Here is an 83,150-nt window from a genome sequence, read left to right as displayed (position 1 = left end):
TATGGCGCGTCGAAGTACATGTGCTCATTAAGTAGTTTGAAACTAGTGACTTGTATTTTGGGTTCGAACGAGTCGTCGTAACTTTTTTCAGGCTCGATGACATTAAAGCCAAATTGACCGCCGAAAAACAAAGATCCATCTGCGCCAACATGAGCAGCTCCTTGGTTAAATTCGCGCGCCTGCAGTCCTGCAGTCACATCAAAGCTTACAGAATGCTGTCGGGACCCATCTATTCGTGTGATGCCTGCATTATGAGAGATCCATAGGTTGTCTTGCTGGTCGACTAAAATTCCGAGTATGTCTGCGCTAGGAACGCCTACATCGGGCGGCAACTGATGAAATCGCGGCGACCGATCTTGGGCGGCATCAATCTTCAAAAAGTTTAGGCCACCACTCCTGGTGCCGATCCATAGAACACCATTGTTATCTTCTGCGAGAGAGAAAACAGTGTTGCTAGACAGTGTGGTCGTATCCTCTGGATCGAACTTGAAACGTCTGAAGGTCAGGTTGTTTGGATCAAAAAGGTTGAGCCCATCTTGAGTCCCCACCCAGACTTGTTCATGAGCGTCGATCAAAAGAGAGAGAACTCTGTCATCGCTGATAGTGGTGCCGTCGTTGCTTTGGCTGACGAGGACTTGAAAAGATTTTTCCTGCGGATCATATATATTCAGGCCCCCACCATATGTGCCTACGAGTATTCGTCCATCGGGCATTGCCTTGACCACCGGGACTCCATTCTCGGAAAGTGACCCCTCTTCTCCATCGGCAGTAAACTGAGTGATGCTTTTTGATCCTAGATCTACTTCAAAAAAACCTGTGTTTAGTGATCCAGCCCAAATCGTAGATCCTTGCTTTGCGATGGTGGTTACTTCATAGCCCTCAAGGAGTGTGTCGACAGGCGTGGTTATCGCCCAGGCCCCGCTGGCATCTCTTTCCGGACGGATGGCAGTTATTCCTCTAGATGTGCCGATCCACCAGTTTTCGTCGTTATCAGTAGCTATTGAATATGTAACGCTGGAAGACAGGCCATCCTCTTCGGTGAACTTTTGGAAGAGTGACCGCGTGCCTTGAGCCAAACCACTGAATGTACCAATCCAAAGCATGCCAGACCGGCTTTGCAGTATTGCGGTGACCGTAGCTTCGGGTAATTGCGTGTTTACTGATGTGAGCCAGGTGGCAGAGCCAGAGGGCGAGTAAACCACTATGCCGGCATCTGTGCCGAACCAATGGTTTCCTTCGGCGTCTTCCATTACCGTCAAAATCTGATTTGCAGTTTCCGCCGGCGTGGCTGTGTGAATTGGATGTTTAGCTAGAGTATTTTTGGCTGGGTCATATAGGAATGCGCCGTCGCTGAAGGATGTAATCAAAAGCGATCCCGAGTCCAGCAGAATCATATCTGTGATGTCGATGGGGAGTGCGGTTGAGTCGTCTGTGAGTTGCTTTGCTACTGGCGCAACCACCTGAGTAGTTGCGCTCATCCTATAGAGGCCGCTTCCAGTTATAGCAATGTAGAGAGTGCCGTCAGCCGTCTCTGCAAAAGCTTTTACGATGGCACTTGGTATTTGGTTTGGCAAAAAGTAGTGAACGAATGATTCATCTGTCGAATCGAAGCGGCTAAATCCAGAGCCATTAGCATAACCCACCCATAAGGAGCCGTCTTGGCTAGCGCTTAGGCTGGAAATCATATTTGATATTGGGTTTTTGTTCGTAATTGAGGGGCGGGCTTTGTACGAAGTGAAACTTAGACTCGCTTCGTTAAATCGGTTGAGCCCGCCACCGAGAGTGCCAATCCAAAGAGTCTTATTCCCATCTTCAGCCATATTGGTTGTCACCTGATTGCTAATCGAGGTTTCATCCGATCGGTCTGTTCTGAAAGAAACTACTGTGTAGCCGTCAAACCGGTTTAGCCCTTCTTGCGTCAGCAGCCAAATAAAGTCGTTACTGTCCTGGAAAATGTCTACTACTGAGCTTTGAGAAAGGTCCTGCGACGCAGGTGATATTTCGATTGCGTATTCGTCTTGTCTGAACGCAGAGGAATGCATGCTAGAAAAAAAGCAGGTGAGGAAAACCCCAGTAAGTAATATAGATTTCATTAATTCACTGTTCATTGCACTCTTTGGAGCATTCTACAGTGATAGAGTATCAATAAAAGGAAGGGCCAGCCTGGTTTAACAGGCTGGCCCTTATCTACAAACGCCGCGGAATTTTGGCAGGCCCGCAGCGAAGCAGGCGTAGGCTCTCGTTAGCGGATTCCCCAGATGAAACCTTGCTGGTCAGCCGTATTGCGGATGCCCCAGATGAAGCCTTGCTGGTCTGCATCGTTGCGGATGCCCCAGATGAAGCCTTGCTGGTCTGCATCGTTGCGGATGCCCCAAATGAAGCCTTGCTGGTCTGCATCGTTGCGGATGCCCCAAATGAAGCCCTGCTGTTCGGCGTCGTTGCGGATGCCCCAAATGAAGCCTTGCTGTTCGGCGTCGTTGCGAATACCCCAGATGAAACCCTGCTGTTCGGCTGCGTTACGTATACCCCAAATGAAACCTTGCTGATCGGCTGAGTTACGAATACCCCAGATAAAACCTTTGGTCTCACTTTGCGCCGCTTGGGAATAGGAGGAGGCCGAGAGCGATGCTACCGTTGGTCGCGCATTTGCGGTGTCCCAGCGGAATCCGGACGTGTCCTGTGCAGCGGCTGTACTTGCGATGGCCTGATTAGAATCACTGCGATCCCAAGCAAAGCCAGGCTTCGATTTTCGCCCTAAAACCATTTGCTTTGCGACCACGTGTTTAACGTCTACACCTGGTTTTAACGACTCGCCTGCCGTTACGCCTGTATTCGCCAATGTCGCTGCCAAACCTAAAGCTGCAATTGAAAATGTATTCTTAATCGTTGCTTTCATAATCGCCACGCCTGCCTTCGTAGTTAAAAAATTGATATCCGGAACTTGATTCCGGGTGGAGTCGGTTTTCTTGCCGACGCCCTCAATACATAAGGTAGGCGTGTGTGGTCTAAAAGTTGAGGTGTGGGGTTGCCCCGTTTGGGGTATGTGGGATTACTGTTCTTGGGTCGCCAGTTCTTCGATCTGGCCTTGCTCTTTGTTGTAGATGCCGACCCAATCTATCGGACTATCTAAAGGTTCTTCCTTCAGCCGCTCCAGGTGCGGGGCTATGCCCCAGCGCCGTGATTCGGATAATCCTTTTTCGCTGTCGCGATTGCTAATTACATTTGATTGGCTGGGTAGGTAGGGAGCAACATCTTTAGAAAATACTGCAGGACCCTGAAAATGCTGCTCGCCCGCAATGTCGGCATCGATATCAAGGGAAGCCTGTTGGCACTCGCTCGTGCCAACAGTTACTGCTCTTTGAATGTTAATCATGCCTCTGCCCTGCGTAAGGGGCGAGTAGGCAAGCCGGCCGTCAATTTCGATGGCAGGCTCAGCACTGCTAACGAGCATACATTTCAGTTCGTCGTTACTGAGCTCCGGTGCGATCTGCAGCATCAGTGCCACGAGTCCTGATACCAAGGCTGTTGCCTGAGAGGTGCCGGTCATCACAAACTCGCCGCTCTGCAAAAGGAACTCGGGCAATTGCCGACTCAAAGTCGAGCCTGGCCGGATGATTCCTGAGATGTGCCCGCCCATTGCCACCAGATCTGGCTTGATGTGGCCCATGGGAGTCGGGCCTCGGGACGAAAAATCGGGAATATAGTCATCGTTGCGATCCTCCTCGGTCCATGAATCAGTGACCGCTCCGACCGTTAGGAGGTATGGCAGGTTGCCAGGAGATCCAACGGTCATGGGCTCTGGACCTTCGTTGCCGGCTGCGGCAGCAATAAAGATACCTGCCCGCCACGCCTGCATGAGCGCCTGGTTAACGGGGTCTTCCCAGTATGGCCAGCGAGGTCTTGCCGCAAACGATAGATTCAGAACCCGGATGTTCAGGCGCTCTCGATTGTCCACTACCCACTGCACGCCCCGGACGATATCCAGAAAGCCTGCTTTGCCATTTTCACCAAAGGCTTTGACCACCGCGAGCTTCACATCGGGAGCTATGCCCAGGTAGCTCGGTTGCGACGTGCCGGCTCTCGTAACGGATCCGCTGCGTGCCAACACACTGGTCATATGTGTGCCGTGTCCGCTTTCATCAAAAGCCTCGTCTACCTCTTGACCTTGGATGGCGTCATAGCGTGCCAATACCCGGTTATGACCTGAGGTGTCCAGGGTGAGCTCAGAATTGGCCTCCCATAGTCCTGAGTCGAGCACCGCAACCGTGATCCCGCTGCCCGTGATGCCATGACTGTGTAACAAAGCTGCCCCACTGGCGTTGGGGTAGTAGCTGTCCTTGGACGGCTCGGTATAGCTTGGAACCAACTCCGCGTAGCAGTCTTCTGTGACCTTTGCTCGTAGCACAATTTTATTTTGCAGCGCAGCAGTCGCATTAGGGCTTGTCTCGAATTCAAAGTGTACCGAGACATAATTATTCGAGTCGATACTCAGCGCACTCTCGCCGCTCCAAACAACACCCCTAGAGGGGCTGGCACTCTCTTCGATTTTGAGCGGTACCGAACCCCAGGTCGCTGACTCGAGAGCACCCAGTTCTTGCGGCCATGCGATTTGGCCCTGAGAGATGATGAGTGGCTCGTCAGCTTTGTTGAACAAGCGCCAAGTGGCGGTTGTGGAGTCCCAGCTAAGTTCGATAGCGGCTTTCAATGAACACTGCCCGACGTCCGGAGTATCAGGTTCTGGCTCCCAGGCTAGATCATCGATGACACGTTGGATGCCCGGCGTAGCGTCTTTAATATCGGCCAGTTGCCCAGTGCTCATTCGAGCACCTAAGGCATTGATGATGGGCAGATGGTGGGTGATGGTGGCGCCGTGGGCGCGGACACTTTGAGCTATGGCGTCCAGATCCTCGCCTTGCAGCATGACAAGCAATTCGTTGCTACTTGCTGCGGTCCCAGCGTTCAGTAGCAGCGGGAGCTGTAGTAGTACACTGCCAAAAATCTTGGGTGTGCCCCGAAGAAGCCGTGGGCGCATCAATCTTTTTCCTTTGACTCCTGCGACTCCTGCACCCGCCTAATCGTCTCCGAATAATCCTGGAGAAGGGCGTTAGGCACATCCTCTGGATAGAGAGGACGAGCAAAGTAAAAGCCTTGCATGAGATCGACACCACGTTTCGCTAGATAGGCGAGTTGCTCTTCGGTTTCTATTCCCTCGGCGATTGAGCGCATGTTCAAGGCCTTTGCCAAAGCGATGATCGCATCGACAATGGCAGCGCCGTCTGAACTGTTCATATCTGCGACAAAGCTTTGATCAATTTTCAATGTGTTAATCGGGAATCGGCGTAAATAACTCAAGGACGAGTAGCCGGTGCCAAAATCATCCACGGCCAGATCAAGACCAAGAGACTTCAATTGCGAGAGCTTGAGAATATTACTCTCGCCGTCGGTCATGATGGCGCTTTCTGTGAGTTCGAGCTCCAGCCGGTGTGGGTCAAGGCCTGAGCGTTCCAGAAACCCCTTGATGTAGTGCAGCAAGTCAGGCTGATTGAATTGCAATGGTGAGATGTTCACGCAAACTCTGAAGCTCGCCAGCCCAATGGAGTCCCAGTAAACGCAGTGCCGGGCCACTTCTTTGAGTACCCATTCTCCCAGTTCGATGATTTGTCCCGTGCTCTCGGCAACAGGGATAAAGTCGCCGGGGGAGATCATGCCTCGTTCCGGGTGCTTCCAGCGTACTAATGCCTCCAGGCTGACCACTGAGCCAGTGATGGTTTCTACCTGGGGCTGGTAACGAAGTTCCAGTTGATCTGAGCGCATGGCTTCGCGCAGATCTTCCTCAAGCTTGAGGTGTTCGACAGATCGGGCATTCATCTCTTCATTATAGAAACGAAAGCATGCCCGGCCGTCTGCTTTTGCCGCGTACATGGCAGTGTCGGCGTTCCTCACTAAACTCTCAGCGTCCTCACCGTCCTGGGGATACATGGCGATCCCTATACTCGGAGTCACCACCGGGTTGTGGGTTTGCAAGGGAATGGGTTCTGAAAGTGAGGTCATGATTCGGCGGGCGACGCGCTCTACATCGTCGGTGTGCTGAACATCCGCCAGTACGACGGTAAATTCGTCGCCACCAAGGCGTGCGATTTCGGTGTTGCCATCGTGGTCATCCTCGGCGCTGCCTTCTGTGTAGTAACTGATCGCGTCGTCTTCTCGAAGCTCATTGATCAATCTCTTTGAGATTTCCACAAGCAGTCGATCACCACGTCCGTGCCCAATGGAGTCGTTGATTCGCTTGAAATTATCCAAATCAATGAACAGTAGCGCCGAATGCGTGTTCAGACGCTGGGAGCGCTTAAGGATGCGGTTCAGTTGTTCGTTAAAGCTTCTGCGATTGGGCAGACTGGTCAATGGGTCGAAATAAGCCAGATAGCGGAGCCGGTCTTCTTGGCGCTTTAGCGAGTTAAACGCATTGCTGGCGCGCAGCATGTACTGGACGTCACGACCCAATAGTGACCAGTTAACCGGCTTTGTCTTGTACTGCGTGGCGCCGGCGTCAAAACCATCATCGATGGATTGACGATCATCGGAACCGGTAACGATCATAATGGGTACCGTTTCACCCTGGGGCATTGCACGTATTCGGCGGCAGACTTCCAAGCCGGTCATTCCGGGCATTTCTACATCCAGGAAAACCAAATCTGGCCGTTCGCGTACAAAGGTATCAAGGGCTTCGTGTCCGTCTGCCGCCTCGACTACGATCATGCCCTCGGATTCCAGACACTGTCGGCTTAACAGGCGCACATTCATATCGTCGTCAGCGACTAGAATCTTGGCGCGTTGCCCTGTCTGGGGTGCCTCGTTGGACATAAAATTTGATCATTATGAAAGAGGTGAAAGGCTATCACTGTGCCGTTGCAATGCCCAGCGTTGGGAGAGCCAAAAACAGACGGTTATCGCAGCTCTGTGCTACTATTTTTTCGTTTGATATTCCCATAGGTTCAGCATGACTATCGCTTCCGATCGTCTGCAAGCGATTCGCGAGCAGGTCCAACATCACCTCGACAAAGATCCTTCTGAGCAACTGTCTCCGGAGCGGCGGCGAGAATTGGTCGATCGCATCAAGAAACAATTGACTGCGCACAACGCTGTGATTGTGTCGCACTACTACACTGCGCCCGAAATTCAGGCCTTGACAGAGGAGACCGGAGGCTGTGTATCCGACTCTCTGGAGATGGCGAGGTTTGGTCACGATCACCCCGCGGAGACCCTAATTGTCGCTGGCGTGCGGTTTATGGGCGAGACCGCCAAAATTCTGACTCCGCAAAAACGCGTGCTCATGCCGACACTTGAGGCTACCTGCTCCTTGGATTTGGGCTGTCCTGCGGATGAGTTTGCGGCTTTTTGCGATGAGCACCCTGATCGGCAGGTCGTGGTCTACGCCAATACCTCGGCAGCCGTGAAAGCTCGGGCCGACTGGGTTGTCACCTCCAGTATCGCCGTAGATGTAGTCGAGCATCTGTCCTCCCAGGGCGAAAAAATCCTGTGGGCGCCAGATCGTCACCTGGGCGATTACGTACGCCGGCAGACGGGTGCCGACATGGTGATGTGGGACGGAGCTTGTATCGTGCATGAGGAGTTTAAGGCGCGGGCTTTGGAAGACTTAAAACGTGTGTATCCTGATGCTGCTGTATTGGTGCACCCCGAGTCGCCCGCCAGTGTGGTTGCGCTTGCAGATCGTGTGGGATCTACCACGCAGATCATCAACGCAGCCCGAGAGATGGACAACCCTCAGTTTATCGTTGCTACAGATCAGGGGATATTCTACAAATTGCAGCAACAGGCCCCTGACAAGCAGTTCATTATTGCGCCGACAGCGGGTAACGGAGCCACCTGTCGCAGCTGTGCGAATTGCCCGTGGATGGCTATGAACGAGCTCGAATCGCTTGCTACAGTGTTCGATCGCGGCGATAACGAGATATTTGTTGATGCGCAGCTTGGGGAGCGCGCGATGTTGCCCCTGCGGCGCATGCTGCAATTCTCTGCAACTAGAGCTGCCGCACATGGCTAGTCCTCTCGGGCCGTCTTAGGACTCCAGCATTTCTCTCATTTGAGCAACGTCGTTGATCCGCTGATTGATCTTCGCGCTTGTGGTGTAGTCGTTTCGAACTAGATCTAAGGCATAGCGCAGCTGCTTTTCGGCCTGGTCAAGAATGCCGTTGAGGATAAAGTACTCGGCGCGGGCTTGATGCAGACCGATAATGTTGCCCGACAAGCCCTGAACCTCAGCGAGTAAATACCAGAGATAGGGGTCATGGGGCTTGCGTTTGCTCTGCTCGACCAGAACTTCTTCGGCAATGTGTGCCTGCTGGCCCTGCATCAAAGCTTCTGCATAGGTCATCGTTAGCGCGTGGTTACGCGGAGTCAACTTCAGCCTTGCGGCAAGTTTTTCCGCGGCACGATGGGGCTCATTACGTGCCATATCGATCCGCGCGTCGGCAATCACGTACTCCAATCGGTTGGGCTCGGCGGCCCAGATTGCGTCCAGCTCCAACGCTGCTTCATCGCCGCGTCCTGCATCTGTCAGAGCAAGCACCAGCCCGTAGCGCGCTGCCGCCGTAGAGCGAGGCGAACCATCAAGCTCCTGTCTGAACTTCGCGGCGGCTTCTTCTGGAGTGTCGGCGAGTTGATTGACCACCCGGGCGCGCATCAACTGGTAATCCAGCTTGGCTGGTCGAATCTGCTTGGGGTGCTGCCGAGCCCGGTTTCGAGTGTCTGCGATCCGGTTTTCAGACAGGGGGTGCGTACGCAAAAACTCCGGCATACGACTGCCTGTGGCATAGCGTGAAGCTTGCATCATCCGGTCAAACATCGATGAGGCAGCATGGGGGTCCATCCCGGCATCAACGATGATTTGCATGGCAACTCGGTCGGCTTCTGCCTCGTTACTGCGAGAATAACGTAGAGCGGAATCCTGTGCGGCCGCTTGAGCTGCTGCCAGCGCTGCCATACCTGCCTCACCCCCGGCTGTCGCCATCAACACAAAGCCCGCAAGCATGGCCGCCAGGGTCAAAGGCTGCTGAGTCTTTGAGAACTCCACTCGACGTGAGAAGTGCCGTTGACTGAGGTGAGCGATTTCGTGCGCGATGACGGTGGCGAGCTCATCTTCAGTTTGTGCATGCAAAAGCAAGCCACTGTGAATGCCGATTACGCCGCCCGGCACTGCAAAAGCATTAATAGCCGCATTGTCGACCACCACGAGTTCCAGGCGCCGGTCCTGAAGCTCGCTCTCGGTAACCAGCTGAAACACAAGGTTTTCGAGATAACTAAAGAGCAGGGGGTCGTTGACCGTGGCCACCTGACTGCGAAACACCCTAAGCCAGGCCCGCCCCAGTTGATATTCGTATTCGGCGGAGAACAAACTGGTGCTTGATTCGCCAAGATTGGGGATCTTGAGTTTTTCTGTACGCTGGGCCTGGGCCTGGGCCTGGGCCTGGGCCTGGGCCTGGGCCGGGATCGTGGCGCACAGCAAAGTGGCCGATATCCACAGGACGAGGAGTCGGTTCCGGCAGTGTGAGCCCAGAGGGGCACGAGTTGGCTTGGTGGCGGTCATCAGCATGCAGTATTCTACGCGAGTCGGGCCGGCGTCGATTTGCCGTCGGCTCATTATTGTCTTGGACGACGCTTGGGTAAATAAGTTCGCTCAAGGTCGCGCCAAGTCAGGCGTATCTTATTGCGCTCCGAATACAAGGAAGCCTCGCTTTTGAGCAGTGAACAAGCATCTGTTACGGGAATAGGTCATGATGCAGATGCTCGGGTCGATGCTCGAGGGCAGCGCTGTCCCATGCCATTGTTAATGGCAAAGCGTGGGCTTAACGGCTTGGAGGTGGGCCAGACACTCCATTTGATCTCCACTGATTCGGGCTCTCGCCGTGATTTTGAGGTGTTTACGAAGCAAAGTGGGCACGAACTGCTCGAGGCTGTAGATGTCGATGATGAGTTTCACTTTTTACTGCGTAAAAACTGACCATGCTTGAAATTTTTACTAAGTGGTACGAACGCTATCTTTTCGAAGAGGAGTCGGTACTTCTGCTGGTGCTGATTTTCCTGTCGCTGATCCTTCTGGCGACCATTGGGGATATTCTTGCGCCCTTGCTAGCATCGATCGTCCTTGCTTATCTGGTGCAGGGCGTCGTGATTCTGCTCTGCCGGCTAGGTTTACCCCCGTGGCTCGGATTTTTCCTGGCATTTACGGTGTTCATGGGCGCATTTTTTGCGGTGCTTCTTGGCTTGCTACCCCTCGTTTGGCGCCAGTCCATCGGACTCATCACCGAAGTGCCTCGTATGATCGATCAGGGCCGTGACTTGCTCGAAATTCTGCCTGGGCGTTACCCCGAAGCCTTTAGTCAGGAGCAAATTGATCAGCTGTTATCCGGAGTTCAGGGCGAGATAGCAGGGCTGGGCCAAACGATCGTCACGATGACTTTAGCCAGCATACCGGGCTTCATGACGCTGATGGTGTATGTGGTACTGGTGCCGATTATTGTTTTTTTCTTGCTTAAGGATCGCGCGCAAATCACACGCTGGTTGGCAGCATTTTTACCCGAAAACCGACCTTTGCTGGACAGGATTTGGGCAGAGATGAATATCCAGTTCTCTAACTACGCTCGGGGCAAAATGGTCGAGATCATCATTGTGGGTGCGGTGAGTTATGTCAGCTTCACAGGGCTTGGTCTTCGCTATGCAGCCCTTCTTGGTCTGCTCGTGGGGCTCTCTGTGATCATCCCTTACATAGGCGCTTTTATTGTGACAGTACCTGTCGCGGCGGTGGGACTCTTTCAGTGGGGACTGACTCCGGAATTTTATTGGGTGTTGGCGGTCTATGTTGTTATACAAATGTTGGACGGCAACGTATTGGTGCCCCTGTTGTTTTCAGAAGCCGTTAATCTTCACCCTGTCGCTATCATTGTGGCGGTTTTGTTTTTTGGCGGTATCTGGGGGCTGTGGGGTGTGTTTTTTGCCATACCTCTTGCCACGTTGATCAAGGCTGTTATTAACGCCTGGCCCAAACGCGAAGCCGTCGCTATACCTAACTCTGCGGAGTAACACTATGCAAATTCGAATCACCGCGGCCTGCGCGGTGCAAGCCGGTCTGTTTGTGCTTGTTGGACTCCTGGCCGCCTGCGCTAGTCCCGAGCCACCATCCTCATCGACAGCTCCTGCTCAGAGCCCTAACGACCGCTTTGGCTATCGCCTGGTGACTTTGGATAATGGGTTAAAGACACTGCTTGTATCTAACCCGGATACTCCCAAAGCTGCGGCGTCTCTTGATGTGCAGGTCGGTAGCGGCGATAACCCCGAGGGTCGCGGTGGCTTGGCGCACTTTTTGGAGCACATGCTGTTTCTGGGCACGGCAAAGTACCCAAATGCGGCGGAGTATGAGCAGTTTGTGACAGAGCATGGCGGTACGCGAAACGCCTACACCAGCTTCGAGCACACTAACTACTTTTTCGATATTGATGCAGAGCATCTGCCCGATGCCTTAGACCGCTTTGCTCAGTTCTTTATTGCGCCTAATTTTGATGGAGCTTATGTAGATCGGGAGCGCAACGCCGTGCAGGCCGAGTATCAAATGGGTCTCAAGAGTGATCCACGTCGAGGCTTGGATGTACTTCAGGCGTCCATGAATCCAGAGCATCCCTTTAGTCAGTTCTCCGTAGGTAGTCTGGAGAGTCTTGCTGATCGCCCTGATTCGTCGGTTCGCGATGATTTGTTGAGCTTTTACGATAAACACTATTCCGCCGACATCATGCGTTTGGTCATTCTTGGCCGTGAGCCTTTGGACACGCTGGAGGACATGGCTAAAGAAATGTTCTCGGCGGTGCCTAACCGCAATGTGGAGCTTGAGCAGATCGAGGAACCGCTATTTGTCGATGCCCAGCTCCCCATGCTGCTCAAGATCAAGCCTCAGGGCACCTTGCGACAGTTAGAGGTGAATTTTCAGATTCCCGACTTCCGCGGCGATTACAACGCCAAACCTATGACCTACGTTTCCAGTCTTATGGGACACGAAGGCGAGGGGAGCTTGTTGTCTTTACTGAAGCGCGAGGGTCTGGCAGATGGTTTGTCCTCGGGTACGGGACTTAGTTGGCGGGGCGGAGCACTGCTGTCGGTGACCATAGCGCTTACCGAGAGCGGCGTGGCGGATTACGAGCGCGTACTACAGAGCGTGTTTGCTTATCTTGAATTACTGCAGTCACAGGATCCCAAAGAACGCATTTATGACGAACAATCTGCAGTGTCAGCTTTGGCATTTCGCTTCCGGGAACCGTCTGCGCCTATGGGTTACGTCAGCGGTTTGAGTAACGCCATGCATTACTACGCGGACAACGATCTGCTCCAGGGTCCTTATCTGATGAGCGATTTTGATCCCTTGATGATTAACGAGACACTGGAGGCTCTGACGCCTAGACGAGCACAAGTGGTGCTCACGGCGCCCGAAGTGAGCACAGATCGCGAGTCGCCCTATTATGCAGTGGCCTACAGTCAGTTGGGGCCAGAGGCCTTGATGCTGTCGCGGTGGCAGGCCGACGATATTTCGGGTCTGAGTCTGCCTGAGCCTAATCCGTTTATCGCCGAAGACGTCGAGCTTGTCGCTGTGGCTGACGATAACCCTGTCTTACCTGAGTTGCGGGTAGAGCAGCCGCGGAAACGGATCTGGTTTAAGCAGGCTGATGAGTTCCAGGTGCCTAAGGGAGCCATGTATGTGAGCTTTCGCTCGCCGCTGGTCTCAGCTTCGGCGGATCAAAAGGCGGCCTCAGCGCTGTACACTAGGATGGTCACAGACGCTGTGCGGGAGTACACCTATCCGGCTCTGCTCGCTGGATTGGGTTTCAATTTTTACAGCCATGCCCAGGGCATCAGCATGCGGGTGAGTGGCTACAACGATAAGCAGCCCATGTTGCTCAAAGAGCTTTTGGCCAATATTGCGGATCAGGCCTTTGAGCCCGCGCGCTTCGAACGCTTACGCCGGGATATGGTGTTGGAGCTACAAAACACCGTGGCACGTCGTCCAAGCTCACAGCTTATGGATGACCTGCGCCGCGCGTTGGGCAGAGGCTCTTACGATGAGCCGGAGCTGATCGCAGCGCTGGAGGCTCTTGATGTCGAAGGTCTTGAGACCTATCGCAAGAGCTTTTGGCAATCCGCCCGAGCAGAGGCGATGTTGTACGGGAACTATCCGCCAACTGATGTATATGTGATGTCCGAGACTCTGGACGTCGTTTTGGGCGCTGGAGAGGGTAAGCCCGCGGTAGCTCCGCAAGTACTGCGGATCACCGAGAATGACTCACTGGAATTACGTTCACGTATTGAGCACAACGATACGGTAGTAGCCTGGTATCTCCAGGGTGCGGGACAAACCTGGCGTGATCGTGCGCTCGTAGCACTGACTGCGCAGATTACGGAGTCCGGGTTCTTTCAGCAGTTGCGTACGGAGCAGCAGTTGGGATACATCGTATCGAGTTTCCCCTGGGCGCAGTACGATGTACCTGGACTACTCTTACTTGTGCAGTCTCCGTCGCATTCGTCAGCCCATGTCGTTGACGCGATGCAGCAATTTCTTGTGGGCACCTTGGAAGACATAACGCTGGAACAATTCGAGCGACATCGTCAGGCACTGATCAATGCGACTTTGAAACCGCAGGAAAATTTGCGGGAGCGCGCAGAGTTTTACTGGCAATCCATCGCAACTCGAGAATGGCTGTTCGATAGTCCCCAGGAAATGGCGGCGGCCGTAGAGTCCATTAGCTTTGAAGAGTGGCAGGCGGCATATCGACAGTTGTTCCTAGATGCGCCGCGTTCACTACTGGCGCTCAGTGCAGGAGCCAGGGCTGTGACGCCGGATATAAAAAGTGAGGTATTTGTAAGCCCTGAGGCTCTGCGCGACGGTCGCGGGACCTATGAGATAGACCTCTCTCCTTTGTGATCCTCCCCTGTTGCTTCCCACTCACTGGGGGTGGGAGCAGAATTTGATTTAAGCCGCATTGAGACCTGTTGGTTTCATATAGGAACCAACTAGGGGTGGTGCAGGACTTGTGATCAATATTTAGACACCGTATTATTTGTTGAAGCGTGCTCGGGGCTATCAATTTGCTCGAGTTGATTCTAATAAAGAACTAAGTAGCGTTTCAGCGGCGGCCCTAACTGGGTTTTCGTCATGCAACGCTGGCGGGACTACAGCAATGATCGACGATATCGACCCCATCGAAACCCGGGAATGGCTGGATTCACTGGACAGCGTTGTCCGAGACGGCGGCGACAATCGCGCCCGCTATCTCATGACTCAGTTGGCCAAGCACGCCGTTGATACGGGTGTGCCGCTCCCCCCGTCGATTACGACACCCTTTCGTAACACCATCAGGCCCGAAGACGAGAGGCCCATGCCGGGCGACTTGTTTATGGAGCGCCGTATTCGCTCGCTGGTGCGCTGGAACGCGCTAGCTATGGTGATGCGCGCTAACGATAACGATGAAGGTCTCGGCGGACACATCAGCAGTTTCTCGTCCTCCGCTACGCTTTATGACGTGGGCTGTAACTACTTTTTCCGCGGTACCGAAGATGGCCACCCTGGTGATCTTGTGTTCTACCAGGGGCACAGTGCTCCGGGAATGTACGCGCGTTCCTATCTAGAGGGCCGCCTGACGGAGGATCAGCTCGATAACTTTCGACGCGAGGTCGATGGAAATGGACTTTCCTCTTACCCACACCCCTGGTTGATGCCTGACTATTGGCAGTTCCCGACCGTGTCTATGGGGCTAGGTCCGATCCAGGCGATTTACCAAGCGCGGGTGATGAAGTACCAAAGTGATCGCGGTCTCGTTGATCAAAAAGACCGTAATGTTTGGTGTTTTCTGGGCGACGGCGAGTGCGACGAGCCTGAGTCTCTCGGTGCTATTTCTTTGGCGGGCCGTGAGAAACTAGGCAACCTCATTTTTGTCGTGAACTGTAACTTGCAGCGCCTTGATGGCCCTGTGCGCGGCAATGGCAAGATTATTCAAGAGCTTGAAGGCGTGTTCCGCGGTGCTGGCTGGGATGTTTCAAAGGTTATATGGGGTCGCAAGTGGGATCCGCTTCTGGAGCGGGATGAGTCTGGCATGCTGCAAAAGCGCATGGACGAAGTGTGTGACGGCGAACTCCAGAACTACAAGTACAACGGTGGGGCCTACACCCGGGAACACTTCTTTGGGAAGTACCCCGAGTCTCTGGATCTTGTGAAGGACCTTTCCGACGACGACATCATGTATCTCAATCGTGGTGGTCACGACCCTTACAAGGTTTATGCCGCCTACGCTAAAGCGGCAGACCAGTTTGAGCGGCCGACGGTTATTTTAGCCATGACAGTGAAAGGTTACGGTACGGGCGAGGCCGGAGAGGCCAGCAACGAAACTCACTCCCTGAAAAAGCTGGATATAGAGGCGCTTAAAGCGTTCCGGGATCGTTTTGCGATTCCAGTTGATGATGAAGCCTTGCCATCCGTGCCGTATTACCGGCCCGACGAGAACAGTCCCGAAATGCGTTATATGCGGGAGCGGCGTCGCCAGCTAGGTGGCTGTATACCTGCGCGCCGAAGTGAGGCGCAGGTCTTGCCAGTGCCAGGGCTGGATGCGTTTTCTGCTCAGACAAAGAGCAGCGGTGATCGCAGCGTCTCTACCACCATGGCCTTTGTGCGCATTTTGTCGACACTTGCCAAGGACAAGGCGATCGGACATCGCGTCGTACCTATCGTGCCGGATGAGGCGCGTACTTTTGGTATGGAAGGCATGTTCCGCCAGCTGGGCATTTATTCTTCTGTAGGTCAGCGATACACGCCGCATGATGCCGATAAGATCATGTACTACAAGGAAGATATCAAGGGACAGATTCTTGAAGAGGGCATCAACGAAGCTGGAGCGGCTTCGGCTTGGTTGGCGGCGGCTACGTCCTACAGCACCAGCAACTATCCGATGGTGCCTTTCTATATTTTTTATTCGATGTTTGGTTTTCAGCGCATTGGTGATTTGCTTTGGGCTGCGGGAGATAGTCAGGCTCGCGGTTTTCTCATGGGGGCCACGTCTGGACGTACAACGCTTAACGGCGAGGGCTTGCAGCATCAGGATGGTCACAGTCACCTGTTGGCCGCGACTATTCCAAATTGTGTCAGCTACGACCCAACGTACGCCTACGAGTTGGCGGTAATTATTCAAGATGGCATGCGTCGGATGTACTCGGAGCGGGAGAATCGCTTTTATTACATCACTACGATGAACGAAAGCTATCCTCAGCCTGCTCTGCCCGAAGGTGTGGAAGCCGGCATCGTGAAGGGTATGTATCGTTTGAAAAATGCCGAGACCGATGCTCCTCGTGTGCGCCTCTGTGGTGCGGGCAGCATTTTGCGGGAAGTGGAGGCAGCGGCAGAAATATTGCGCGCAGACTACGGCGTGGATGCTGAGGTGTGGAGCTTGACGAGCATCAATGAGTTACAGCGTGATGGTAAGCAGGTTGAGCGCTGGAATATGTTGAACCCTGATAAGGCTCCTCGAACGGCGTACTTCACTGAGCAGTTACAGGGGAGTGACGCTCCGGTCGTGATTGCCACGGACTATATGAAGAGTTTCTCTGAGCAGCTGCGTTCCGCCTGTCCAGCCGAGCTTTATGTTTTGGGCACAGACGGATTTGGACGCAGCGATACTCGCGCCAAGCTACGACACTTTTTTGAGGTCAGTCGGGAATTTGTCGTGTTGGCTGCGCTGAATGCGCTCGCCGCACGCGGTGATTACAGTGTTCAGGATGTCGCTTTGGCACGGGATGCCCTCGGGATTGATCCGAATAAAGTCGACCCCACAACAATATAAAAAGCAGTTAGCGCAGCGCTACTAGCGCTATAGCGAGGAGAGAGTCCGTGGCACAGGAAACAGTCCTAGTCCCTGATATTGGTGGTTCAGATGCTGCCGAAGTAGTTGAAGTGCTGGTGAGTCCCGGTGACATCGTCGAAATAGATCAAGGACTGTTGGTTCTCGAATCTGACAAAGCGTCTATGGAAATACCTTCCACAGTTGCAGGCACGGTGGTGGAGGTATTGGCGAAGGATGGAGATCAGCTGGCTGAAGGTGCGGCTGTTGCGGTCATCGAAACTACGGATGCTGCAGCTGGCGAAGCGGATTCAGCGGCTGTTGTTGCTCAGCCGATTGAGCCTGTGCCTGAAGAGGCTGAGAGCAAAAATACAGCTGATACGCCTGCGTCAGCCACCCCGGTATCACAGGCCGTGGAAATCACCGTGCCGGACATTGGCACCGATGAAGCCGTTGATCTCATTGAGATTTCGGTGAGCGTTGGCGACACCGTCGCCGAAGGTGACACGCTCGTGGTGCTCGAGACAGACAAGGCTTCTATGGAGGTGCCGTCGACCGCGTCTGGTGTAGTCAAGGCGTTGCAGGTTAACGAAGGTCAGCAGGTTAAGCAGGGTGATGTCCTCTTGATTCTTGATGCTGTTGTTACGGAGTCGAATGTTGTAGAGCCGAGTTCTGTTGACTCAAAGGCTAGTGCTCCAGCGCCCACCGCGGCGCCTGCGCCTGCAGTTGAGGCCCCGGTTCCACCGGCGAGTAAGGAAGCTGCAGCGGCGCCTGATTCCAAGGGCAAAGGCGTTTATGCCGGACCGGCCGTTCGTCGTCTTGCCAGGGAATTTGGCGTGCCGCTTGGGTCTGTTAAGAGCAGTGGACCTCGAGGCCGTATTCTCAAAGAGGATCTGCATCAATACGTGAGCCGTGCACTTGCGGCTCCCGGTGAGGGTAGTGGTGGCGCTGGCATACCGGTAATTCCGGATGTCGACTTTTCGGCTTTTGGGCCTGTAGATGTCGTCGAGCGAAGCAAGATTGACAAGATCACGGCCACGAATATGCAGCGCAACTGGCTCAACGTTCCGCACGTGACGCAGTTTGACGATGCCGATATCACGGAGATGGAAGCCTTTAGAAAGTCTCTAAAGGCCGAGGCCGAAAAGCGTGGCTCACGCTTGACCCCGTTACCGTTTTTACTCAAAGCCTGTGCAGTGGCACTCAAGCGCAACGAGAAAATCAACTCGTCGCTCAGTGATGGCGGAAGTACTCTGACCTACAAGCGCTATGTGCATATCGGAATGGCAGTCGATACGCCGGCAGGACTTGTAGTGCCCGTCATTCGCGATGTGGATCAGAAGACTCTTTGGGAGCTTGCTGACGAAGTCATAGAGCTGGCGGGCAAGGCGCGGGATCGCAAGCTCAAGCCGGCAGACATGCAGGGCGGGGGATTCACCGTGTCGAGTCTGGGCTCGATAGGTGGACGAGGCTTTACTCCGATTGTGAATGCACCCGAAGTCGCGATCCTCGGGGTCAGCCGCGCGAACACCCAACCCGTATGGGACGGGCAGAGTTTTCAGCCACGACTACAGTTGCCTTTGGCGCTCTCCTATGACCACAGGGTGGTTAATGGCGGCGATGCGGGACGTTTTCTTACCGAGCTATGTCAGCTTCTTGGAGATATTCGTAATCTTTTACTTTGATAGTGTCTGAGGCAGTAGCCACCATCAGGCCGTGGCAGCGCAGTTTTCTTGACGCGCATCGGCTACCCGATGCCTACCTGGATACGGCCAACAAATACTTTGAGCCTCTGGCGGGAGTCCTTGCTCAGCGACGTCGGACGCTGGGCTCCACACTGCATGTAGCACTTAACGGAAGCCAGGGCTCGGGCAAAAGCACCCTTGGAGATTATCTCTGTAGCTGTCTGGCTGAAGAGTACGGACTTTCCGCAGTAGCGTTGTCCCTTGACGATTTTTATCTCACTCGTGCAGAGCGACTTGATCTTGCTGAGCGCATTCACCCCTTATTGCGAACACGAGGTGTGCCAGGCACGCATGACGTGGAATTACTGCGCGCTGTGTTGAATGCGTTGAGCAGGGAGTCGCTAAAGCCGGTATCGGTACCGCGTTTTGATAAGTCCATAGACGATCGCGCACCCCAGGAAGTTTGGACGCTCATTGACGCTCCGGTAGATGTGGTTGTTTTGGAAGGCTGGTGTCTCGGGGCTACAAGCGAGGAGCCTGGGGTTCTCGCGCAGCCCATCAATACGCTGGAACGAGATGAAGACACAGAATCGCAGTGGCGAACTTACTCCAATGAGATGCTTAGGCAGCATTACGAACCGTTTTATGCTGACCTGGATGTTTGGATCATGCTCGCGGCTCCCGGTTTTGAGCAGGTGCTTCGCTGGCGTACCGAGCAAGAGGAGAAGCTCCGGGAATCCGTCGTAGGCCAGGGCGAAGGCGTAATGAGTGATGCTACGCTAAGTCGATTTGTTCAGCACTTTGAGCGCTACACAAGGCAATGCCTGCGTGATCTGCCACAACGCGCTGATGTGCTGCTCAAAATGGATGGCGATCGGAATATCGTCAGAACACATGGCCTGGAGTCTAGAGATTGAGTAACGTTGTTCATCTGGTCATAACTGACCTGGATGGTTCGCTACTGGATCATGATGACTATAGTTATGGACCGGCTAAGCCCGTACTACAGGTACTGGAAGAGATGCGGATTCCTGTGATCTTTGCTTCGAGTAAGACTCGGGCCGAGATGCTCGAGCTGCGCGCAGAGCTTGGCAACGAACACCCATTTATCGTAGAAAATGGCGCTGCGATTTGTATCCCTGAGCGCTACTTTCAAAAACAGCCAGCGGGTACCGAGCTCCGTGACGGTTACTGGGTTCGTGAGCTTGCGCCGTCTAGGACGCATTGGAAAGACGCGCTAGATAAGTTGCGAGAGAAAATGCCTGGATGTTTTATGGACTTTGCGACAGCGGGAACGGCTGGAATCGTCGAAATGACGGGGCTAAGCGCCGAGAAGGCCGCTCTTGCCAATGAGCGCGAGTACAGCGAGCCCGTGCAATGGCGGGGGAGCGATCTAGATCTCAAAGAATTTTTGTTCAAGCTGTCGGCAGCGGGAGCGCGGGTGCTCAAGGGCGGCCGTTTCTACAGTGTTGCCGGAGATTGCGACAAGGGTCAGGCTCTGGTTTGGCTACGCGAGGAATATGCGCTGGCCGCCAGGGCCTCGGCTGTTTATGATCTGGCAGTAGGGGATGGTGAGAACGACGTTCCTATGCTCGAAGTAGCCCGTCACGCTTTACAGATTCCTGCGCAGCATCGTGCGTTGCCGGAGCTTGATCGTGTGGACGGCGTTATCGTTGGTGAAGGTTACGGGCCAGAGGCCTGGGCAGCTGGGGTTCGCGAATGGTTGCGTGGCCTGTATCAGTCTCGTGAGGAAGTGTAAGCATGGCGGATTTTTACCAGAACGGCATCATCACTACGTTACACAATCTCTCTAAGCGACCTGTTGAAGAGCTGGAGGCAGAACTGGTCGGCTTCAGCAAGTCCCGTCCTATGGGTCTATTGCTGCCCTCCCTGTATTCTGAGCTCGAAGGAGAGGCGCTTCCGCGTATCGTCGAGCATCTAGCGCAGGTGCCTTATCTTGAGCAGATTGTCATCGGATTGGACTCCGCGACGGAGCAGCAGTACCGCGATGCGCTGAAGTTCTTTTCGCAGCTTCCTCAGCCGCACCGGGTGCTTTGGAACGATGGCCCCCGATTGAAGGCTATTGATGAGGAGCTCCGCGAGATGGATCTCGCGCCGCGAGAGCTGGGTAAGGGCCGCAACGTTTGGTATTGCATGGGTTACATTCTGGCAGCAGACCGTGTTGAATCAATCGCATTGCACGATTGTGACGTTCTTACCTACGACCGATCGTTGCTCGCAAGACTCATTTATCCGGTGGCCAATCCCAACTTCAACTACGAGTTTTGCAAAGGCTATTACGCGCGTGTTGCCAACGGCAAGATCAACGGTCGCGTGAGTCGCCTCTTGGTAACGCCTTTGCTGCGGGCCTTGAAAAAAACTCAGGGTGAATTGGAGTACATCAACTACATGGATAGCTTCCGCTATCCCCTGGCCGGGGAATTTTCCTTCCGTCGCGATGTGCTCAACGATCTACGAATTCCCAGCGATTGGGGTCTTGAAATTGGGGTGCTTTCGGAAATGCACCGCAACTACGCGAATAACCGCTTATGCCAAGTTGACATCGCCGACACTTATGATCACAAGCACCAAAAGTTGTCCGCGGACGACGCTACAGCGGGCTTGTCGCGAATGTCTATTGATATCAGTAAGGCGCTGTTTCGTAAGCTCGCTACCCGAGGCGTGGTGTTTAGTACCGAGAGCTTTCGTACGCTCAAAGCTAGCTACTACCGCGTGGCACTCGATTTTGTGGAGACCTACCACAATGATGCAGTGATGAACGGACTCGAATATGATCTGCACAGTGAGGAGCGAGCGGTGGAGCTCTTTGCTGAGAACATTATGAAGGCCGGCGAGGCCTTTCTTGATCGGCCAATGGAGCGGCCATTTATTCCGAGCTGGTCTCGGGTAAGTAGTGCAATGCCTTCGGTTCGTGAACGCTTATTGCAGGCAGTGGAAGAGGACACCGCGGAGTATGCCCCCAGCTGAGCATTCAGGCGCCCATGACGAGCATCGTTTGGGATTGGCTCACCGTGTAGCTCAACAGCTTTCTGTTATCTATGCCGGCGGCGATATAAGCCCGGAGATGGGCGCACTCGCTATAGAGTTGTTGGACATCATGCGCCTGCAAGATGATATGCCGCAGCCCGACCCACATCTCAATCATTGGGATCAGCGCGATGCGCTGATGATCACCTATGGGGATAGCATTAAGAAAGACGGCGAAGCCCCGTTGCAAACACTGAAGTATTGGCTGGATCACTATGCCGACGGCCGCATCACGGGCGTGCATGTTCTGCCGTTTTGTCCCTGGAGCTCCGATGACGGCTTTGCCGTGATTGATTACTTGAAAGTTAATGAGACGCTTGGTGACTGGAATGACGTGCTTGCGATTGGTGCCAAGTACAACCTTATGGGTGACCTTGTCATCAATCACTGTTCCAGTGCGAGTCAGTGGTTCTCCAACTTTTTGCGTAACGAAGAGCCGGGCAAGGATTATTTTGCCACTGCGTCGCCTAAAGATGATTTGTCATTAGTCGTACGGCCGCGCACGTCCCCCTTGCTTCGCGAAGTAGAAGCTATCGATGGAACTCGTCACGTCTGGTGTACTTTCAGTCACGATCAGGTTGATCTTAACTTCCGCAATCCAGAAGTGCTCAAGCGCATGGTCGAAATCGTGCGTCACTATCTCGACTACGGTATACGAATATTCCGCCTGGATGCCGTGGCGTTTCTCTGGAAGAAGCCCGGCACCAGTTCGCTCAACTTGCGCAAGACCCATGAAATTGTGCGCTTGCTGCGAACGCTGATAGAGCATGCACGTGGCGACGCGCTGATCATTACCGAGACAAATATTCCCAATCAGGAGAACCTCGCTTACTTTGGCAATGCGAATGAGGCTCACTGTGTCTACAACTTTTCCTTGCCGCCTTTACTGGTCAATACTCTAGTTACCGGTGATTGTTTCTATCTGAAGCAATGGATGATGAGCATGCCGCCGCCACAACATGGCACCGCGTACTTTAATTTTATTGCGTCCCATGACGGTATTGGTTTGCGTCCGGCGGAAGGCCTCTTGTCCGATGAAGAGTTACAGACGCTGATTAGCACCATGCGTCGTTTTGGCGGGCATGTGTCCTATCGGGCTTTGGATGATGGGCAGAACAAGCCCTACGAGATCAACATTGCCTTGATTGACGCCCTTCAGGGAACAACCGCAGGCGCTGATGAATATGGTCTTCAGCGATTTGTTTGTGCCCACGCAATAATGTTGGGGCTCGAGGGGATTCCAGGTATTTATATCCACAGTCTGGTGGGCACTCACAATGATTTGGAGCGCTTTGAGAATACAGGCGAAAACAGAGCTATAAACCGCCATCAATGGCAGCTTGAGGAGTTGGAAGCGCAGCTCGGCGATGAGCGGTCTGATCATTCACAGGTGTTCAGGGGGATTATGGATCTATTGGCGATTCGACAAAAACAATCGGCCTTTCATCCCAACGCTACGCAGTTCACGCTGCACTTGGGTGCTACCTTGTTTGGTTTTTGGCGTCAGAGTTCGGATCGGCGGCAAAGTATTTTCTGCATCAGCAATGTTAGCAACGAGGCCGAGCATCTACAGCTTAGCGATATCAATCTTATTGAAGCTCAGGACTGGTCCGACCTTATCTCTGGCGAGGACTGCAATAAGCAGCAAATGTTGCTGGAGCCTTACCAAACAGTGTGGATAAGCAACCTGCGAGATCACCGTTAGTCACGGAATCCCTGTGCTAGAATTCGGCTCCTTCAGGGGCAGCCCGGCCACGTATTTCATCGCCTGGGTGTGCTGTCACGTCACCCGTTGCCATACAAGATAAGAGAGGGTAGCGCTCTATGGTTATCAAGCCCCGCGTTCGCGGTTTTCTGTGTACCACGACCCACCCTGTGGGCTGCGCCGAGAACGTGCGCCGACAAATCGCTCATGTGCGCAGTAATGGTGCCGTGGCCAATGGCCCTAAGCGGGTCCTGGTTATTGGTTCATCCACCGGCTACGGCTTAGCGTCACGAATTGTGGCGGCTTTTGGGAGTGGCGCCGAAACCCTCGGTGTGTTTTTTGAAAAAGAAGGAACGGAGCGAAAGTCGGGCACGGCGGGTTGGTACAACTCGGCGGCTTTTCATGCTGAAGCAGAAGCAGAGGGTTTGTACGCTAAAAGCATTAATGGTGATGCTTTCAGCGATGAGGTTAAGCAGCGGGTTGTTCAAGAAATCAAAGCCCACATGGGGCAGGTTGATCTGGTGGTCTACAGCCTGGCATCACCCCGCCGGCAACATCCTCGTACCGGTGAACTGCATAGCTCCACGCTAAAGCCGATCGGCAAGCCCACAACGCAAAAGGGCATCAATACGGACAAGGGTGAGATCAAGGAGTTTCACCTGGAGCCTGCAAGCCAGGAAGAGATAGATAACACCGTGGCCGTTATGGGTGGAGAGGACTGGCAGTTCTGGATTGAGGCTTTGGATGAGGCCGGGGTGCTTGCTGATGGCGCTAAAACGACAGCCTATACCTATGTTGGAGAAAAGCTGACCTGGGACATTTACTGGCACGGCACCATTGGCGCGGCGAAAAAAGACCTTGATCGGCGCGTGCTGGATATTCGAAAGCGGCTCGCAGCCAAAGGTGGCGACGCCCGCGTATCAGTGCTCAAAGCAGTTGTGACACAGGCAAGTGCGGCTATTCCTGCAATGCCCATTTATTTGGCTATCCTTTTTAAGGTTATGAAAGCCCAGGGTACTCACGAGGGCTGTATTGAACAGGTTGATGGCTTGTTTCGAGATTCACTCTATGCCGCGGCGCCGGAGCTTGATGACGAAGGTCGTTTGCGAGCAGACGGCAAAGAGTTGGATCCCGAGGTCCAAGCCGCCGTGGGGAAGCTCTGGGAGCAGGTGGCGACCGATAATCTGAGTGAGTTGTCAGATTTTGCGGGGTACCGTCGAGAGTTTTTGCAGCTCTTTGGCTTCGGGATCGATGGCGTAGATTATGACGCCGATGTCGATCCGCTAGTTCCTATCAGTCAGTTGATCTGACGTGCTCGAACACGGAAAGCCCTGGCGTCTAAGCCCGACAGTGCGCCGACTTGTGGCGCCGAACCCCGGCCCCATGACAGGCCCGGGAACCAATACATATCTGCTGGGCGATAAAGACGTGATTGTGGTGGATCCCGGTCCGGCAATCGATTCGCATATCGACGCTATTTTGGCTGCGGGCGACGGTCGGATCCGCTACATCATTTGTACCCATACGCATCCTGATCATTCGCCGGCGTGGAAAGCGGTCGCTGAAGCAACCGGCGCCACGGTGATAGGCGCTTTGCCCGACGGCGACGATCATCAGGACGAAACATTCAACCCGGACCTGACCCTTGAGCACGAGTACCGTTTGAAGACCGATGAGCTGTCCTTGCTCGCGCTGCATACGCCCGGGCATGTCAGCAATCATTATTGTTTTTTGCTGGAAGAAGAGCGGATGCTGTTCGCCGGCGACCACATTATGAACGGTAGTACCGTTGTGATTATTCCCCCCGGGGGTGATATGCAGGCCTACATTACCGCGCTTGAGATGCTTTTGGATTACTCGCTGGATTCTATCGCCCCGGGACATGGTGAATTGATCCATGACAGCCGCGCCGAAATCGAAGGTTTGGTTGCTCATCGTCTGGGACGCGAAGCCAAAGTGGTGGCCGGTCTTAATACCTTGGGTTTGAGCGATCTGGATACACTGGTGCAGACTGTCTATGACGATGTTGATCCCGCGCTGCATCCCTGGGCCAAGCTGTCTATGGAAGCGCACTTGATTAAACTTGAGCGTGAGGGGCGAGCTAGTTGCAGCGATAAGCATTGGCAGGCTAAAAGTCCAACTTAAGCAATACGATCTTCAGCATAATTGCTTGGCCATTGTCGGCCGAGATAACAAGTGAAACTCGCAAAGGAGCAATCAATGAACGGTTTGATGATGGATGTCTCACTGACTATCACTTCAATCATGTCCCATGCAGAGCGTGTGCATGGTAATCAGGAAATCGTTTCGGTCACTCGGGATAACCCGCGTCATCGCTATAGCTATAAGGATGCATTCAAGCGCACGAGACAGCTCGCTAATGGGATGGCAGCGTGGGGCCTGAATCGTGGTGATCGAGTTGCGACGCTCGCTTGGAACGATTACCGGCATTTCGAAACCTATTACGCCTCGGCCTGCAGCGGATATGTGTGTCACACCATCAATCCGCGGTTGTTCCCGGAGCAAATCGTTTACATCATCAATCATGCCGAAGATCAGGTGATCTTCGTTGACCTGGACTTTATGCCTCTCGTCGAGGCCGTGGCTGCGCAGTGCCCTAGGGTGCGCGAGTGGGTGGTTTTGACCTCCAGGGAACACATGCCCGAGACCACGCTTGCCAATGTCAGTTGCTATGAAGATCTGGTCCACAGCCATTCCGACGAATTTGCTTGGCCTGAGTTAGACGAGAAGGAGGCCTGTGCGCTTTGCTATACCTCCGGCACTACGGGTAACCCCAAAGGCGTTTTGTATTCGCATCGTTCTACGATGCTGCATGCCTACGCAACACTCATGCCTGATGCTATGGGGCTGTCTGGTGGTGATGCCGTATTACCCATCGTGCCAATGTTTCACGTCAATGCCTGGGGTACACCCTATGCCTGCCCCATGGTAGGTGCCAAGCTGGTGTTCCCGGGCAACAAGATGGGTGATGGTGAAACGCTTGCGTCTTTGATTAACGACGAAGGGGTCACTATGTCCGCGGGTGTGCCCACGGTGTGGCTGGGACTTCTCGCGTATCTCAAGCAATCTGGCAAGACCGTTGAGACTCTCGAGCGCGTTATTGTGGGCGGCGCGGCCTGTCCTCTGTCTGTGATGGAGGACTTTGACAGCTACGGTGTAGAGACGCGCGTGGGCTGGGGCATGACCGAGATGAGTCCGCTGGGCTCAGTCAACGAATGCACGGCGTCGCGAGCCGACTACGGGGAAGAGAAGTTTGCGAAGCAGCGCCTGAAGGCGGGTCGACCTATCTTTGGCGTGGAGATGAAAATTGTCGATGATGAAGGTAAGGAGTTGCCCTGGGACGGCGCGGCATTTGGGTCCTTAAAGGTCCGGGGGCCCTGGATCTGTTCGGATTACTATGAGTTGGGGGATGACTCCAGTTCCCATGCCGAGGACGGTTGGTTTGAGACCGGAGATGTCGCAACGATAGATGCCACCGGTTACATGGCCATTACCGACCGCACTAAGGATGTGATTAAGTCCGGTGGCGAGTGGATATCCTCTATCGACGTGGAAAACGTTGCGACTGACCATCCCAAGGTCGCGGAAGCAGCCGTAATTGGTCGCTACCATCCCAAGTGGTCTGAGCGGCCTCTACTTGTTGTTGTAAAGGCGTCTGATGGACAGGATCTCAGTTCACAGGAGATGCTCGCCTGGTTTGACGGCAAGATCGCCAAGTGGTGGACGCCCGATGCCGTTGAGTTTGTCGATGAGTTGCCCCACGGAGCCACCGGTAAAATCCACAAAGTGGGTTTGCGTGAGCAGTTCAAGGACTATGAGTTTTCGGCTTAGCTAGACTGGCACCCCGGACGCAGTCTGCGCCCGGGGAAAACCAAGCCCTGTGGTAAACTGCAGTGAATTTACGGGCTTCTGAGACGTCTCATCTAGATGAGAGATAACTTTCGGATGTATGGCTGGGTAAATTGGTCGGGCGCGTTGGCCGGACAAATCAGTCGAGCAACAGGGTAGTTTAGACAGTGGCCATACATAAACTCGGCGAAATTCTGGTTGCACAGGGCAAGCTCTCTGCTCGTGATGTGGAACGCAGTTTGCTGGCGCAATCAGAAATGGGTGACCTCTTTGGTCGCGTTTTGGTGAAACTTGGCTTGGTATCCGAGGTGGATGTCGCCAAGGCCTTGAGTGAGCAGTTAGGTATTCCGCTGCTAGCGGCATCCGACTATCCCGAATCCCCCCCAATTCCTGATGGGCTGGCTCGCGAGTTTCTTGTGAGCAACAACGTGATCCCTGTTTCATTGAGTGACACTGAGGTGTGTTTCGCGGCATCTGTTCCTCAGGATGCTTATCTGAGTAAAGCCCTTGCCATGGCGGTGGACCGTCCCGTTAAGCTGGTGCTGGGTACAGACAGTGATGTTTCCCGGGCTTTGGAGCAAATGCTCAGCGACAATCGATCGGACGATGATGAAGAAGAAGCTCTCGATCAGTTTGCGGGACAGAGCGATGACGAATTCATTGAGCACCTGCGGGACTTGGCCAGTGAGGCTCCGGTTATTCGTCTGGTCAATCAGTTGATCCATCGTGCTCTTGATCTGTCGGCATCCGATATCCACATCGAGCCTTTCGAAGACGGACTGCATTTGCGTTACCGCGTTGACGGTGTGCTTCAGGATATGGAGGATCCACCGGCAGTGAGTCTTGCGCCGGCGATTGCGTCGCGCATTAAGTTGCTCTCAAACATGAATATAGCTGAGCGGCGTCTTCCTCAAGACGGTCGCATCATGACCCGTGTAAAAGGCCATGAACTAGATCTTCGCGTGTCAACGATTCCTACAGTGCACGGTGAAAGCATTGTGATGCGGGTGCTGGATCGCGCGAGCATTCAGCTGTCGCTTCCGGACATGGGTTTTAGTCAAGATACCTTGCTGCGCTATCAGCAGTTGCTTGCGCGACCTCATGGTGTGCTCTTGGTAACGGGGCCTACCGGTTCGGGTAAAACGACTACGCTTTATGCCTCCCTGGCGTCCATGGACACTCGGGATCGCAAGATCATTACGGTCGAAGATCCAGTCGAGTATCAGCTCGCCGGTGTTAATCAGATTCAGGTGCAGGCACAAATAGAATTGTCGTTTGCACGAGCGCTACGGGCCATCCTTCGGCAGGATCCGGACATTATTATGATCGGTGAAATGCGTGATGGCGAGACGGCGCAGATTGGCGTGCAATCGGCTTTGACCGGGCATTTGGTGTTATCGACACTACACACCAATACCGCGGCGAGCGCCATAACGCGTCTGGAAGACATGGGTATCGAGCGCTACCTAATTACCTCGTCGGTGAACGGGGTACTTGCACAGCGGCTCATTCGCAGGCTGTGTAAGCACTGCAAGACACCGGTAGAGCTATCCGATACGGCTATTGCCCAATGTGGAATTAAACGCTTTCTTCCGACCGGAGAGCGAACGGTTTACCAAGCCCAGGGCTGTGAGCACTGTTTGCAAAGCGGCTACTCCGGGCGTACCGGAATCCATGAGTTATTTCTTCTCGATGAAGATATTCGTCGTGTGGTCCAGTCTGGTGCCGACGCCTCAGAGCTTCATACCGCTGCGCGGGCCCAGGGCATGATCACTTTGTATGAGGATGGGCTTCGTAAAGTGGTCGCCGGAGAGAGCTCCCTCGAAGAGGTGCTGCGCGTTACCCAGGATCAAAGTGAGGCCGAAGAGAGCTTGCCTGTGGGCAGTACGGCCGAAGTGAGCCGCACTCAGCCGATGCCGGCCTAATCTATGGCTGTCTTCTATTACCGCGCCGTCGGGCGTGATGGAAAAACCATCGATGGCACTCTAGAGGCTGCGGGACAAGAGCTTGCCTCTCGTCAGTTGCGTGCCCGAGGGCTCACGCTACTGTCGCTAAAGAGTGATGAAGCGGGAAATGCCGTCGGCCGCAGCAGTGGCCGTCCGCCGTCGCGTCAGGACGTGTTGTCTATGACCACAGAGCTGGCGGTGCTGCTGCGCGCAGGATTGCCGCTGGATAGATCGTTGAAAGTCCTCATCGAGATGGCGTCCTTACCTTCTATGGGGGCTCTGCTCTCGGATGTACTTAAGTCGGTTAAGGGGGGTAATGCCTTGAGCGCGGCGCTGGAGCCGTACTCGGAGCTCTTTGGACGTTTTTATCTGAGCATGCTGCGCAGTGGCGAAGCCAGTGGTGAAATGTCAGCAGTGCTGGATCGTCTGGTGGCGCACCTTGAGACGGCCAAGGCGACCCGCGACAGTGTGGTCTCGGCGCTGATATATCCAGCGATCTTATTGGTAGTAGCCGTGCTTTCCATCGTGGTGATGCTGGCCTTCGTGGTGCCGCAGTTTGAATCACTGTTTAACGACATGGGGGAGTCCCTGCCAACGCTTACGCGCGTCGTGATCAACGCCGCAGATTTTGTGACCGGTTGGTTTTGGTTGATTGTGATTCTCGGGACGGTGACGGTGATCGCGATACGCAATTGGTTGCGTAGTGACGCCGGGCGGCAGCGCTGGCATGCGCGTTTGCTACGTTTGCCTTTATTTGGCGGCATTGTTTTTGAGTTTGAGATGGCGCGCTTTGCCCGCACCCTGGGGACCCTTTTGGGGAACGGCGTTCCGCTGCTGCGGGCCATCGATATCGCCATTGCGACAGTAGAAAACGTTGTTCTTAGAGATTCTCTCGGGGCATTGCCGCCCGCGGTGAAAGCCGGTCAGCGTATGTCTGTGGCTCTTGCCGACGCAAAAATGTTTACACCCATGGTGATACAGATGACTCGGGTGGGTGAAGAGTCTGGCGCCATGGATACCATGATGCTGGAGCTTGCAAAGGTTTTTGACAATCATGTGAACTCTGGCGTGAAACGCAGTCTTACTCTATTGGAGCCTCTGTTAATTCTCACGATGGGGGCTGTCATTGCGGTGATTATTATCGCGATACTCATGGGTATTCTTTCGGTGAATGACCTAGCGGTGTAAGTGATAGTGGGTGACGAGATTGTTCAGGTTTGGGCGGAATGGCCTCTGAAGCCGAACGATAAATCAAGATATAGACAGGAAGGCAGGCATGAGTGTTAGAGAAACAATAGCGCCGAGAACGCAGCGCGCCGTCGGTGGACGTCAGTCAGGCTTTACGCTGATGGAATTACTGGTGGTACTCGCGATCCTCGGGCTTTTGATGAGCCTCGTAGGGCCCCAGGTCCTCAAGCAATTGGGCGGTGCGAAAACCAAAACGGCACTTATCCAGATTCGTGACCTGGAGCAGGCCCTGGAAATGTACAAGCTTGACGTCGGTCGGTATCCAAACACAGCGCAAGGTCTGGAAGCGTTGGTTGATAAGCCTGGCAGCACGGCGGGCTGGAACGGCCCGTACCTCAAGGGTGACGTTCCCCAGGATCCCTGGAAGCAGGATTATCTCTACAAGTACCCCGGAGAGCGCAGCGAACTGGATGTTTTTAGCTATGGCCAAAATGGGTCTCCCGGTGGTGATGGCGAAGATGCCGACGTCGGCAACTGGCAGTAACTTTCTGTCAGGCATCGGCTTTGGGACTCTCCGTGTCCGTGGCTTTAGTCTGGTTGAACTTATGGTGGTGCTGGCTATCGCCGCTATGCTTATGGTCGCTGCAGTGCCGTCTTCGGTTCGATTTTATGAGGGGATGCAGCGCCGGCAAGCAGTTCGCGACGCGGTAACCATGTTGTCCTCAGCGAGAGAGCGAGCGCTGTCTTCGGGGCGTGTACAGGACGTCAACGTTCGACCATTGACGCGACGTATCTGGTATGGCAAAAAAACGCGTACGTTGCCCGAGGGGCTCAGTCTTACGGTTCATGGTGCTGCTGAATTGAATCGCGAGAGCATCGGTGTGATTCGCTTTTATCCGGATGGCAGCGCAAGCGGTGGAGGTATCGATATTGCGCGGGACGATGGCTCTGGCACACGCATCAGCGTGGATTGGTTGGTCGGCCGCGTTAGACAAACAGCGCTGACTCAAGGGTGAGCAGTTCTTGCCTCCGAGCTCATCGCGGTCAGCAGGGATTCTCCCTTCTCGAGATGCTGGTGGCTGTGGCGATTCTTGGGATGGCCTTGGGGGCGCTTTATCAATCCGTTGCTGGCGCTACCAGAAACGTGCGCGCAGACCAGCGTTACGCCTATGCAGTTGAGCTGGGCCGATCACTCATCGCAGACAATAGTGTTGTCCCATTGGAGGGGCTGCAAAAAAATGGTGAAACCAGTGGTGGCTTTGTTTGGCAGGTGGCAGCCTCGCCGGTGACGCGGCCGCGCGGTTCAACGCTGGCGCGCGGCCGACTGCAGTTTATAGATGTAACGGTCTCCTGGCCCGACGGTCCTCGCCAGCGACAGATCAACCTCAGCTCCGTTGTCGCCGGTCAGCCACGCTGATGTTCCGTAAAGCCGAGGGCTTTACCCTTATCGAGATGATGGTCTCTGTCACGATTTTGTCACTCGTGATGCTGGCGACGGTTACGGCTCTGCGGACTTTGGCTTCTACGCAGAGCTCTCTGAATAAAGTGACCGACCGGAACGATGAGATTCGCAGTGTTAGTAGTTTTCTTCGGGATGCCCTTGAGTCCGCGGTGGTGGGAAGTAGTAGTGGTGGGTTAACCGTAGGGGGCGGCAGCGCCGAGATGACGGTGTTTGAGGCGTCATCAACCCAGCTCATGTGGAAGACCACCATGATGTTTGGAGAAAGTGTGGGCGGTAGTTATGTCGTTCGGGTCGCTCAAGAAAACCCCAATGTAGTGCTGCGTTGGCAAAAAATGGACGCTAGAGGCCAGGTAGGAGAATGGAATAATGCCTCTGCACGCACGTTAGTCGAAGACGTGCAGGAGTTTCTTGTGGCGTACCGTCGAGAGTTTGATGGTGACTGGCTGTCCGAGTGGGACGGCCGTGGGGCTCCGGGCTGGGTTCGATTGCGGATTCGTGCGGCTGAACGGTATTGGCCGGATATTGTGATGGAGGTGGCGCGATGACAGCGTATGCGCGCCGCGAAGCAGGCGTTGCCCTGGCGGTGGTGGTTTGGTTCATCGCCGGCATGTCACTACTCGTGGCGGGCGTTGTGATGTCCGCCCGTACTGATGTTCGGTTGGCGCAATTGCACATGGGGCGTGCGGAGGCGTCTGCGGCGGGCGACGGTGCTGTGAATTTGCTATTGGCGGATATTCGCGATGGGGTCTATGCCAAAGACTCACCGCCACGATTGCCCCAGCAGCGCTATCAGCTGGGAGACCTGCAGGTTGATGTGGTAGCAGTGCCTGCGGAGTGGCTGGTAGATATCAACGCGGCTACCGCTCCGTTGCTCGCAAATGTGCTGCAAATATCGGGCGCGCTGCAGCAAGACAGTGCACAGTTACTGGCTAACGCTGTTGTACAATGGCGCTTTAGTCCCAATGGTGCAGCGGGCAAGCGATTTGAGGCGATCGAGGACTTGCTGAGTGTGCAGGGTGCGAATCGCAGGACTTGGGATCGTGTACGTGATTATGTGGCGGCGCCAGGCGGGGGAGCCGGGCTTTCCCGGCCAAGCGCCCGGGCTCAGCACGTGATGGGACTACTGCGTAGGCTGACGCCGGCGCAAAGGGTGATGGCCGCCGAGCAAGCACCAGTGGATGTGAATGTTGGCGCCGCGCGGTTTAGCGGATATCGCGTTGATGCTTTGGTGAGAGTGGGCGATACCTTTTGGCTACGACGGCGGTGGGTATCGATGTCCGCATCGGTGGGCGTGTTGCCCTGGCGTGTATATAGAACAGAGCCTGCTCGAATAGTGAGCCGGCCTGGATCCAGAATTTAGACGCATGATGCGTCTTGCTTATGTTTTACCAATGGATGCGGTGAGAGAGCAGTAACGTGGCAGTACAAAGCAACCAGTGGATGCTCTTTGGCATCGATATGCGTCATATCGTTCAGCAATGGCTGTCCGCGTGGCGAGAGCTTTTGCTGTCCGCCAGATCCCCGATACGTCAACGCCTCGATGAGCCCGTAATGCTGTACCGTGGCGATGCGAAACAACTGATGCAGGGCGGTAAGCCCCTCTCTGGGAATCCACAAAATCTGTCGCCCTGCACAGCACATTTACTGCCCGATGAGCTCGTTCTTGCCCGGACTCTGAATCTACCTATCGCTGCTGAGCCGGAGCTCCCTGCGGTGCTGGCCATGGAAGTCGCAGCTGCCAGCCCCTTTAAGTCAGACGACAGTGTGTACGGCTGGTATGAGACAGGCCGCGACGTGCAGTCTATTCAGGTAACCATGGCGATCGCTTCACGCCCCGCGATTGAGCGATGGAAGCGCGAGAGTGATTTCGCGGCGGAACATCAAAGCGATGGGGATCCCGAGATTTGGGCGGAAGCGAATGGCGCTCTAGTGGCTCTGAAAGGATTTGGCGAGGCGCGACGAGAGCAAGCGTATCGCCAGCGTTTGATGCGGGCCGGCTTGTTGGCAGGTGCTGTGCTAGTCCTTGTATTGGTCTCCTCCGTGGTGTTTGCCATACAACAGCGTAGTGCCTTGGAGCGTTTTGAGGATCTACAAAGCAAAGTCCAACTTGAATCCGAATCTGTGTCAGCGATGCGAGCGACCTTAGTTGATGCCAATGAAACGGTTCGCGCCGCGAATACGTTTGTTGTGAATTATCCGAATCCACATATTGAGATTGCGCGTCTTACCGAGCTCCTTGGAGATGACGTTTACATCATGCATTTCTCTATGCGTGGTCGCGAGTTGCGGGTGCGCGGGAGAGCCAAGGACGCTGCGCTGGTGATGCAAACTCTGGCGCAAACCTCCGCTTTTGCGACCGTCACTGCACCTCAGGCGATTACGGCGGTAGGTAACACAGGCCTTGAGCAGTTCCATCTGGATATAGAAGTGGAGTCCACGAAGGCTGACGGAGATGAGTCGTGAACTGGATTCGTCTTCATCGTCGGGCGGCTGTGTTTGTCGGACTAACGTTGGTTTTGCCGGTATTTTTCTATTTCAAAACCGTGTTTGGACTTCTAGGCCTTGGTTTTGACTACGCCGCTGATCGTGGGCGCATAGAGCCTAGAGTGGCTCGGCTTCAGGGTCTACTCGACAACGAGACAGAACTTACAAAGCAAAGTCAGCTCGCTGCCGTACGTTTACGAGAGGTGGCGTTCCCTTCAGTGGAGGATCCATCGGCCTTGGCTGCGCGATTGCAGTCTGATGTTCGACAGATTTTGGCCGAGGCCGGCATGTCAGTGAGTAATAGTCAGGTCATGCCTGTGCGCCAAGGCGAGCATTTTGACCGGGTTGCGGTGAACCTCACGGTAGCGGGGACTTTGCCGGGGCTCGACGCGGCGCTAATCGGCATAGCGGCTTATCGGCCACAGTTGTTGGTAGAGTCGCTGGATACCTTTCCGACGCGTGCTAATACTCGAGCTAAGGACGGAGATGCCCAGACATTGACCGCCGTTATGCAACTCATGGTGTTGAGGGCTCTACCATGATGGTTTTTGATCGTATCCGAGATCGCTACCAGGTTGATGCAGATCCGCAGCGCTCAGAGCGACGCCTGGAGCTCGTTGTGGTTGCGCTGCTAATTGTTGTGTTATTGCAGGTCCTCTGGTGGGGGTTTGGCCGTTTCGCTGAGGTGTCTGTCACCGCGGTAGAACCCGCCAGGGACAGTCTGCGCGTCATTGACGCACATGTTCCCGGCGCAATAACAGCGCCTCAGAGTTTACAGCTTCAATCAAGGCCGCTCTTTTGGGCGTCTCGAAGGCCTGACGCCACAGTGGCGCCGCTGCAGAAAACCCAACCAGGCACCCAAAAGGCCGGGCGTCGTCTTGAGGACTTGCAGGTGGCGGGCGCTGTGGGTGCTGGTGATCAGGGTAGAGCAATCGTAGTTTATAAGGACAAGTTAATGCGACTTGGCATTGGCGATAAAGTCGCCGGCTGGAGTCTGCAATCAGTGTCTATGGGCGAGGTCGTGTTTGTGAGTGCGGGAGCGCGTGATGTACGACGTCTTACGCCTTTACCTGTGGAGGCAGTGCAGAATTTGCAAAAAGCTGACGCCCCGGCACCGAAGAAGGCCGCCGCGACCAACACGCCGGCCGCAGCAGCTAATAGTCAAACGAGCGCCGCACAGACAGCGCAGAAAAAAAACAACAAAACAGAGGGCACGCTCTCCCTGGGTGGGTAGCAGCTGCATCTGATAATTATTGGGAATGACTTAGACCATGAAAGACACGACTAAGAGTTTTCCGCGGGTAGCCACGCTCCGAGTGACAGTTTTTGCGGCACTGAGCACTGTGCTCGCGGGCTGCGCGTCACATGATTTGCAGCAGATGGCACGCTCTGAAACAGTTTTGCTGGGTGAGCCCGGCGTTGTTGAAGGCCGTCCCGAGCCGGTGGCCCCGACCACTGCCGCCAACGGATCGCCGTTAGTGGAGTCCGCGCAAGCTTTAGCTGATAAGCAGTCCGACAGTCGTGCAGAGCCGGTGCTGTATCGAGGCACCGATCAACAGGTGCGTCTACCTGAGCCCCAAAAGGCCATTAAGTTTCTTGGCGATGATGTGAGCTTGAATTTTGAGCAGGCTCCACTGGACGAAGTTGTGCACGCGATCGTGGGCGATATTCTTCAGCTCGACTATGTGGTTGATCGTCCTATACAGGGCAAGGTGACGCTGCGTACTCGCACGCCCATTCCCCGCGAAGAGTTACTGATCGTTCTAGAGTCGTTGCTGAAGGCGCACGACGCCCTGATGATTCGTGGTGATGATGGCCGCTATCTGATTACGGGGTCACAGCAGGCGATGACTCTGCGTCCGGATGTTACAAGTGTGGAGGATCTTGCCGCAGGCTACTCCACGATGGTCATACCGTTGCAGTTCATCAGTGCTAAAGCCATGGCGAGAATTCTTGAGCCTCTGGCAGAGAAAGACGCCTTTGTGCGCGTGGATGACACTCGAGCACTGCTGATGATGGCGGGTACGCGGGAGCAGCTCAGCGGATGGCTTGAAATTGTCAGTACCTTTGACGTCGATTTGCTGGCCGGCATGTCAGTGGGTATGTTTCCACTGGAAAATAGCAGTGTGGACGAAACACTGAGCGCCTTAGAAACGCTCATGGCTGCGGCGGGAGGCGAGGGCGGCGATATAACCGGGATTGTGCGGGTGCTACCCATGGAGCGCCTCAACAGTATTTTGGTGGTTACGCCCCGCGCTCATTATCTTGATCGCGTAGGAGATTGGATCCAGCGAATTGATGTCGACCCCGATGCCCGCTTTGAAAAGCGTTTGTATGTGTATCCCGTGCAGAACACGACGGCCACCCGGCTCGCACAACTACTGAACTCGATTTACGCGGGTGGCGCCGCGTCAGGCGCTAACAATCGCCAAACAGCGTCCAGAACTCCTCGCGATCAGGGAGCTGTTGCACCAGGCTTGTCACCAGAATCTATCGGTGGTGGTTCGTCTTCTGGTATCGGCGGGGGTGGCAACAGTAGCGGTGGTGGTTCTTCCTTTGGTTCGGGGACTGGTGGATCCAGTTCTATGGGTGGAGGTGGTTCGTCATCTCAATCCGGGCAGGGTGCTCGCGCTGCTGCCGCTGCCATGACGTCCGTCAGTATGGGTGGAACTGGCGCGGGAATGAATGAGCTTGTGGATGTTCGTGTTGTTGCCGATGAAGAGAACAATGCCCTAATGATTTATGCCGACGGCAAGCAGTACGGCATTATTAAAGACGCGCTTAGACAACTCGACGTTGTGGCAACACAGGTCATCATCGAAGCCAGTATTATGGAAGTACAACTCATTGACGAGCTTCGCTATGGCTTGGAGTGGACCTTCAAGAACGGTTTAGGCAGCAATTACAACGGTTTAGGCACTTTGGCCTCTGGGGCGACCGGGCCTGCCGCCGCCGCAGGCTTTTCTTATACGGTGGCTAACTCAGTGGGTGATATTTCGGCGGTGTTGAACGCGCTGAGTGAAGAATCACTCATCAATGTGATCTCGACACCCTCGGTCATGGTCCTTGATAACCATACCGCCTTTATCTCTGTAGGCGACCAGGTGCCGGTACTTCAGGGGCAAACGATCACCAATGGTGGCAACTCGGTACAGAACATTACCTATCGGGATACGGGTGTACAGCTCTCGGTGCGACCTTCAGTTAATGCGGGGGGGCTGGTGACAATGGATGTAGAGCAATCCGTGATCGATGTGGGCTCCATTGACTCGGCTACCGGTCAGCGGGCGTTTCTGGATCGCACCATTAATAGCCGCGTAGCCGTGCGTTCGTCAGAATCGGTGGTGCTCGGCGGACTTATTCGCGAAAACTCCAGCCTGGGTGACTCAGGGGTGCCAATTTTACGGGAGATTCCGTTCTTCGGAAGCTTGTTTGGGACCACAATAACCGATAGTCGTCGTACGGAGCTGTTGGTAATCATTACACCGCGGGCTCTTTACAACGAAGATGAGCTGCGAGCGGTGAGTGACGAGATGCGTGAGCAGGTTCGATTCATGGAATTGGTGCGAGATCCGCCTCGATCCGGGGTCATAACGTATAAAAAATGATGGTACTTTTCCCGATCCGAGAGCAAAAATTAGTGGGAATAAACCTCGAAGTTAAACGCCCAGAGGGTGCTAAGTGACTGAAAATAGGCGTTTATCAGTCGGTTTCTATCAGCTTTTGTCGACACCCATATCGCCTTAAAGAGTGGAAAATGCGCGCGGCCGGCGTGCCGTTTCTTGCACCAAGCCGGAGCGGCGGGTGTGTGAACATGGCGTGATAGGGGCAAAGCGCAGCGTCGACGCTTAGAGCGCTTATTGAATTTAAATAGTTATTTATCAGATACTTAGGAGATTTTATGAAGGCCCTTCGGCGCTTTCTAGTGGTTTCGATTGTCATTGCGCTTGCCGGATGTGCTGGCTCCCAGCGGATGTCTGAAAAGAGCCAGGCGCAGCTCCTAGAACGCGCGGAAGCTCGCTGGTTAGCACTTGTGGAGCGCGACTGGGCCACGGCTTACGAGTACACCTCGCCGGCCTATCGAGAGATTTTTAGCAAATCCATGTACGAACGGAAGTTTTCTTACATGGTGGAATGGGAGTTGACTTCGGTTGATTTCGTTAACTATGATGCGCGGGCAGCTGTAGCGAGTGTGGCGATCGGGGTCATGTCCCGACCCGTCAAACAAACTTCAGCCGCCTCAGTAGCAATAGGTACAGTACCGACACGATTTGTCGAGCAGTGGATTCTGGTTGACGATGTATGGTGGTATAGTGCCAACTTGTAAGTGTGGCAGCGGGTTGAAAGCTGGCTGCAGTGAACAAAAAAAGCGCTAGCACAATCTTAGAATTGTGAAAACTGAAGACATTAGGAGTCTCCAATCATGAATAAAGTATTTAAGCCTCTTGGCATTGTCGCCGCAGTAGCAGCCGCTTCTGCTGGATATGTCAACGTTGCAAACGCACAGACCGTTGCTAACAACGCTCTGGGTGACCTTGCACTCGTTCCGTACTACACCGTCAATGGCGAGTGGATCACGGGTATTCACATTGTTAACACCAGCGCTGCGACGCAGGTTGTTAAGTTCCGCTTCCGTCGAGCCGTTGATTCACTTGATGCGCTCGACTTTAATATCGTTATGTCTCCAAAAGACGTCTACGCTGGCTTCCTGTCTGACGACGAGAATGGCAACATTTCTTGGTCAGCTGGTGATACCACTTGTACTGTTCCTGTCACGACTGGCGGCAAGCTCACTATGCCGTCTATCTACCGCGAAGGCGCAGAGACTGGTTACGTAGAAATTATCGGTATGGGCTCGCCCACTTCTGAAACTGCTCCTATCGCTTTGGCGGCTAAGCACAGCGGTGTATCTGGCGACCCTGCATTAACGCCGCTTGATTGTACTGCGGTACGTTCTAACTTCTTCGCCGACGGTACTTCAGCAGCAGACCCTGGTGTTGTAGACGCAGCGACTGCATGGCAGGCTACAAGTGCCGCGACAGCGATCAAAGCTGGTGGCGCGAACACTTTTGTTGATTCCGGTAACGTATTGAAGGTTTCTTACTTCATTCGTGATAACGCGACTGGCGTTGAGTTTGGCGATAATGCTGTACACATCGCTGACTTCCTTGGGGAGCCAACAATGACTAACCAGCAGTTTGGTTGGTTGTCTGGTGACTTGGACGGTTTCGACTTTCCTAACCTGAACGGTGCTGCTCCACGTGGCGGTGCTAACGTTGGTCTTTTCAACGCACTGCGTCAGAGCGACGTTCTGGGTGTAAGCGCTCTTTTGAACGAGTGGACTGCTAACCCTTCAAACGGTGCGGCTCTGGATTGGGTTGTAACTCTGCCTGGCCAGTACACCATGATGGACACGCCTCAGTTTGTTCTGGCTCTTCAAGATGCTGCTGACGGCGAGACTGCTGCTCCAGAAATAACCTGTACTCGTGCAAACGGCTGCGACTACCGCGATCTGCCAGTGACTGCGACTGTTGTTCCTTACAACCGTGAAGAGACAACTACAACGCTGGCTAGTGGCGAGTTGACTGTATCTCCAGCACTGCCTGGCGAAGCAACACAGCTGCAGCTGAAGAAAGAAGTTAACGTTATCACCTTTGGTGGCAACAGCGTCTTGGGTGTTAGCGATACTGACATCACTGCAGATCTCGGCCAAAACTTTGGTTGGTTGTCTCTTGCAGTAACTTCTGCAAGTGCAGACGTACGTGTATGTGGTTGGGATTACAGCTCCGACACAGCCGGCGGTGCTCAGGAATCTGATGCAGTGTTGCTTGCTTTGCAGTCTTGTGATGACAGTGTCCTCGCCACTGTTATCTCTCCTGCTACCGGTGCCGTTCCAATGATCGGTTTCGCAGCTTGGGCCCGTAGCGTTGCTGCAAACCCAGATGCGAGCTACGGCCGTATCGTTGCTCACAGCTTCTCTAGCACGAGCTAAGTAGTAATAGTAAGAAGTCAAAACCGGCACCTTCGGGTGCCGGTTTTTTTTTACCCCAATTTCGCTAATTGAATGATCTAGTAGATTAACAACTTACGCTCGATTGCACGCAAGCAACTGCGTAGACTCGTTCTCTAACGTTCATGGCGCCTGTCCGGTTAGGGTCATGTCTGCGTAGCAAAACTGGTTTCTGGACTTTCTAAGAGGACGTACTTAACAATGAACTTGATGCTTCGACTGACGATGCTCAGTTTTGCCTTGTTTCACACTTACGCAGTTCAGTCGCAGACAGTAGTGGAAGACGAAGGCGTTCAAATTTCCCGAGAGGAGTTTGCGGCTGCACTTGCAGAGACTCCATCAAAGATTCAGGCACTCGCGGCGACCGATCTTGGCGATCGTTTGCAGTTCATTAATGACCTATTACTTGTCCGTAAACTCGCGGCTAAGGCCGACGGAATCTCTCCGGATACCCCCGGATATTGGGATCTGCAATTTCAAATTTTGGGCGCGAAGCGCCAGTTTGCCTACAATCTGGAAGTGGCTCAGGTGGAGTTTCCTGATCCTGAAAAGTTGGCGCAGGAGTACTATGCCACGCAGAAAGATAAGTACGCGTCCAAACCAGAGACCCGTGCTTCGAGTCATATTCTTTTAGCTTCACGTCCGGGCCTTCCTCGAGAAGGCGTCCGGGCAGAAGCGCAGGCTTTGCTCGACCAACTTCGGGAAGGAACTGACTTTGAAGCTATGGTTAGCGAGCATTCCGATGATCCCGGTAGCAAAGCGCGAGACGGTTCTTTTAATCGTTGGATAAAGTTTGGTGAGAAAGCGGTTACTCCTCCCTATTCTGAAGCCCTGTTTGAGATCGATAGCTTGGGCGGGTACTCAGAGATTACGGATTCGGAATTTGGGATTCATATTATCCGTCTCGATGGCATTCGTGAAGGCGGATACTATTCCTACGAGGAAGTACGCAATGCCATTTACAGCGACATTGCGGGAGAGTTTCGTAGTCTCGCCGCAAAGAGCATAAACGCTAAATACAATATTACTGATGATGCTTTTATAGACGGTGACGCGGTGGAAGAGCTGTTTGCACCCTATAAATAGGAGGGCTCGCAAGGCCCTACGGATACGTTGCAATGCACGCTTTAGTTAGCGAAAAAGAACATTGAAAGCATTGGCAATTATAGGCATGCACCGTTCGGGTACCTCCCTGGTTGCTCATGCTTGCGCGGCCGCGGGTATCAGTGCCGGACCTGAAGGGGAACTTCTATCGGCACAGTCTGATAACCCCGAGGGCTTCTACGAGAGTAGGCGTCTCGTTGAGCTTAACGATGCCCTGATTGGAAATGCTCAGGGAGCATGGTATTCGCCGCCGCTTGTGGTTCCTGCTGATGCGGAGATGTCCAAAGAGCAGTCGCGGTTACTAGCGCATCTGTCTGCAGACTCTCCTGCGGGACAATACCTTCTTAAAGACCCACGGCTGTGCCTGACTTGGCAGCTGTGGGAGCCTTTGGCGCACACATCGACTGTCTTATTTGTTTATCGATCACCCTTAGCCGTAGCGCGTTCCTTGGCGCGTCGTAACAGTTTCCCTATTCAATTCGGGCTGGATTTGTGGGAGATCTACAACCGCCGTGCCTTGGCCTTGCTGACTCCGGTCAGTTTGAGCGTGAGCTACGATCAAATTGCAGCCGGCGAGACTAGCCTCTCGATACTTATGGAGCAGTTAGCGAGCAAGGGTTTTCACTGTGACCCGGATAAAGCTAAGTCGCTGTATCGAGCAGAGCTCCGCCATTTTGACGCAGTTTCGGATGATCCCGACTGGAATCTCCTGAGCGAATCTCAAAAAGCACTACACGAACATTGGGTTGCTCTGTGCAGTGGTCATGCGACGCACCAACCCAAGCTCGATCCTGAGTCATTGCTTTTTGCGCGCACGCACGATCTTGCGAACGCCTTTGAACCACTGGCCCGTTTGGTCGAGACTGCCAATGAACGGGAGGAAGCGATTGCACTAGCGCAAGAGCGCCTGGTCGATCGTGATAGAGCCTTGGAGGCCCTCAATCAACGAGAACGCGAACATGCGGCGCTTGTTATTGCTCATGAGGATGAACAGAAACTTCATGCGCAAGCAGCGGCGACTCTGGAAAAGCTGCTTCGGGAGCACGGCGACTTAGCTTCAGCACACAAGCAGGAGCAAAAGCTTCACGCGCAAGCGGCGCAGACGTTGGAGGGCCTTAGCAGTGATCACGACGCGCTTGCTGCGGCGCATGAGAATGAGCAAAGGGTTCACGCGCAGGCCGCAGCGGCCCTCGCTAGCGTGACTAATGACCACGACAAACTCGCGCTTGCCCACAAAAATGAGGTGGGCGCCCATGCCAAGCTCATCGACGACCATGCCAATTTGTTGTCATTGCACGATAACTTGCATGTGGAGTTTAACCAACGGGGTGAGACGTTGCGTGAACAGGCGGCCAAGCAGGAATCCCAGGAAGCAGAGCTGCAATCACTACAGGATAAGACCGAGTATCTTTTCTCTTTAGTTACGGAGTCGCACAGAACCCTGCTGTCCTTCGAGCTCTCTACCATGGCGCGCCTGCAGCGCTATACACGCAAAGTCTATCGTTTGCTTACAGGTCGAAGAGGGCAAAACAGCGCTTACGAAGATTTGCTTGAACAGGCACATATCCATTTTGATGAATTCGGGATAGAAAAACCGGCTCGCCGACCGACAAAACTTGCGATGGCCCATAATGTGCTTCGTTATGTGCGACAAAATCCCGCGGGCTCTGTTAAGAGCTTTAGCTGGGCTCGTTTACGTCGTGCGTCCTCGGTATTTTTTGGTAGTTCCTCGGAAGATCTTGCGATTTGGATCAACGCACGGTTTCCCGATTCTGAAACTGCAGCTGCTGCCTTTGATCCCACCAGTCTGAGCGCTGATCTCGATGTCCTGGAACTTGATTTTCCCGTATCGGACTCACCGATGGTTTCTATCGTGGTTCCCGTCTACAACGACTACCGGGTAACCATCAATTGCCTCGAGTCGGTACATCGCTTTTCCCGGGATGTTGATTATGAGCTAATCATTGCCGATGATTCGTCTGACGATCTTACCGTCACGATTGCACAGCGTATGCACGGTGTTCACGTGTCCACCACCCAAGAGAACCTTCGTTTCCTCAAAAACTGTAATCAGGCCGCGGGGCACGCTCGCGGTCAGTACCTTGTTTTTCTTAACAACGACACGGCGGTAACCGAGGGTTGGCTGACATCACTGCTTGAACCATTCGATGACTCGGAAGTCGGCGTCACCGGCCCCAAGCTGTTGTTCGCTGATGGAATCCTGCAAGAGGCAGGAGGCATTATCTGGGACGATGCTTCGGGTTGGAATTTTGGTCGTGGTGATGATCGTGACAAGCCCGCCTATAACTACCGCCGTGATGTCGATTATGTATCTGGCGCCTGTCTGGCGATTCGGCGTGATCTTTGGATAGAGCTGGGAGGCTTCGATGAGCGTTTTGCTCCAGCGTATTATGAAGACGCGGATATCTGTTTTTCGGCGCGCGCCGCGGGTTACCGGGTGGTCTACCAACCCGAGAGTGTGATCTACCACTTTGAGGGAGTTAGTAATGGTACTGACCTGAACGCCGGAGTGAAGCAGCATCAGGTGGTAAACCAAGCGGTGTTTCGGGACAAATGGCAGGAGGAGCTGACTGCTCACCATTTTCCCAATGCACAGCATGTCGTGCACGCTCGAGACCGTTCAGCTAAGAAAACCTGCGTTCTGGTGATTGATCACTATGTTCCCCATCATGATAAAGATGCGGGCGGGCGCTCCACCTATATGTACATTCAGCTTCTTTTGGCGCTGGGATGTCGTGTCCAACTTATGGGGGCAAACTTTTTCCCGCATCAGCCCTACACAAAAGCGCTGCAGGCTATGGGTGTGGAGGTTTTGGTGGGGGAAAGTATTGCGCGGCATCTGGACCAGTGGCTTGCAGAGCACGCTCCTTACATCGATGAGGTTTTTCTTCATCGACCGCATATTGCGGAGCAAATGCTCCCTGATCTTGAGCGAATGTCTCCCCGACCTACCATCAGTTTTTTCGGGCATGACCTCCATTACATTCGTATCGCCCGTGAGGCTGCATTAAAGGATGACGACAGTCTGCGTCGCGACTCTGAATCATGGCGTAAACGCGAGTTAGCCGTGTGTGAGCGAGCAGATCGGGTGTACTACTTCTCAGAGGTGGAAATTGAAGCGCTGTCGGAACCTGTGCCCGCCGCCAAGTTGCGCCGCATTCCCCTTTATACGATGCACATTGAAGAGCTTCCGGTGTATGCCCCTTTGGCACCGGCTGAGCTGCTTTTTGTGGGTGGCTACAATCACGCGCCCAATGTCGATGCAGCCCTTTGGTTGGTGAGTGAGATACTGCCTAGGATCCTGGAGGCAGTTCCGAATGCCAAACTACATCTTGTGGGATCGAATCCGCCGACGGAAGTGTCCGCCCTGGACAGTGATGCTGTGCAGGTCCATGGCTACGTTAGTGATGAGGCCCTGAACGCACTGTACCGTCGTGTTGGTGCGGTGGTTGTCCCCTTACGTTATGGCGCGGGAATTAAGGGCAAGATCATTGAGGCCATCGCCAATCATGTGCCGATGGTGACCACAGACATAGGGGTTGAAGGCATTCCTGACAGCGATTCAGTGATGTGGATTGAAAATACTGCAACATCAATCGCCGATCGACTCATCGCTTTGCTCCTCGACCAGGAATCCAAGACTGAGAAACTGGACTGCCATGCGCGGTGGCTCCAGACGTACTTTGATAGGGATAGCGCGGCAGACGTACTCCGCGCGGATATTCCAAAGCTTGGTTATCCGGCGGGTATGGGACAGTGACAAGTGTTACTGCCGATGCAGTGCCTATGCTGGGTGATTACGACGGTAATCGACAGAATAATTTCACGGCGCTAAGAATTCTGTTTGCGTGGTGTGTGCTGTTTGGACACAGCTTTCCGATTACTGGTTATGGAAAGTTGAACCCACTGAGCGAATTTTTTGAGAAATCCACCTGGCTAGGTGAAGTTGCGGTAAGCGGTTTTTTTGCCATCAGTGGTTATCTCGTGGCCGCGAGCTTCGTGCGACGCGGTATGATCGATTACTGCATATCCCGCATTTTGCGCATCTATCCGGCGCTTATTGTCTGCGTTTTACTCACCATCGTGTTGCTAGGTTCCTCGCTGACGACAATGGAGCAGTCTGCTTACTTTGCTCATCCACGAACGTGGAATTATCTTTGGAATGCCACCGCACTGTTCCCAATGAGCTTTGATTTGCCCGGGGTTTTCCAGACTCTCCCAAGGTCCGGTGTGAATGGCTCGCTGTGGACCCTACCGGTAGAGCTGTCCTGCTACATTCTTCTAATGGTCGCCGGTGCTACAGGCCTTCTGCGCTGGCGTACGCTAGCGAATTTGGCAGGCCTTGCCTTGCTGCTTTTCTCTATCAACTACTTCACTGACGTTCCTTTGGTAGGTCGAGTCCCTCGTTGGGCCGAGCCCTGTGTGTATTTTCTGCTTGGCGTCGGGGTTTATTTAAACCGTGATTCAATTCCTCTCAGTCTGCCTTTGGCGATTGTTGCCGTTTGTCTTGCGTATGCGGCACTTGGAGAGCCTTGGTTTCCTTATGTGTTTCCCCCGGCTTTTATCTATCTGATATTTTTCATCGCTTACCGCAGTGTGTATCTCGACATAGATCGTTGGCTGGGGGATCCGTCCTACGGTATCTATATTTACGCCTGGCCTATTCAGCAAACGCTTGTATTGCTGTTTCCCGATGAGGGCCCGTACTTTAATACGGCGATAGCGACCGTTGTGGTAGCTACACTTGCAATGTTGTCCTGGCACTTTTTGGAAAAACCAGCGCTTGGTCTCAAGCGGCGTTGGTTACATGCTGTCTCGGAGGGATAAATGCATTATTTGATCGCAGGACTGGCAAAGTCCGGCACAACACGATTGTTTAGCCAGCTCAAAGAGGCTTTGGATCAGTCTCCCGAAAGCCTGTCGACGTATTTTGAGCCGGATACAGATCAAGCGCTTGAAGCTATTGTGAATCAGGATGGATCTACGCTGACAAAGGTCCTCATAGGACGGGTGACTAAGGAGAACGCATCGCTGGAGCGTTTTGATAGTCATGTGCTGATTTACCGGGATCCTCGGGATCAATTTATCAGCATGCTTCTATATCTCTTTTACGACTTTCAGGTCAGCGGGGATGCACAAGCCTACAACTCTGCCCGGCAAGCGCTAGAGGCCAAGGTGGCGTCGCCATCCACTGTGTCAACCATCGAACTCTACAACACCCTGTCCAAGTTGGTTGGCCGCGGCCCTATTGCGGTGTTCAAGCGCTTGCACGCCATTCAGCGCGAGTACGAGACGCGGTTCGCGCCATTTATGTTGTGCTACGAAGACTTGCTGCAAGGGAAATCCTTGTCGGCATTAAGCCACTACACGGGGCTTGAATTGCAGGGTGACGCCGAGGTGCCCGAAGAATACACACGCGTGGCCCGGTCTCGCGGGTTTGGCGAGTGGCGTGCGTGGCTGAACAGTGACGATCTGGCCTTTATAGATCGGGAGTGGGGCGACAACATACGTTATCTGGGTTATGCCTTGGAGCCTCAGGTCGAGACGCTGGCCATAGAATCCAAAACTTCTTTGGATTACGTGGCGCAGTTTGATCCAAGCCGCAACGCGAGCAGTAGCTAAGGTCAATTGATTGTCGAGTTGATTGCCCGCTGGTCTCGCATAGTCAGTGCTTGGTGATACAGCCTCATATCTGCCGCGTGAGCTTTTTCGATGTCCCTGCGTAGCGTCTTACTGACGGCGTATTCCATGTCTGTTTGCTCCGGGTTCCTGTTGTGTTCTTCGGGTACGGTCGGAGCATGGAGTATCCGCTGGCCAAATTGCTCAAGTTCGTTGTCGTAGTCCTCGGTGATGCCGATAAAGTCGAACTTAGAAAGCGGGAAGCCCCAGAGAAAGATGCTGTAGAGGTTTCGTATTTCTTTACACAGCGCAAACTGCTCTAGCGTCCATTTTTCTTCGATCATGCGCTGATGCAACAATCCTGACTGCCCCGGTTGGTAGCTTCTTAACCAGTAGTTGTAGTGCGACAGCAAGCGCTGCACCGGTTCTCTAAGCCAGGTCACAAACTGAAGAGGGGCATCAGCCTCACTAAATCGGTAGCGCAGCGGCAGGAAGTGTCCGTGGATGCAGTCTGCGTTGATCTTTGTGACCTTGTAGCCCCTATTACGCAGACAGTCCACGCTGGCGTCAAAATTTCGGGACCAGGCACTTCGATGCAAGGGCTGGTCCTGATAGCGCAGCAGCAGCGCGTCGCCATAATGCGCCGCAAGCGTTGCCTGAAAGCTCGAGCCTGCCGTTTTAGGCATGTGTATAGATATCAGCATAGCTGCCTGTTGGTCCGGCGTCTGAAGAGGGTATGAGTAACCCGCATTTTACGAAGTCTCTGCCTCAGTTGTTTTGGCCAGTGCAATCAATGCCTCGTAGATATCATTAAACAGTGCATCATCCATTCTCACCGCATCGCCGCAAGCATAGTCTGTGTAGTCAAAGAGTGGGGCCCCTCCGAAATAGGTCGCGGCGACCGCGTTGTCTGAGTCTCGACACTGTTCCACAAGATGTCGCGCAATCTCCCGTGGCAGAGTTAACTTGGGGTCGGGAAACTGTTCATTAAGCTTTGGTAAAAGAGGGTAAATCAGCAATTGTGGCGGAGCCTCTTTAGGCTGCCTGCGGTTGAGCTCGAGCTTGAATTGAGTGATTACGCTGTTTAGCGAAGGATTTCTTCGTCCGGCGCTGACTGTCAATGCGCCACCAGGCAACTTTAGCGCGTGTTCGAGGAAGTCGTTGACGATGTCGTGGGAAGAATAACGCCGCACCAGAAACTCATTCGGAAATTCATCGTTCCAGCCCTGTAGAAAGCGCGCGTAGTTACTACCCTTTAGATATACATCATCGTAAAAGTCCTGCAGGGTTCCTGTGTACGACGTTGCTTGAACACGTTGGGCATATGAGGAGGCAAGGTAGTCGAGCTGATTTCTTAAATACACCACAACTCGCACGTCGTAGTCAGAAAATGCCTCTCTAACCAGGCCAGGTTTGCAGTTTTGAAATCCTTCGGAGCTGATTACTACCGTACTGTTCAGGTTCTGAGGAACAAGTTCCTCCTTGAGCTCCACGAAGGTTTGAATCAACCGAGGATCCTCGATGTCTTTACGTGCATCGGCATTACGCGGTTGGAGTGGGTGGGCCAGTGCGGCATGCCCGTCTTTAATGCGGCCTGATTGTGGTATGAAGTAGCAATACCTTGCCAGAAGATCAGCGCGATTTTGTTGCAAAAAGCTCTGGATCGATGTGGTGCCCGTTTTGTGCCTGCCAATATGAAGTAGTAGCTTGCGCATGGGGTGACGGTATCGCTTGGCATGTCTATTATCGTAAAATCGGAGTGTATCAGTCGCCGGTTTAGTTCAACAGGACTTCATCCGATGTCTGACATGATGGACCTCAGCTTATCCGCCGGGTCCTTCTTTATCCCGAAACAGAATTTGTGCCTGGACTCAATGAATGCGCCACATCATCCTGCATGGTCATATATTTAAGAATGCTGGGAGCACCTTTGACTGGAGCTTGGGCAGGAGCTTCAGCGATGACTTTTTGGATCATCGGGATAATCATGCAATGCGTCAGCAACGAGCCAAGCACCTGGCAACGGTTGTTTCTGGCAACCCGGATTTGCGGGCTCTCTCAAGCCACCATTTATGCTACCCACTTCCTCAGCCTAAAGACGTGACTTTTCATCCGGCGTATTTTCTTCGCCATCCAATAGAGCGGATACAGTCCGTCTACGCTTTTGAGCGAAAACAAGATGCAGACACTCCCGGTGCGATAGCAGCTAAAGAGAAAGACTTCAGGCAGTACGTTGCCTGGCGTATGCAGGAGGATGTTCCTAGAACTATCCGTGATTACCAGACTAGCTACATCGCTGGGTTCCATACCCGGCACGTGAAATCCACAGCACCCGCGGATTGGTTGCAAAGGGCTTTGCATCATCTTGAGTTTCTGGACTGTGTAGGTGTGGTTGATCGCTACGACGAGAGTATGGTCGTTTTCGAGAAGTATCTTAGGCCTTACTTTCCTGACATTGATTTAGCCTATGTTCGCCAGAACGTCAGCCAGAACGTCAGCCAGGAAAAGGCCTCGGACAAGCCTATTGCCGCTCGCGTCCATAACACTCTGGACAAGCTTGGAGATCTGGCCGCGGAGGTTTTGAGTCGCAATAGTTACGATCTGGCCCTTTACCGGCAGGCGAATCAGAAACTGGACGAGGCTATTGCCAAAATTGATGACTTTGACCAGCGTTTATCGAAATTTCAAAAGCGTTGTAAGCGCACGAAAGCTGGCTCTGTACTCCAACGTATAGGGTTACGATGACAGCCACCAACGGTACCAAGCCAGTGCTTTCGCACGCCCACCTGTTTAAGAACGCTGGAACCACGCTGGACTGGAGTCTTGAGCGCAGTTTTGGAGATCGGTTCTGCGATCATCGGGATGACGCTAATATGCGCGGTAATCCTGGGTATCTCGCAGATTTTCTCCAAAGCAATCCTCAGCTGCAGGCGCTGTCTAGTCACTGGTTACCGTTTCCACTGCCTGACGTTGCCGGACAACGACTCATTCCGCTGGTGATCTTGCGCAACCCCATTGAGCGCATTCTGTCGGTTTATGAGTTTGAACGCCGTCAGGATGTAGATCATCCGGGTACTCGCAAAGCCCGTGACGGAGACCTGCAAAGTTACGTGAGTTGGCGCCTCGAGAAAGGTACCGGCCCCGTTGTTCGAAATTATCAGGTTCGCATGCTGTCGGGGATGTATCCGGGCTACGGTGACGGTACTCAGTTTGACCGTGCTGTAGCACTGCTGGATGACTTGCCCGCCATTGGTATGGTCGATCGCTATCGCGAGAGCGTGGTGATGTTTGAGCAGGCATTGAAGCAGGACTTTCCAGAACTGGATCTGTCTTTCCGGCGACAAAATGTGCGCGACAGCAGTGATCAGCGTAGTTCTGATGAGCGCCGGGCTGCCGTCGAAGATGAACTGGGCCCTCTACTACAGTCAGTAAGAGATGCAAATAGCCTCGACATTGCACTTTATGAGCTGGCTTGTCGGCGCTTCGAGTCGGACTGGCAAGGTTTGAAAGAGAGTGACGTGCTTCTCGACGAGCTAGACGCCCGGTGCATGAAGCTCGGGGAGTCATAGCTTGTCACTGAGAAAGTGGGCATTTTGGAAACGCTTTGAGCGGCCCGAATTCCTGATTGCCGCGCACTATTTTTCGGATGGTTGGCCATTGGATTCGCTGCAGGTCATGCGCCGATCTACTGTGCGTCAGGAATTGGCTATGCTGCGCAAGGATGGCTTTAACACCATCATTGTGGTGGTGCCCTGGCGCAGCTTTCAGTGCAGCCAGAAGCCCGTAGCGTACGACGTATTTTATGAAGCTCAGTTGCGTCTGGTTCTTTATGAATCTCAACGCGCCGGACTTGCCGTGCTGCTGCGTGTGGCGTACACACATCAGGTGATGCAAAAACCAACGCTCAACGGGTTTCGCTGGGCGCAGGCACTTTTGACCGAACCCGCGATTGAGCAGGCCTGGCTTGATTACTTTTCCCGGATCGCGAGTATTGCCGGGGAATACGCCTGCTGTGTGGGCGGTTTTATCTCCTGGGAAGAGCTTTGGCACGCGTTTCGTGTTTGGCAGGAGCAGACCGGCGATGCCAACACTGCCGCGGCGAGCGCTTCGGGGTACCTGCACTACCTTGAAGAGCAGGGGGTAGAGGAGCAGAACTGTATCCCACCCAAAAATAGCCCCGAACATGCTCACTATCTGGCGTTTGCGAATGCCCGTATGACAGCGATGTTTGAACGTGCACGTACGCATTGGCCGCAGTTGGGTGTGGAGTATCGGGTGGACAAGGACCCAGTGCCCACGGCCGACGGTATCGACTGGCGGGATAACAATGCCTTTCTTGACTGGGAGCCCCACCGATTCAGCTACTGGGCACCCTTTATGGGAGCAGAGAATGTTGGAGAGGAGCTCGATGCACAGGAGGCTGAGGTATTGCTCCGTCATATGCTGGAATCGACCAGCCAGGATGGGGCTTTTCCGGGACAGGTGGTAGAGCAGTTTAACTTTATCGATAACACACAGAAGTACCTGGGCAGCCATGCGCACATCGCTGAGGATCAAATAGACGATTTTCTGCAACTGGCCGGGCCGCTACTGAAGCAATACAGCGGCGGTTACGGACTCTGGGCGAGCCGTGACTATCGGATGAATATGCTCTACAACGCGGCTTTTTTAGCCGGGGGGCGTGGTTGGGCGAAAGCTAAAAATGCACGCTTTCGTTTATCCGGGGGCCTGCGCCTCAGACGCCAGGGGCGCGTGACGCAGCGTATAGAGCCTCGGGTTACCTGGGTACAACGGAATCACCCCACGAAGGAGCTTATGCTGGAGATCGAATTCTTACGTTGGCTAGGACTGGGTCCGGCGGAGCTTCGTGTAAGACTCAACGAGGACACCTGGGTCAGCTGCCAGATACAGGGGAAAGGTAGACTCGGTGCTCGCGTACCTGCTGATTTGAAAGATGTATTCGATAACGGTATCCACTTCGAGATAGACAATCAGGGACGACCTTTAACAATTACGAGGGTGTTTTTGTACTACGAAACCTATGCCGCCGGCGTTCGGGACATTGACGCCCAGTCCGATCGCTATCTGGAGACCATTCGTCGCTTCAATGAGACGCTTGAGGAGGGGGAATCGGCATCTCTCCACAGCCTAGTGAACTCTTATCTGCTAAAACTTCGCAAGAGCATCTACAATGTCTTTGGCCACGAGATTAGCTCCAATGAACGATAAGTGTCTACCACCATCGTAAATTGGCCCATTTGGGATGACATCCCAACAAATGTCTTTTCGCAGGTCGCACAGGCTATTTACGGGATCAATAACAACTACCGGGCCTATAAATTCCGGGTACTTGTTGTTATCGGAGCTCAAGATTTTTGACGGCTTATCTTTATTAGGCAGGTAGGGGAAATTTCGCTGCGAAATATAGCGAGTGTTTTGAGGGAGCCATTTGAGAGCATTCAAGGTCGGACGAGGTAAGCTTCTGACTAAAATTACTTTATGTCCCCTCGACACAAGCCACTCAATATTTTGAAAATACGATTTCCAGGCAATTTGCGAAGAAGCTCTTTCGCCCCCTCTGAAATCTTCCCATCCGTCTTTTACAGGGTTACTTGTTCTCTTTCTGGTGTTCTCAAACTGCTGGTCGTTTGCGCTGATCAAGAAAATTTTGCTGTCTGTGAATCCCTCAATTACTTTCCGACGTTGCTCATTAACATATGGGCACTCAGCTCTTCCATCAAACCAAATGTCTTCTGACACAAAAGGGCATTGTCCATAGCTTAAGGATATGAAGCCCATATCAACGGTTTTTAACCGCGCAAAAACCGCTCGTTCATACTGAGCAACATAGCTATCGCCTAAAAAAATAAATTTCTCATCGCCAAAGCGACATGCATCATTTGGATCGCGCAAATAGCATTTTTCAGATTCAACTCTTTTGTCCAAAATCGTTCCCATGACTCCCGTGGGATGAGAAAAGGATCTAAATTCAGCAGTGTCAAAACCCTTGATCAGGACTCTCTGATCCAGACTGAATCTATCCCAAACACCCTTAGAAAGTTTTACATACCCCATACAAGAAACCGCGCAGATAAGGCATAGGAGAAGGAGAAGCCACATCAACTTCGAGCTAACAATAGCCCGACGTCGGAACGGTTTTTCAATCAGAAAATAAGAGGCAAGCGAAAGAACAAAGGTGAGAACAATCCATTCGAATTTATCGTAATTCGTCGGATCTTTGCCCATACGGGAAAATGCGAATATTGGAAAGTGCCACAGATAGGCTGAATAGCTTATCAAGCCGATCCACACGAAGGGCTTGCTACTTAAGATTGTCCCTACCAACTCATCTTTAGACGCAAAGCCTATTATCAGTGCCACACCAAAAATTGGCACGATTGTGTGAAAACTTGGATGCGGTGTCTCACCGTCAAAAAACAATATGCTGTATGCAACTAAGCACAAACCAAACGTCGGAAAAAGCCGTTGTAGGAAAGTACCTTCGGCTTGCTTGTGGTTCAGTTCTTTAAACGCAAGCACTGAGCCCGCCCCCAACTCCCAAAAGCGACTCAGTGGTAGAAAGAAATTCAATTCTGAGTTTCGTGCCTCCATTAATTCGGCAAACAGCAAACTAAGAAGAGAGAGCACTAAAATTATTGTTAGAAAGTGCGCTCTAAAATACTTGTATATGACGACGGCCAAGGCAGGAAAAATGAAGTAGAACTGCTCTTCCACCCCTAAGCTCCACGTATGAAGAAAGGGTTTCAGTAAGGCACTGTCAGCCCCATATTCTGTGGTGCTAAAGTAAAAAAAGAAGTTAGACCCGAAGAACAGCGAAGCAATGATACTGTCTGCGTATTCAACAAAGTCAGAGGGCAGTAGCCTCTGCCAAGCGTAAGGAATAGATGCAAATATGACTAGGAAGAGTGCCGGCAATATTCGTCGCGCTCTTCGTTCATAGAAATTTAAGGGGCTGAAAGTATTTTTTGTCTGGAGTTCCAGCAGTATGATGCGAGTGATCAGGTATCCACTAATGACAAAGAATACATCTACGCCAATGAAACCCCCTTCAAACCAATCACGCCCAAAAAGGGTTATTTGGGCGTGATAAAGAATGACACTAATGACAGCTACAGCTCGTAAGCCGTCAATTTCTGCTCTGTAAGGAAGTTTGAGTGAGTCCACTTGGTTCGCTAAGCGAAAATTGACCTAAAGTTATTGAAGGCTAGCTCGGAAAGACACCATTAGCTAGCCTAACCGTTCCCCAAGACCAGAGCTACCACTTCGATGAGGATGGATTTACCCCTGTTCGGTTCACATCTCCGATCTATTCTCGAGTATAGGAGAAATCAATATGAGCAACCAAAAATGCGCACCCGAGTTGAATACAGAAGCGGTCCGGCAGTTTGCCGAGCGTTTGATAAATGTTGCGACCTAACATCATCTAAAGCAGGTACGGAGGCTCAATGAAGTTTGAGGTCAGGAATATCGAAAACTCGCTCCCAAGGACATTTGTAGAGTCGGCTTCGGCTGGGAGCGAGTATTTCCTGAACGATAACGTTACCTTTCAACTGCACCGCACTCTCCAATGCGGCGCCTCACGGTCGGCTAGCATGGATTTAAATACTGAAACAACGCTTGCATGGTCTCGCTGGTTTGAACATCGTGAGGCGGCGCAGGGGGCTGCGATTGGTCATTACGTATTTAGAGACTGTGTGTTACTTGGAACGCCGGGACTCATTTTGGATGTTGCTAAAAATGTTTGTTGGATTGGGCATCAGCTTGGTTGGCGTGATGCGCATCTCAACTTTTTTGTACAGCAGCGTGGTTTGGGCCGAATTCTGAACAATAAGTATTTGGAAATCGACGACGCGAGTCTACGAACAGCGGAAACTATTTCGGCGACCACCTCAGCCCACCTCATCTCTTCACCGGGCTTCAGCGCTTATGGACATTGGCTGATTGACGTTATTCATCGGCTGGATGAGGCATGTGACGCGAGCTCCCTGATAAGTCAACGGGTTCCGATTTGGGGGCAATCGTTAATGGAGGGCTTTGGTGTGAACTTGAGGCCACAATTGCTTGACTCACATGGTGCCGTTCACTGCAAAGAATTAACCGTGACAAGTTGCATAAAGTCACACGGTGTTTTGGATAGCTCAACAGCTAGGCGCCTCTGGAGTCGGATGCGTCAACTGTCTGTTGGCGAGTTGCATAGGCAACCGCTAAACCGTTCTGACAAGCTATACATCTCTAGATCGAAGTTAAGGTCGTCAAGAAAATTTGTTAATTCGCAAGCGATCGAGAACTGGTTTAGGCTCAAAGGTTGGTCCGTCGTGTATCCGGAAACGCTGAGCATCGCGGAGCAAATGAGTGTTTTTAGCAAGGCACGACAAATTGTGGGTGACGATGGCTCGGGTTTACACAACTGCGTTGCTGGGGCTCCTGGGGTCAAGGTTTTATGTCTTAACTTTGACCGTACCAATTTGTTTCATGCTTCACTGTGCGCAATAGCTGATCAACAACTTGCTTTTCTTAATTCATCGAAACAAGTTGGCAATGGTGGATTTTATCTTCCGATACCCCTTTTAGCGTCTGCGGTAACGGACTTCTTCGAGGCCCATTAAATGCGCCTGTAGATCAGTGAGGCATTCCTGAAGCTGCTCGATCTAGCCATGCTGGAAGGCTGTGCGGTCGAAGGCGCCGCACAGCGCGTAGCGAGTGCCAACTGCTACGACATAGTTAAAGAAATTGAGTGGCGACCAGCGGCGCGGCCGAGATTTTGAGCGATCGCTCCTAGAGACAAAAGGGCAGGGTTCAAGATCTGTGACTCCGCGCGGATAATGCGGTCAAGGCTGCCCCTAAAGTGATCACTTGACTGAAAACGAGAAGCAGCTTAACGGGTTCAGGGACGACTGCCTCGGCCCCCGCTCAGGTTTCGAAAAGGTTACATCGACTTTTTTATAAGGAACGGTGTACTGCTGTCCCAGTACTGGTGCCAGGTACTTGCGATCAGCGCCCAATCAAACACTGTACTGGGGTCCCATGGGTTCTTGCGCATCATTTCACGGAGTTCGGGAAGCTTTTGCCCCTCGTCAGGTAATGCCGATACCTGCGATGATGTCAGCAGCAATCGCCACGGCACGGTCGATCCGCTGTAAGGGGGCGATAAAATGAACAGGTATTGGTGTTACATGCCGGCCGCTAATTTATGTGCGCAAGCAGATTACCATCGTTCTTAATACGCAGGGGAGCAGCTAAAATGTTCGGCGTTTTTGTTAAATTACTATGGATGCGTTCTCAACGTGTGCTCTAAGCCTCGGGCTCTTGGGTCATCAGCGCCAGAGTGTGGTGATCGGCTTGGACATGTTTTGATGACTCCGCGTGGACGACCTTATGTCTGAGGGCGTGACGCACTACTCCTGGCGTGAGTCTCTGCTGATATACACGCGGAAGAAGACGCTGGTCCTCAGCTTACTCGGATTTTCTGCCGGGCTGCCGTTTCTGTTGGTCTTCTCGACGTTGACCGCTTGGCTGCGCGATGAGGGCGTCGAGCGAACGGCTATTGGATTCTTCGCCTGGGTTGGCCTCACTTATTCTATTAAGGTCTTCTGGGCACCGGTTGTGGACCGCCTGCAGCTGCCGCTGTTACACGGCCTTTTGGGGCAGCGGCGGAGCTGGATTCTGCTTGGTCAATTTGGTATTGCCGCAGGCCTTGCGCTTATGAGTGTAATGAACCCTCAGGCTTCTCTCGTAAATATTGCTCTCGCAGCGCTACTAGTGGCTTTTGCCTCGTCCACCCAAGACGTCGCGCTGGATGCCTTTCGTATCGAGTCTGCTCCGGACGAAGAGCAGGGCGCACTCTCTGCGTCCTATATTTTCGGCTATCGGCTCGCGTTGTTGGTATCTGGGGCTGGGGCACTTTATCTGGCGGATATTCACAGCTGGTCGGTCGCATATTTGGGTATGACTGCGCTGGTGGGTGCCTGCATGTTAGCCACGCTTTGGGCAGATGAGCCGGCTCATCGAACGCCTGAGGAACAGCGCCGCATGGATGCGCAGATGGTGGATCAAGTGATGGGGCGACCCATGCACCTGGATGAGCGTCCCGTGTGGCAGCGACAATTACTCGGAGCCGTGATTTGCCCACTATTGGAGTTTGTGCGCCGCTTCGGCCCCTTTGCCTTTGTTTTACTGCTGTTCATTGCAGTGTTTCGCTTAAGCGATATTGCCATGGGTGTAATGGCCAACCCCTTTTATTTGGATCTAGGTTATAGCAAGTCTGAGATTGCCAGCGTTGCCAAACTGTTTGGTTTTTTCATGACCATTGCCGGTTCATTGTTGTGTGGTGTACTGGTGCTCCGTTTTGGGCTTCTGAGACCGCTGATGCTTGGGGCCGTTATGGTGGCCAGCACAAATCTGCTGTTTGCTTTGCTGGCTGGCACGCAAGGCACGGCGGCTCCGTCACTGATCTGGCTGGCCTTGGTGATCAGTGCAGACAACCTCAGCGGTGGTATTGCAGGTACCGCGTTTGTCGCTTACCTCTCCAGTCTCACCCATCGCAGTTACACGGCAACGCAGTACGCCCTGTTTAGCTCGCTCATGACCTTGCCGGGTAAGTTTTTGTCGGGGTTTTCGGGCTGGGTAGTGGATAGTTCTGGCTACCCGCAGTTTTTCGTCATCGCAGCGGCGTTAGGCATTCCGGCGATTGTTTTGGTGGGCGTGCTGATGCTGGTAGAGCGTAGTAAAGATTAGCCATGCGGTGCAAAACCGTTCACCTGCGCCAGACGGTGGCCAGTTACCAGCGATAGCGTCGCAAAATAGCGGCACCCCCGGATCCCAGTAGTACCCCTTCATCTGCGAGCAGCGCCCGCTGCCTGCCTGCGCCCTGGGTGCCAGAGGGCAGAGAGCTTTTGCCACTAGCGTTGACTACCCGATGCCAGGGAACGTTGCTGCCTTGGGGGAGTTTTCGAAGCGCCGCACCTACACGTCTTGCGGCCCCCGGAAGACCCGCGCGCTGTGCTACATCCCCGTAGGTGGCTAACTTACCGAGCGGTATGGCGCATACGGTGAGCCATATGCGCTGATCCAAATCGCCGTCCATGGGGTTTTTGTCTGCCATGCACTGATTGTAAGGGAAAGTGGTCACCTCCTTGCAAACCCGCAACGAGGCCCCATACTTGAATGATGAGATGGTTTTTTATACTACTTCCGTGGATGGAGCTATTTACGCTGATTCAGCTCGGTAGCCGCATTGGCGCCGTTGAGGCGATGCTTTACGTTTTGGCAACATTCTTATTAGGGCTCACGATCTTGCGGGCTCAGGGTATGGAGATCGTGAATAAGCTCCGTGCGGCGCAGGGTGGTGGCTCCGTTAATCCGCAGCAACTATTGGGTGACGAGTTGGCGTTGGGTCTTGCGGGATTACTGTTGATCGTCCCGGGCCTGATTACTGACTTCTTGGCGATTATCGTGCTTTTGGGCCCGCTTCGGCGACGGCTTTTCGCCGCTTTGGGAGGTACCGTGCACACGGCAACCTTTCAATCGCGTTCTGGTGATCAAATGCGTCCAGGAGATTCCATAGAAGGAGAGTTTCGTCGAATGGACGAAGATGACCTTTAAGTAATTGAAAAGTTTAGAGTATTTTTTTTCGGCGCGTCTTTTTTTCTCTCGGGCGGAGCTAGAAAAAAAATTATTAGCACTCTAGGTAAAAGACTGCCAAAAACCTCTTGAAATCCCTCCGATAACCCCCATATCACCTTCAGTCCCCCGCTTCGGGGTCCGCTAAAGTCGATTGATTGGAGATTTGAAGCAATGAAGATCCGTCCGCTGTATGACCGTGTGGTCATTCGCCGTAACAAAGAAGAAGAAACCACTGCCGGTGGCATTCTTCTGCCCGGTTCCGCTAAGGAAAAGCCCAACCAGGGAGAAGTTATAGCCGTAGGCAATGGCAAAGCTCTAGATAGTGGTGAGATTCGTCCACTGGCTGTCAATGTTGGTGACACCGTAGTGTTCGGTCAGTACGCCGGCAGCAACACCATCGAAGTCGATGGCGAAGAGCTGATCATTATGGGTGAGAGCGAAATCTACGCGGTTGTCGAGTAAAACTCCCGCGATTTCAGGCTCAGACATTCAACTTTTAGAAAGACTTAAAGGAACACATCATGGCAGCTAAAGACGTATTTTTTGCTGATGAAGCCCGGCACCGCATGCTTGCCGGTGTAAACATTCTCGCAGACGCCGTTAAGGCAACCTTGGGACCTAAGGGTCGCAACGTTATTCTCGAGAAATCCTACGGAGCACCGACGGTCACTAAAGACGGCGTTTCCGTAGCAAAAGAAATCGAGCTCAAAGATCGTTTTGAGAACATGGGCGCACAGATGATTAAGGAGGTTGCTTCCCAGGCCTCTGATGTTGCTGGTGACGGTACTACTACTGCAACGGTACTCGCACAATCCATCGTTAATGAAGGTTTGAAGGCGGTTGCTGCAGGCATGAACCCTATGGATCTCAAGCGGGGTATTGATAAGGCTGTTGCAGCTGCAGTATTGCAGATTCAGGCAGCGGCAATTCCTTGCGAAGACAACAAATCAATTGCGCAGGTTGGCACTATCTCCGCTAACTCTGACCATGCCGTAGGCGAGATCATCGCTGACGCCATGGACAAAGTCGGTAAAGAGGGTGTGATCACCGTTGAGGAAGGCACAGGTCTTGAGAATGAGCTGGACGTAGTAGAAGGCATGCAGTTTGATCGAGGCTACCTTTCTCCGTACTTCATCACTAACCAGGACAGCATGAGCGTTGATACTGACAGCCCATTCATCCTGCTTGTTGACAAGAAGATCTCCAACATCCGTGAGTTGCTTCCACTGCTCGAGCAGGTAGCCAAGGCTTCCAAGCCACTGGTTATCGTTGCAGAAGACGTTGAAGGCGAAGCGCTGGCGACTCTGGTTGTCAACAACATGCGTGGCATCGTAAAAGTAGCGGCTTGTAAGGCGCCTGGCTTTGGCGATCGTCGTAAGGCAATGTTGCAGGATATCGCTGTCCTGACCGGCGCGACTGTTATCTCCGAAGAAGTAGGTCTGGAGTTGGAAAACGCGACTCTTGAGCATCTGGGTAATGCAAAGCGATTTACCATGGACAAAGACAATAGCACGATCATTGATGGCGCCGGTGAAGCCGCTGCTATTGAAGCTCGCGTTAAAGAGATCCGTGTGCAGATCGAAAACACCACTTCTGATTACGACCGAGAGAAGCTTCAAGAGCGTGTCGCCAAGCTGGCTGGCGGTGTTGCAGTTATCAAGGTAGGTGCTGCCACCGAGATCGAAATGAAAGAGAAGAAGGCCCGCGTTGAAGACGCTCTGCACGCTACGCGTGCTGCGGTTGAAGAAGGTGTGGTTGCCGGTGGTGGTGTGGCTCTGATTCGTGCAATTGCGGGAATCGCAGACCTCAAGGGCGACAACGAAGATCAAAACATCGGTATCGCTGCGGCACTGCGCGCCATGGAAGCGCCTATGCGCCAGATCGTTGGCAACGCTGGTGACGAAGCCTCGGTTGTTCTGGACAAGATCCGTCAGGGCACAGGTAACTTCGGTTATAACGCAGCTACGGGTGAGTACGGCGATATGATTGAAATGGGTATTCTTGACCCAGCGAAAGTAACCCGCGCGGCACTTCAAGCGGCGGGCTCCGTAGCTGGCCTGATGATCACTACCGAAGTGATGATCGCTGATGCGCCGGAAGATAAGGCGGGGGGCGGTATGCCTGATATGGGCGGCATGGGTGGCATGGGCGGCATGATGTAAGTCAGCTTTCCCAAGCGCTCAAACAAAGCCCGGTCTGTTCGCAGATCGGGTTTTTTTGTGCCTCACGTTTGACCACTTCGGAAGCTTAACTCGACGTTAGCCGGTGCGAGAGTAGCTCTTGCGCAGCAGTCAGGAGCGCAAAGCGCGACGCGGAGTAAGGGCTGCTTACGTGTCGGCCGGGATGGGGCACAAAAAAGCCGCCCGAGCTCTCGCTGGGGCGGCCTCGTCTGACGTCTGGGCTGCTACGCGATGTTGCTGCTCACGAAGTCCCAGTTAACGACATTCCAGAATGCCTCGAGATACTTGGGTCGCGCATTCCGGTAGTCGATGTAATAGGCGTGCTCCCAGACGTCGGCAGTCAGCAGAGGCGTTACGTCTTCGGTCAAAGGGCAGCCTGCGTTGCTGGTGTTGCTGATCGCGATAGAGCCATCGGCGTTTTGAACCAGCCAGGTCCATCCTGATCCAAAATTCCCTGCCGCAGCGGCGCTGAACTGGTCTTTGAACTCTGCAAAAGACCCAAATGCCGTATTGATAGCCTCTGCGAGGGTGCCCGTGGGTTCACCTCCGCCGTTAGGTGACAGGCATTCCCAATAGAAACTGTGATTCCAAATCTGCGCAGCATTGTTAAAAATGCCCCCGTCAGACTGGCGAATGACGTCTTCGAGGCTTGCAGATTCAAGTGCGGTACCGGCGAGCATCCCGTTGAGCTTGTCTACATAGGATTTATGGTGCTTGCCGTAGTGAAACTCGAGGGTCTCTGCTGAAATGTGAGGTTCAAGCGCGTTCTGGTCGTAGGGTAAAGCGGGTAATTCAAAAGCCATGTGTGTCTCCAAGCTCCGATAAGTTGTTGAGAGTAGGTTGTTGAAAATTGTTTCGTACACAAATCGCAAGGCCAGCCGTATAAGCGGTGGGTGCGCGTGTACATGTGCTGTGCTTTGATTATACGGAATTATCTGTCAGGTCGATGTGCGTTCAAGCAGGCCCGTGTATTATAGGTACCTAGAACTCAACAGGGGCAACTCAACATGATTGTAGAATTCATTTTTCGTTGGTTTCACGTATTGGCCGGTATCGTCTGGATAGGCATGCTGTACTACTTTAACTTTGTGCAGACAGAGTATTTTAAGGAGGCAGAAGCGACCGCCAAAGCGGACGCTATGAAGAAGCTAGCCCCGCGAGCACTAAAGTGGTTCCGCTACGGTGCATTGGTGACGTTTGTTACGGGTCTGGGGTTGTTGGGATACGTAGGTTCCTTTCAGAACCCCGCGGCCAGCGCGCTGATCAATATGGGTTCTCTTGCCGGGACATTAATGTTTCTTAACGTTTGGCTCATTATTTGGCCCAAGCAGCAGATCGTTCTAGGCATGAAAGAAGGGGACGGCCCGGCGGCGGCAGCAAAAGCAGGTCTGGCATCCCGCACCAACACCTTATTGTCTGGCCCGATGCTGCTCGGCATGCTTGGATCTAAGCACTTGCTCATTTCCGACATCAGCATGACAGGCCTTTTTGCGGCGTGTGGTTTGATCGTAGTGCTTCAGCTCAATGCTATGTTTGGTCGCATGGGCCCTATGGCCAGCGTTGTGGGAGTGGTGCATTTGAGTATCTTGCTCGCGGCAGCTATCTGGGCGCTGTTGGCTTTCCTGTAAACGGTTAGATAGGCATTTAGTTTTTCTCCGGGTCGCAGCGATTTCTGCGACTCACGCTGTACCCACGGGCGCGATATAATCGCGCCCGTTTTCCTTAGAAGCGGAAGCGCATGTCTAAAGACGACGATATTTCATCAATACCATCTATTAGTGCTAGCCGCGAAGGCAGTGCGCCTACAGCGGGTGTGCCGCGTGCACGCGGCGGCTCGCGTTCTGCTCCGAAGTCAGATGGAGGCGGCAAGCCCGGGCTTTTGTCGGGGGTCGGTCTGGTGGTGGCTCTGCTCATTGCTATTGCTGCCTGTGTCTGGTCTTGGCAGCTCCAGGAGAATCTGACTCAATCCGGTCACGTCCTTGATCGCTACGAAAAACGGATCGCCGACCTTGAGGATCGCTTGTCAGATACCGATGAGGGCATGAGCCAGAATACAGCGGTGCAAGCCGCGAAGATTCGTGAGCTCGACAACGAAGTACGCAAACTGTGGGATAACGTCTGGAAAAGCACGAAAGACCGCTTGGGTAAGTTGGAAGTCAGCGCCAAGCGCGCGGATGGCGCCGTCGCGGCTAACGCGCAGGGCGTTAAAAAGACACAAACAGATCTGAGCAAGGCCTTGCAAGACATTACCCGGCTACAAAAAGTGTCTGGGGATCTTGAGCGTATGGCTGCCAGTGCGCGCACGAGTCAGGCGGAGGTTGAGCGTGTAGCCGACGCTCTGAATGCGATCGATCTTGAACTTGCCAAGCTGAGTAAGCGCGTCGGGGGCAATGAGGAGTGGATCAAGTCTATCAATGCCTTCAGGCAGTCTACCAATGCGAGCATTAGTCAACTGCAGTCGCAGTTGCGGGCGATGCAGACACCGGGTGCTGGCGGCTAAGGCCGGATCACGAAGAGTAAGAGGGATCTATGACCGTAATTCGACAGGATGACTTCATCGACAGCATGGCGGACGCCCTGCAGTTTATTTCCTACTACCACCCGTTGGATTTTGTGCAGGCCGTGCACAAGGCCTGGGAGATGGAGCAGAATCCCGCGGCGAAGGATGCGATGGCGCAGATTCTAATCAATTCAAGAATGTGCGCCCAGGGCCACCGGCCCATTTGTCAGGATACTGGCATCGTGACCGTGTTTTTGCAGATAGGAATGGACCTTCGATGGGATGCGACCATGTCGGTCACCGATATGGTGAACGAAGGCGTGCGACGTGCCTATACGCATCCTGATAATGTGCTGCGAGCATCGATTCTTAGCGACCCCGCCGGAGCCCGAAAGAATACCGGGGACAACACGCCCGCGGTGGTCCATATGGAGCTAGTGCGTGGCGATAAGTTGGATGTGCGCGTGGCGGCAAAGGGGGGTGGCTCTGAGAACAAGGCCAAGCTGGCCATGCTCAACCCCTCGGATTCCATAGTCGATTGGGTCGTCAAAACTGTGCCGACCATGGGCGCAGGTTGGTGTCCCCCGGGGATGCTGGGCATTGGCATTGGCGGTACCGCCGAGAAAGCCGCGGTGCTGGCCAAAGAGTCACTGATGGATCCTATCGATATCTACGATCTTAGAGCGCGCGGCCCCTCAAATCGCTTAGAAGAACTGCGTCTTGAGATTATGGATGCGGTGAACCGTCTGGGTATAGGCGCTCAGGGGCTCGGCGGGCTGACTACGGTCGTGGACGTGAAGATCAAAGACTTTCCGACGCACGCTGCGTCATTGCCGGTAGCGATGATTCCCAACTGCGCGGCCACGCGCCATACGCATTTTATCCTTGATGGTAGCGGTCCAGCCTTGCAGACGCCGCCGGATCTCGAGGATTGGCCCGAGATCAGTTGGGAAGCGGGAGACGATGTACGGCGTGTGAATCTAGACACAGTGACGAGAGACGAGGTCGCTACCTGGCAGCCTGGCGATACGCTGCTGCTCTCGGGCAAGATGCTCACCGGGCGCGATGCGGCGCATAAGAAGATGGAAGAACTCATCCGCAGCGGTGAAGGTTTACCCGAGGGCGTCGATCTCAAAGGTCGGTTTATTTATTATGTGGGGCCGGTAGATCCGGTTCGAGATGAAGTTGTCGGTCCCGCGGGGCCTACCACCTCAACGCGTATGGATAAATTCACGGACTTCATTCTCGAAGAGACCGGCTTGCTCGGCATGATAGGCAAAGCAGAAAGAGGCCCCACGGGTATCGAAGCAATACGTAAACATAAGGCGGTGTACCTCATGGCCGTCGGTGGCGCTGCATATCTCGTGTCCCGCGCGATTACATCCTCGCGGGTGGTGGCGTTTCCTGAGCTGGGCATGGAAGCGATCTATGAGTTTGAGGTCAAGGATATGCCCGTGAGTGTTGCCGTGGATACCCGAGGCACTTCCGTGCATATCTCCGGTCCCGCACACTGGCGTGGCGTCATCGAAGAGCAGGCTCTTGAGCTCATCTGAAACGCTGTACTGGCACGACTACGAAACGTTCGGTGTAGATCCGGGATACGATCGGCCGGCGCAGTTTGCCGGCCTGCGCACGGACCTGGATCTCAACCCCATTGGTGAGCCTTTGGTGGTGTATTCAAAACCACCCAGAGACTATGTTCCGCATCCAGATGCTTGCCTGATCACGGGTATCACGCCTCAAACAGCCCTTGCCGAGGGCATCGCGGAGACTGACTTCATACAGACCATCCTGAGCGAGTTCATACGGCCCGGTACCTGTGCGGCTGGGTATAACTCTTTGCGTTTTGACGACACCGTGACGCGCGCGACTTTGTATCGAAATTTACGCGATCCCTATGCGCGGGAGTATGGCGATGGGCGTTCCCGTTGGGATCTTATCGATATTGTGCGCACAGCGTATGCGCTGCGCCCCGATGGCTTGACCTGGCCCAAACGGGCAGACGGCTTACCGAGCTTTCGTCTCGAGGACTTATGTCAGGCTAACGGGCTTACGCAGGGACGGGCGCATGATGCGCTGGTTGATGTGCAGGCGACTATCGCGCTGGCGCGCTTGCTGAAAGACCGGCAGCCGCGTCTTTTTGAATGGCTTTATCAGCACCGATTCAAGCAAGCGGTTAAGCCAATGCTTGAGCTAATGTCGCAGCCTGTGCTCCATGTGTCGGGTATGTTCGGCGCGCAGCGGGCCAATCTTGGCCTCATCTTGCCCATCGCTGAACACCATCAAAACCGTAATGAAGTGATGTGTGCGGATTTGAGTATTGACGCGGGCCTGCTAATTGATCTGCCCACTGTAGACCTACATCGTCTGTTATATACGGCAAATTCAGATCTGGCTGAGAACGAGCAACGTCCGGGATTAAAATCAGTACATATCAATCGCTGCCCCGTTGTACTGCCCGCGAAGATGGCAAGCGCGGCCGTTGCCGAGCGGGCGGGCCTTGATCTTGAGTTCTGTCGTACAAATCTTCAGAAGCTCAGAGATTACGAGCAGCGTATGCCCGGGGCGCTTCGGGACAAGCTTCGCAGCCTCAGTGAGCTGTCGACCCGTACGCCCGAAACCGATCCGGACCGGATGCTCTACAGCGGTGGCTTTATCCCGAGAGAAGATCGTCGGACACTTGATCGTGTTCTTGATCTTAGCCCTGAAGATTTAGCGGAGACTATCGTAGCATTTGAAGATTCTCGGCTGGAAGAGATGGTGTTTCGTTATCGTGCGCGAAATTATCCGCAAACGCTCAGTGAAGAAGAAAACGTGCTGTGGGAGGAGTTCCGCTTCGCCCGTATTAGCGAAGACGATGGGCGCAGCCTGAGTTTAGAAGGGCTTAATGAGCTCATCGAAGAGCGTCTCGCCGCACCCCAGCTGAGTGAAAGCGATAAACACGTTCTGGAAGAATTACAGCGTTGGGGTGACAGTCTCCTCGCGTGAGCTTCGCCTCGGGCGTTCCACCCGTATAATGCGATGCCAAGAGACCTCTAAATCAGGTAGAGCAGCATGGAATTCGCGGGTAGCCATATTCTCTCCGTTGGGCAGTTCGAGCGTGTGGATGTCGAGTCGGTGTTTGAAGTGGCCGACGCGATGCAGCCTTATGCGCGACGTCGCAAAGTCACTCGCGTTCTAGAGGGCGCTATCTTAGGCTCGATGTTCTTCGAACCCAGTACCCGGACCCGTGTCAGCTTTGGAAGCGCGTTCAATTTGCTGGGGGGGGAGGTCCGTGAGACCACGGGGATAGAAAACTCCGCTATCGCTAAGGGCGAGTCGCTCTATGACACCGCACGGGTTCTTTCTGGGTACTCCGATGTCGTAGCGATGCGCCACCCAGAAGTAGGCTCTGTTGCTGAATTCGCTGCGGCTAGTCGTGTGCCCGTGATTAATGGCGGGGACGGGAGTAATGAGCACCCCACCCAAGCTTTACTTGATCTCTACACAATTCGCAGTGAGCTATCGGCTCAGGGTCGAGGTATTGATTCGCTGCGCATAGCGATGGTGGGAGATTTGCGCTTTGGACGCACCGTTCACAGTCTCTGTAAGTTGCTTTGCCTATTTAATCGCGTCAGCGTAACTCTGGTCTCACCGGATGAGCTGCGGATGCCGGGAGAGATTGTTGATGCTCTGCGTCAAGCGGGTCACGTTGTGGTGGAAAATGATGCCATGGAAGAAGGTATCGCTCACGTAGATATAGTCTATAGCACCCGTTTACAGGAAGAGCGCTTTGCTTCTCCCGAAGAGGCCGATCTCTATCGAGGCCGCTTCCGGCTTAACCAGCAGACTTACACTCGCCACTGTGACCCCAATACGGTGATCATGCATCCGCTACCTCGAGATTCTCGCGAGGCTGCGCGAGAGCTTGACGATGATCTCAATGAAAACCCAAATCTGGCTATTTTTCGACAAACCGACAATGGCGTGCTCGTGCGCATGGCACTGTTTGCTTTGGTGCTGGATGTGGTTAATCAGGTAGACGCCCACGCTCGGGACGTTAGCTGGTACACCGGCGGTCGTTTCACGTGAGTTTTCATCTGCGCTTCGGCGCTAACGATGTACGCATACTCAATGATGAGCGTGTGTTTGACGGATATTTTGGGGTTCAGAAGCTGACGCTCCAGCACCGTTGTTTTTCTGGTAATTGGAGTGCTCCGATTACTCGGGAAGTCTTTGAACGTGGTGATGCGGTTGGTGTTCTTCCTTATGAGCCGGAGACTGACTCTCTAATTCTGATCGAGCAGTTTCGTGCCGGCAGCCTTCGCGATGAGCAGAGCCCCTGGATGCTGGAGCTGATCGCTGGAATTGTCGAGCCCGGCGAGAGCGACGAGTCCGTGGTGCGGCGTGAGTCCCGGGAGGAAGCGGGTTGCGAGTTGGATGAACTGGTTCCCATTGCTACTTATTACCCCAGTGCCGGAGCTTGCACGGAACATGTGCGCTTGTTCTGTGGGCGTGTACTGAGCGCGGCTGTGGGTGAGGTACTCGGTCTGGCGGAAGAGGGCGAGGACATTCTTGTGCATCGTATTTCTCGTTCCGGGGTGTTAGATCTGCTCCAGCGCAATCAAATCAACAACGGGCACACGCTTGTTGCACTGCAGTGGTTCGCCCTGCATGGGGAGCGCCTGCGAGACGCCTGGACTCGCGGTATCGCTGAGTCGTAATGAACCCCGACGCCTCATCTGAGCATCGCCCCGGCTTACTGCGCTCTAGCGCCGTGGTTGGCTCTATGACGATGTTCTCTCGAGTACTGGGTTTGGCTCGGGATGTCATTCTCGCTGCGGTACTAGGGGCTAGCGCCAACGCCGACGCGTTTTTCATCGCCTTTAAGATTCCGAATTTTCTGCGACGCCTGTTTGCCGAAGGAGCCTTTGCTCAAGCTTTCGTGCCGGTATTGGCTGAGTGTCGAGAGAGCGGTGGGCAGGCAGCGGTTCGTGCCCTGGTTGATCGCGTAGCGGGCGTTCTGGGCGGCGTGTTGTTCTTGCTGACGGCCGTGACGCTTCTTGCGGCACCCCTTGTCGCTGGGATCTTTGCGCCTGGTTACATCGCGCAGCCCGAGAAATTTGCGCTTACCGCCGACCTTATTCGCATTACCTTTCCCTACCTCATGCTCATTTCTTTGACCGGCATGTGTGGGGCGATTCTGAACAGCTACGGGCGCTTTGCGGTACCTGCCCTCACGCCTGTATTACTGAATGTTTCCCTGATAGGTGCATCATTGCTCGCTGCACCGCATTTTGCGGAGCCCGCGTTTGCCCTTGCCTGGGGTGTGCTGTTTGCGGGACTCATCCAGCTGTTGTTTCAAATGCCGTTTCTTTATCGACTTGATTTAGTACCCAGACCCCGCTGGGAGCCAAAGCACCCGGGCGTTCGCCAAGTCATGACGCTGATGATTCCCGCGCTTTTTGGTGTGTCAGTCAGTCAGTTGAATCTGTTGTTTGACACGGTTCTTGCGTCTTTTTTGCCCACTGGGAGCGTATCCTGGCTTTATTACTCCGATCGCCTTACGGAGCTTCCTCTAGGTGTTTTTGCGATTGCAGTGGCCACGGTGATTATGCCCACGCTGGCGGCGCATAAGTCAGCGGCGCGGGACGAGGACTATTCCAAAACTTTGGATTGGGCGGTGCGCTCTGTGCTCCTGGTCGGTGTCCCGGCATCCCTGGCGCTTTTGTTACTGGCCGAGCCGATTCTAATCAGCCTGTTTCACTACGGTGCACTCAGTGAGCGGGACATCGCCATGTCCGCACTAAGTCTACGTGCCTATAGCTTGGGTCTCTGTGCGTTTATGCTCATCAAGGTTCTCGCGCCAGGTTTCTATGCCCGGCAGGACATGGTGACGCCGGTGCGCATCGGCATTCGCGCGATGGTCGCCAACATGGTGATGAATGTCATATTCGCCGTGCCGCTAATGTTCTATTTTGGAATTGGGCATGTGGGTCTGGCCTTGGCAACAAGTTTGAGCGCCTTCCTAAATGCCGGGCTTTTATGGAAAGGCCTATTGCGGGCGAATGTTTATCACTTTGACGGCATTTGGCGTAGGTACTTGATCCGGCTGGTGTTTGCCTGTTTATGCATGGGAATGGCGCTGGCGTTCGTGACCCCGGAGTCGGCATCTTGGTTGGAATGGGACTGGGATCGGCGAGCTTTGAATATTCTTGGGCTATGTGGACTGGGTCTGAGTGTGTATTTGCTGGCCTTGAGGCTAGCGGGAGCCCGTCTGGCAGACCTTCGAGCGCCGGCTGTGACGGGATCTCAGGCGGGGCCTGATTCAGGGGGATCCGCATAGGCTGTCTGCGCGTTCTTCGATATACTGCGCCGTCTATTTTCTGAACCTCAGCGACGCCATGGAGCTCCTTCGCGGCCTTAAGAGCCTGCGTCCCCAATACCGACCCTGTGTGGCCACCATCGGTGCCTTCGATGGTGTACATCTGGGCCATCAGACTGTGGTGGCTCAGTTGGCGGAGCAGGGTCGCAAGTATGATCTGCCCACTACTGTGGTGACCTTCGAGCCACTGCCGCGGGAGTATCTTGCGGCCGATACCGCGCCTGCGCGCCTGCAGAGCTTTCGCGAGCGGTTTGAAGCCTTGGCTGCTTTGGGTGTCGATAGATTGTTGTGTCTGCGCTTTGACGAAAATCTACGGCGTATGTCGGCAGAACAGTTTGCAGATCGAATTTTTGTACAGGGACTGGGTGTGCGTTCACTGGTGTTAGGCGATGACTTCCGCTTTGGGCACGATCGTGAGGGCGGTTTTTCACTGATGCAGGCTATCGGTGAGCGTGAGGGCTTTGTCACGCTAGCTACCAGTACTATCGAGTTCGAGGGCGATCGCATCAGCAGTACGCGTCTGCGTAATGCTTTGATGCAAGGTGACTTTGCGACCTCGAGAGCTTGTCTAGGTCGCGACTACGAGATGTCGGGGCGGGTGATCTTTGGTCGGCAGCTCGGTAGAACGATTGGAACCCCCACGGCCAATATAGCCCTGCGTCTGACCAGTGTGCCGCTCAGTGGTGTGTTCGCGGTGACGGTCAGTGGGGCAGGCCTCAGAGATGCCTTGGCGATCGCCAATGTGGGTGTCAGGCCTACGGTGTCAGCCGGTTCTCGTCCAAACCTCGAGGTGCATATCCTCGATGGAGATCATGCACTGTATGGCGAGAGGCTCCGGGTACAGTTTCTGCACAAGTTACGTGACGAACAACGTTTTGAGTCTGTGGATTTACTCAAAGCGCAAATACATCAAGATGTTGACGGAGCTCGAAGCTGGTTCGCATCGAGCGTCAAGGACAGACAGAGCACATGAGTGATTACAAAGACACCCTGAACCTGCCGACAACGGGGTTCCCGATGAAGGCAAATCTCGCCCAGCGCGAGCCGGCGAGGATCAAGCAATGGCAGGAGATGGGGCTCTATCATCGTATTCGCGAGGCCAGAGCAGGTCGGCCGAAGTTCATTTTGCATGATGGGCCTCCCTATGCCAATGGAGATTTACACGTCGGACACGCTGTAAATAAGGTTCTCAAGGACATCATCGTCAAGTACAAGTCGCTGGATGGCTTTGATTCGCCCTTCGTCCCGGGGTGGGACTGTCACGGTTTACCTATCGAACTCAATGTAGAAAAGAAAGTAGGTAAGCCTGGCGTTAAGCTCAGCGCTGCCGAGTTTCGCGAGAAGTGCCGTGCCTACGCTCGGCGGCAGATTGATAACCAACGTGAAGATTTCGTGCGCATGGGTATCATTGGTGATTGGGAGAATCCCTACTTGACCATGGATTTCTCCTTTGAAGCCGACATCGTTCGCACGTTGGGTCGATTGGTTGAGCGGGGCCATGTGCACAAGGGTTTCAAGCCGGTGCATTGGTGTCTCGACTGCAGATCTGCCCTAGCAGAGGCGGAAGTCGAGTATGCGGACAAGCAGTCTCCCGCTATTGATGTCGCGTTCGCTGCGCTGGATTCCGCTGCAATAAATCATGCCTGTGGAGCCGACGGAGACGCAGCTGTTACAGTCCCTATCTGGACCACGACGCCCTGGACCTTGCCTGCCAACCAGGCCGTGAGTCTGCATCCTGACCTGGACTACGTACTTATTGATGGCGATGGTCAGCGACTGCTGGTAGCTCAGGAGCTTGCCGAGATTTGCGCTGCACGTTACGGGCTGGGTGAGCCAAAGGTGCTTGGTCGTTGCAAGGGACGCGATATAGAACACCAGTTACTCCAGCATCCATTTCTTGATCGTCAGGTTCCGGTGATTCTCGGCGAGCACGTTACTGTGGACGCAGGTACTGGTGCAGTGCATACGGCCCCCGCGCATGGCCAAGAGGACTACGCGGTGGGTTTACGTTACGACCTGTCCGTCGAGAATCCCGTGGGACCTAATGGGGTGTTTGTTCAGGACACGCCATTGTTTGGCGGGGAGCACGTGTTTAAGGCAAACGCCAGTATTGTTGCAGCGCTTGCGGAGCGAGGCGTGTTGCTTCATCACAGGGAATATCTCCATTCCTACCCCCATTGCTGGCGGCACAAAACACCGCTTATTTTCCGCGCTACGCCGCAGTGGTTTGTACGCATGCACGAAAATGGCCTGCTTGAGGCCGCTCAAAAAGCTGTCGATGATGTGCAGTGGATTCCCGACTGGGGGCGTGCTCGTATTGAGTCAATGCTGAGTGATCGACCCGATTGGTGTATATCGCGGCAACGTACCTGGGGCGTACCAATAACGCTGTTCGTGCATAAGGAAACCGCTGAGCTTCACCCTGATACACCGGCGTTGATAGAGGCGGCCGCGAGCCGCATACAGGAGTCCGGTATTGAGGCTTGGTTTGGCTTGGAGCCTAGCGAGCTGCTCGGCGATGATGCCGAGTATTACGACAAGGTGACTGATACTTTAGATGTATGGTTCGACTCTGGTGTGACGCATGCTTGTGTTCTCCGGCGCCGAACGGAGTTAGGAGCACCGGCTGATTTGTATCTTGAGGGCTCTGATCAGCATCGAGGCTGGTTCCAGTCGTCTTTGCTCACGGGCATTGGCGCTTACGGTGAGGCACCCTACAAAGCGGTGCTCACACATGGATTTACCGTTGATGGCGATGGCCGCAAGATGTCCAAGTCCATCGGTAACATCATCCCTGCACGTAAAGCCATGAACGATCATGGTGCCGACATACTCCGACTATGGCTGGCGTCCACAGACTACCGTAATGAAGTTGCGGTCTCGGACGAGATCATCAAGCGTACGGGTGATAGTTATCGGCGTATCCGCAACACTGCAAGATTCATGCTGGCCAACCTCTCAGGTTTTGATCCTGTAGAGCACATTGTTGCTGATGAGGACTTATTACCACTGGATCGTTGGGCGGTGGACTCCGCTGCCCGGCTGCAGGAAGACTTGAAAAAAGCCTACGATGCCTACCAGTTCCATCAGGTTTGTCACCGACTCCATAATTTTTGCTCCGGCGAAATGGGTGGGTTTTATCTGGATATCATTAAAGATCGTCAGTACACGACGCAGGCAGACAGCTTGCCCAGACGCTCTGCGCAAACAGCCCTCTATCGTATTGCCGATGCTATGGCGCGATGGATGGCGCCGGTATTGTCCTTCACGGCCGAGGAGATTTGGGAGAACCTTCCTGGGGAGCGAGAGGACTCGGTCCTGCTGGCCGGCTGGGGTGAGCCGCTCTTACGCCTCTCTCGCAACGATGACCTTGATGCGGAATATTGGGATGCACTGATCGCGGTTCGCGCTGCCGTCAATAAGCAGCTGGAAGTATTACGTGCTGCGGGTGAGCTCCGGGGTTCTCTGGATGCCCAGGTAACGCTTTACTGTGATGGACAGTTGGCTGAGCGTCTTGCCGGCCTTCAAAACGAACTTCGTTTTGTACTCATTACCTCAGAAGCGGAAGTTGCCGCATTGGCCTCAGCTCCCGATGAGGCGGCCGCAACAGATATTGAGGGTTTGCGTCTGTGGGTGACGGTGTCTGAAAACGAAAAGTGTGAGCGTTGCTGGCATCGCTGCGCGGATGTGGGTGGGCATGCCGCTCATCCTACGCTCTGCGGGCGTTGTGTGACTAATATCGATGGGGCTGGCGAGGAACGTGATTTTGCCTGAGGCGTCTGCGACTGCAGCCCGTTGGTATGCACTGGCTTTGGTGGTCGTAGCGGCAGACCAAGGGACCAAGTGGCTTGCTTCGACCGAGTTGACGTACTCCGTGCCGGTAAAAGTACTGTCTTGGTTCAATTTGACGCTACACCATAATGAAGGCGCTGCGTTTAGTTTCCTGGCGGACGCAGGCGGATGGCAACGCTGGTTCTTTGCGACGCTTGCGCTTGCTGTGAGTGCAATGATCGTATTTTGGCTAAGGGATCTCAATGCACGTCAGTGGCAGCTATCGTTGGCCCTTGCGCTCGTTTTGGGCGGCGCGCTGGGTAATCTCGTTGATCGAGTGCATCTGGGTTATGTTGTCGATTTTGTTAGTGTCCATTACAGTGGTTGGTACTTTCCAACGTTTAATGTGGCGGATGCGGCGATATCGGTAGGCGCGTTTCTCATAGTTGTTGATAGCCTGTTCAGTAGTTTTGTGGATGAACAGTCTCCTGAGAATGGGACGAGTTGATGTCAGATGCCCCGAGAGAAGATATGAATGTAAGCGTGGGTGACGGTACCCGGGTGTTTTTGAATTTTTCTCTGGCTATTGAAGATGGGGCAGAGGTGGATTCTAACTTTGGTGGTGAGGCCGTGAGTTTCGCCATTGGAGATGGCAGTCTGTTGCCGGGATTTGAGCGGCGTCTTACAGGGATGCAAGCCGGAGAGCGGAAGCTTTTTCAGGTGCCACCGGAGGATGCTTTTGGGCAACCCAATGAGAACAACGTCCAGCGTGTGCCTCGAAAGGGATTCGATGATGAGTTTGAGCTGGAGCTAGGGCTGGTGTGCTCCTTTGCGGACGCCGCTGGCGGGGAGCTGCCGGGCATGGTCATAGCCTTTGACGAAACGGAGGTCACGGTGGACTTCAATCATCCTCTTGCCGGCCACACTATTCTCTTTGATGTCCAGATTCACAGATTGGAAGCGGTGGAGTTGCACTAATGCAAATTCAGTTAGCCAATCCCCGAGGTTTTTGCGCGGGTGTAGATCGAGCCATCGATATCGTCAATCGAGCTCTGGAAGTGTTTGGTGCACCCATATATGTACGTCACGAAGTGGTTCACAATCGTTTTGTGGTAGAGGACTTGCGCTCTCGAGGTGCCATATTTGTCGAGGAGCTGCACGAGGTTCCAGATGACCGCATCGTAATTTTTAGTGCTCACGGTGTGTCGCAAGCAGTGCGCAAAGAGGCAGACTCTCGAGGATTGAAAGTCTTTGATGCGACCTGTCCACTAGTGACCAAAGTGCATATTGAAGTCACGCGCTACAGCACCGAAGGGCGTGAGTGTGTGTTGATCGGACACGCCGGTCACCCTGAGGTAGAGGGAACTATGGGTCAGTATGACCATAGCGCGGGTGGTGATATCTATTTAGTGGAAGAAGTGGCGCAGGTCGACCAGCTTTCTGTGCGAAACCCAGACAAGCTCTCTTACGTCACGCAGACTACGCTCTCTGTGGATGATACGGCGAGGGTGATCGATGCGCTGCGAGTGCGATTCCCCGCCATTACCGGTCCTCGTAAAGACGATATTTGCTACGCCACCCAAAACCGTCAGGATGCGGTCAAGCAGTTGGCCACAGACTGCGATCTGGTGATTGTGGTGGGCTCGCCCAGCAGTTCGAATTCCAATCGATTACAGGAGCTCGCGGAGCGTATGGGAGCTCAGGCTTTTTTACTCGATCGTGCTGATGAAATAGATCCAGACTGGCTCACCGGCAAGCGGAATGTGGGTGTAACCGCAGGTGCGTCTGCACCGGAGATTTTGGTCCGTGAGGTGGTTGAGCGCCTCCAGGATTTGGGCGCAAAAAGTGTCTTGGAGATTGACGGGCGTCCGGAGAATGTGACGTTTAGCATGCCCAGGGAGTTACGTTTACATCCTGTTGATTAAATAGGATGGCTCAGGATATTTGATGCCTAAGGCATTGATTTATACCGGTTATCGTCAAACTTGACCGTTCGTCGCTGCGCTGCTGCACTTCACCGCAGGGTTTTTTATGCTTCGAATATGAAAGAGTCTCGAAATAAAACTGGCTTTGCTGACCTAACGATTGCGCCTCGCGCCAAGCGGCGTTTCTCTGTAACCGATTCAAAACCGGCTCTTGCGCAATCGGGCTTTACCCTTATCGAATTAATGATGGTGCTGATTCTGGTGGCCATTTTATTGGCCCTGAGCGGCCCTTCATTTCAGGCAAGCTTGCAGCGCAATCGCTTACAGACAGCGGTCAATAGTATTGCGACAGCGCTGAGTTTTGCCCGGGCGGAAGCGGTTATTCGTTCGGAGCCTGTTGCTTTGTGCCCAACCGTCGACACGGCCTCTTGTTCGGGCAGTAACTGGGAAACCGGCTGGCTGATCTTCGTCGATAACGGCGCAGGCGGTGGTGGTGCCGAGTCTGACGGTTCACTGAACGGTTCAGAAGAATTGTTGAGAATAGGTGAGCCTGCCGGGCAGGGCGTTACTGTACGTACTGTTAACTTCCCCTCTCCGGCCAATATCGTGTTTCAGGACTCCGGACGCGTGTTGCAGAACATCAGTGGGACAGTAACGATCTGTGATGCTCGGGGTGTGAATGATGCAAGAGCGCTCATTGTCGAGGTGTCTGGGCAGGCGCGCCGAGCCGTAGATACAGATGCGAACGGCGTGTTGGAAGATGACACCGTAACCTCGGTGGCTTGCCCGTGATGAACCAGTTCAAAACTAATCGAAAAACGAGACTCAGCTCCTATCGGCGTCTGCAGGCGCAAAGCGGGTTCACGCTCATAGAAGTGATGGTGAGCGTGCTGATCCTGCTGATTGGACTGCTCGGTGTGGCGGGAATGCAAATGTTGAGTTTACAAGCGAATCAGGGCGCCTACTTCCGCTCCCAGGCGATTTACATAGGCTCAGAGATTCTTGATGCCATGCGTGCAAATCCTACTGCGGCGGCAAACTACGAGGGCGTTTATCCCGACACTATCCCTGGTGACCAGACCTGTGATGATGCTGATGGCTGCACACCGCAGCAGGCAGCGCTCCAGGACCTTCGGGAATGGAATGTGCATTTCTTCGATGTCTTTGGTGTGGGTGCGGGTAATTTTCGTCCGAGTATTCCTAATGGCCAGGCGGTCATTACGGCGAACGGTAATGAGTACACGGTGCAGGTTAGCTGGACAGAGAGGCAGTACGATAATGCGGGAGATCGCGCCCGGATACAGCAGGTTGTCAATTTAACAGCGGCGCTAACACCGTGATGCGGTTTTCACTGAACAGCAGGTGCAAGTATATCCCCATCGTCGGTCGGCAATCGGGCCTGTCTCTTATAGAGCTTATGGTGGCACTAGCGATTGGTGCCTTTTTGGTGCTGGGCGTGGTGACCGTGTTTCTTGCTAATAAGGACTCTGCTCGACTCGAAAACTCACTAGCAAGACTGCAGGAAAATGGACGTTTCGCGCTAGACCTCATGCGCGAAGACCTCCATCAGGCTCAGTACCTGGGCTGTAATACGGGCGATGTGTTCATCATCAATATGATTGAGGATCCCAACTCGGCGGGCTTTACCTCGACGCTTGAGGGTATTCGTGCCTATGAGCGCAACGGATCCGGGACCTGGGCGGCGAACCCACCACCGACTGATTTGTCGGGGACTATTCAGGCTGCAGAAACAGCGCAAGGCGCACGCAATGGTAGCGATGTGCTGAGTATTCGCATGACAGAGCTCATGAACGAAGACGACCCCAATGATCCACTACTCACAGGTCTGGTGCTGCCCACGAGTACGAATGTACCTATTGATGACAACCCTGATTGTGACATCGAGCAAGGTAGCCGTGTGGTGGTTACTGGGTGTAATTTGACGGCGCATCTGTTTCGGGTGACCAATACTCAAACCTGCAATGCAGGCGCACCACCCAATGCGACAACTTTAGAGTTTGGCATCGGCGGTAATGTCACGACCTCCATTAATACTACTTATGACACAGAGTCACAGGTACTGCTTTATGAAGAGGCGGTCTGGTACGTCGCCGACACATTGCGCGATCGCAATGGTTTTGACGTCTGGGCGCTCTATCGTGAGGTTAACGGTACAACTCAAGAAATGATTGAAGGCGTGGAGCATATGCAGGTCAAAATTGGCCAGAGAGTCAGCTTCAGCACTTCTATTCGCTATGTTGACCCCAGTGACGCTACGCTCAACACCGGCAACAATTATGAAGGGGCGATCTCAGTTCGAGTGGCACTGTTAATGCAAGGGTTCGATCTTATTCGCAACGAAGATGACGCTCGGGTTTATGTGTTGATTGATGAGCAGGTGGCGGGCATTGGCGCTTCTGCGATAGGGCAGGGCGGTTTGCACGCATCAGGGTCAGTACAGCGCGACGTGTTCAGCACGACCGTGGCTTTGCGTAATGCACCGGAATTTTAGATCTATGAATACCGCGATGATTAAATACTCTTCCAGGCACGGGCGACAGGACGGCGTAGTACTGCTCGTTGTGCTGATACTTCTGCTCCTCACCACCATTGTGGGTTATCAGGTGATGGAGACGAGTTCGCTGGAGGCACGCATGGCGGTGGCACGCCAAGGCAAGGAAGTCAGTTTTCAGGCAGCCGAATCCATTATTGACCAATCTAAAAATGATCAGAATTTACTTATCAATGCTTTTGTTGCCGGCTTGAGTAATTCAGCCTGGCCTGACAGCACAGCCTTTACCTTTGTCGACGATGCCGATCTCGCGGGAAGAGTTGAAGTTCGATATATCGATGAGGTGGCAACATTGGGCAATGATTTAGTTATTGGTAATCCGGGATTGCGGAGTCTGCACTTTGAAATTCGCGCTGAGTCGGGCCGTGTAGATGACCGCTTCAATAGTCAACACATTCAAGGTATTAAACGTTTTGCACCGAAGTTGCTTTAGGCACTTGGGCAGGAGAAAGGGTATGAACAGTATCAATAAAGCTCTGAAGAAAGCGTTGGTCGCGTGTCTCGCGACCTTGTGGTGTACGTCCCCGGTTTGGGGCGACGACACTGAAATCTTCTTTGGAGATATTGATAGTGCTAGTGCACGCCCGAATGTACTTTTTATTATTGATACTTCGGGTTCAATGAGTGGCAGCGTCTCTGGCACAGGCAAGGATCGTCTCGACAATGTAAAAGACGCGATGTACCAATTACTTGACGAGCTGGACAACGTTAACGTCGGTTTGATGCGTTTTACAAACCCTGGCGGCCCAGTTTTGTATCCGGTTACCTACATTGATGAAGAAGTTGAGGCCGGGTCCATCGTTTCTGTGGATGCTCCTATTGCGGCGGCAACAGATGATGCGCAAGAGGTGGTTGGTAGTAGTCAAGTGTTTCTAGATGGCGAAAGACTCGAAATTGTAGAGATGGCAGGGGCGGCGACATCGACATCTGTAGACCAAGTGAGCGCCAGCGACGATGATGCTAGAGAACGTAATGGTAATGTTTCTACTACACGTGACCGACTTGCTTTACGTCACGATCGACTGCTTGGTGTGCGATTTTCAGGATCTGATATTCCTGACGGCGCTACCATCACGAATGCTTACCTACGCTTTACTGGGTTCAATGATGGTAATTCTAATTCCGTGCAGATGCGGATCGTTGGTGAGCAGGTGGATTCTGGTGATTTTAGTGCTGGAGGTTCGCTAGGGAGTCGCGCGGACACCGCAGCATTTGTAGATTGGGACATCAACGTTACGGTAGCGGCCGATGAAACCATAGACACCCCAAACGTTGCGACGATTTTGCAAGAAATTGTAGGCAATGGCGCTTGGGATCCTCTCGGTGGTGGTGAGGATGACATTGTGTTTATTTTTGAACCCCAACCTAGTGCTACTGGTAATGGTCGAAGGGTCTTTTTCTCTCGGGACGGAAGCTCGTCCGAGGCCCCCCAGCTATTTGTCGAATACACGACTGGCGCAGGCACCGGCGCAGCACTTTCTAGAACGGGTTTGAGATTCGATGGTGTGGATGTCCCGAGGGGTGTCACTGTAACCGAGGCTTACATTACTTTTACGGCTGAAAGAGATTTTTCGTCTGCCTACGATATGAATATCGGTATCGAGAATAGTGGTAATACGGCGACGTTCACTGCGAGTGCAGGCGATATTGCCGGTCGCAGCTTGTCAACCGATCGCGTGGCGTGGTCCGGTACCATGGCGCATAGCTCGGGTGACACCTTTCAGAGTCCTGATATATCGTCATTGGTACAACAAGTAGCAGCCCGCGGTGATTGGTGTGGCGGCAACGCGGTGTCTGTCGTGATTAATGGTGCCTCCGGGCAGCTTCCGGTCTGGGCCTTTGAAGGTAGCGCATCCTTGGCGCCGAGACTTATAGTAAAGTTTGAATACGACTCTATCTCGCCCGGTTCGTCGTGTATTCGTCGTACCGTAAGTCGCACTATCGGTGTATCTACAGATGATGCAGAGGAAACCGGTTCTAGCGCCACCACTACTAGTACAGACCTCGATTTTTACGCGGGATCTGTTGTTGGTTTGCGTTTTAGTGATATGGGCATCCCTCGTAATGCGACCATATACGATGCTTACATAGAGTTAGTGGCAGATGACGCAGATTCTGGCACGACCAATATGACAATCCGTGCAGAGGCAGCCGATAACGCTAGCACCTACAGTGGCACGAACGGCACGATAGAAGATCGTGCATACGCATCGACCACTGTGCCGTGGTCTGAATCGGTGGCGTGGGCTACGAATGATGTCAAAAGGACGCCGCCTCTCGCGACGCTAATACAAAATAACGTTACAAACCGATCGGGCTGGGCGCCCGGGAACGCCATGGCGTTTCGAATAGATACAAGTACTAACACGGACCGTCAAGCAGAGAGCCTCAATGGCAACCCCGCCGAAGCACCTCGATTAGTCGTTGATTTTGAGGATGACGGCTCTGGTATTACATCGCGAAGAACCCGGTCGGTGATAAAGGAACTCGTTGCGCAGCTTAATCACAATGGCTGGACGCCGGTGCAAGATACGCTTTATGAGGCAGCGCGGTATTACACAGGTGAAACCGTGAAGTGGGGTGCAACACGAGGTGTGTCAGGGATTGATAACGGGCCGTTCAGTTATGCGCGGGTGTCATCCACTGAGGCTCTTGTCCCCGGTACGTATTCACTGAATCGACCCACAGGATGTACGGAATCGAATCTGGATAGCAGTAATTGTAGCAACGAAAGTATCACTGGCGTTGGGTCCGGAGCGCTTTATAAGAGTCCCATTAATGATTTCTGTCAGGAACAGAGCCACATCATCATGCTTACTGATGGCGCTGCAAACCGTCCGCACTCAGCTGCGCTTATCCCCCCGTTCATGAATGATCAGGCGTGCCTGAACGAACCGACTCTCAATGAAAATGGCACCACGACTGCTCTTTCTAGTGGGGAGCATTGTGTAAAAGATCTGGCTAGATATATGAATGAGACAGACATGCGGCCTACTTTGACTGGGCGTCAGCGCATCACAACCCACACTATTGGTTTTAATTTCTCCAGTAAATGGCTCGCAGATGTGGCAGCAGCAGGTGGCGGTATACACAAGAATGCGTCCAATGCCACAGAACTCGTCGCGGAGATCAAGGACATCATCGGTGAGGTGCTCAAAACAGACTCCACCTTTGTCGCTCCGGTGGCGGCTGTTAATGAGTTTAATCAGCTGAGTCATCTTAGCCAGGTTTACTTTGCGGTGTTCCGTCCTGATGAGTTTCCTCGATGGAGAGGGAATCTTAAGAGGTACACTTTGAGTGACGAAGGCGGCGATATTGTTGATGCCAATGGGAACCTCGCTATTGATCCATCGACGGGTTTCTTTATTGAAAGTGCCCAAAGTTTTTGGAGCGCCTCGACCGATGGTGCCGCGGTAGATGTCGGAGGGGCAGCAGAAAACTTACCGGCTTATGATTCGCGGAATGTGTATACCTATGTGTCTGGGTCTACGAGCACTAACCTGGCCAACAGTGTGAATGCCATACGCAGTACCAACGCTACGCTAAATCAAGCTATGTTTGATGTCAGCTCGATGTCAGCAGCCGAGTTTACAGACCATATTGACTGGATTCGCGGCAAAGATGTAGATGATGAGGATGAGGATGGCGTTACGAATGAGGACCGGTACCTGTTTGGTGATCCCTTGCATTCACGGCCAATCGCGATCACTTACGGCGGCACCGAGGAAAATCCTGATGTCGAGATCTATGTTGGGGTCAACTCTGGTGGAATTCATGCCGTAGACGCCCGCGATGGACAAGAAACCTTTGCGTTCATCCCTGAAGCGTTACTGCCAATGCAGAATGACTTGCGACTCAATTTACCGGCCACAGCACATCCGTACGGGGTCGACGGTACACCAACGCCGTGGATAAATGACAACGGGCGGGACGGGATTGATCCTGGCGATGCTCTCGATTTCGTCCGTATCTTCACAGGGATGCGCCGCGGTGGCCGCAATTACTATGCGTTGGACGTCACGGACCGCACAGCGCCTGAGGTGATGTGGCAGATTTCGGGGGGCAGCGTACAGTCTAATGGCGATGATTTTCGTGAGTTGGGACAGACTTGGTCTCGCCCGATCAAAACGAAAGTGATTCTCAGTGGCGACACCGAGCCTCGTGAGGTCCTATTGTTTAGCGGTGGCTACGATGAGGCGCAAGATGAAGCTCAAATTCGAACCGCCGATAACGCTGGTCGTGGAATGTACATGGTGGATGCGGTTACTGGTCGTTTGTTGTGGTCCGGAGGTAAGGCTGGCGCACAGTCCTGGACAGAGTCGTACTCGGCTATGGACTATTCGTTTCCCAGTACGATGTCTGCGGTAGACATAAATCAGGACGGTCTTGTTGATATGTGGTTCGGCGCTGATACGGGAGGCCAAGTCTGGCGTTTCGACATAGCAAATGGAGAGACCTTGGCCAACCTCGTCACTGGCGGTGTGATCGCTGATCTGGGAGTTGCTGGCGGAGCTAACGATATAGCCAGTAATCGACGCTTCTTTTCGTCGCCTAGTGTGGCCATCGTACGCGGTCCTGATGGACCGGAGTTAGCTATTGCCATCGGCTCCGGATTTCGAGCTTCGCCGTTGTCAATCTACGCGACTAACCGCATGTATCTTTTACGACAACAGGCTGTTTTTTCCGCGCCCTCGTCGTACACAACACTGCTTACTTCAGATCTGTATGACGCCACTGCTAATTCTTTGGCGACAGAAACGGGAACATCGCTTGAAACGCAGAAGGCGCTGCTCAATGAATCGCAGGGATGGTTCTTTGGCTTTGCTCTTCTCGGCGAGAAAGCACTGTCTTCTCCGTTGATAGCGAATGGCCGGGTTATTTTTACTACCTACACCCCAGGAGATTCAGGGGTTTGGTGTCGTCCCGCGGCGGGAACGTCCCGGGCGTACTCGGTAAGGCTTGAAGATGCGGTTCGCACCGAGCCACGGCCTTTGTTGACTCCAAGTATTGTTGATCAGGCGACGATCATTGTTCCCCCTCCTTACGTGCCCGACCCCAACGATCCTGATGATCGCAACGGCCCTGATGATCCCAACGCTCCAGAGAGTGCGTGTGCCAATGGCAACGGCATTGTGATAAAGCTTAATACCGAGGATGGTCCAATCGATGACTG

General features: G+C 53.6%; 65 protein-coding genes. 55 read left to right on the top strand and 10 right to left on the bottom strand.

Going from position 1 to position 83,150, the window contains the following annotated elements; all coding sequences use genetic code 11:
• The 4 genes from ACI9KD_RS02445 to ACI9KD_RS02430 all read right to left on the bottom strand — a co-directional run.
• Window positions 1-2,108: ligand-binding sensor domain-containing protein (locus ACI9KD_RS02445; protein ID WP_414979559.1), on the bottom strand; the 2,108-nt coding region annotated here is incomplete at its 3' end.
• Between the two features lie 134 nt (window positions 2,109-2,242).
• On the bottom strand, window positions 2,243-2,896 hold the full coding sequence (locus ACI9KD_RS02440; RefSeq protein ID WP_414979558.1) for a hypothetical protein: 654 nt from the start codon (window positions 2,894-2,896) through the stop codon (window positions 2,243-2,245).
• A 153-nt stretch (window positions 2,897-3,049) separates the two neighbouring features.
• Complete coding sequence (locus tag ACI9KD_RS02435; protein ID WP_414979557.1) at window positions 3,050-5,032, bottom strand: S8 family peptidase; 1,983 nt, start codon at window positions 5,030-5,032, stop codon at window positions 3,050-3,052.
• Window positions 5,032-6,861: a putative bifunctional diguanylate cyclase/phosphodiesterase gene (locus ACI9KD_RS02430; protein ID WP_414979556.1), complete on the bottom strand. Its 1,830-nt coding sequence runs from the start codon at window positions 6,859-6,861 to the stop codon at window positions 5,032-5,034. Before ACI9KD_RS02430 ends, ACI9KD_RS02435 begins: the two co-directional genes overlap by 1 nt.
• A 136-nt stretch (window positions 6,862-6,997) precedes the next feature.
• On the opposite strand from ACI9KD_RS02430, the gene nadA reads away from it, so the two are divergent.
• Complete coding sequence (gene nadA / locus ACI9KD_RS02425) at window positions 6,998-8,062, top strand: quinolinate synthase NadA (protein WP_414979555.1); 1,065 nt, start codon at window positions 6,998-7,000, stop codon at window positions 8,060-8,062.
• Window positions 8,063-8,077: 15 nt separating this feature from the next.
• Here nadA and ACI9KD_RS02420 read toward each other — a convergent pair whose 3' ends face one another.
• Entirely contained in the window at window positions 8,078-9,658 is a 1,581-nt protein-coding gene (locus ACI9KD_RS02420) for a M48 family metalloprotease (protein WP_414979554.1), read from the bottom strand.
• A 96-nt stretch (window positions 9,659-9,754) separates the two neighbouring features.
• Here ACI9KD_RS02420 and ACI9KD_RS02415 point away from each other — a divergent pair, with 96 nt between their 5' ends.
• The 29 genes from ACI9KD_RS02415 (at window position 9,755) to ACI9KD_RS02275 (ending at window position 47,025) form a co-directional block, all read left to right on the top strand.
• Window positions 9,755-10,018 carry a sulfurtransferase TusA family protein gene (locus ACI9KD_RS02415; RefSeq protein ID WP_414979553.1) on the top strand — a complete coding sequence of 88 codons (264 nt, stop codon included), beginning with the start codon at window positions 9,755-9,757 and terminating at the stop codon, window positions 10,016-10,018.
• A gap of 2 nt (window positions 10,019-10,020) precedes the next feature.
• Window positions 10,021-11,097, top strand: coding sequence for an AI-2E family transporter (locus ACI9KD_RS02410; protein WP_414979552.1), 1,077 nt, complete (start codon window positions 10,021-10,023; stop codon window positions 11,095-11,097).
• A gap of 4 nt (window positions 11,098-11,101) precedes the next feature.
• Window positions 11,102-13,978 (top strand): insulinase family protein, encoded by a 2,877-nt coding sequence (locus ACI9KD_RS02405; RefSeq protein WP_414979551.1) that lies wholly within the window; start codon window positions 11,102-11,104, stop codon window positions 13,976-13,978.
• Between the two features lie 256 nt (window positions 13,979-14,234).
• A complete protein-coding gene (gene aceE / locus ACI9KD_RS02400; RefSeq protein WP_414979550.1) occupies window positions 14,235-16,883 on the top strand; it encodes a pyruvate dehydrogenase (acetyl-transferring), homodimeric type in 2,649 nt (882 codons plus the stop codon).
• Window positions 16,884-16,930: 47 nt separating this feature from the next.
• Window positions 16,931-18,565 carry a dihydrolipoyllysine-residue acetyltransferase gene (gene aceF / locus ACI9KD_RS02395; RefSeq protein WP_414979549.1) on the top strand — a complete coding sequence of 545 codons (1,635 nt, stop codon included), beginning with the start codon at window positions 16,931-16,933 and terminating at the stop codon, window positions 18,563-18,565.
• Between the two features lie 2 nt (window positions 18,566-18,567).
• On the top strand, window positions 18,568-19,482 hold the full coding sequence (locus tag ACI9KD_RS02390; protein ID WP_414979548.1) for a hypothetical protein: 915 nt from the start codon (window positions 18,568-18,570) through the stop codon (window positions 19,480-19,482).
• Entirely contained in the window at window positions 19,479-20,324 is an 846-nt protein-coding gene (locus ACI9KD_RS02385; RefSeq protein ID WP_414979547.1) for an HAD-IIB family hydrolase, read from the top strand. The genes ACI9KD_RS02390 and ACI9KD_RS02385 overlap by 4 nt, the downstream gene beginning before the upstream one ends.
• A 2-nt stretch (window positions 20,325-20,326) precedes the next feature.
• Entirely contained in the window at window positions 20,327-21,553 is a 1,227-nt protein-coding gene (locus tag ACI9KD_RS02380) for a glycosyl transferase (RefSeq protein WP_414979546.1), read from the top strand.
• A complete protein-coding gene (locus ACI9KD_RS02375) occupies window positions 21,540-23,318 on the top strand; it encodes a sugar phosphorylase (RefSeq protein ID WP_414979545.1) in 1,779 nt (592 codons plus the stop codon). Before ACI9KD_RS02380 ends, ACI9KD_RS02375 begins: the two co-directional genes overlap by 14 nt.
• A gap of 119 nt (window positions 23,319-23,437) precedes the next feature.
• Entirely contained in the window at window positions 23,438-24,628 is a 1,191-nt protein-coding gene (gene fabV, locus ACI9KD_RS02370; protein ID WP_414979544.1) for an enoyl-ACP reductase FabV, read from the top strand.
• Between the two features lies 1 nt (window position 24,629).
• The gene (locus tag ACI9KD_RS02365; RefSeq protein ID WP_414979543.1) at window positions 24,630-25,463 is read left to right on the top strand and encodes an MBL fold metallo-hydrolase; all 834 of its coding nucleotides are present in this window, start codon (window positions 24,630-24,632) and stop codon (window positions 25,461-25,463) included.
• A gap of 75 nt (window positions 25,464-25,538) precedes the next feature.
• Entirely contained in the window at window positions 25,539-27,170 is a 1,632-nt protein-coding gene (locus ACI9KD_RS02360) for a long-chain-fatty-acid--CoA ligase (protein ID WP_414979542.1), read from the top strand.
• A gap of 185 nt (window positions 27,171-27,355) precedes the next feature.
• Window positions 27,356-29,113, top strand: a complete 1,758-nt coding sequence (locus ACI9KD_RS02355) for a GspE/PulE family protein (RefSeq protein WP_414979541.1) — start codon at window positions 27,356-27,358, stop codon at window positions 29,111-29,113.
• A 3-nt stretch (window positions 29,114-29,116) separates the two neighbouring features.
• Window positions 29,117-30,322, top strand: coding sequence for a type II secretion system F family protein (locus ACI9KD_RS02350; protein WP_414979540.1), 1,206 nt, complete (start codon window positions 29,117-29,119; stop codon window positions 30,320-30,322).
• A gap of 88 nt (window positions 30,323-30,410) precedes the next feature.
• Window positions 30,411-30,866: a type II secretion system major pseudopilin GspG gene (gene gspG, locus ACI9KD_RS02345; RefSeq protein WP_414979539.1), complete on the top strand. Its 456-nt coding sequence runs from the start codon at window positions 30,411-30,413 to the stop codon at window positions 30,864-30,866.
• On the top strand, window positions 30,805-31,338 hold the full coding sequence (locus ACI9KD_RS02340) for a Tfp pilus assembly protein FimT/FimU (RefSeq protein ID WP_414979538.1): 534 nt from the start codon (window positions 30,805-30,807) through the stop codon (window positions 31,336-31,338). Before gspG ends, ACI9KD_RS02340 begins: the two co-directional genes overlap by 62 nt.
• Window positions 31,335-31,739, top strand: a complete 405-nt coding sequence (locus tag ACI9KD_RS02335; protein WP_414979537.1) for a type II secretion system protein — start codon at window positions 31,335-31,337, stop codon at window positions 31,737-31,739. The genes ACI9KD_RS02340 and ACI9KD_RS02335 overlap by 4 nt, the downstream gene beginning before the upstream one ends.
• Window positions 31,739-32,329 (top strand): type II secretion system protein J, encoded by a 591-nt coding sequence (locus tag ACI9KD_RS02330; RefSeq protein ID WP_414979536.1) that lies wholly within the window; start codon window positions 31,739-31,741, stop codon window positions 32,327-32,329. Before ACI9KD_RS02335 ends, ACI9KD_RS02330 begins: the two co-directional genes overlap by 1 nt.
• Window positions 32,326-33,144: a hypothetical protein gene (locus tag ACI9KD_RS02325; RefSeq protein ID WP_414979535.1), complete on the top strand. Its 819-nt coding sequence runs from the start codon at window positions 32,326-32,328 to the stop codon at window positions 33,142-33,144. Before ACI9KD_RS02330 ends, ACI9KD_RS02325 begins: the two co-directional genes overlap by 4 nt.
• A 56-nt stretch (window positions 33,145-33,200) precedes the next feature.
• Window positions 33,201-34,247: a PilN domain-containing protein gene (locus ACI9KD_RS02320; RefSeq protein ID WP_414979534.1), complete on the top strand. Its 1,047-nt coding sequence runs from the start codon at window positions 33,201-33,203 to the stop codon at window positions 34,245-34,247.
• Window positions 34,244-34,810, top strand: a complete 567-nt coding sequence (gene gspM, locus ACI9KD_RS02315) for a type II secretion system protein GspM (RefSeq protein ID WP_414979533.1) — start codon at window positions 34,244-34,246, stop codon at window positions 34,808-34,810. The genes ACI9KD_RS02320 and gspM overlap by 4 nt, the downstream gene beginning before the upstream one ends.
• Complete coding sequence (locus ACI9KD_RS02310; RefSeq protein ID WP_414979532.1) at window positions 34,807-35,502, top strand: hypothetical protein; 696 nt, start codon at window positions 34,807-34,809, stop codon at window positions 35,500-35,502. Before gspM ends, ACI9KD_RS02310 begins: the two co-directional genes overlap by 4 nt.
• A 37-nt stretch (window positions 35,503-35,539) precedes the next feature.
• Window positions 35,540-37,876 carry a type II secretion system secretin GspD gene (gene gspD, locus ACI9KD_RS02305; RefSeq protein ID WP_414979531.1) on the top strand — a complete coding sequence of 779 codons (2,337 nt, stop codon included), beginning with the start codon at window positions 35,540-35,542 and terminating at the stop codon, window positions 37,874-37,876.
• A 293-nt stretch (window positions 37,877-38,169) separates the two neighbouring features.
• The gene (locus ACI9KD_RS02300) at window positions 38,170-38,595 is read left to right on the top strand and encodes a hypothetical protein (protein WP_414979530.1); all 426 of its coding nucleotides are present in this window, start codon (window positions 38,170-38,172) and stop codon (window positions 38,593-38,595) included.
• A gap of 96 nt (window positions 38,596-38,691) precedes the next feature.
• A complete protein-coding gene (locus ACI9KD_RS02295) occupies window positions 38,692-40,260 on the top strand; it encodes a hypothetical protein (protein WP_414979529.1) in 1,569 nt (522 codons plus the stop codon).
• 219 nt (window positions 40,261-40,479) lie between these two features.
• Window positions 40,480-41,364, top strand: a complete 885-nt coding sequence (locus ACI9KD_RS02290) for a peptidylprolyl isomerase (RefSeq protein WP_414979528.1) — start codon at window positions 40,480-40,482, stop codon at window positions 41,362-41,364.
• Between the two features lie 85 nt (window positions 41,365-41,449).
• On the top strand, window positions 41,450-45,163 hold the full coding sequence (locus ACI9KD_RS02285) for a glycosyltransferase (protein ID WP_414979527.1): 3,714 nt from the start codon (window positions 41,450-41,452) through the stop codon (window positions 45,161-45,163).
• A complete protein-coding gene (locus ACI9KD_RS02280; RefSeq protein ID WP_414979526.1) occupies window positions 45,160-46,230 on the top strand; it encodes an acyltransferase family protein in 1,071 nt (356 codons plus the stop codon). Before ACI9KD_RS02285 ends, ACI9KD_RS02280 begins: the two co-directional genes overlap by 4 nt.
• Window positions 46,231-47,025: a hypothetical protein gene (locus tag ACI9KD_RS02275; protein ID WP_414979525.1), complete on the top strand. Its 795-nt coding sequence runs from the start codon at window positions 46,231-46,233 to the stop codon at window positions 47,023-47,025.
• A 2-nt stretch (window positions 47,026-47,027) separates the two neighbouring features.
• Here ACI9KD_RS02275 and ACI9KD_RS02270 read toward each other — a convergent pair whose 3' ends face one another.
• Window positions 47,028-47,726, bottom strand: coding sequence for a hypothetical protein (locus ACI9KD_RS02270; protein ID WP_414979524.1), 699 nt, complete (start codon window positions 47,724-47,726; stop codon window positions 47,028-47,030).
• A gap of 48 nt (window positions 47,727-47,774) precedes the next feature.
• Entirely contained in the window at window positions 47,775-48,737 is a 963-nt protein-coding gene (locus ACI9KD_RS02265; RefSeq protein ID WP_414979523.1) for a hypothetical protein, read from the bottom strand.
• A 163-nt stretch (window positions 48,738-48,900) separates the two neighbouring features.
• On the opposite strand from ACI9KD_RS02265, the gene ACI9KD_RS02260 reads away from it, so the two are divergent.
• The 3 genes from ACI9KD_RS02260 to ACI9KD_RS02250 are packed head-to-tail and all read left to right on the top strand — an operon-like array spanning window position 48,901 to window position 52,251.
• The gene (locus ACI9KD_RS02260; protein ID WP_414979522.1) at window positions 48,901-49,767 is read left to right on the top strand and encodes a hypothetical protein; all 867 of its coding nucleotides are present in this window, start codon (window positions 48,901-48,903) and stop codon (window positions 49,765-49,767) included.
• Entirely contained in the window at window positions 49,764-50,591 is an 828-nt protein-coding gene (locus ACI9KD_RS02255; RefSeq protein ID WP_414979521.1) for a hypothetical protein, read from the top strand. Before ACI9KD_RS02260 ends, ACI9KD_RS02255 begins: the two co-directional genes overlap by 4 nt.
• 1 nt (window position 50,592) lies before the next feature.
• The gene (locus tag ACI9KD_RS02250) at window positions 50,593-52,251 is read left to right on the top strand and encodes a hypothetical protein (RefSeq protein WP_414979520.1); all 1,659 of its coding nucleotides are present in this window, start codon (window positions 50,593-50,595) and stop codon (window positions 52,249-52,251) included.
• Here the strand turns inward: ACI9KD_RS02250 and ACI9KD_RS02245 are convergent.
• Window positions 52,189-54,207 carry an acyltransferase family protein gene (locus ACI9KD_RS02245; protein WP_414979519.1) on the bottom strand — a complete coding sequence of 673 codons (2,019 nt, stop codon included), beginning with the start codon at window positions 54,205-54,207 and terminating at the stop codon, window positions 52,189-52,191. The genes ACI9KD_RS02250 and ACI9KD_RS02245 overlap by 63 nt on opposite strands.
• A 281-nt stretch (window positions 54,208-54,488) precedes the next feature.
• Between ACI9KD_RS02245 and ACI9KD_RS02240 the strand changes: the two genes are divergently transcribed.
• Both ACI9KD_RS02240 and ACI9KD_RS02235 read left to right on the top strand, forming a co-directional pair.
• Complete coding sequence (locus tag ACI9KD_RS02240) at window positions 54,489-55,649, top strand: glycosyltransferase family 61 protein (RefSeq protein ID WP_414979518.1); 1,161 nt, start codon at window positions 54,489-54,491, stop codon at window positions 55,647-55,649.
• 769 nt (window positions 55,650-56,418) lie between these two features.
• Window positions 56,419-57,777 carry an AmpG family muropeptide MFS transporter gene (locus ACI9KD_RS02235; RefSeq protein ID WP_414979517.1) on the top strand — a complete coding sequence of 453 codons (1,359 nt, stop codon included), beginning with the start codon at window positions 56,419-56,421 and terminating at the stop codon, window positions 57,775-57,777.
• 43 nt (window positions 57,778-57,820) lie between these two features.
• Here ACI9KD_RS02235 and ACI9KD_RS02230 read toward each other — a convergent pair whose 3' ends face one another.
• Window positions 57,821-58,144, bottom strand: coding sequence for an MGMT family protein (locus ACI9KD_RS02230; protein ID WP_414979516.1), 324 nt, complete (start codon window positions 58,142-58,144; stop codon window positions 57,821-57,823).
• 62 nt (window positions 58,145-58,206) lie between these two features.
• Here ACI9KD_RS02230 and ACI9KD_RS02225 point away from each other — a divergent pair, with 62 nt between their 5' ends.
• From ACI9KD_RS02225 to groL, 3 genes are all read left to right on the top strand, one after another.
• On the top strand, window positions 58,207-58,644 hold the full coding sequence (locus tag ACI9KD_RS02225) for an FxsA family protein (RefSeq protein ID WP_414979515.1): 438 nt from the start codon (window positions 58,207-58,209) through the stop codon (window positions 58,642-58,644).
• A 192-nt stretch (window positions 58,645-58,836) separates the two neighbouring features.
• A complete protein-coding gene (locus ACI9KD_RS02220) occupies window positions 58,837-59,127 on the top strand; it encodes a co-chaperone GroES (RefSeq protein ID WP_414979514.1) in 291 nt (96 codons plus the stop codon).
• A gap of 59 nt (window positions 59,128-59,186) precedes the next feature.
• Complete coding sequence (gene groL / locus ACI9KD_RS02215; protein ID WP_414979513.1) at window positions 59,187-60,827, top strand: chaperonin GroEL; 1,641 nt, start codon at window positions 59,187-59,189, stop codon at window positions 60,825-60,827.
• A gap of 242 nt (window positions 60,828-61,069) precedes the next feature.
• On the opposite strand, the gene sodB is transcribed toward groL, so the two are convergent.
• Window positions 61,070-61,648: a superoxide dismutase [Fe] gene (sodB, locus tag ACI9KD_RS02210; protein ID WP_414979512.1), complete on the bottom strand. Its 579-nt coding sequence runs from the start codon at window positions 61,646-61,648 to the stop codon at window positions 61,070-61,072.
• 204 nt (window positions 61,649-61,852) lie between these two features.
• Between sodB and ACI9KD_RS02205 the strand changes: the two genes are divergently transcribed.
• The 17 genes from ACI9KD_RS02205 to ACI9KD_RS02125 form a co-directional block, all read left to right on the top strand.
• Window positions 61,853-62,473 (top strand): urate hydroxylase PuuD, encoded by a 621-nt coding sequence (locus ACI9KD_RS02205; protein WP_414979511.1) that lies wholly within the window; start codon window positions 61,853-61,855, stop codon window positions 62,471-62,473.
• A gap of 110 nt (window positions 62,474-62,583) precedes the next feature.
• Window positions 62,584-63,345, top strand: coding sequence for a hypothetical protein (locus ACI9KD_RS02200; RefSeq protein ID WP_414979510.1), 762 nt, complete (start codon window positions 62,584-62,586; stop codon window positions 63,343-63,345).
• 29 nt (window positions 63,346-63,374) lie between these two features.
• The gene (locus tag ACI9KD_RS02195; RefSeq protein WP_414979509.1) at window positions 63,375-64,898 is read left to right on the top strand and encodes a fumarate hydratase; all 1,524 of its coding nucleotides are present in this window, start codon (window positions 63,375-63,377) and stop codon (window positions 64,896-64,898) included.
• Window positions 64,885-66,333, top strand: coding sequence for an exodeoxyribonuclease I (sbcB, locus tag ACI9KD_RS02190; protein ID WP_414979508.1), 1,449 nt, complete (start codon window positions 64,885-64,887; stop codon window positions 66,331-66,333). The genes ACI9KD_RS02195 and sbcB overlap by 14 nt, the downstream gene beginning before the upstream one ends.
• Window positions 66,334-66,399: 66 nt before the next feature.
• Entirely contained in the window at window positions 66,400-67,416 is a 1,017-nt protein-coding gene (locus tag ACI9KD_RS02185; protein ID WP_414979507.1) for an aspartate carbamoyltransferase, read from the top strand.
• A complete protein-coding gene (locus ACI9KD_RS02180) occupies window positions 67,413-68,048 on the top strand; it encodes an NUDIX domain-containing protein (protein ID WP_414979506.1) in 636 nt (211 codons plus the stop codon). Before ACI9KD_RS02185 ends, ACI9KD_RS02180 begins: the two co-directional genes overlap by 4 nt.
• On the top strand, window positions 68,048-69,670 hold the full coding sequence (murJ, locus tag ACI9KD_RS02175; RefSeq protein ID WP_414979505.1) for a murein biosynthesis integral membrane protein MurJ: 1,623 nt from the start codon (window positions 68,048-68,050) through the stop codon (window positions 69,668-69,670). The genes ACI9KD_RS02180 and murJ overlap by 1 nt, the downstream gene beginning before the upstream one ends.
• Before the next feature lie 58 nt (window positions 69,671-69,728).
• Entirely contained in the window at window positions 69,729-70,682 is a 954-nt protein-coding gene (ribF, locus tag ACI9KD_RS02170) for a bifunctional riboflavin kinase/FAD synthetase (RefSeq protein WP_414979504.1), read from the top strand.
• Window positions 70,679-73,483 (top strand): isoleucine--tRNA ligase, encoded by a 2,805-nt coding sequence (gene ileS / locus ACI9KD_RS02165; RefSeq protein WP_414979503.1) that lies wholly within the window; start codon window positions 70,679-70,681, stop codon window positions 73,481-73,483. Before ribF ends, ileS begins: the two co-directional genes overlap by 4 nt.
• Window positions 73,476-73,988 (top strand): signal peptidase II, encoded by a 513-nt coding sequence (lspA, locus tag ACI9KD_RS02160; RefSeq protein ID WP_414979502.1) that lies wholly within the window; start codon window positions 73,476-73,478, stop codon window positions 73,986-73,988. The genes ileS and lspA overlap by 8 nt, the downstream gene beginning before the upstream one ends.
• Window positions 73,988-74,458, top strand: a complete 471-nt coding sequence (locus tag ACI9KD_RS02155; RefSeq protein ID WP_414979501.1) for an FKBP-type peptidyl-prolyl cis-trans isomerase — start codon at window positions 73,988-73,990, stop codon at window positions 74,456-74,458. Before lspA ends, ACI9KD_RS02155 begins: the two co-directional genes overlap by 1 nt.
• Window positions 74,458-75,405, top strand: a complete 948-nt coding sequence (gene ispH / locus ACI9KD_RS02150) for a 4-hydroxy-3-methylbut-2-enyl diphosphate reductase (protein WP_414979500.1) — start codon at window positions 74,458-74,460, stop codon at window positions 75,403-75,405. The genes ACI9KD_RS02155 and ispH overlap by 1 nt, the downstream gene beginning before the upstream one ends.
• A 117-nt stretch (window positions 75,406-75,522) precedes the next feature.
• Complete coding sequence (locus ACI9KD_RS02145; protein ID WP_414979499.1) at window positions 75,523-76,197, top strand: GspH/FimT family pseudopilin; 675 nt, start codon at window positions 75,523-75,525, stop codon at window positions 76,195-76,197.
• Entirely contained in the window at window positions 76,197-76,745 is a 549-nt protein-coding gene (pilV, locus tag ACI9KD_RS02140; RefSeq protein ID WP_414979498.1) for a type IV pilus modification protein PilV, read from the top strand. The genes ACI9KD_RS02145 and pilV overlap by 1 nt, the downstream gene beginning before the upstream one ends.
• The gene (locus ACI9KD_RS02135; RefSeq protein ID WP_414979560.1) at window positions 76,745-77,917 is read left to right on the top strand and encodes a PilW family protein; all 1,173 of its coding nucleotides are present in this window, start codon (window positions 76,745-76,747) and stop codon (window positions 77,915-77,917) included. The genes pilV and ACI9KD_RS02135 overlap by 1 nt, the downstream gene beginning before the upstream one ends.
• Window positions 77,918-77,921: 4 nt before the next feature.
• On the top strand, window positions 77,922-78,410 hold the full coding sequence (locus ACI9KD_RS02130) for a PilX N-terminal domain-containing pilus assembly protein (RefSeq protein ID WP_414979497.1): 489 nt from the start codon (window positions 77,922-77,924) through the stop codon (window positions 78,408-78,410).
• Window positions 78,411-78,432: 22 nt separating this feature from the next.
• A partial coding sequence (locus ACI9KD_RS02125) for a pilus assembly protein (protein WP_414979496.1) occupies window positions 78,433-83,150 on the top strand: 4,718 nt, incomplete at its 3' end.

Source organism: Congregibacter sp., assembly GCF_047617445.1.
Taxonomy (GTDB): domain Bacteria; phylum Pseudomonadota; class Gammaproteobacteria; order Pseudomonadales; family Halieaceae; genus Congregibacter.
Note: the sequence above shows the minus strand (reverse complement) of the source record. Positions and strands in the feature narration are given on the sequence as shown.

What these genes read in the sequence shown, in the direction of transcription:
- gspD (WP_414979531.1), top strand. Translation starts at nt 35,540, where the DNA reads ATGAAAGACACGACTAAGAGTTTTCCGCGGGTAGCCACGCTCCGAGTG.
- ACI9KD_RS02430 (WP_414979556.1), bottom strand. Translation starts at nt 6,861, where the DNA reads ATGTCCAACGAGGCACCCCAGACAGGGCAACGCGCCAAGATTCTAGTC.
- ACI9KD_RS02295 (WP_414979529.1), top strand. Translation starts at nt 38,692, where the DNA reads ATGAATAAAGTATTTAAGCCTCTTGGCATTGTCGCCGCAGTAGCAGCC.
- ACI9KD_RS02200 (WP_414979510.1), top strand. Translation starts at nt 62,584, where the DNA reads ATGTCTAAAGACGACGATATTTCATCAATACCATCTATTAGTGCTAGC.
- ACI9KD_RS02290 (WP_414979528.1), top strand. Translation starts at nt 40,480, where the DNA reads ATGAACTTGATGCTTCGACTGACGATGCTCAGTTTTGCCTTGTTTCAC.
- ACI9KD_RS02285 (WP_414979527.1), top strand. Translation starts at nt 41,450, where the DNA reads ATGCACCGTTCGGGTACCTCCCTGGTTGCTCATGCTTGCGCGGCCGCG.
- ACI9KD_RS02265 (WP_414979523.1), bottom strand. Translation starts at nt 48,737, where the DNA reads ATGCGCAAGCTACTACTTCATATTGGCAGGCACAAAACGGGCACCACA.
- gspG (WP_414979539.1), top strand. Translation starts at nt 30,411, where the DNA reads ATGAGTGTTAGAGAAACAATAGCGCCGAGAACGCAGCGCGCCGTCGGT.
- ACI9KD_RS02380 (WP_414979546.1), top strand. Translation starts at nt 20,327, where the DNA reads ATGGCGGATTTTTACCAGAACGGCATCATCACTACGTTACACAATCTC.
- ispH (WP_414979500.1), top strand. Translation starts at nt 74,458, where the DNA reads ATGCAAATTCAGTTAGCCAATCCCCGAGGTTTTTGCGCGGGTGTAGAT.
- ileS (WP_414979503.1), top strand. Translation starts at nt 70,679, where the DNA reads ATGAGTGATTACAAAGACACCCTGAACCTGCCGACAACGGGGTTCCCG.
- ACI9KD_RS02330 (WP_414979536.1), top strand. Translation starts at nt 31,739, where the DNA reads ATGTTCCGTAAAGCCGAGGGCTTTACCCTTATCGAGATGATGGTCTCT.
- ACI9KD_RS02375 (WP_414979545.1), top strand. Translation starts at nt 21,540, where the DNA reads ATGCCCCCAGCTGAGCATTCAGGCGCCCATGACGAGCATCGTTTGGGA.
- murJ (WP_414979505.1), top strand. Translation starts at nt 68,048, where the DNA reads ATGAACCCCGACGCCTCATCTGAGCATCGCCCCGGCTTACTGCGCTCT.
- sodB (WP_414979512.1), bottom strand. Translation starts at nt 61,648, where the DNA reads ATGGCTTTTGAATTACCCGCTTTACCCTACGACCAGAACGCGCTTGAA.
- ACI9KD_RS02225 (WP_414979515.1), top strand. Translation starts at nt 58,207, where the DNA reads ATGATGAGATGGTTTTTTATACTACTTCCGTGGATGGAGCTATTTACG.
- aceE (WP_414979550.1), top strand. Translation starts at nt 14,235, where the DNA reads ATGATCGACGATATCGACCCCATCGAAACCCGGGAATGGCTGGATTCA.
- ACI9KD_RS02420 (WP_414979554.1), bottom strand. Translation starts at nt 9,658, where the DNA reads ATGAGCCGACGGCAAATCGACGCCGGCCCGACTCGCGTAGAATACTGC.
- ACI9KD_RS02440 (WP_414979558.1), bottom strand. Translation starts at nt 2,896, where the DNA reads ATGAAAGCAACGATTAAGAATACATTTTCAATTGCAGCTTTAGGTTTG.
- groL (WP_414979513.1), top strand. Translation starts at nt 59,187, where the DNA reads ATGGCAGCTAAAGACGTATTTTTTGCTGATGAAGCCCGGCACCGCATG.
- ACI9KD_RS02310 (WP_414979532.1), top strand. Translation starts at nt 34,807, where the DNA reads ATGATGGTTTTTGATCGTATCCGAGATCGCTACCAGGTTGATGCAGAT.
- ACI9KD_RS02135 (WP_414979560.1), top strand. Translation starts at nt 76,745, where the DNA reads ATGCGGTTTTCACTGAACAGCAGGTGCAAGTATATCCCCATCGTCGGT.
- ACI9KD_RS02235 (WP_414979517.1), top strand. Translation starts at nt 56,419, where the DNA reads ATGTCTGAGGGCGTGACGCACTACTCCTGGCGTGAGTCTCTGCTGATA.
- ACI9KD_RS02275 (WP_414979525.1), top strand. Translation starts at nt 46,231, where the DNA reads ATGCATTATTTGATCGCAGGACTGGCAAAGTCCGGCACAACACGATTG.
- ACI9KD_RS02185 (WP_414979507.1), top strand. Translation starts at nt 66,400, where the DNA reads ATGGAATTCGCGGGTAGCCATATTCTCTCCGTTGGGCAGTTCGAGCGT.
- ACI9KD_RS02300 (WP_414979530.1), top strand. Translation starts at nt 38,170, where the DNA reads ATGAAGGCCCTTCGGCGCTTTCTAGTGGTTTCGATTGTCATTGCGCTT.
- ACI9KD_RS02130 (WP_414979497.1), top strand. Translation starts at nt 77,922, where the DNA reads ATGAATACCGCGATGATTAAATACTCTTCCAGGCACGGGCGACAGGAC.
- ACI9KD_RS02410 (WP_414979552.1), top strand. Translation starts at nt 10,021, where the DNA reads ATGCTTGAAATTTTTACTAAGTGGTACGAACGCTATCTTTTCGAAGAG.
- ACI9KD_RS02360 (WP_414979542.1), top strand. Translation starts at nt 25,539, where the DNA reads ATGAACGGTTTGATGATGGATGTCTCACTGACTATCACTTCAATCATG.
- ribF (WP_414979504.1), top strand. Translation starts at nt 69,729, where the DNA reads ATGGAGCTCCTTCGCGGCCTTAAGAGCCTGCGTCCCCAATACCGACCC.
- ACI9KD_RS02145 (WP_414979499.1), top strand. Translation starts at nt 75,523, where the DNA reads ATGAAAGAGTCTCGAAATAAAACTGGCTTTGCTGACCTAACGATTGCG.
- ACI9KD_RS02340 (WP_414979538.1), top strand. Translation starts at nt 30,805, where the DNA reads ATGGCCAAAATGGGTCTCCCGGTGGTGATGGCGAAGATGCCGACGTCG.
- ACI9KD_RS02325 (WP_414979535.1), top strand. Translation starts at nt 32,326, where the DNA reads ATGACAGCGTATGCGCGCCGCGAAGCAGGCGTTGCCCTGGCGGTGGTG.
- ACI9KD_RS02220 (WP_414979514.1), top strand. Translation starts at nt 58,837, where the DNA reads ATGAAGATCCGTCCGCTGTATGACCGTGTGGTCATTCGCCGTAACAAA.
- ACI9KD_RS02205 (WP_414979511.1), top strand. Translation starts at nt 61,853, where the DNA reads ATGATTGTAGAATTCATTTTTCGTTGGTTTCACGTATTGGCCGGTATC.
- ACI9KD_RS02155 (WP_414979501.1), top strand. Translation starts at nt 73,988, where the DNA reads ATGTCAGATGCCCCGAGAGAAGATATGAATGTAAGCGTGGGTGACGGT.
- ACI9KD_RS02230 (WP_414979516.1), bottom strand. Translation starts at nt 58,144, where the DNA reads ATGGCAGACAAAAACCCCATGGACGGCGATTTGGATCAGCGCATATGG.
- ACI9KD_RS02195 (WP_414979509.1), top strand. Translation starts at nt 63,375, where the DNA reads ATGACCGTAATTCGACAGGATGACTTCATCGACAGCATGGCGGACGCC.
- ACI9KD_RS02270 (WP_414979524.1), bottom strand. Translation starts at nt 47,726, where the DNA reads ATGCTGATATCTATACACATGCCTAAAACGGCAGGCTCGAGCTTTCAG.
- ACI9KD_RS02255 (WP_414979521.1), top strand. Translation starts at nt 49,764, where the DNA reads ATGACAGCCACCAACGGTACCAAGCCAGTGCTTTCGCACGCCCACCTG.
- ACI9KD_RS02240 (WP_414979518.1), top strand. Translation starts at nt 54,489, where the DNA reads ATGAAGTTTGAGGTCAGGAATATCGAAAACTCGCTCCCAAGGACATTT.
- pilV (WP_414979498.1), top strand. Translation starts at nt 76,197, where the DNA reads ATGAACCAGTTCAAAACTAATCGAAAAACGAGACTCAGCTCCTATCGG.
- ACI9KD_RS02260 (WP_414979522.1), top strand. Translation starts at nt 48,901, where the DNA reads ATGCGCCACATCATCCTGCATGGTCATATATTTAAGAATGCTGGGAGC.
- ACI9KD_RS02350 (WP_414979540.1), top strand. Translation starts at nt 29,117, where the DNA reads ATGGCTGTCTTCTATTACCGCGCCGTCGGGCGTGATGGAAAAACCATC.
- ACI9KD_RS02405 (WP_414979551.1), top strand. Translation starts at nt 11,102, where the DNA reads ATGCAAATTCGAATCACCGCGGCCTGCGCGGTGCAAGCCGGTCTGTTT.
- nadA (WP_414979555.1), top strand. Translation starts at nt 6,998, where the DNA reads ATGACTATCGCTTCCGATCGTCTGCAAGCGATTCGCGAGCAGGTCCAA.
- ACI9KD_RS02435 (WP_414979557.1), bottom strand. Translation starts at nt 5,032, where the DNA reads ATGCGCCCACGGCTTCTTCGGGGCACACCCAAGATTTTTGGCAGTGTA.
- fabV (WP_414979544.1), top strand. Translation starts at nt 23,438, where the DNA reads ATGGTTATCAAGCCCCGCGTTCGCGGTTTTCTGTGTACCACGACCCAC.